The following is an 81,912-nucleotide window of genomic DNA, read 5'->3' on the forward strand; positions in this document are numbered from 1 at the left end:
ATTCAGCATCTGCAGCGCATTCTGCCGCGTCTGCAGCGCAAGCTTGGCTTGCCGGTCGAGCGTCGTCAGGCAGCGCGCGTGGTATCGCGCCTGGATCTGAGCGTGACGCCGGTTGCTGGGCAGAGTGTCGAATCGCTGATCCGCGAGCATCTGGCGCAGGAGGGCAGCGAGGTGCATTACGTCGAGAACGCGCTGATCAACTCGCTGTTCGGTCTGCTGTGCTGGCGTGCGATTTTTGCGCCGTTGCCAGGCGCTTTTTTCCATCCGTTTCACAGTGCGCCGAGCGATCTGCTCAGCCCGGACTTCTACCAGCGGCGTGCTGCACTGTTCGACGAGTGCCTGGCCCAGCTGGAGTCCGATGCCTATCAGGCAACGATTCGTGAACACTTCCAGAGCAAGTCCGGACTGCAATCGCCTTTCGTGTTCTGGGGTGTGTTGACGCCTGAACTGCTGGAGCAGGCGCTGCATTGCCTGCCTGCCGAGCATCTGGGGCACTGGTTCCGTCGGCTGCTGCAAGACATCAAGGCCAATCGCACCGGCATGCCGGATCTGATCGAGTTTTTCCCGGAGCAGCGTCGCTATCGGATGATCGAGGTCAAGGGGCCGGGTGATCGGCTGCAGGATAACCAGTTGCGCTGGCTGGATTTCTGCGCCGAGCACGGAATGCCGGTAGAGGTGTGTTATGTGCAGTGGGCTGTTGATTAGCTGTTCTGGTGTTTACCCGGGAAGAGGTCAGTCTCTGCCCGGGTAAATCCGGTCCTGCACAGACCGTGTTCATGCAGCTCAATGACCTGAAGGTTTCTCGTCATTGGGTGTGGTGCTGTCGTTGTCCCCGTTATTCGAGCCCTGAGGCATCGTGGGGCCACTGCCCATGCCATTGGTTGTGGACGGGTCGGGGACTCTGCCGCGGGTTTCCGGGCTGCTGCCGTCAGTGTTCTTTTCCTGATCCTTTTTCATTTGCATGGCCGGGTTGGCCGGCTCATGGCCCTGCGGATGGGTAGGGCCGGTCGATCCTGCCCATGCACCCATGCTGGTACAGGCCATTAACGTGGCAATGCTCAAGGCTGCCATTCGATTTCCGATCATGATGAATCTCCAATGTTGGGTGGATACCTTTCATTGGTCTGGCCGTCGGAAAGATACGTGCGATGCTTGCGACCAACGGTCGCTATGAACCGACTCGGTTCATTAGCGATATAACTAGTCGCCTGTTGCCCATCATTGGTTCTAAAAAAACGCGATTTCTTACAATAAAAAAACACAGGTGGCTCTGCGCCATTAAATAGCGATATCAAATTGATATTTCGCAGCTTTCACGTGGATATCCTTGTAAATACAGGACTTTTCCAGTTTCCGGGCAGGGTGGGGTGTAGGAGATTGGCTACAAAAAACACCCATTTCTGACGCAGGACGCCGGACTGTCATTAAACAGAAACATTTCAGGTTTTAAATCCGCCTCGGGCCTTCTTAAGTGGACCACCACACTTTCTCCTGGACTGAGGTATTACCGTGATACTGCTGACTAAAAAACGCTTGTCGCTTCTGATCGCTTCGCTGTGCCTGAGCGGTGCTGCCCACGCGACTGATGTCACTGGCGCTGGTTCGAGTTTCGTTTTCCCGGTTATTTCAAAGTGGTCCCAGGACTACAGCAAGAATTCTCCACACCGCATCAACTATCAGTCGATCGGTTCGGGTGGTGGTATCGCCCAGATCAAGGCCGCTACCGTTGACTTCGGCGCATCCGACGCCCCGATGTCGGCAGAAGACCTGGCAGCCGCTGGCCTGGGTCAATTCCCGAGCGTGATCGGTGGCATCGTGCCAATCGTTAACGTGGAAGGCGTTGAGAGCGGCAAGCTGAAGCTGGACGGCGAAACACTGGCCAAGATCTTCATGGGCTCCATCAAGACCTGGGACGACGAAGCCATCAAGGCGCTGAACCCTGGTGTGGTACTGCCTAAAACCAACATCACCGTGGTGCACCGTTCGGACAGTTCGGGTACTTCCTACAACTTCACCAACTACCTGAGCAAAGTCAGCCCGGAGTGGAACGAGAAGCTGAAGTTCGGTTCTTCGGTCAAGTGGCCGGCCGGTGTGGGTGGCAAGGGTAACGAAGGTGTTTCTGCCTACGTGAAGCAGATCAAGGGTTCGATCGGCTACGTCGAGTACTCCTACGCTGCGACCAACAAACTGGCTTACACCCAGTTGAAAAACGCCGCTGGCAAGTACGTCACACCAACTTCCAAGTCGTTTGCCGCTGCTGCTGACACTGCCGATTGGGCAAGTGCCAAGGACTTCGGTCTGATCATGACCAACGCTCCGGGCGACGACGCATGGCCGATCACCGCCACGACCTGGATCATCATGTACAAGAAGGCCAAGAACGAAGAGAAAAGTGCAGCCACTTTCGACTTCTTCAAATGGTCTTTGGAAAATGGTCAGAAACAAGCAGAAGAGCTGGACTACGTAGCCCTGCCAAAATCGCTGGTTGACCGTGTAGAAAGCTACTGGAAATCCGAATTCACCAAGTAAGTGATTCAAGACTGTAGCTCACCCCTGTCATCGGCCGCGATATCGGTTCGGTGACAGGGGCTTTTTCTTGCGAGTGGACTCAACATGACTGAAAACACCCAATACCTGTCCGCTACGGTCTCCGAGGCCGACTCTCATGGTGAGAAACGCGCCAGACGCGATCATCGCCATGACGTGTGGTTCAGGCGTTCGCTGCAAGGCGCGGCCATGCTGGTGCTGGCACTGCTGGGCTGTATTGCCCTGTCGACCTTGTGGGGCGGAAGTCTGGCATTCGAGACCTTTGGTTTTGGTTTTCTGACCAGTGCCGAGTGGGACGTTAACAGTGGCCAGTTTGGTGCCCTGGTTCCGATCTACGGTACGTTGGTTACTTCTTTCCTGGCCTTGCTGATCGCCGTTCCGGTGAGTTTCGGCATCGCTATCTTCCTGACCGAAGTTGCGCCGCCATGGTTGCGCATGCCGATTGCCTCGGCCATCGAGCTGCTGGCCGGCATTCCTTCGATCATTTATGGCATGTGGGGCCTGTTCGTGTTCGGTCCGTTCATGGCTGAACACCTGTCGCCGTGGATCAACGAGAATCTGGGTGGCCTGCCATTCATCGGCACCCTGTTCCAGGGGCCGCCACTGGGTATCGGCATGCTGACCGCGGGTATCGTGCTGGCGATCATGATCACGCCGTTCATTACCTCGGTGATGCAGGAAGTCTTCCGCACTGTTCCCACCACGCTCAAAGAGTCTGCCTACGCCTTGGGCAGCACGACCTGGGAAGTGGTCTGGGACATCGTTCTGCCTTACACCCGTTCGGCGGTGGTTGGCGGTGTGTTCCTCGGTCTGGGCCGCGCACTGGGTGAAACCATGGCGGTAACCTTCGTACTGGGTAACGCCCACCAGTTCTCCGCTTCGTTGATGATGCCAAGCAGCTCCATCGCTTCGGTGATCGCCAACGAGTTCAACGAGTCCTACACCGACCTGCACCGTTCGGCGCTCATCGCGCTGGGCTTCCTGCTGTTCGTGGTTACTTTCATCGTGCTGGCCCTTGCACGACTGATGCTGTCGCGCCTTTCGCGTAAGGAGGGGTTATGAGTAAGGACGTGACGGGTAACGAGAGCCTGTACCGGGTTCGCAATTTCAAGAACAAGCTGGCAATGGTGCTCAGCTGTGGCGCCACTGCATTCGGCCTGCTGTGGCTGGTGTGGATTCTGCTGACCACCGTCATCAAGGGCATCGATGCCCTGAACCTGCAATTGTTCTCCGGCATGACCCCGCCACCGGGTGTCGAAGGCGGTCTGGCCAACGCCTTCTACGGCAGCCTTCTGATGTCCGGCATCGGTCTGTTGATCGGTACGCCAATCGGCCTGATGGCCGGCATCTGGCTGGCCGAGTTCGCCCGCTACTCGAAACTGGGTAATGCCGTACGTTTCATCAACGACATTCTGCTGTCCGCTCCATCGATCGTACTGGGTCTGTTCGTGTACACCGTGGTCGTGCTGCCGCTGAACGAACTCACTGGCCATCAGGTTGGCTTCTCGGCGATTGCCGGTGCCCTGGCCCTGGCCCTGCTGGTAATTCCGGTCGTGGTGCGGACCACCGACGAAATGATGCAACTGCAGCCTTCGACCATGCGTGAAGCCGCATTGGCCCTGGGTGTCCCGCAATGGAAGCTGACCCTGCAGATCGTCCTGCGTGCCGCCAAGGCGGGCGTGGTAACCGGCGTTCTGCTGGCGCTGGCACGTATCACCGGCGAAACCGCTCCGCTGCTGTTCACCGCGTTCGGCAACCAGTTCTGGAGCAGCGATGTGCTCAAGCCGATCGCCAGCGTCCCGGTAGTGGTCTTCCAGTACGCCATGAGCCCGTTTGAAGACTGGCATTCCCTGGCCTGGGCCGGTGCACTGGTCATGACGCTGTTCGTATTGATACTGAGTCTGCTTTCTCGCTTAATTCTTCTGCGCAATAGGGCGTCCTGATGAACAACCTTTCCCTTGCCAACGAAAAAACCAAGATTCAAGTGCGCGGTCTGGAGTTTTTCTACAACAACCAGAAGTCACTGAAATCCATCGACATGATGATCCCGGAAAAGCGCATCACGTCGATCATCGGTCCGTCCGGCTGCGGCAAGTCGACCTTGCTGCGCGTGTTCAACCGTATCTACTCGATGTACCCGAAACAGGAAGCGCGCGGCGAAGTGCTGCTCAATGGCGAAAACATCCTGGCGCCGGGCTATTCGATGAACCGCCTGCGCAGTCAGGTGGGCATGGTGTTCCAGAAGCCGGTCCCGTTCCCGATGTCGATCTTCGAGAACATTGCCTACGCGATTCGTCACCACGAAAAACTCTCGCGCCGGGAAATGGAAGATCGTGTCGAGCAGGCCCTGCGTGGCGCCGCGCTGTGGGACGAGGTCAAGGACAAGCTCAAGAACAGCGCGACCAGCCTGTCCGGTGGTCAGCAACAGCGCCTGTGCATTGCGCGCACCATCGCGCTGCGTCCACAGGTCCTGCTGCTCGATGAGCCGACTTCCGCACTCGACCCGATTTCCACCGGGCGTATCGAGCAATTGATCACCGAACTCAAGGAGCAGTTCACCGTGATCATCGTGACCCACAACATGCAACAGGCGGCCCGTTGCTCGGACTACACCGCGTTCATGTTCATGGGCGAACTGATTGAACATGGCGACACCGACACCATCTTCACCAAGCCTTCCAAGACCCAGACCGAAGACTACATCACTGGTCGCTTTGGCTGATTCCCGCCAGGGTGGGCACCGCCCGGTGTTCGCCCATGAATTCCTCGATCCGGCTGCGCAACCAGCGTTCTGCCGGATCGTTGTCCATCACACTCAACCATGTCATCGACAGATCCAGCCCGGGTGTGCTGAATGGCAAGGGTTCGTCGTATAACAACCCCAACGCACTCATGGCACTGGCGGTGTAGTCGGACAGACCCGCGATCAGGTCGGTGCCAGCCATCAGCGCGGGCAGGGTGGTAAAGCGCGGCACGGACAATACCACCTTGCGTTTGCGGCCCAGCGCGGTCAGCCATTCATCGGCAAAGCTGCTGACGTTCGCCGCGTGGGAAACCACGACGTGCGGGCGTGAGCAGTATTCATCCAGGGTCATGGGCGTCGCGGCCTTGTCGGCGCGCACCACACGCGGCTGGACGTTACGCAGCAGCTTGCGCTTGGCATTGGCCGGCAGGTCACGGGTCAGGCAGACGCCAACGGTGATTTCGCCGGACATCAGCACCTCCGAGACATTCAGGTAGTCGACGTGCTTGACGACCAGTACCACGCCCGGTGCTTCCTTGCGGATTGCCTGCAACATGGCCGGCAGCAACCCGTATTCCACATCGTCCGACATGCCGATGCGAAAGGTCATGGTGCTGGCCGACGGATCGAACTCGCTGGCCAGGCTCAATGCGGTGGACATGGCGTCCAGCGCCGGTGTCAGGTGCTTGAGGATTTCATGGGCACGGGCGGTGGGCTCCATGCGATGACCGACGCGAATGAACAGCGGGTCGTTAAGCAGATTGCGTAGCCGGTTGAGTGCGGCACTGATGGTGGGCTGACCGAGAAACAGCTTTTCGGCAGCGCGGGTCACATTGCGCTCCTGCATCAATGTCTCGAACACCACCATCAGGTTGATGTCTGCCTTGCGCAGTTCATTGCGATTCATTGCTATTCCTTTGCACCAGGCGAGTCGTATATCGAAAGGATGACCCCAGTCTATCTGACTCGGCATTAACACTATGAAATGTCTGCTCGCGTGACAGGAGCAAATCTGTAGGCCAGCATGCAGTTTATCTGCATGTTCATGCTGCACATTCCTACAGGAGGTTTTTCAATGCGTGCTGTAAAGATCGCAGGTCTGCTCATGACCTTTGCGCTGCCGGGTGCAGTGTTTGCCGAAACGCCCAGCTATGGCCAGCAACTTGAAGGGTTCACCTATCCGCATGCCCTGAAGAAATTCAGCTTTCAGTCCCAGGGCCAGGCGCTGGAAATGGGCTATATGGATGTCGCGCCCACCGGCAAGGCCAACGGCCGCACCGCCGTGTTGCTGCACGGCAAGAATTTCTGTGGTGCCACCTGGGAAGACAGCATCAAGGCCTTGAGCGCGGCGGGTTATCGCGTCGTGGCGCCTGACCAGATCGGTTTCTGTACTTCAACCAAGCCTGCGTACTATCAATACAGCTTTCAGCAACTGTCGAACAACACCCATGCCTTGCTGGCCAGCCTGGGGATCGACAAGGTTTCGGTGATCGGTCATTCCACCGGCGGCATGCTGGCTACCCGTTTCGCCCTGATGTACCCGCAGCAGACCGAGAAACTGGTAATGGTCAACCCGATTGGCCTGGAAGACTGGAAAGCGCTCGGCGTGCCTTACCGCAGCATCGATCAGTGGTATGAGCGTGAACTGAAAGTGACTGCCGAAGGCATCCGCAGCTATGAGCAGAAGACCTATTACGACGGGCGCTGGAAGCCCGAGTACGACAAGTGGGTGGATATGCTTGCCGGTCTGAACAAGGGGCCGGGGCAGAAACTGGTTGCCTGGAACTCGGCGCTGATCTACGACATGATTTTCACCCAGCCGGTGTTCTACGAGTTCCCGAACCTCAAGGTGCCGACCTTGTTGATGATTGGCGATACCGATACCACCGCCATCGGCAGCGACATTGCTCCGCCGGAGGTCAAGGCGCGGATCGGCAACTACAAGGTTTTGGGCAAGCAGGTGACCGAGATGATCCCGGGCGCCAGTCTGGTCGAATTCAAGGGCATGGGCCACGCGCCGCAGATGGAAGACCCGCAAGGGTTCAACAAGGCGCTGGTGTCAGGGTTGCGGTTGTAAAGGCCGTCTTCGCGGATGAATCCCGTAGGAGCGGATTCATCCGCGAAGGGGCGCAAAGGTCAGGCCAGCAGCTGTGAAAACGCCTTGTCCGCTTCCAGCACTGCGGGCAGCCCCTTGAACAGGGTATCCAGATCGATGCCTTCCATCAGCGGGCCGTTGGCTGCCTTCTGCGCTTCGGGTGTGGCGCCGTCGTGAGCTTCCAGTGCATCGGAAATCACGATGGCCTGGGCCACGATGCGCGGCAGCGGGGCATTATCAGGAGCTTGCATCGGACGGGCCTGAAACGCGATGGCTTGCTGGATCATCTTCGGCAACTGCCAGCGACGGGCCAGTTCCTCACCGACTTCCGGATAGCCGAAACCCAGTTGCAGCGTCTCGTTGGCTGCACGCCCTGGCGTTCCGGCCTTGGCGGCATTGTTCAGGCGCTCGGCGACTTGCGGCGCGCCGGTCTGGATCAGCAGCTCACCGATGTTGTGCATGACTCCGCAGGTAAAGGCGATCTCGGGATCTGCGCCAGTCTGCTTGGCCAGCATCCGGCAGATTCCCGCGACCTGAAAGCTCTTGAGCCAGAAGGCCTTGAGATCAAAGCTCGGCCCGGCCTTGAAGGCGCCGGTCACTGCCGAGGCCATCACCAGCGTGCGCAAGGTATTGAAGCCCAGGCGCATGGCAGCGTCTTCGATACTGGATGACTCACGCGAGCCACGAAAGCGCGCCGAGTTGGCCAGGCGCAGTACCTTTGCGGCAATCACCGGGTCCTTTTCGATATTGCGCGCGATGCTCTCCAGATTGGAGGAGGGGTTGTCGAACTGCAGCATCAGGTCCTGGGCCACTTTGGGAATGCTGGGCAGGCTGTGCAAATCGTCAAACAGCTTTTCAATAGTCATCGAGGCCATCCTCATACGTCGGATGATTCAACGATAGTCAGTTTTTTCCCCTCTGCACGTTTCCCAATGGATTGTGCGAGGCGTCTCTCACTCTCTGATCTGCGATATATCTTCGCGTGTATTGATGGATGTTTATAACCCGATAATTAATACCCGCTTGAAAAATATGCCTACCCAAAAGCCTGACTTATTATGAGTGGGATTGTTCGACACTTTATTGGCGTCATGCCTCAGGTTTTAAACAAGAAATATTGTCAGGCAGGCAGCCGTTAAATATATCAGCCAAATTGTCATGAAAAAGGCTTGTGTGTATGATATCAACTCGCTCTGATTCCGGGCGAATCGCTGCTGAAAGCTTTGCAGATCGCTCGTTCCTGTTGGCTGATGGCGGTTTTTGTCAATCCCCCCAGGCTCGTAAAAAACGACACGGTTTTCATAGTTGTCGAGTGATCGTATATCGTCGTTTTTGTTTATCCATGGAAGTATACTCAGATGAAAAGTTTAGGTTTCAGCAAGAAAATCCTGCTGGCTGCCGCGTTGATTGTGGTTGTCGCGTTTAGTGCGTTTATTGTCATCAACGACTTCCGTCAACGCCAAACTTTGAAATCCAATGTCTTGTCCGAATTGCAACAACTGGGCACCCTGACGACACAGAATATTCAGACCTGGCTGGAAAGCCGCTCGCATCTGTTGCAGTCGATGGCGCAGCAGATTGCCGTCGATGGCAAGAGCCTCCCGCAATTGCAGCGCGCAATCGGCCTGCAGGCGTATGGCGAGAGCTTCCAGCTCAGCTACTTCGGCAGCACCGAAGGCGTGATGTTTTCCATCCCTGCCGGCAATCGTCCCGCCGATTATGATCCGCGTGCCCGTGGCTGGTACAAGGCTGCGCAGAATGCGCCCGGCATCATCGTCACCGAACCCTACATTGCCGCCTCCTCGGGCAAACTGGTCGTGACCCTGGCGACTCCGGTCAAGATCCAGAACCAGTTCGCCGGTGTTGCAGGCGCGGACATTTCCCTGGACAGCATCAGCAAGACCATCAACTCGCTGAATTTCGGTGGTCATGGCTATGCGTTCATTGTCAGCGCCGAAGGCAAGATCCTGATTCACCCGGACAGCAAGCTGGTCCTCAAGAACATCAGCGAAGCCTATCCGACCAATACACCGAAGATTGTCGCCGGTGCCAGCGAGATCGAGTCTGGCGGCAAGGCAGAAATCATTTCTCTTACTCCGGTCCAGGGCATTTCAACGGCTAACTGGTATGTGGCCCTGGTCCTGGATCAGGACGCCGCCTATTCGATGCTCAGCGAGTTTCGCTCTTCGGCGATCACTGCGATGGGGGTAGTGGTGCTGGTGATCATCCTGCTGCTGGGCCTGCTGATTCGGATACTGATGCAGCCGCTGCACCAGATGGGCCGTGCCATGCGTGATATCGCCGATGGCGAAGGCGACCTGACCAAGCGTCTGGCGATCACCTCCCAGGATGAGTTCGGTGAGCTTGCGCAATCCTTCAACCACTTCGTCGAGCGTATTCACACCTCGATTCGCGAAGTGGCGTCCACTGCCGGGCAGTTGGGTGAAGTGGCAACCCGGGTGGTCAAGGCTTCCAACTCGTCGATGACCAACTCCGATCAGCAGTCCAATCGCACCGAAAGCGTTGCTGCGGCGATCAATCAACTGGGTGCCGCTGCCCATGAGATTGCCCAGAACGCTGCACGCACTTCGCAGCAGTCCAGCGATGCCAGCGAACTGGCGGGCGAGGGGCAGAGCGTTGTGCAGCAGACCATCGCAGCGATGAACGAACTGTCGGGCAAGATCAGCGAATCGTGCGTCAACATCGAGAGCCTCAATGGCAAGACCGCCAATATCGGGCAGATTCTCGAGGTCATCACCAGCATTTCCCAACAGACCAACCTGCTGGCCCTCAACGCGGCCATCGAGGCTGCGCGTGCCGGTGAGGCCGGTCGTGGTTTTGCCGTGGTGGCCGATGAGGTGCGCAACCTGGCGCACCGGACCCAGGATTCTGCCCAGCAAGTGCAGACCATGATCGAGGAATTGCAGGTCGGTGCTCGCGAAGCGGTACTGAACATGACCGAAAGCCAGCGCCAGAGCGAGGACAGCGTGAGCATCGCCAACCGGGCCGGCGAGCGCCTGGGCAGCGTCACCCGGCGGATCGACGAAATCAACGGCATGAACCAGTCGGTCGCGACCGCAACCGAAGAGCAGACCGCCGTGGTCGAGTCGATCAACGTCGATATCACCCACATCAACACCCTTAACCAGCAGGGTGTCGATAACCTCAGGCTGACCCTGGACGCCTGCAATCTGCTGGAAGAGCAGGCTGCTCGCTTGCAACAATTGGTAGGCAGTTTCCGTATCTGATTGTGTGAAATGGGCTACAGAATCTGCCGTTGAACGATTATCATCCGGCCAGTCTTTTACTGGCCGGGTGGCGAATCCTCGGATTCATGCCCATCACGGCCTGCCGGTTACCCAGAAAGTCTGGCGAGGGTGTTTTGATGGTTGGCAGGTTGATCTATCTCATCGGGCCGTCCGGCTCAGGCAAGGACAGCCTGCTGGATGGCGCACGGGAAACATTGACCCAAAGCGGTTGCCGGATCGTGCGGCGGGTCATTACCCGTTCAGCCGAAGCCGTGGGCGAGGCCGCCCAGGCAGTCAGCGTCGAACAGTTCGAGAGCATGCGCGAGCAGGGCGCCTTTGCCCTGAGCTGGCAGGCCAACGGGCTGCATTACGGCATTCCCAAAGAGATCGAGCAATGGCTGCTTGAAGGCCACAATGTGCTGATCAATGGTTCAAGGGCTCATCTGCAACAGGCTCAGGTGCGTTACCCGAACCTGCTGGCGGTGCTGCTGACAGTCGATCAGCACGTGCTGCGGGAACGACTGCTGGCTCGCGGTCGTGAGTCGATCCCGGAAATCGAGGCGCGACTGGAGCGCAATGCTTCCTTCGCCGTTGATGTACTGGCAAGCAATCCATCGGTGTTTGTGCTGGATAATTCCGGCGATCTGCAGCAGACCGTCAATAACCTCATCCGCTACATCGCCAGCCCGAACGAATCCGCCTGAACAAACCGCCGGTCCACTAGGGCACAGCCATACAAGGCTGTGCCCTGATTCAATACTAATCTCAACTCCCACACCTTCGATGCGCCGATTGCGTATGACGTCGCGCGAATGTCGTCCTTGTTCCTGTCACTGCCGCATAACATGAGGATTGATGTTTATGAGCCTGCTGAAAGTCAAAGATGGCACCGAAATCTATTACAAGGATTGGGGCACCGGGCAGCCGGTGGTGTTCTCCCATGGCTGGCCGCTGGATGCCGATGCCTGGGATGCCCAGATGAATTTCCTGGGACGCCTCGGTTATCGGGTCATCGCCCATGACCGGCGCGGCCATGGCCGGTCGAGCCAGCCCTGGGAAGGCAATGAAATGGATACCTACGCCGACGACCTGGCCGAGCTGTTCGAGGCGCTGGATCTGCAGGAGGCGATTCTGGTCGGTCACTCCACCGGCGGTGGCGAGGTGGCCCGCTATATTGGTCGGCACGGCACGCAACGGGTGGCCAAGGCGGTTTTGATCGGTGCGGTCCCGCCGATCATGCTCAAGACTCCGAGCAATCCCGAGGGACAGCCCATCGAGGTCTTCGACGGTATTCGCGAAGGCGTCACGGCCAATCGCTCGCAGTTCTTCAAGGACCTGGCGATTCCGTTCTACGGCTTCAACCGCGACAACGCAGACGTTTCACAAGGTGCCATCGATGCATTCTGGGCCATCGGCATGCTTGGCTCGATCAAGGGCGAGCTGGATTGCATCAAGGCGTTTTCCGAAACCGACTTCACCGAAGACCTGAAGAAATTCGATATTCCCACCCTGATTCTGCATGGCGATGACGACCAGATCGTACCGATCGCCGCCTCGGCCCTGAAAAGCGCAGAACTGGTGCGTGGCTCGGTACTGAAGATCATCCCCGGTGCTTCGCATGGTATGTGCACGACACTGATCGATGAAGTGAATGGCTATCTGCTGGATTTCATCAGGCAATAAAGTGCGTGATTAACCTGTGCAGACTGTGTGAGAGGGGCCTTGGCCGCGATAGCGGTATTCCAGGCAACCTCTCTCACCCATTCAGGCTGGACCTGCTTTTGCATGGAGTCTCCCAACTCCAACCGTGAAGCTATTCCATGACTGATAAAAACATGCCCGCAGCGCTGCGTTTCATGTTGGCTGCGCGCCGCAGCGAACTGGAAGGCCTGGAAGGACTGGCGTCGACCTGTCAGATGGTCACCCAGGTCGGTCAACTGGTGCATGCCCTGCAGCGTGAGCGTGGCTATTCAAATATGTATCTGGGCAGTGGCAAGGCCCACCACCTGACCCAGCTCGATGTGCTTACCGCCGAGGCCAAGGCCATCGAAGCCCGGGTTCTGCTGTGTTTCGAGGGGATTGATCTGGACGCGGCCAGCGCATCCGACCGCGCCCGACTGTTCAACCGCATTGCCTATGTCATGCATGGTCTTGATGAACTGCCGGGGTTGCGGCGGCGGATTCGTGAGCAGCGGCTGGCTGCGCATGATGCCACCATGATCCTGAGCCGTCTGATCGGTGGCCTGCTGGCTGTAGTCTTCGAGGCCGCCGATACCGCCATCGACCCGGTGGTTACCCGCGTGCTGGTGGCAATGTTCAACTTCATGCAGGGCAAGGAACTCGCAGGCCAGGAGCGCGCCTGTGGCGTGGCGGGGTTTCTGGCCGGCTATTTCGATGCCGCAGCCCATGACCGCCTGGAGCATCTGGTGCAGAGCCAGGAACGTTGCTTCCAGACCTTCATCCAGTTTGCCGACGACGATGCCCGACGCCTGTGGCGCAATCAGGAAAGCAGCGATTGCGTGGCGCAGCTTGGGCGGTTGCGTGGCGTGGCGCTGAAAACCTCCGAGACCGAGAAAGTCGATGCCATGCTTTCGGAGCTGTGGTTCGACCTCAACAGCCTGCGCATCGATGCCATGCGCGATATCGAGATCTATCTGGCCGATGGCCTGCTGGCCCGCTGTCAGGAGAGCATCAAGCAGGCGCGTGCCGATCTGGACAACCATCGACAGTTGCTGACCCGTCTGGTGAGCCTGGAAGTCGAAGGCAGTGCCGATCAGACTCGCTTGTTCAGCGTCCAGGCCATCGATCTGGACAGTCCGCCCACCGATGGCTTGGGGCCGCATCTGGGACGGTCGGTGCTGGATCTGTTGCAGTCGCAGACCCAGCGTCTGCTGAGCGCCAACGATGAACTCGAAGAGGCCCGCCAGGCCCTCAATGAACGCAAGTTGATCGAACGCGCCAAGCGCCTGTTGATGGACGAACATCAACTGAGTGAAGGCCAGGCCTATGAGCGTCTGCGCCAGTCCGCGATGGAGCGGGGCCAGCGAATGGTCGATGTCTCGCAGACCCTGCTGGCCTTTGCCGCCGCGCGGCCGGCACCTCGCAAGCGTCACTGAGCCTTGTGCACTTGCGCCGGGCAATCGGCGCAGGCAGCGCCCCAGTACTGTGCGAAACGCTTGCGGGACGCACAACTGCTCAGACACTTCATGTTTGCTGCAACCCCCGCGATTCAAGGCTGACGCAAAGCTGGCATGCAATCTGCTTTGCTGGTTGTGCAAGCCGGGTGCTTCCAGACGAAGGCCGCGGCACACAAGCGAATTCCGGACAACGGCGTCCACACGTTCATCGGCAAAGCCAGGAGCGTGTGTACGTCGTTTTTTTATGCGTGTTTTTTGGGGAACGATTATGGACGAGAAGCCAGATAGCCTTGAGCAAGACAGCCCGCAAAATGCGCCCCGGCGGTCTTTCCTCAAACAGTCGCTGGGCTTGCTGGGGGGCGGTGCGGCCTTGAGCATCCTGCCGCCAGGCCTGCAGTCCGTGGTCTGGGCCGCTGGCACCGATGGTCTGGAAACCACCAGCGCCAAGCTGGGCTTCATTGCCCTGACCGATGCAGCGCCGCTGTTCGTGGCTGACGAGAAAGGCTTTTTTGCCAAGCACGGCATGACCGGTGTCGAAGTGCTCAAGCAGTCTTCCTGGGGCACCACCCGCGACAACCTGGTGCTGGGCTCGGCCAGCAACGGCATCGATGGTGCGCATATCCTGACGCCCATGCCTTACCTGATCGCTGCCGGCAAGATTACCCCCAACAACCGTCCGGTACCGATGTACATCCTGGCCCGCCTGAACGTCGGCGGCCAGTGCATTTCGGTGGGCAAGGAATACGCCGATCTCAAGCTGGGTATCGACTCGGCGCCTTTCAAGGCCGCTCTGGCCGCCAAGAAAGCCGCAGGCAAAAGTCTCAACGCAGCGATGACCTTTCCCGGTGGTACTCATGACCTGTGGATGCGCTACTGGCTGGCTGCAGGCGGTATCGATCCGAACAAGGACCTGTCGACCATCGTCGTGCCACCTCCACAAATGGTCGCCAACATGAAGGTCGGCAGCATGGACAGCTTCTGTGTCGGCGAGCCGTGGAACGGACAACTGGTCAACCAGAAGATCGGCTACACCGCCAACACCACTGGCGAGATCTGGAACAACCATCCGGAAAAGGCCCTGGCGTTGCGTGCCGATTATGTCGACGCCAACCCCAATGCAGCCAAGGCCCTGCTCAAGGCCGTGATGGAAGCGCAGATGTTCTGCGACCAGCCGGAAAACAAGGAAGAAGTCGCGCAGATCTGCGCCAAGCGGCGCTGGATCAACGCGCCTTACGACGACATCGTGCAGCGCATGAAAGGCAACTTCGACTACGGCATGGGCAAGGTCGTGGAGAACAGCCCGTTCATGATGCGCTACTGGGACGAGTTCGCCTCCTATCCGTTCAAGAGCCATGACCTGTGGTTCCTTACCGAAAACAAACGCTGGGGCTATCTGCCGCAGGGTTTCGACAGCCAGGCGCTGGTCGACAAGGTCAACCGCGAGGACATCTGGCGCAAGGCTGCAGCTGAACTGAACGTCCCGGCTGCACAGATTCCCGCTTCTACCTCGCGTGGCATCGAGAGGTTTTTCGATGGCAAGACCTTTGACCCGCAAAACCCGCAGGCCTATCTGGACAGCCAGACCATCAAGGCACTGTCCTGATAATCGCCACTCGCTTGGGAGAGATCGATGAACGCTGAAAGTAAAAGCTTCAAGGCCGCCGGGTCATCCGTGACCGTCACCGGCAAGCCCGCCAGTCGCTGGCCTGCCAGGCTCAAGAACCTGCGTCAGTTCATGATGCAGGGCGTGTTGCCGCCATTGGTGGTGGGTGTGTTGTTTCTGCTGCTGTGGCAAATGCTGTGCAGCGGCAAGGGCGCAGCATTGCCGCCACCGACCCAGGTCATTCATGAAACCTGGGAGCTGATCATCCATCCGTTCTATGACAACGGCGGCAACGACAAGGGCATGGCCTGGCAACTGCTCGCCAGCCTGCAACGGGTTGCCTACGGCTACACGCTGGCGGTGGTTGCCGGGATCAGCCTCGGGGTATTGATAGGCCAGTCGGCCTGGGCCATGCGCGCCCTGGATCCGCTGTTCCAGATCCTGCGGACCGTGCCGCCACTGGCCTGGCTGCCGCTGTCGCTGGCCGGCTTCAAGGACAGCCATCCTTCGGCGATCTTCGTGATTTTCATCACCGCGATCTGGCCGATCATCATCAACACCTCGGTGGGCGTACGCAACATTCCCGAGGACTATCGCAATGTGGCCAAGGTCCTGCGCCTCAATGGCGTGGAATACTTCTGCAAGATCATGCTGCCTGCCGCAGCGCCTTATATCTTCTCCGGGCTGCGTATCGGCGTGGGTCTTTCCTGGCTGGCGATCATTGCCGCGGAAATGCTGATCGGTGGCGTGGGTATCGGTTTCTTCATCTGGGATGCGTGGAACGCTTCGCGTATCAGCGACATCATCCTGGCGTTGATCTATGTCGGCGTCGTCGGCTTTGTACTCGACCGGTTGGTGGCCTTTGTTGGTCATCTGGTCACTCGCGGCACATCGGCCGGTTAAGGAGCATGCATATGAGTGCGCAAGACAAGTATCTGAGCATCCAGCAGGTCAGCAAGACCTTCGAGCGCGACGGGGTTTCCAGTCAGGTCCTGACCGGCGTCAACCTGGACGTGGCACGCGGCGAGTACATCTCGATCATCGGCCACTCGGGCTGTGGCAAGTCTACGGTGCTGAATATCGTGGCCGGGTTGACCGAGTCGACGACCGGCGCGGTGATCCTCGACGGCAAGGAAGTGCGCGCCCCGGGGCCGGATCGCAGCCTGGTGTTCCAGAACCATTCGCTGCTGCCGTGGTTGACCGTCTACGAGAACGTGGCGCTGGCGGTCGACAAGGTGTTCAAACACAGCAAGAGCAAGGCCGAGCGTCATGAATGGACGCTGTATAACCTGGACATGGTCAGCATGAGCCATGCCCTGCACAAGCGTCCGAGCGAAGTGTCCGGCGGCATGAAACAGCGGGTCGGTATCGCCCGTGCGCTGGCCATGCAACCCAAGGTCCTGCTGCTCGACGAGCCTTTCGGCGCGCTGGACGCCCTGACCCGTGCGCATTTGCAGGACGAGGTGATGCGTATCCAGAGCGAGTTGCAGAACACGGTACTGATGATCACCCACGATGTGGACGAGGCGGTGCTGCTGTCCGACCGGATCGTGATGATGACCAACGGCCCGTCGGCGACCATCGGCGAGATCCTCAAGATCGAACTGCCACGCCCGCGCAACCGCATCGCCATGGCGGATGACCCGCTGTACAACCAGTATCGCCATGCGGTGTTGAGCTTCCTGTACGAGAAGCATCGTAAGGTCGAGGCTGTGGCGGTGTGATACCGCCTTGCCGACTCATCTCACAATGAATTGTGTACACCTGTGCAGACTGTGTGGAAGGAGCCTTGGTCGCGACAGCGGTATTTCTGGCAATCAACAATAGATACAGGGCCTGAAGTCTGTTTTCAGAACAACGTCCCGATCCACATCCATAGCGGCAGGCTGGCCGCTGACAGCACGGTGGTCAGGCAGATCGCCGAGCTGGTTTTCTGCACGTCGGGCAGGGTGCGGGCAAAGCCCAGTACATTGACGCCGCAGGGACCTGCCGCCATCAGCACCAGCACGGCTCGCGGCATGCCTTCGATGCCCAGCACCATGCAGGCCAGCAATACCAGCAGCGGCATCAATGCCAGTTTGGCGAAGGTGATGCCCAGCGCTACCGGGCTCGGTGTCAGTCTGTAGCTGGAAAGGTTGGCACCCAGCACGATCAAGGCGCAGGGCAGGGCCGCCTGGGCCAGCCAGGTGGTGAGATGGTCAGCCCATTCCGGCAGGACAATACCGGACAGGTTCAACGCCACGCCCAACAACAGGCCAATGATCATCGGGTTCGCTAGGCTCGCAATCAATGAGCGCGAATTGAAGGGCGCATCGCCCGCAAGACTGTCGTACAGACTCTGGAAGCTGAACAGCAACAGGCTGTGCACGGCAATCACGGTAAACAACAGAACCAGCCCCGGATTGCCGAACAGACTCGCCACCAGCGGAATACCGATCAGCACGTTATTGGAAAAGCTCGCTGTCAGGCCGAAGGGCGTCGGGTGGCCGATAAAACGATGTGCGACCAGATTGACCAGCGCAAACACCATCAGCGCCGGTACGAAGTAGGCCGCCAGAATGCGGATATCCAGCCCGTCGTGCAGCGGCGCCTTGGCCATGCCGGTAAACAGCACCATCGGCATGAACAGCTTGAAGGCCAGATTGCTCAGCGCCTTGGTGCTCTCGGGAGTCAGGGCCTTGCGGCGTCCCAGCACATAACCCAGAACGATCAACAGAAATATCGGCAGGATGGCTTGCGAGACGGCCACAGGCTGGGCTCCTTGAGTGAATGGCCGGGCATTATGACGCTCTGCGCCGTCTGTCGCCCAGCCAAAGCCGCTTTCACATCGCGCCGATATCCGGTTTACGCACGCTGGAACCGCCATGGATCGGTGGATGGGTAACGATATGGGTCAGGTCTACTGCCGAGTTCATCAGTCTTTGCAGGTCCGGACGCGGCCGTGCCAGACGCGGGTCGCTGGCGGTTGCCTGTTCCAGGGCGTGGGCACAGGCCATCAAGGCTGCATCGCTGCGGAATCCGCCAATCACTTGCAGGCCGAATGGCATGCCCTTGTGGTCCAGGCCGCAGGGGATCGAAACCGCAGGGTTGGTGGTCAGGGTGATGGTGTAGCACAGCGCCAGCCAGCGATAGTAGTTGTCCAGCGGCAGGCCATTGACTTCGCGCAGGTACAACTCGGTCCACGGGAAGGGCGAGATCGGCGTGGTAGGTGCCAGGATCAGATCGTAGTGCTCGAACTGCTGCTGGAAACTGCGAAAGATGCGGCTCTGTTCACCATGGGCCTTGACGCAGTCCTGCAACGACATGGCCGCGCCCATTTCATAGTTGGCGCGGGTGTTGGGGCCAAGCGCCTCGGGATCAAGTTCGTGGGCATCCTGAAGGCCGGCGACGAAGGCTTCGGCGCGCAATACGTCGAAGGTGCGGTGGGCGCTTTCGAGATTGAAGTCGATGGCTTCGCAGGATTTGAACAGTGGCTTGAGCGCGTCGATTTTTGCCCGGAATACGCCGCGGATGTCGTTATCCACGGCGCAACTGCCAAAGTCTTCGCTGTAGCCGACCCGCAACTGGCTGAAGTCGATGGAGCGGGGCGCGAACTCGTCGCTGTCGACCGTATAGCTCAGCGGGTCGGATTGCCCGAGGCCGGCCGTGGCGCGCAGTTGCAGCAGGGTATCGGCGACCGTTCTGCCCATCGGCCCGACCACTGAAATCGGTGTCCAGCCCAGCTTCTTGCGTTCGCTGGGCACCAGCCCCGGAGAAGGCCGCAAGCCGACTACACCGCACAATGCCGCCGGAATGCGCAACGAACCACCGGTATCGGAACCGCTGCACAGTGGCACCATGTCCACGGCCAGCGCCGCTGCAGAACCGCCCGAAGATCCACCTGCATTCAGGTTCGGATCAAACGGATTGCCGGTGGCGCCCCAGACCACATTGCGGGTATTGGCGCCTGCGCCCATTTCCGGAACGTTGGTCTTGCCGACCATGATCGCCCCGGCACTGCGCAGGCGGGCGACGAACAGATTGTCACGAGCGGGCACGTTGTCGCGAAACAGCGACGAGCCGTAGGTGGTCAGTACGTCGGCGGTTTCTTCCAGGTCCTTGATGCCGATTGGCAAGCCATGCAACAGGCCCAGGGGGTTACCGTGCATCACCGCCTGCTCGGCTTCCAGCGCCTCCTTGCGCGCCCGCTCGAAACAGGTGGCGGAAAAGGCGTTGATCTTCGGGTTCAGGGTTTCAATGCGCTGGATACAGGCGTCCAGTAATTCCACAGGGGAAATCTGTTTATTGCCGATCAGGGCGCGCAGTTCGGTGGCAGATTTGCCGGGCAGGTCGGAAGTGGTCATGTGGGCAGTCCTTCAATAAATGGGACATCACCGTCGCGGCCAAGGCCCCTGCCACCAGATAAATGCAGTCTGGGGGAGGGTGCTTGCCCGCGACGTGGCAAGACGGTATCTACAGGTGGGCGTATTTATCCGCGAATAGCCAGCGCCAGAATGGTCGCAACCAGCGCCTGGCCCCTGGGCACCAGCGTAGCCAGTTCCAGGTATTCACGATCGGTATGCACCTTGCCGCCCACTGGCCCCAGGCCACAGAGGGTCGGGATGCCCAGGCTGGCGGTGAAGCCCGAGTCAGCGCAACCGCCGGTGAATTCGCCCTCGACGCTGAAGCCCAGCTCGGCAGCCTGTTGTTGATAGAGTCGCAGCAGATCAGCGCTGTGCCGGGCTTCCATGGGCAGAAAGGTGGTGGCTTCCAGCAGGCGCGCCGAAGTGCCGGGCAGTTCCTCTTCAGCGACTATGGCCTGAATGGCGCTGAGGATTTCGTCCCATTGCTGCAGTTCGACAAAGCGCACGTCCATTTTTGCGGTGGCACTGGGCGCAACGGTATTGCTGGACGTGCCGCCACTGATCAGGCCGACATTGGTGGTAATACCGGCTGCATAATCGGTCAAGGCATGCAGCTTGATGATCTTGTGGGCCAGAGCCGCAATCGCGCTGGCGCCGTCGGCATGATTGACCCCCGAGTGGGCGGCGCGTCCGCTGACTTCGATAATCAGCGTGGCGCCGCCTTTGCGGGCGCTGACCACGTTGCCGCTGGCGCGCCCCGGTTCCGGATTGAGCACCGCCTGGGCGGCTCGGGCATGACGTTCGATATGCACCCGTGCGCTGCCGGAACCGATTTCTTCATCGCCGGTGTAGAGAACCTGAACCGGAAACGGCAGGGCAGGCAGGCGTTTGAGGGCCTTGAGGGCGAAGCAGTCGAGCACCAGCCCGCCTTTCATGTCTGCCACACCGGGACCGTAGGCCAGTTCGCCATCTCTGGAGTAACCACGGCTCGCCGTGGTGCCTTTTGCAAACACCGTGTCGCGATGGCCCAGCAGCAGGACCGGTTTGCCCGGCCCACCGGGCAGTTCTGCGAGCAGCACGTCGCCGAAACCCTCGATGGCGATACGCTCGACGCTGATGCCGTCTGCCTGCAACTCGGCGGCGAGCAGATCGCCGACCGCATCGACACCTGCCTTGTCATAGCTGTTGGAGTCGGTGTCGACAATGCGCTGCAGCAGCGACTCCATTGCTTCGTACTGCCCGGCCAGCCATTGAGTGGCCTGCTGTTGCGCTTCATTCATCGAGCGTTCTCCAGTGCCTGATGTTCACGGGTCAGACGTGCCGCGTCATTGCCCAGATCCCAGAATAGCCCGGCCATGATTTGCAGGCTTTCCCTGACCACCGGGGCCAGCAGGTGCTCGTTGGGCGCATGCTGCGAGCACGCCGGATATGAATGTGGCACCCAGACGGTGGGCAAGCCGAGCACTTCGGCAAACACATCATTGGGCAGCGAGCCGCCAAGGTTGGGCAGCAGCGCGGGTTTCTTGCCGGTGGTGCTGGCCAGTGACGCCAGTGCCCATTCGACCCACGGGCTTTGCGGCGACAGGCGCGTGGCGTGCATGACATCGATGCGGCCTTGTCTGACCTCGACATTGCCGAAGCCATGGGCGTCCAGATGGGCGCGTACGGCCGGGATGAAGGTGTTGTAGTCGCTGTCCACCACAAAGCGCATATGACAATGCGCAATCGCCTTGCCGGGGATGGCATGCACCGGCGCATCCGGATTGCCGGTCTTGAAGGCCAGTACGTCCAGAGTGTTCCAGCCGAATACCTTTTCGCTCAAGGACAGCCCCGGTTCACCCCAGCCAGTATCGATCTCTGGATCGCCGGGACCGCCACCGACTTCGATATCGGCCAGCGCTTCGCGCACCTTGTCCGGTATGGCAGCGGGCATCAGCCCGGGGACTTTTACCCGGCCTTTTGCATCGACCATGCTGGCGATGGCATTGGCCAGGATGATCCCCGGATTGGCCAGCAGCCCGCCCCAGTTGCCGGAGTGATGTGCACCTTCGCGCAGGTCGACCTTCAGCTCGAAATTGAAAACACCCCGTGAGCCGAGAAACAGCGTGGGTCGTGCGGCAGCCAGGCGCGGGCCGTCGGAGGCAATGAAAATGTCGGCGGCCAATTCTTCGCGGTGGTTTTCGCAAAAGGTGCGCAGGCCGGGAGAACCATCTTCTTCACCCATTTCCAGCAGCAGTTTCACATTGAAGCCCAGCTTGCCGTCGCGGGCCTTGAGGGTCTGTTCCAGTGCCGTCAGGTTGATCAGGTGCTGGCCCTTGTTGTCCGCCGTACCACGGCCGTACCAACGCTCGCCGCGCTCGACCACCTGCCAGGGCGACAGGCCTTCATGCCATTGCGCGTCATGGCCGCGCACCACATCGCCGTGACCATAGCTGAGTAGCGTTGGCAGGGCCGGGTCCTCGATGCGACTGGCGATCATCAGCGGCCCGCGTTCGGCCACCGGATTTTCATACAGACTGACGCTGAAACCCAGACGCTGCACGTGCGGCGTGATGAACTCTTTCAGGTAGCGATAGAGTTGCGGCAGGCTCGCGGCTTCCTGGCTTTGGGTCGGGTAGGCGACGCTGCTTTGCAGCAGGGCGAAAAAGGCGCCGTTGTCGAATTGTTCACAGACGTTTTCGATAGCGTTCGAGCGACTACTCATGAGGCAACGAGCTCCAGGGTTTGAGGGGTGTCGCGCAGATGGCAGCGCACGGTTCCGCCGCTGACGGCAGCATTGGCCGGATACTGGCTTTTGCAGGTGTCATAGCAGTTCGGACAGCGCGGATGAAACGCGCAGCCGCTGGGTGGCGACATGGGGTTTGGAAAGCTGCCATGCAGGCCCAGATCGGGAATGCCCAGATGCGGATCGGGTGTCAGCACCGAGTCCAGCAGCGCCTGGGTATAAGGATGACCCGGCTCGGAAAACAGCGATGCACGGCTGCGCTCTTCGACGATTCGCCCCAGATACATCACCGCCACCCGGTCGGCCAGGTGTTCGATCACGGCCAGGTTGTGGCTGATCAGCAGGTAAGTCAGGCCGAACTCGTGCTTGAGGTCCTGCAACAGATTGAGAATCTGCGCCTGCACCGAGACGTCCAGCGCAGAAGTCGGCTCGTCGCAGATCAACACATCCGGACGCATCACCAGAGCGCGGGCGATGGCCACGCGCTGCCGCTGGCCGCCGGACAACTGGTTGGGGTAGCTGTCCACCACGCGTTTGGGCAAGCCCACTACATCGAGCATGTCTTCGGTGCGCTTGCGGCGTTCGGCGGCGTTGCCGATGTCATGCACGATCATGGGCAGGGTGACGATCTCGCGCAGGGTCTTGCGCGGATTCAGCGAAGAGTAGGGGTCCTGGAAGATCGGCTGGATGCGTCGGGCCATTTCCTTGCGGTCGGTGGCCGCCAGGTGCTTGCCGTTGACCAGCACATCGCCGCTGCTCGGTGGCAGCAGGCCCAACAGCATTTTCGCCAGGGTGCTCTTGCCACAGCCGGATTCACCGACCAGCCCCAGGGTTTCACCACGCATCAGGCGCAGCGACACGCCATCCACGGCTTTCAGGGTCGCCGCCGGCTTGAAGAAGCCGCGATTGATCCTGAACTCCCGGCGAATATCACAGAGTTCCAGCGCAATATCCTTTTTCATGACAATGCCCCCTCACGATGAAACACCGGTTCGGCACCGGGCCTGGCAAACAGGCAACGGGCCATATGCTCGTCGCTGTGCACGGCGGGTACCTGGCTGGCGCAGGCGGCAATCGCCTGCGAACAACGGTTGCGGAAGGCGCAGCCCTGTTGTTCGCCCACCAGGCTTGGCACCAGGCCGGGAATCGAGCCCAGTGGTTGTCCCGGTTGCGTGCGGCCCGGAATCGGAATACTGGCCAGCAGGCCACGGGTATAGGGATGCTGCGGGTTCTCGAACAACTGCACGGCTGGTGCGGTTTCGACGATCTGGCCGGCATACATCACCGCCACGCGGTCAGCGATACGGGCAACCAGTCCCAGGTCGTGGGTGATGAATATCACCGCCATGCCGAACTCTTTCTGGATGTCGCGGATCAGGCGCAGGATCTGTGCCTGGATCGTCACGTCCAGCGCCGTGGTCGGCTCGTCGGCGATGATCACATCCGGCTCGCACATCAGGGCCATGGCGATGATGACCCGCTGGCGCAGACCGCCGGACAGTTGATGCGGATACTGGCGCAGGCGCTCGGCAGCATTGCTGATGCCGACTTTTTCCAGCATCTGTGCGGCGCGCAGCATGGCGTCCTTGCGCGATACCTTGCGATGCCGCAGCAGTACTTCGCATAACTGATCGCCAATGCTGTAGGCCGGGTTCAGCGAGGTCATGGGTTCCTGGAAGATCATCGCCAGGCGATTGCCGCGCAGATCGCACATCTGGCGTTCGCTCTGCGCCAGCATATCGATGCCGTCCAGGCTCAGGCGGCTGGCTGTGCGCCGCGCCTTGCGTGGCAGCAAATCCATGAGGGCCAGCGACGTGAGGGATTTGCCGCAGCCCGATTCACCGACGATGCACAGCATTTCGCCGCGTTCGACATGGAAATCCAGGCCGCGAACGGCGTGCAGGGTTTCCTCGCCAAGGGGGATATCGACGCGCAGGTTTTCAACATGCAAGAGAGCCATGTCCGGATATCCTCTGTCAGTTGCGCCCATCGGGCAGGATCAAGTCGCGCAGGCCGTCGCCGACCAGATTGATACCCAGCACCAGCACCATCAGTGCGATACCGGGGATGGCGATGACCCAGGGAGAAAAGAACATGTAGGGTTTGCCTTCGGCGATCATCAGGCCCCAGGACGGAATCGGCGGTTGTACGCCAACGCCGAGGAACGACAGCGCCGACTCCAGCAGGATGGCGTGGGCCATTTCTAGAGTGGCGACCACGATCAGTGCACCGACCAGATTGGGCAGGATCTCGCTGGCCAGGATACGAAAGGTCGAGCAACCCAGGGCCTGGGCCGACGCTACGTATTCGGCATCGCGAATCTGCTGCACGGCGGCGCGCACCACCACCGCAAAGCGGTCCCACAACAGGCAGCCGAGCAGAATGATCACCACCTTGAGCGAGCCGCCCATCAGCGAAGCCGAAGCCAGGGCGACCATGACCACGGGCATTGCCAGGCGGGTGGTGATCAGGTAACTGATCACGGCATCGACCTTGCCGCCGAAATAGCCTGCCAGCAGGCCCATGACCGTGCCGATCAGGCCGGAAATCAGCGCCGCCGAGAAACCGATGAACAGCGAGATGCGTGCGCCATAAAGCAGCCGGGACAGGTAATCGCGGCCCAGTTTGTCGGTGCCCAGAATGTAATCCCAGGAACCGTTGGCCATCCATACCGGTGGCTTCATGCGCAGCATCACGTCCTGGACGTAAGGGTCATAAGGTGCCAGCCATGGGGCGAACAGGGCACCGAACAGAATGATCGCCAGCAGCAACATGCCAATCGCAAAGCCCCGGTGCCGCAGGCTGTTGCGCAGGGTTCGCAGGATGCTTCTGGCCGGTGGCTGGTAATCGTTGATGACCAGCGCCGATGAAGTGGTCGTGCTCATGGATCAGCCTCCTATTTCACGCGGATGCGCGGATCGAGCAGTGCGTTGAGCACGTCGGCCAGCAGGGTGAGAACGATGTAGATCACGGCAATCAGCAACACCACGGCCTGCACCACCGGGAAGTCGTCACGGGCGATGGCGTCCCAGGCCAGTTGCCCGATGCCTTGCAGGGAGAACACCGTTTCGATGACCACCGAACCGCCGAGCATGAAGCCGAACTCCACGGCGGCCAGCGCCACTACCGGAATCAGCGCATTGCGCAGCGCATGCTTGAACAGCACGGTGGACGGGCGCAGCCCCTTGGCGCGGGCGGTGCGGATGTAGTCGGAGTTGAGCACGTCGAGCATGCCAGCACGGGTCAGGCGCATGATCGCCGGTGTGGCGTAGTAACCCAGGGCAATCGCCGGCATCACGAAATGCGCCCATGTGGCATTGCCGGACACCGGCAGCCATTTCAGGGTGACCGAGAACACCACGATCAGCATCAGGGCGAACCAGAAGCTGGGCATGGCCTGGCCCAGCACCGCAATGCTCAGCGCCAGCCGATCGATCCAGGTATCGCGCTTGACCGCTGCCAGTACGCCGAGCGGAATGGCAATCAACAGCGCGATGCCCAGCGCCATGGCGCCCAGGCCGAGGGTGATGGACAGGCGCGAGGCGATCAGGTTGTAGACCGACTCCTGGAAGAAGAACGAGTCGCCCAGGTCCAGACGCAGCAGATCGCCCAGCCAGTTGAAGTATTGCGTCACCAATGGCTTGTCGAGGCCGTATTGAACGCGGATCTGTTCGATCTGTTCGCTGGTGGCTTCAGGTCCGCCGATGGCGGTGGCCAGGTCACCGGAAAGGTGCAAGAGGGAGAAGCTGATCACCGATACGGTAATCGCCACGCATAAGGCAATACCCAGGCGGCGCAGAAGAAATCCAGACATGGCAAGTGACCTTGTATCCATGGGATGACAATGAAAAGTCCATGGCAATGGGGCACCCTTCAGCAGGCGCCCAGGCCGGACTCAGCGATTTACGTCATGTGGCGCTTACTTCCAGCTCGACAGGACAAAGCGCGGCAGCTCGTCCGGGTAGGGCTTGAAGTTCAGGTCCGAGACGTACGCATAGTTCATCGAGTAGTTGAACAGCGGTGCCCAGTACGCCTGCTCGCTGATGCGCTGCAGGGCCAGGCGGTAATTGTCCTTGCGCACCTGAGGGTCGAGGGCGTTGTCGGCGGTTTGCAGCCAGCTCTGGACTTGCGGGTCCTTGATGTTGTCGTCCGGGTTACCCTTGAACCAGGTGCCCGCCGAAGCCGAGGTATCGAGGATCGAGAACGAGCCCCAGGCCTGGAACGACATCGGCACCTTGCCGCCGCGCTGTTGATCGCGCAGGGCGGCGTATTTCAGGTAGCGCAGCTTGGCGTTGATACCCACGGCCCGCAGGTTGCCGATGATCGCCTCGACATAGTCGCGATCCCGGTAGGCGAAGATTTCCGTCTCGAAACCCTTCGGATAGCCAGCTTCGGCCAGCAGTGCCCTGGCCTTGGCCGGGTCATAGTTGTAGACCGTCGCGGCGCTGGTATCGCACCCGAACTGGGCCGGGTAGCAGGCCACTTGCAGCGGTTTGCTTTCGCCGCCTACCAGTTGCGAAGCCAGGCCTTCACGGTTGATCGCATGGTTGATGGCCTGACGGACCTTGAGGTGTTTCATGGGCGAGTCGGCAGTGGAGGTGCCGCGTGCATCGAGGATCAGAAAGCCGATGCGCATGGTCGCGCCGCTGGTCACCACCAGGCTTTCCATGCCTTTGAGGCTCTGCGCCTGATCCGGTGCTACGCGCCAGACCCAATCGACGCCACCGGTCATCAGTTCGGCAAGACGGGTTTCGGAGTCTGCGATGACCTTGAACTGGATATGTCCGATCTTCGGCTGGCCTTGCGGGCTGCCCTCGAAGTAGTCCGGGTTCTTGTCCATGTTCACGCCCACGCCGCTGGCAATCGAGGTGACTTTGTAGGGGCCGGTGCCGACAGGCTTGCGACTGAATTCTGCCATGCCGACTTTCTCGAAATAGTTTTTCGGAAACATCGGCACCGCGTTGGACAGGTATTCCAGTGCGGGCGGGAAGGGTTTCTTCAGGTGCAGGCGAACGCTGTAGTCGCCGAGCTTTTCGGCGCTCTTGATCCAGTCGACGTTCTGCACCGTGACGACTTTCGAGTCGGGAGACACCACATAGTTGAGGGTGAACACCACGTCGTCGGCGGTGAAGGCATCACCGTTGTGGAATTTCACGCCCTGGCGCAATTCAAAATCGATGGTGCTGTCATCGACCTGTTTCCAGCTGGTGGCCAGCATGGGTTCCAGTTGACCACTGTCAGGATTGCGATAGACCAGATTGTCCCAGATGAGCCGCCCCAGAATGACACCTTCGCGCAAGTCGTTGTGATAGGGGCTGATGTTTTCAGGTTCGCTGTCGGAAGCGTAAACCAGTGTGTCGTCGGCTTTGCCGGCCAAGGCGGAAAAGCTGCTGAACAAGCCAAGCAGCGCGATGCTGCGAGCGAAACCCTTGATGCCCATATGCCGTCGTCTCCAAAAGGCGAAGTGGTTGTATCAAAGGGCAGTGGATCGCAAATGCGAAAGGAAAGAGGGTGAAAGCAGGCAATGGTTTTATTAGGCCTCGACAGGACTCTAGGCAAAGCGTATCAATGCCACAAGCACAATCTTTCGATACTTGCTTTGCCAAAAAGGCAACGCTGGAGGTGTCATGCAGCTCTACGGTGTGCAATCCACAGCTTTACGTTATTTTCTGGAGGTGGCGCGCTGCGGGTCGATCAGTGAAGCGTCTTTGCGGCTGAATGTCGCGGCTTCGGCAGTCAGTCGGCAGATCGCCAAGCTGGAAAGGGATCTGGATGCGGTGCTGTTCGAGCGCCGCGCCCGTGGCATGGTGCTCAGCGAGGCAGGCATACGTCTTGCGGCCTATGCGCGCAAATCCCAGCTTGAAGCCGAGCAGGTGGTACTGGAAATCACCGAACTGCACGGCTTGCAGCGCGGACATGTGCGTATCGCCTGTTCCGAAGGTTTTGCCCTCGAGTTTCTGCCCAAGGCCATCGCTCATTTTCGACGTGCCTATCAGGGCATCCACTTTTCCCTGGAGGTCTGCGCACCTGCACATGCCACCGAGAAAGTCCGTTCCGGCGATGCCGATCTGTGCCTGACGTTCAGCCTGACGCCACAGAAGGAAATCAAGGTCGAATACATCCATTCCGGAGCCATCTGCGCGGTGGTCAGCAACAGCCATCCCCTGGCAGGACGCAAGGAGGTTTCGCTGGCAGAACTGCAGCCCTACGACATTGCCCTGACCAATACCGATACGACCTTGCGCCAGTTGTTCGATATCTGCTGCGGCGTGCAGGGCCTGCTGTTCGATCCGGTGCTGACCAGCAATTACATCGGCGCCCTGTTGCGTTTCGTTCGCGAGGAGGGTGGTATCAGCCTGTCCAGCGAGATGACCCTGGACAGGCGCCTGCAAGGCACGGAACTCAAGTCCTTGCCCATCAGCGATGACGGGATGAAAGCCCGGCGTATCGAATTGCAAAGCATGGCCGGACGCAACCTGCCAGCGGCGGTAAGTGCCTTTCGCGACTTTCTCATTGGAGAGTTGGCAAAAACCTGAGCGGTAATGTCCGAGTAGCCATGTCTGGTTCTCTGGTTGTTAATGTTATAGTGTATCAATAGTGGTCGACCTGATACGTCGCCAGATCGCATACATCATGCTTTGCCCGCTGCGGTGAAGCTGGACAACGAGATACCGCCAGACATGAATAGCCCCCTCCCTGACGTTGCCCTGACGGAAACTTCCGCGGCCCTGATTGCCCTTGACTGGGTCGGCATGCAAGGCATCGAAGTGCCGATCCTGCTGAGCGAGCCCGGCGTGCAGCATCCCGTGCATGCCTATGTGGATCTGCAGGTCGACCTGGCCGATCCGGGGGTCAAGGGCATTCACATGTCACGCCTGTACACCTTGCTCGACAGTTTTGCCGAGCATCAACTGTTCACGCCCGGCGCCATGGCCGCATTGCTTGAGGCGATGGTCAGCAGCCATGCCGACTGCCATTCCAGCCGTGCCCGGTTCAGGATGAGCTTCAATCTGTTGTGCCGGCGAGCGGCGCTGAAAACCCGGGGACTCAGCGGCTGGAAATCCTACCCGGTGGTTCTGGATGCTGTCTGGGTGGACGGCAAGCTGTCTCTGGATGCCTCGGTGGAGGTGACCTATTCCTCGACTTGCCCTTGCTCGGCAGCCTTGTCGCGCCAGCTTCTGGAAGAGGCATTTCTGGCGCAGTTCGGCGAGCAGTCGGAACTGACTCCCGCTCATGCGGCGCTCTGGCTGCGGGAGAATGGTTCCTTCGCGACGCCGCATAGCCAGCGCAGCGTGGCGACAGTTCAGGTACGGATCCCTGAACAGGCCAGCGAACTGGGTTTGATGAGCCTGATCGATGTCACCGAACGCGCTCTGGGCACGCCGGTCCAGACCGCCGTCAAGCGCGCCGACGAGCAGGCCTTTGCCCGGCTCAACGGCCAGAACCTGATGTACGTCGAAGACGCTGCGCGCAAGATCCAGCAGGCACTGGAAGGGCGTTTTGCCGCGTCCAGTGTCGGCGTGCGTCACCTGGAAAGCCTGCACCCCCACGATGCCGTGGCCTACACTTCCAACTATATGTCCTGAGGACTATTACCGTGATCCGCAAGAACCCTTCCGGCCATCTGCCGGTCATTGCCGAGTCGGCCTATATCGATAAAACCGCGATCATCTGTGGCAAGGTCATCATCAAGGACAACGTCTTTGTCGGCCCGTATGCCGTGATTCGTGCCGATGAGGTCAACGCCAACGGCGACATGGACCCCATCATCATCGGGGCCAACTCCAATATCCAGGATGGTGTGGTCATTCACTCCAAGTCCGGTGCCGCGGTGACCATCGGCGAATACAGCTCGATTGCCCACCGTTCCATCGTCCACGGACCATGCACCGTGGGCGACCGGGTTTTCGTCGGCTTCAACAGTGTGCTGTTCAACTGCCAGGTCGGTAATGGCAGCGTCGTGCGCCATAACTCGGTGGTCGATGGTCGCGATCTGCCGGAAAACTTCTACGTGCCGTCCACCACCCGTATCGGTCCGAACACCGATCTGTCGCAGTTTCCGCCGGTGAGCATCTCGGCCTCGGAATTCTCGGAAGACGTGGCGCACACCAATATCGATCTGGTTCGCGGCTACAAGGCCTTGCAGAACGAGTTCTGATCTGCGACCAGGAAAGCTTCGATAGCGCTGTCACGGGCAAGCCGGACTGCGGCACAATGCGCTCGGCGTTTTGTGTGAATGCGGTTTGCCCGTGAAGCGCCTTGAAAGCCTGCAACTGTTACAGCCCTCTGACGGACCTGATCCTCCATGACAACAGCTGTTCCCTCGACTTCTGCGCCGCCTTCAAGGCTGCGCTCGATTGACGCCCTGCGCGGGCTGATCATTCTTTTCATGTTGCTTGATCACGTGCGGGAAACCTTTTTCCTGCATCGCCAGGTCAGCGATCCCATGGATGTTGCCACTACCGCCCCGGAGGTGTTTTTCAGCCGCTTGCTGGCGCATGTGTGTGCGCCCCTGTTCGTGCTGCTGACGGGGCTTTCGGCGTTTCTGTACGGTGAAAAGTACAGTGGCAGAACCGATGTTTCGGCGTTTCTGCTCAAGCGCGGCCTGTTCCTGATTGCCCTGGAGTTCACTCTGGTGAGCTTCGCCTGGACCTTCAAGTTCCCGCCCAGCATCATTTACCTGCAAGTCATCTGGGCCATCGGCCTGAGCATGGTGGCCTTGTCGGCGATGGTGTTCCTGCCGCGCTGGGCACTGGTGGTGATCGGTGTGGTCATCATCGCCGGCCACAATCTGCTGGATTCGCTGCACTTTGGCGTCGAGTCGGCCATGCATATCCCGTGGGCGATCCTGCATGATCGTGGCTGGATCGAAGTCAGCGATACGCTGCGCCTGCGCACGTCTTATCCTGTGCTGCCCTGGATTGGCGTGATTGCCCTGGGCTATGCCGCCGGGCCGTGGTTCTCGAAAGCCATGGATTCGGCCGCACGCCGTAGCCGTTTGCTGGTCTGGGGTCTGGGCGCGCTGCTCGGCTTCATGGTCCTGCGATTGATCAACGGCTATGGCGAAAAGCCCTGGAGCACAGGCGAAACCGGCCTGCAAACCGTGATGAGCTTTTTCAATATCACCAAATACCCGCCGTCATTGCTGTTCATCAGCCTGACTCTGGGGATTGGTCTGCTGGTGCTGATCTGGTTCGAGCGGATTCAGGAGAAGGGCTGGTTGCGACCGCTGGTGACCCTGGGCGCGGCACCGATGTTCTTCTATCTGCTGCACCTGTACGTGCTGAAGTTCCTGTACCTGATTGCCGTGGCGATCTGGGGCAGGAATCAGGGCGATTACTTCGGCTTCGATGCGATGTGGGGCGTCTGGCTGGGTTCGGTGCTACTGGCCGTGGCGCTGTTTCCGGCGGTGCGCTGGTTTGCCGGGCTCAAGGCGCGGCGGCGGGATATCAGCTGGTTGAAATACCTGTAACTGCAGGAGCGAATGTATTCGCGAGACGTCATTGAAGGCTATAGATTCTCTACAACTTTACGGGCCTCTCGCGAATAATTCGCTCCTGCACATGATCAATCGTGATGCGCTTCGCCCACGAATGTCAGCGAGGTAAACAACCCTCGTGCTTCAATATCGGCATCGCCCTTGACCGGCAGCGTGACCTCGGCTGCGATCACATTCAATCCCTCGTTACGCACCAGCACAGTGGCGCGTCCTTCGGCATCGGTTTCGGCACTTACGGTATCCGGAGCGCTGCGATAATCCCCGATCAACTTGATCCCCGCAGCAGGCTTGCCGTCGACCAGCACCCGTACGGGCAGAGGTTTGCCGGGGCCAACCTCCAGGGGATCGACCTGCGGCACGATCACGAACTTCAGCTTGTCGAGTGAGGGCAGGCGGGCGCCTTCCTCATAGATGGCCAGGCTGTACTTGAAGGTGTGGATCGACTCTGTGCCGCCCGGCACTTTCGTGCGTCCTTCGTTGATCCACTTGTTGTCCTTGCTCTTGGTCCACATGCCGTTGTCCAGCGCCACGGACATGATCGCCACCGGCTTCAGCGGCTGCAGACGGGCATGATCGTCCAGGCGTTGCACGGTGACCGGCACCATGCGGCCTGCAAGGTCATAGGCCCAGGCGCCGCTGACTTTCTGCGCCTTGAAGGCATTGTCTTCGGCGCCGTGGCCGTAGACCACTTCGATGTTGCCGCGCCGCTGTTCGGTCCACAGGCCGTGAGCGCTGGCCTGGCCCACAAACAGGGCGCCGAGCAGGCTCAAGGTCAGAACGGATGGTTTGCAATACATGATGCGTCCTTGTGGTGATCGATCAGAGATTGAGGGTCAGGCTGACAGTGAAGTTGCGTGGCTCGCCGGGGGCGACCCAGTAATTGCTGTAGGAGCGCTCGAAGTACTTCTCGTCGAACAGGTTGTTGAGGTTCAGGCCCACGGTCACGTTATCGGTGGCCTTGTAGTGCGCGAGCAGGTCGACGGTGTGATAGGCCGGCAGCTCGAAGCTGGTTCCCGACTCGCCGGAGCGATCACCGACATAAGTGAACGCTGCGCCGACATCCGAACCCCGCAATGCGCCTTCCTGGAACTCATAAACGCCCAGCAGACTACCGCTGCGCTTGGCGACCCCAAGAATCCGGCTGCCGCTCGGAATAGTCAGGTCACCCTTGGTCACTTCGGCATCGATGTAAGCGAAGGCACCGATCACCCGGATCGCATCGGTCAACTGGCCAGTCAGTTGCAGGTCCAGACCCTGGCTGCGGGCTTCACCGATGGCGCGGTTGACGTTGGTGGACGGGTCGAGGGCCAGCACGTTTTCCTTCTCGATATGGAAAGCGGCGAGGGTGGTGCTCAAGCGGTCGTCGAACAGCTCGCTCTTGATCCCGACTTCATAACCGACACCTTCTTCCGGATCGAAGGTTCTGCCTGCTGCATCCAGCCCGTTGTTGGGCTTGAACGAGGTCGAGGCGTTGGCGAACAGCCCGACCTGCGGCGTCAGTTGATACAGCAGGCCGGCGCGTTGAGTGAACGCATCATGCTGCTGCCTTGACGTGGGGTTGGTGGCGTTTGGCATGTAGTCGTCGATCTGCTGATCGAAATGCTCGTAACGAACGCCGACCATGCCGCGCAACTTGTCGGTGAAGATGATCTGGTCCTGCAGGTTCAGCGCACGGCTTTCCACATGCTCGAAGAAATCCGTACCGCCGCGGGCACCATTAGGTTTGGCCTGGCCGTAGACCGGGTTGAAGATATCGATGGCGTAGGTGCTGCCGCCGATATTGGTCACCCGCTCGTTCTTGCGGTAGTTCTCGTATTCGGTGCCGATCAGCACTTCATGCTCCAGACCCACAGCATTAAAGCGACCGCGCAGCTCCAGTTGGGTAATGCTGTCATGCCAGTTCATGTCGCGTTCGCGATAGCGGCGATTGACTGTGCGTCCATCGGCATTCAGCGGACGCGCCTCGCTGGCGAAACCCGACAATTCGCCTTCCTTGTAATGACTGGCCAGGCGCAGCGACCAGTCATCATTGAGATGATGGTCCAGGGCAACCTGAATCATGTTGTTGTCGTTATCGATATCACCGTCGCTTGGTTCACCCAGGAAGGTCGAACGCGACATACCGCTCCACTTGTTGTTCGGCGCGACGATACCGCGGTCGAAGGTGGACTTGTGGCGGACGAATTCGGTTTCCACCAACAGGCTGGTGTCGGGGTTCAACTGCCAACTGAAAGAAGGTGCTACGAACACCCGGCTGCTCTCGACGTAATCGCGGAAACTGTTGTTGTCTTCGACCGCCAGATTGACTCGCGAGAGGATATTGCCTTCTTCATCCAGCGGCGTGTTGACGTCCAGCGCGGTGCGATAACGATCCCAACTGCCGGCACTGGCCTGCAAGGTGGTGAAAGCTTCGCGCTGCGGCTTCTTGGTCACGATATTGACCGTACCGCCCGGATCGCCACGGCCATACAGGCTGGCGGCCGGGCCTTTGAGCACTTCGATGCGCTCGATATTGGCGGTGTCCGGTGTGGCCGGGTAGCCACGGTTGGCGCTGAAGCCGTCCTTGTAGAATTCCGAAGTGGTAAAGCCGCGAATGCTGTACTCGTAAAGCGTCAGACCGCCGAAGTTGTTCTGCTTAGACACACCGCCGGCATAGTCCAGCGCCCGTTCCACGCTATTGCTGCCAAGGTCCTTGAGCACCGAAGCTGGCACCACGCTGATCGACTGCGGAATGTCCTTGATGGCGGCGTCGGTCTTGGTCGCGGTTGCCGAACGTGTGGCGCGATAGCCCTGAACCGGGCTGGTGGCCGTCTCATAATGGTAATCGGAAGAGATGTTGACGTTGTCCAGTTCGAGAATTTGCGGCGGTTCTTCTGCGAAGCTGACATTACCCAGCACCCCGATTGCCAGGCTGGTCAGGGACGCGATTTTACGAGACGACATGGAGGACTTCCTGATAGTTATCGATACAATATAACATCTCCGATGAGAATTATTACTAGATGTGGATGTAACCGCATGTAAAAATCTTTGAGCTATAAAAGCTGGGTTGGAGACATGCCGCGATCTCCCGCCAGCCCGACACATTTCATCGCCAGAATTGCCGTCGGATCGACCAGCGAAACATGATGCCGATTGATCCGAAACACCTCGCTATGCGCCAGCACCAGTGGCAATTCCGTGCAGCCCAGAATCAACACGTCAGCGCCCAGCTCGCACAGATGCTCCGCCGTCAGCAGCAGTTGTTCCCGGCAGAGCCCTTCGGTAAATCCGGCCTTGATCCCGCGTTCGCCGTAGATCGCCTCCATCACCATGTTCTGGTAATCGAACCCCGGCGTGATGAGCTGCAACCCGGCGCGCCGTGCGGCCTCGTGGTAGACCTGACTCTGCACGGTACCGGAGGTTGCCAGCAGGCTGACGCTCTTGCCCGAGCCGTAGCGCTGCACGATCCACTCCACCGTTTCGCTCAACATATTGACGATGGGCACCCGCAAATGCGGCTGGATACGCTCGACAAATGCATGAGCGGTATTGCAGGGAATGGCGATGGCATTGGCTCCCGCGCTTTCCAGGCGCTTGCAGGTTGCGTACAGGGCCATGGTCGGATCGGTTTCATTGCGTAGCAGGCTGGCGGTCCGGTCGGGGATCTGCGGGTTCTGCTCGACCACCATCTTGATGTGTTCCTGGTCCTTTCCCGCAGGCGTATGCGCAACCACCTTGCTCATGAAATCCACCGTTGCGGCGGGGCCGACGCCGCCGACAATCCCCAGCTTGAACGGCGGTTGCGCGGGTTGGCCGTGCTCCTGGGTCGCGAAGTTCGCGTGGATCTCATTGATATCCAGAACCGATATCCCGCGACGCTGCAGGTCGGCGCAGACCAGTGACAGTTCCGTCATGCCGGGGACGATCAGCGTGGCGCCCTGTGCCTGCAGGGCCAGACACGCCTGATAGACCGTCTCCAGCGGGGCCCCTTCGAGATGTCCGTCCTTGATGCCGCTGACCCCGTACATCGCTTCCATCAGTGCCGACTGTGCTTGCGTATCGGGATAGACGATCCGGAAGTCCTGACCCAGATAGCGCTCGAACAGCCCTGAATGAACGACGAAGTCCGAGGCAATCACGCCCAGGGTGGTTCCGGGTCTGGCCATGCTGCGAATATACCGGGCCAGCGCGTGCATCATGTCCAGTACCGGAATGCCCAGTTCTTCCTGGATTTCGGCCCGGAACGTATGGCTGGCGAAGCAGGGCAGAATCACCGCATCGACGCCGCTTTCCTCGAACGACTTGCACACCTGAAACACATAGAACTTGCGCGACGTCATGTTCGCGCCCTGGTCCAGAGGCAGCAGCACGTCCTTGAACGGGTGCTGCTCGAACAGGAAATGGTAACGGCCCTGATCCTCAAGCACCGCTCTGGATTTGACCAGCTTGTAGAAGAGGTCACCGCCAGCCAGAGAACCCAGCCCCCCGACAATTCCTAGCTTGCGGCCCGGGGCTTCCTTGCTGGCCGACTTCGATTTGCTCTTCATGGCGAGATTCCTCAGGCGACCGTAACCGGGTGTGCGGGATTGGCAGCCGCTGGGTTATCGGCGTCCTCATCCAGCTCTGCATGTGGCTCCGATTTCGCGACTACGGCAGTGGCGATGCTGTTGCCCACCACGTTGGTGGCGGTGCGCGCCATGTCCAGGAACTGATCGATCCCGATAATCAGCAACAGCCCGGCTTCCGGCAGGTTGAACATCGGCAGTGTGGCGGCAACCACGACCACCGAGGCACGTGCCACGCCGGCCATGCCCTTGCTGGTGATCATCAGGGTCAAGAGGATCAACAGTTGCTGGGTGAAGCTCAGGTCGATGTTATAGGCCTGGGCGATGAACAGGATGGCGAAAGCCTGGTACATCATCGAGCCATCGAGGTTGAACGAATAACCCAGCGGCAACACGAAGCTGGATACCCGCTTGGGCGCGCCGAATTTTTCCAGGGCTTCCATGGTCTTGGGGTAGGCCGACTCGCTGCTGGCGGTCGAAAACGCCAGCAGAATAGGCTCGCGAATCAGCTTGCCCAGGGTGAACACCGAGCGCCCGAGAAACAGGTAACCGGCAGCAAACAGCACCACCCAGAGCACCGCAATGCCCAGATAGAACTCGGCGATCAGTTTGCCGTAATCCACCAGCAAACCGAGCCCCTGGGTAGTGATCGCCGATGCGATGGCGGCAAACACACCAATCGGTGCCAGAGCCATGACGTAATCGGTGATCTTGAACATCACCTTGGCCAGCTCATCGATAGTGTCGGTAATCCTGGTGTAACCGGCGCGCCTGACGCCAGCCAGGGCAAAGCCGAAGAACAGCGAGAACACCACAATCTGCAGGATTTCATTGTTAGCCATGGCCTCGGCAATACTGCGCGGGAACACATGGCCGATGAATACCTTGAGACTGAAATCGCCAGTATTGACCGGTACGGCCGCTGTCGCCTGCTGGGCGACTTCCATATTCAGTCCGGCGCCGGGCTGAAACAGATTGACCAGGCCCATGCCGATCGCCAGCGAGATCACCGAAGCGGTCACGAACCAGGTCATGGCCCGCAACCCGATGCGTCCGACTGACCTGGAGTTGCCCATGCTGGCAATGCCACCGACCAGCGTCGCGAATACCAGAGGCGCGATGATCATCTTGATCATGCGCAGGAAAATATCGGTAATCATCGAAAAGTAGGAGGCAATCCGTTTGGCATCCTGCTCGCTTCCTGCGAAATGATGACACGCCCAACCCACCAGCACGCCAAGTGCAATGCCCATCGCAATTTGCCGGGGAAGTCTGTTTTTCTTCACGAAGCTGTCCTCAAGTGATTTTTTGATCTTTTTATTCGGCAGGAGACAAGTCTGATTGGCCCAATGGCTCTTTTGGCCCCGGTGCTGTGGCGATTCTAGGCAAGCGCCTGAACGGCATGATGAGTAATCCGGCTAAACCCATGCGCTTTTGGAATAGTTGGCGAAATAGCCGCTATAGCGTCGTGAAGCCGACATAAAATGCGCCTCTCAGCGCAGGAGAGACATGCATGCAAATCAAGTGGCTGGACGATCTTCAGGCCATCGCCGAATGGAAGAACTTCTCCCGGGCGGCCGAAATCCGCTGCGTGACCCAACCGGCCTTGTCGCGGCGGATCCGCTCTCTGGAAGAGTGGGTTGGCGTCGAACTGGTCGACCGCGGCACCTATCCCGTGCGCCTCACCGCAGCCGGCAGCGCCTTCTGTGAAGAAAGCCGCGAAGCGCTGGCGGGTCTGCTCAGACTGCGCTCAACCCTGCGCGAAGTGGAACGCATGCCCGGGCGATCCATCCAGGTCACGGCGGGGCACAGTCTGTCGATGACCTTCCTGCCCAAATGGCTTTCGCAGTTTCAGCAACACAATGAGCAATTCAATGCGCGGGTCGTAGCAGCCAACATCCATGACGCGGTGATTGCGCTGGAGGAGGGCAGTTGCGACCTGATGATCGTCTACCACCATCCGCTCGCACCGATCCTGCTGAACGCCGAACGCTTCGGCAGCCTCGCTCTTGGGCACGATGCATTCATTCCCTTGTGCGCTCCCGACAAGAAAGGCCAGCCGCTGTACCGCCTGCCTGGCAGCACTGCAAAGCCCGTCCCGCATCTGGCCTACACCGCAACCACCTTCCTGGGCCGGGTCGCCGACATCGTCATCAAGAACGGCCCGTCTCCGGTCAAACTGGAACGCTGCTACGAAGCCGACATGGCCATGCTCCTGATGCGCATGGCCATCGAAGGCTACGGCGTAGCCTGGCTGCCGCAAAGCGCGGTGGTCGACGAGCTGGAGCGTGGACTGCTGGTCAGGGCCGGGGGCGAGGAGTGGAGCACACGACTGGAGATTCGCTCGTATTGCGCCATTGCCAATCAGAATCCGACCATGCGGGATTTGTGGAAGACTCTGGAGGGGGCTTCGCGGTGTGTCTCCATGCCGGTGGAGTGATCACTTTCAACTGAATTGCTCCCACTCGCAGGAGCGGATTCATCCGCGAAGGCGTATTTCAAACCGCCGTGCCATACACCCGATGCAACTGATCCCGATAAAAATCAAACGCTGCCCGTGCGCCGGCGATCACTTCCTGGTCCTGTTCTTCCGTCAGTTCCAGGGCGTCCAGTTGCTGGACGAAGGCGCGCCAGTGCAGGGCGCGGCCGTCTTCGTGGGCGGCGAGGTGACGGGCGCCGTGGGTTTCGTGCAGGTCGAGCTGGCGAGTTTGTTTGTACAGGATCGCCGCGCCGAGGTTTGAACCTTCGCTGCAATACAGCCAGCCGAGTGCCTGGTAGGCCGATTCGATACTCGCTGGCTGCGGGCTTTGTGGCGTTGGCAGTGCCAGGTCGTTCAGGTCGGCTTCGACGGCCGGGAAACGGTTGAGCTGGCTCAAACCGGGCAGCAGTTCGTTGAGGCTTTCATTGAGGTAGACCGGTTGCAGCGCACCATGAAAACCGTGTTGCAGGCGCAGGAAGTTGCCGTAGTTTTCAATGCTGCGGAAAGGCTCGTTGCGCATGACCAGGTCGTTGATGTTTTCGTGTTCGGTATGGGTTCCGGTCTTCAGTCGTTTGGCGCGTGACAGCGGTTCTGCAAGGGTGGCGGTGGACATCTCGGACTCCAGCATGAAAGTAGAGCATCACCATAAAGTCCGCTTCCGGCGCCAACAATCGCCGGTCCATTAAGAGTTGTTAAGGTCAGAAAGCGGCTTCGCGTATAAGTACCGCTACCACGTTTTTCCAGGCATGCAGCAGCGGGCTGCGCGTCTCGGCGTCGATGCTGACGTTGCCCCGGATGGCCTGTTCGATAGCGGGTGACGGTCCGCTCGGACGCAGCAGAACCCGGTAGACCGCCTGTTCCGGTATCGGCTCGTGTTCCTTGTTCAGGCGGGTGGCGATACTGCCTTGATAATCCGAAGCCAGCTCGGGAGCCGAAGTCAGTTTGCGTACGGCGGTCTGCTCAATGCTGCGGACCTGCAACTCGATGCGCGCTCTGGACAAGTCCTCGGGATAGAACCAGGCACGATTGTCTGCCGCGATGCGCTGCATGTCCTGTTCGCTGACAAAGGCTTCGATCAGCCCGTTGTCGGGTGCGGCAAGGGTCGCCAGCCATTCTCCGGGCGGCAGCCATTGACCCGCCGCCAGAGGTTCGGCGATGTCCACCAGCGTGCCGTCGAAAGGCGCACGAATCTGCAATTGTTCGATCTGGCTACGTAAGGCGTTGTAGCGCTCCTGGGCGCTGTCCAGTTCGCGCTGGACCACGGGCAGGCGGGCGGCGGTGTCCTTGTCCATGTGCTGGAAGCTCAGTTGCCAGCGCAGGGTCTTGATCTGTAGTTCAAGACTGCTCAGCTCATGGCTGAGGGTGGGCGCTTCGAGACTGAACATGGCTTGATCGCGCTGCAGCACCTGACCGGGTTTTACATGAATGTTTTGCAGTCGCGCGCCATTGGGCACCAGTAACGTGGCCTGCTGGCTGGCGCGCAGCAGCGCTGGAGCCTGCACGCTGCTGCGCCATGGCAGGCATGCCGCGAGCAGCAGTGCGGTGAGCACGGTGGCGGTAATCAGGGTATTGCGGTTCATGCGGTAGTCCTTGCGGCGCCTGGCCCAGTGTTGCAACTCGCGGAAGATCGGCATCAGGATGAAAACGCCGATCTCGACGGCGAATAACAGCAGCCCCAACAACTTGAATGCGAAGTGATAGACCAGCAGGGCAATGCCCAGAAACAGGAAAAAACGGTAGATCCAGGTGCCGAAGGCGTAGATCAGCAGCGTGCGCTCCAGCCAGGGCTCGAACACTTCCGGACGCGGATCCTTGAGGCCGAACAGCCATTCGCGCAGACGCCAGCGGGCCAGGGCAAAGCCACGGCCTTGCAGGTTGGGTACGTCGAGTGCATCGGATAACAGAAAGTAGCCATCGAAGCGCATCAGCGGACTGAGGTTGATCGCCAGGGTCAGAATCCAGGTGGTGGTCGCCAGCATGAAGGCCGCACTGCGCCACGGGCCGTCCGGCAGAAAGCTCCAGAGCAGGGTGGCCCAGGCCGCCAGCGACAGTTCGACCAGCATGCCCGCGGCGCCGATGGCCAGCCGTTGCCGCCGTGAGGTCAGGCGCCAGGCTCCGGTGGTGTCGGTGTAGAGCACCGGCCACATAACCAGCAAGGCCACGCCCATGCTGGCAACCCGGCAACCGAAACGCTTGCAGGTGTAGGCATGGCCCAGTTCGTGAAGCACCTTGGTGCAGCCCAGGGTGATGGCCGCCAGCAGCGCGCCTTCCAGGGTGAAGAAGTGCAGGAAGGTATGCACGAAAACGTCCCACTGCCGGGCGACCAGAATCAGGCCGATCAGGCCTGCCAGCAAGGTCAGAAGGCCAAAGCCGCGACTCATCAATGGCCGAACCCACGGCAGGCTGCGCTGCAGAAACGCATCGGGGTTGACCAGCGGAATGCGTACGAACAGGTAGTTGTGCAGTAGCCAGCCAGCCCAGCCGTGGCTTTGTTGCTGGCTGATCCTGAGCAAGCGCTGGTTGCCCTCCGGGCCTTGAGTCTGAATCAGTTGCAGGTTGCCCAGAAACGCCGCGAAGCCTTTGACGTCCTCGATGTCCAGAGTCAGGGAGGTCCGGGTATTGATCGCGTCGAGCACCTTTTGGCTATTGCCGGTTTCCCAGCGTGCGAGCATTTCCACTTCGGCCCAGCCGAGGCGGAAGAACTGTCCACGCGCCGGGTCTTCCAGGGTCCAGCTCGGTGAGCCGTCGCGCAGCCGCGGGCCGCGATGCAGTTTCAGTTCCTGGCGCAGGGCTGGCAGGTCCATCAGTTACAGGCCCACATGAATACGCAGGGCGGCCAACGGGCGGCGCAGCAGGTAATAGAACAGCACGGTCGGCTCGGCATACAGTTTGGCGCTGCCTTTGAGGCCGATACGGATGCGCGGGTCCTGAGCGTCGAAGCTACTCTTCAACCGATAGGCCATGATGCCGTCGGGATTGACGCTGGCGCGATAGCCGATGCGTTGCAGAGTGGCCGTCAAGGGAGCACCAGGGTCGGTATTGAGGAACAGTTTCACCGGTGTTTGAGGTTGCAGGTCGATGGCATCGGCAACCGGCAACTGGATTTCCAGATCGGCATCCTGCGGCTCGGCAATCAGCATGATGCGCTCACCCAGAGTGACGGGACGGCCGATCCAGTCACTGGGATCATCGAAAATCGCAATGCCGTCACGGGGCGCGTCAATGCGCAGACGCTTGAGGTTGGCGGTATAGAACCCGACATCGTTTGCGGCCTGCTCGCGGCGGCCTTGCAAAGTGGCCAGCGTTGCCTTGCTACGCTCGTCGAACAGCGCCTGTTGCTGAGCCTGACGCAGTTCAGCATCGGCCACGGCATAGGCCTGACGCGCCGACTCCAGGTGGTTGGTCTGTTCACGGGTGTCGAGCTGCACCAGTGGCTGGCCTGCGCTGACTCGCTGATTGGGCTGGACCAGAATCCGATCGACTACAGCAGCCAGAGGCGCACGCAGCACCGCCGGGTCACGGGCGACGATTTCTGCCGGAGCCAATACCGACTGGCGCACCGGCAGCATCAAGACGGCGGCCATGGCCAGTGCGGCAAGCCACCAGAGTCGCTTGCGCTTGCCCGGCAGTTGGCGGCGCGGGCGATGTCCCAGCAGGCTGCTCCAGGCGTGGCCATAACAATCCAGAAGCAAGGGTGCCAGTAGACGCTCGGTGTCGCGCAGCGGTGCATCGCGACTCAGCAGCAAAGCGCCGAGCAGCGGACCGCCGGCTTTTTGCAGCGGCAGCCAGATCAAGTGCTGCGCAAAATACTCGTTCCATTGCGGCTGGTCTTCGGTGGCCAGCGTCGAGACGCTCAGCTCATGGATTTGCCGGGCATGGTCGGTCTGCTCCCAGCGCCGGCACTGGCGGTTCAGCCAGCTGACCATGGGCGCTTGCTGCTCCACCACCGCCAGCCCTGAGAAGCCTTGCAGCTTTTGCGTGTCGCAGCGCCAGAGGATCGCCTGGCGATATTCGAGCAGCGTGCGGCTGTCGTTGAGCATGATGAAGCCCAGCGCTTGCAGGCTGTCGGCGGCGCGCACTTGCTGCTCCAGCTGGACCAGCAAGGTCAGGTGTTCCATGGAGCGGCTGTGAGGTTGTGCGGTGGGCGCCTGACTCATGACTCACCCGGCGCGCTCAGCTTCGCCACGCCGCTCATGCCGGGCAGCAGGCTGTCATCGCTCTGGGTGATGCGTCCGAACACTTTCACCGACTGGCTGACCGGATCGATGATCGCGCCTATCCGGCTGATCTGCGCCGGATAGTCCCGGCCGCTTTCGTCCAGATGGACGCTGAAGTTCTGGCCCGGCTTGAGCCAGCGCAGCCAGTTGGATGGCACGATCAGTTCCAGTTCGTAGGCGCTGTCATCGTAGATGCTCAGCAGCTCCTTGCCCTCGGCCACGTACTCCCAGCGTTGCGCCTTGCGCGCAGCCACTCGCCCGGAGAAGGGCGCACTGATCGCGCAGCGGCCCAGAATCGCCTGATTGATCCCGCTCTCGGCTCTGGCAACGGCCATCGCCGCCTGGGCCTGGGTAACATCGGCGACGCTGATGGAGTTGAGCTTGTCGAGACGATTGGCGACTTCAAGCTTCTTGCGTGCGCCTTCCTGCACGGCGGCGGTGCGGTTCAACTGTGCCTGGTAGACGCTGCAATCGAAGGCCACCAGCCGGTCACCCTTCTTGAAGCGTTCACCTTCCTTGATCGACAGCTCGGTGATTTTTCCGGCCACTTCACTGGACAGGGTGGTCTGGGCAATCGGGCTGAGTTGCACGCGCAGAGTCGGTTGCGGATCTGCGCCATGGGCCATGTTCGCGGCGACGCCGATCAGGATCGCCAGCCAGGTCTGCGAAGCGCTTTTCAGGGCGCTGCGGCTTGCAGGTTGCTCAGCGTGCATGGGCCGCGCTTCCTTGTTCCTTGAGCTCCGCGCCTTGCAGCGAGCCCAGGCTGTCGAACATATCGACCCGGGCGACCGGCATAATGGCGACGGCTCTGGCGGGTAGCGGGTTGTTTGGCGCAGCAGCATTCAGCGGCGTTTCATGGCGTGGGATCTGCACCTGACCACGGGCCAGTTCCACTGCATTGCGGGCGATGGCCTGGGTCAGTTCGGCAATGCTTTCGCCAGCCAGACGCTGGGGCAGGGGGTCGAGCCCGGCGGCCTGCTGGATGGCGCCGTAAGTGGCCTGCAGCTCGGCAAAGCTGCGATCACGAGTACGTTTCGCCAGCACGGTTTCGGTTTCGATCCGGACTTTTTCCAGCAGGCTCTGCGCCTGGCTGCTGTAGGCACTTTCACTTTGCGCGAGGATGCCGTCCTGCAAGCGTTGCAGTTCGTTGGAGCGCTCGAACAGTTGGTTGGCGCGCTGGTATTGCTGCCAGGCCACGTTGACTTGAGTCAGCACCGCCATGCGCACTGCCTGACGGCGTAATTCGGCCACGGCTTCGCGGTTTTCACCGGTTTTCCTGATCGACGAGTAAGACAGCACGCTCATCAGATTCCAACTGATCTGCATGCCCGCATCGGCCCATTGCTCATTGACCAGATAGCTGTTGCTATCACGGTTCAGGCCGGCGAACAGATTGACGCCGGGCAGCAGTTTGAGCATCGCCATGCGGGTTTCCAGCACCGCATTGCGGGCCTGATAGGTTTCCTCGCGGATTTCCGGGCGGCGGGTCATGGCCAGGGTTTCCAGATCATCCAGGCTGTAGGCCACGCTGGGCGGCGTCATGCTGGCGTCATCCGGAACCGCCAGGGTGTACTGGCTGGCTGGCGGGATGTTCATCAGCCCGGCCAGACGCGACTTGGCCAGTGCCAGTTCTCCGTCCAGCACTTCCAGCTGGCGGATCATTTCCACCAGGCTTTTCTGGTAGCGCAGCGAGTCGATTGGCGTCAGCAGTCGCTCGCGTTCGGTCACACGCGCCTGCTCCAGTGCGGCGCGGGCCTGGACCAGAGTTGCTTGCACCTGAGGCTTGAGGCGTTGTGCGGTGGCGGCGTCCCAGTAAGCGGTACGCACTTGCTGGATGATGTCGGCAATCACGCGTCGGCGCCGTTCTTCGGCGGCCAGGCTCTTGTTGGCCTGGACTTTGGCACCGAAATAGCTGATGCCGAAATCCAGTACGTTCCACGACAACTGCAAGTCAGCCGTATGCCCCGAGCGATCAGAACTGGTGGACGGCTCCAGCGACTGGGTGCGGGTACGCACCGATTCGCTGGACGATCCTGCGACATTGTCGCGGCCACGCCAGCCTGCGCGGGCAGCCAGTTGCGGCAGCATGCTCAGGTTCTGGATATCGAGCAGGCCTTCTTCCATGGCCTGTTCCATCAGGCCCAGACGTTGTTGCAGGTTGTATTTCACCGCCCGGGCCATGGCTTCGTTGAGGCTGACCGGACGGCTCAGGGGTTCCTGCTGATCGAACATCTTGCTGCGGTCGGTGCTGGCCTGGGCCAGTTGCTGTTCCAGGCTGACGGGCTCGGGTTTGACCGCGCAGGCGCTCAGGCCGGCCACGATGCAGCCGATGGCCAGGCACAGAGTTGTCTTGCGCAGCGCAAAGCCAGACAGGCGCTGTTCTTGGGTGAGTCTGAACATTGTTGCGTTTCCCCTGAAAAAGATCATGCGACGCGCTGGTCGTTGTTGGTCGCTGCGTTGGCGACTGTTTCTGTATCGCGTGTTGGCGCGTGGTGGTTGTCCAGCAGCGAGAGCAGGCTTTCCAGCAGGCTTTCGGCCTGACGTGCCAGGTTCAGGCTCGGCGCGCTGTCCTGCAGTTGTACGCGCAGGGCCTGTTCTGCTGCGGGCACTGGTACTTGAGGGGCTGCCGGTGTCTGTTGGGTAGCGGCACCTTGAGGCCGCTCACCGGTCTCGATCTGCACCGGCGTGCGTTGTTCCTTGCCTGAGCTGTCGCGGGTGATCAGCAGCAGATTCAGGCGTTGTGCGCTGGCCAACTGGCGGTTATCGACGCTCAGCTTGCCGCTGCGCGGGTCGAAACGAATCCAGGCGGGCAGAGGCAAACCATTGTTCAGGCGTAGCAGCGGGCTGCCCTGGCTGGCACTGAGCAACGATTGCGGCAGTTGCACTTCGCTGGTCCGGGCATCGCTGCGGGTATCGACCTGCATCTGCCAGAGTTCTCCCGTCTGTGCCGATTGGCTGGAAGCCAGGGTGTCGCCGAGGATGCTGCTACTGCCGAGCAGTTGCTCGCTGACACTGCGCTGGCTCGATTCCAGACCGTTGGCGTCGGGCAGCACAGTGCTGAACAGGCTGTTTCTGTCTGTCGGCATGCCGCTCTGGCCGAGGGTCGTTGGCAAGGGGGCATTGGCCGACTCGACGCTGCTGCGCTCGGCGAAGCCGTTCGGGCGCAGGCCCAGCAGCGGTGCCGATTGCAGGGGCACGATGACCGGCTCGGTCACGCTGTTCGACGGTGCGATAACCGGGGCTTCCCCGGCAGTAGGCGGCGGGGTGATGACGGTGCCGCCATTGTCCGTTACCGGTGGCGTGACGCCTGTTTCGCCACCTCCGCTGACTGGCGGTGTCACGACCGTTCCATCGCCACCAGTCACGGGCGGCGTCGTGCCGGGCGTACTGCTGGCCGTGATCGCGACGCTGAAAGGGGTGCTGGTCGAGCTCAGCAATCCATCGTTGAGGCTGACCGCCAGTTGCACCTGGGCAGGCGGCGTTGAGGCGTTGTTGCCATAGGTCAGCTGTTGCAGCACCGATTGCGCCTGGGCCTGACTGATATCGCCGATAAAACGGATGGTCAGGCGACCAGCGTCCTGGCTGAACGTGGCAATGGCGCTGTTGTTGAGCAGGATCTGGCTGCCATCGCTGGACAGGCTGACGCTTGCCGAGCCTTGCAGGCCGAAACGGTCGTCGGCACTGGCGCCTTGTGCTCGTTCCAGAGTCAGGATGGCGCCGTTGTAATTGCCTGCGCCCTCGTTCAGCGCATCCAGCTCGGCGTCGCTGAGCAGCCCGTGAGGCGCAAGCAGCACTGCATCGCCGCCCTGGGTAAAATGTGCAGCGCTGGTCGGGCTGCTCAATATCACCACATCCGAACCTGACCAGCTACTGCCCAGCGCATACAGGCTGCCGTCTGCGGCGCTGACGAGGTGCTCGAAACCTGTCGATGAAGAGTAGGCACGAACGAAGCTCAAGGCGCCGGTCGTGGCGTCCCTGCTGTACACCAGCAGGCTTGGATCACTGCCGTTGTGGCCCAGATACAGGGCACTGCCATCGGCGCTGAGGCTGATGTCGGTCAGTGAGTAGACGCTGCTCAGTCCATCCCTGATGGTGCCTGCCAGGGTCAGGCTGCCATCGCTGGCGCGGCTTAAAATCCTGACCGAGTTGTTGCTTCTGTCCGAGACGTAGAGGAAGTTGCCGTCGCTGGACAGGCCAAGTCCTCCGGTTGACGTGAGGCTTTGGCCATTGCCCAGCGTTGTGAGAGAACCTGCATAGGTCAACGCACCGCTTGTGCTATCACGGTTGAAGATGGCAATACCGTTGTCCCAGCTGGCGCTGACGTAGACCGAGCGGCCATCGCTGGAAATCACCAGGTCCGAGCCCTGGCCAATGCCGTCCGACAAATGTCCGACCTCGGTCAGGCCGCCCTGGGCATTGATCGTGAAGGCGCTGATGCCAGGGTTTGAGTTGTCGGCGCTGACCACATACATGGAGTTACCGTCGGCAGACACCACCACTTGCCCGAAATAGTCAGTGCTCGTTTCGTTGCTGGCGACAACGCCGACATAGCTGAGTGCTCCGCTGATGACGTCGCGCTGGTACAGGGTAATGGTCGAAATGGTGCCCGAAGCGTTCTCGGAAGTGGCCTCGGAACCTGCCACGTAAAGAAACCTGCCGTCGGCTGACAGGGTCACCGATGACACGCTGTCCAGGCCTTCGAGGAAAATATCCCGGTCGCTGAAATACTGGTCGTCGCTGAAGCTGCCTTGCGCGACCAGACCGTCTGCCGTCCTGGCATAAATCGTCAGGGTCTTGCCGGCCACGATATAGACGAACCTGCCGTCGCTGGAAGTGCTCATGGCCGTGGGCGCCGAATCAACGCTGCCGGGTACCAGATGAGTGGGTTGTGTCGGATCGGTAATGTTGGGGGAGGTCAGTACCGTGCCCAGATTCGGATTGCTGACGCCGGGTGCGGTGTTGGCGGTGACCTCCAGCGTTGAAGCAATGTTCAGCTCGCTGACGTCGGTTCCGCCATCCAGTGTGCCGCCGCTGTCCTGGATGCTGACCAGCGTTACGGTACGGTTGCCCAGAGTCGGGGCCTGGCTGGCATTGCTGTAGCGGATCCCGTCGACCAGGGTTTGCGCCGCGTCCGTGCTGATGCCGTTGGCGGGAGTAATGAGCAGCGTGGCGGTGCCTGCCGACAGGGTCACGGTATAGGTGTAGTCACCGACGGTCCGGGTGCCATCCACCAGTTCGACAAGGGTGCCATTAATGTTCAGGCGTTCCTGACTGCCATCGCTCAGACCGCTGATTTCCAGGCGCAGGCCAACGATGGATTGACCCTGCTCCACGGTCGAAATCAGGGTGTCGCTGAACAGCGCGCTGTTATTGCCGAAACTCAGGGTCGGGTTCAGCGCAGTGGCTGTCAACTCCGGGGCGTCGTTGATTTCGGTCACGGTTATGGAGATTTCATGCAGCGTCGAGGTCAGGCCGTCACCATCGTTGATCGACAGGTTCAGATTGATCTGACTGCCCGGATCACTGTTTTCATTGGCATAGGTAATCTGTTTCAGGACCTGATTGGCATCCGCGGCGCTGACCGGCTGGCTGGCGCTGAAGGTCAGAACCAGAGTGCCGTCTACCTGACTGAAACTGGCAATCAGGTTGCCGTCCTTGAATATTTGCTGGCCATCGGCGGACAAGGTAAAGCCATTGCCTTCCTGAAAGCCGAAGATATCGGCCGCATGGGCACCTTCGCTGCGCACGATCCGGATATTGGCCTCGCGGTAATCGCCATCGTTGTCCAGTTCGACGTCGTTGAAGCCTGCGTCTGCAAGCAGTAGCAGTGCAGGCGCTTTTTCGGTGTAGTCCAGATTGCCCGGTACGTCGCTGAGCAGCGGTGCGCTGTTGGCGCGCATGGTCACCGTCGACGTCAGGTTTAGCGCGCTGCTGTCGATGCCGTTATTGGCTGTCGTACCGTTGTCGCGAATCAGCGTCAGGCTGATCACCCGATCAGGGCCGCTGATGGCGGTGCTGTCGTTGTAATAACCGATACCGTCAATCAGCGTTTGCGCACTGGACACGCTGAGCGCGCCGCCACTCAGGCTGACACTGGCGGTTGTGCCGCTGACGCTGACTGTATAACTCAGGCCGCTGCGGGTGGTGCCGCTATTGCCGTCAGTCAAGGCAATGCGCACGCCGTCGATGGCCAGCATTTCATTGGCCCCGTCCTGGATACCGCTAACGCTCAAGTCCAGGCCGCTGACCAACTGCGCTCTTTCGCCAGTATCGATGACAGTGTCGCGGAACATGCTGACCGGGTTGCCCTGGGCGGAGTATCTGGGGTCGCTGGCGGTCGTGGTGAGAGTCGGGGCGTTGTTGATATCCAGCAGGCGCACTTCCACATTCAGCGAAGTACTCGCACCCTGGCCGTTATCGAAAGCCAGGACCATGACTGCCAGGCTGCCGGCATCCGAGCTGGTGTTGTTGTAGCCGATCTGTTGCAGCACCTGATTGGCCAGCGCGGAATTGACCTGGCTGGTAAAGGTGATGCTCAGGCTGGAGCCGTCGGTGGCCAGGTCGGCAATCGCGTTGCCATTGTTGAGGATCTGCGTGCCGTCACTGCTCAAGGTCAGGGTGGCGGTTTGGAGAAAGCTCAAGCGGTCTTCGGCGTTGGTTCCGCGCTGCGGTGTGACGCTGAAACTGGCGCCGTTGTAGTCACCATTGCCGCCGTCGAGTGCGTCCAGGGTCGCATCGCTGACCTGCGCATCGCTCAACCGTTGCGCAAGGCTGCCTTCCAGATAACGGGTGCTGGCTTCCTGAAGAACGCCAATGCCGGAGCCGGTGACAATCACGCCGCCATCGACACTGAGCTGGATTTCCCGGACGTCGCTCTGGTTACTCGCCGTGCTGTTGAGCAGCACCAGGCCGGCAGTCGTGACGCTGTAGCGATTGATGCTGCCATCGCTGAGCGTGGCGTAGAGCGTGCTGCCGTTGCTGCTCAGGGCTGCGGAGGTAATATTGGCCTGGCTCAGGGTGCCCTGCACCACAAAGGACTGACCTTCGACCCTGACGGTCACGATGCCTTCGGAGGTGGTGACATACAAAGTCTCGCCATCGGGCGAAACGTTGATCTGGCTGGGGGACTTGAACGACAGCGTGGTGCCGGCGCTGTCCTGCTGGCCGTCACGGATATAGAACGGCGAGCCAAGATTGCCGTCGGCATCGCGTTGATAGGCGATCAGGGTGTGCTGCTGGAAGGTGGCGCTGAAAAAGACGTAGTCGCCATGGGGCACCATGGATGTAACCCTGAACATGTAGGGTTCACTCCAGGAGCTGGATCTCAGGTGCCCTAGCGATGTCAGTGAGCCGCTGACGGTATCGCGATTGAGGATTTCCACGCCGCCGTTGCCGTTATCGGTGAGCACATACACCGACCGACCATCATCTGAGATAGACAGACTCTCGATGGAGTTTACGACATGGCTTTCGAGATAGGTCAGTTGTCCTGTTGTGGTATCGCGAGTGAATACCGAAAGGGCATTATTGCCCAAGGTGCTGTCTGTAACGGGCTTGCCCGTCATGATCAGTGATTTGCCATCCTGGCTCATTTGCATATCGATGAGAGAGGTGAGCTGTGTATCACTGCTTGTCAGGGTATTGCTTAACGTCAGTTCACCCGTGTCGAAATTACGGCTGAATATCGCCAGCTCACCCTCACTGCTGCCCACATACAGGGTCCTGCCATCGCTGGAAAGTTCGGCCTGGGCAATATCGCTCAGGCTGCTGACGCTACTCAGGGTTTCAAGGCTTTTCAGGGCGTCGAGACTCAGATGAGCGCCGCTTTCGGTCGCCAGCGTGGTAGTGCGCTGGCTGTTGGCGGCACTTTGCTGATCGCTGCCTGAGGTACTGCTGTCCTCGTGTGCGGCACTCGTTGCTGCCGCCGTGTCCGCAGGCTCGGTGGTGCTTTTATCCGTTGCCTGACTGGCGCCTTGCGCTTCGCTTGCAGCAGCGACATCCGCAGCCGTGGCAACGGCCGCTGCGTCGAACATCATCCGCGGTTCAAGCGTCAGATACAGACGCTGGAGGCGCGGACGGGCAGGGGAACGCTCAGTCATGGGAACAATCCTTGGGGGCAGGAACGCAAATGGGGAGGCGCATCATTCGATCAGCAATACGCGGTTGGCCTGGCTCTTGAGTTCGTTGGCGATGCTGTCGAACGCGGCCTGCAGGTCGCCGCTGGTGTTCGATGACTGCCCCTCAATGACATGCAGGCGCTTGCCGCCATCGGTGCAGGGGTTCAGCCAGTCGGCTGGCGTCACGTAGTGTCCGCCTGGACTATTGATGTCTGTGGTGTTGCGAACCACCGCGTAGAAAACGATGCCGTTATCGCTGAACGACTGGCAGGTATCGAGATAGTCGCGCAGTGTTTCCTTTTCCGAACGCCAGGCTGAGCCCGAATTCCAGTTCATCAGCAAAACAATTGCCTTGCGGTTAGGGCCGCTGCCATCGGCATTGAAATCCAGTGGATATTTGCTGTCGCCCCAGCCACTGTTGCCACGCCAGTTGGGTGACAAGGTGCTGCCGGCCCATACCAGCCCTGGCAGTGGATGGATCTGCCAGTCGCCTTTGATTTCACGCACGCGCTCTTCGATCTTGCTGCGGCTGGCTTCCAGAGGCAGCAATGGTGCGTTGGGGATGGTGTGATCGGTCATGATTGTCTGGTCAGCGCCGTCTGCATCCACTGTGCTGAGTGAAAACATGCGTCGCTCGGAAACAACAGGGCGATTGTCCTCCGGGTTGAGGTAAAGCATGTTTGCGGTCAAGCGCATCTTTGACTGGGCAGGAGATGCGATCCAGTCATAGGTCTTGTCCCTGTAGTTGTCTCCCCGGTAGAAGCTCTGGCGTCTGGCCCGGCGGTCCGGAAACATGATGTTGCTCAGGTCGCCGTATTGCCTGTAGAAACCACGTGTGCTCAAGGCCGGAATGGGATCTTCAGTAATCAGTGCGTCCGGGGTGGTCCATTCTTTTAGCCGTGGCTGACTGTTTCGGCTGTAATCGGGGTCGTACAGATTGACCTCGTTGCTGAACGGAATAATGGCTACCCGCAGGTTGTCCTTATCTTCGCGGGTTTCTCCACTGCTGTCCTTGCCGAAGAGTAGGCCCAGGAAATGCTCTGTGGCTTCGATATGCATCTGCGCATCCGGACTGGGGCCGGAGATTATCGAAGCAAAGTTGACTGACGAATCAATCGCCAACGCCACCTCCAGCGGCTTGCTGATCAGCTCGGCCGTGGAATGCACGGTCAGGTCCTGGCTGGCATTGCCGCTGACCTGCGGATCGTGGCGGGAGGTTGCGGTTACACGGTAGGTCGGGTTGCTGTCGGCACTGCGACCCTCCTCGACGCTGACTTCACCCAGGTTATCCAGAAGCTGCGCGTCCATGCCCAGGTTCTGGCGCACATAAGCGGTGGCAAACCCGACCGGGTCCTGGCTGACGTTCTCATCGCCGTCGGCATTGGCCCGGCCGATGGCCAGCGCGGCGGCGTCGGTGGCGCGCTTGAGTTGCGAGGCGTTGCTGGTCATGCGCGTCAGGTCTATCGCGTAGGCACTGGCCAGTAACAGGCCGCCAGTGGCAAGAATCATGAAGGGCGCGACGTTACCGCGCTGAAGCTTGCGATTGAGCATGAAGCGGTCATTCCTGAAGGGAGCCGGATTGGATCAGCAGGCCGCCATTACGGCAGCCTTGAGGTTCATACAAGAATAAGAATCTTTCCCAACTAGCAGCAAGGCTGGCTCCATTAAGAAGGCTTAATCAACTCTTTTCCTTGTCCAGACCGGCTTCCTGCGCCAGGTCCTCGGCCAGTTGCAGATCGCTGTTCTGCATGCGATCAAGGGCAACGCTTTGCAGGATCCGGCCACCGAACAGGTCACTGCTCATGGCCAGTTCGGTACTGGCCTGACAGGTCTGCACGACCAACATCGAAACCGTGTCTTCCTGCCGGTCTTCGGAGCCCGATGAGGTGGGGCTGTTCTCGGGCAGTTCGCCACTGTAGAAACTGCCGCCGAAAGGGTCGTCGCACAGCCCGGTGGCCGGGCCGCGTTGCAGATGCCAGACCACGTCGCCGCTGCGCCGGACCTGAGCGATGAAAATCTGATAATTGTCCCGGCGCGGGCCGCGTATGTTGTCGATCAACTGTTCCAGGCCGGCACTGGTCAGCCGGTCCTGGATCGCCAGGATCGACGACAGCGTCGAGGTGCTGCGCTCCATGTCGGCCTTGGCGCGGCTGAGGTTGTAAAGGTCGGCGCAGATGAAGCCTGTGCCGAGGATGATCGGCAGGGCCAGTGCGGTTTCCAGCAGGGCGCTGCCGCGTTGCTGCGTACGCTTGATCATTGCTCGTTACCAATCAATGCAGTGTTGTAGAGGTTGCCCAGCACCTGGCGGTACTCATAGGTGAAGCGGTCGGGCAGGGCGAGCAGCCTGGGCAGTGCGGTGATGTAGGTCTGTTGCAGGTTCACCTTGACGACGATGACCGGCTGGCTGCCGTCGGGCAGTTGCGTGGTGGATTCATCGCTATTGGCTTCTTCGCCGCCCATGACCTGTAGCGCGCTGTAGGACGTGGCATCGACCTGGATTTCGTTGGCCTTGAGGTAGCCGTAGGACGCCAGCAGGATTCTGTCGGTGATCAGCGGCTGCAACTGCTCGGTCGCCATCAGGTCGATCTTTTCGTGACGCAGGCCGCCCAGCGCCGAGTCCAGCGCCAGGTTGCCGATGATCACCACCAGCGCAATGCGCGCCAGCTCGAAGAACATCATCAGGCCAATCAGAATCACTGGCATGATCAGCGCGGTTTCCACCGCCGTCACACCGCGCTGGCGCTGGGGGCCTTGCAGCGCATGCATGCCCGGCTTCACTGCGGCGTGCCAAGGGCCAGCGGACGCTGGCTGGCGGCGAGCAGTTCGGTTGCGGCAGGTGAGCCGGCATGGATGCGGGCGACGCTGGACTGCAAGGCTTGCAGCAGCTCCTCGGTATTGGCATCGGGCAGGTTGCGACTCAGGGTCTGGCGTGCCTGATCGTTATCGCCCTTGAGCAAGTGGGCCAGCGCCAGATTCAGCACCAGGCTGGGTGTCGCGTTGAGGCTGGCGCCCTGTAGCAGGGTGATGGCCTGCTGCGGCTGGTTGCTGCTCAGGTAGGTCATGGCCAGATTGTTCAGCGCAGGCTGGTTGGACGGGTCGATTTCCAGCGCCTGCTGGAACAATTGCTGGGCTTGCCCGGTCTGCCCAAGGCTGTTGTTGGCCACGCCCAGGCCATTGAGGCCTTCGGTACTGTCCGGCTGGGCCTTGAGCGCGCAGGTGAAATCCTTGAGCGCCGCCTGAAGCTGATTAAGGGCCAGGCGAGCGCGGCCCATGCCCAGGCAGGTAATCAGGCTTTCGGATGCACTGAGATTGTCGGCACCCCCCAGCGCATGCCGGGCACGACCGTAAAGCTCCAGCGATTGTTGCGGCTTGCGCACCAGCGCGGCAACGCTCGCGTATTCCAGCAGCTCACGCGGATCGAGCTGCTGGCGCTGGTCCATTCTGGCGTAGACCTCGGTAGCCGCTTCTATACGGCCGTTATCGCGCAGCACGCGCGCCAGCCGCAGGGCTTCGGCGCTTTCCTTTTTACTCAGTGGCGCATTGCTCTGTGGCTGAGACTTGTCTGTGCCAAGACCCGGCAGGCTGGCGCAGCCACTCAGGCCGGCGATCAGCAGCGAAAACAGGGCAAGGCGTGAAAGGGACAGAGGTGAGGACACGATATTCTCCAGAGACAAGGCAAGCATCAGTTTTGCGCCAGGGCGCGGACCAGACGGATCATCGCCGGGGCGCCCATGACCGCGATGATCGGCGGCAGGATCAGCACCATCAGCGGCACGCTCATTTGTGCAGGCAGCTTTCCGGCTTTTTCTTCGAGGCCCAGCACCAGGGTCTTGCGACTTTCATCGGCAATGGTGCGCAGCGCCTGGGATAGCGGCGTGCCGTAGCGTTCGGCCTGGATCAGGGTGGCGACCATGCTTTCGATTTCCCGCACACCGGTGCGCTCGGCAAGGTTGAGCAAGGCCCGCGAGCGGTCGCTGACGATTTGCAGTTCGGCAAAGGTGTAGCGCAATTCATCCGCAAGTTCGGGAGCCGACAGCGCCAGTTCCCGGGCCACCACCTGCATGATGCGTCCCAGCGGCAAGCCGGCTTCGGCACAGATCACCATCAGGTCCAGGCCATCCGGGACCGAGCGGGCCATGCGTCCGCCGCGCCGCGCTGCACGCCATTTCAGCCAGGCTTCGGGCAGGGTACTGCCGACGAACAGGGCGATCAGGCCCATGGCCAGACCCTTGAGGCCAAAACGGCTCTGGGCATCCAGAACAGCGAACAGCACGACACCGAGAAACAGCAGGCCATTGGCATATTTGGCGACCATCAACAACCCGAGACTGGCCTGGGCACGAAAGCCCGCCATGCTCAACAGGCGATTGAGGTGCTGACGATCCTGGGCGGTGCCGGCCAGATGCTCGCCGACCGAAGCCAGTGGCAGCAGCAGACGTTTGGCGCTGGCCGACAGCGCCAGTTGATCGGTGCGCAGGATATTGGCCTGGACCTGTTGCTGGCGGTTGTCCTCGCTGCGCCCCAGACGCAGGTTCAGGCTTTTTTCCGACAGGCTCAGATACCAGCCGAGCAGGCCCAGGCCAATCCCGCTCAGCATCACACCGAGGGCGAGCAGAATCAGGGTTTCGTTGCTCATGATTGTTGTTCTCCGCAAAGACGAGGTTTCATCCGACCCGGCTCACCATCAAGTGGTTGATGACCAGCCCCAGAGTGACGCTGGCGATGGCGTAGAACAGCACCATGTTGCCGGTGGGGTCATTGAGCAGAAAACGGAAATCCTGAGGGGCATTGATGTACATGTAGCCCAGCATGGCGGGCACCAGCGATGACACGATCTTGGAAGAGGCGCGCGCTTCGGAGGTCTTGGACAGAATCTTCAGTTGCAGCTCGTGACGGTCGCGCAGGGTGGCCGACAGCCGGTCGAGGGTTTCGCCCAGTCGGCCACCGGCTTCCTGGTTGATGATCAGGATCACCGCGAAGAAGCGGTATTCGGCCAGTGGTACGCGCTGGGTCGAATCCTGCATGACCCGCCGCAGCGGAACGCCCAGGCGCAGCCAGTGATCGATGATCGCGAACTCCACGCTCAACGGCCCGCTCAGGTGTTCGGCAACCAGCGCGAAGGCATTGCTGATCGGCACGCCTGCACGGCAGGTCCGGGTGATGGAGTCGATGGCTTCGGGCAGCGACTGGCGCAACTGTTTGTAGTATTTGCCCAGCGCCTGACGATAGAGCAGGGTGAACAGCGCAACCGCGGCGAATACCGCGATCAGGCTGCCGAACAGCCACGGCATGGGCGTATCGCGCCCGATCACGACCCCGGCGAAGAAACCGCCCAGGCCGAACATGATGGCCCGGGCCTTGAGCGTCTTGCGCCAGCCCAGCAGGTTCAGGTTGACCCAGATACGCGCAACGTGGACGCCAACGACCGGAACGTTGCCCAGCGGTGCGCTCTGCATTTCGCGCATGATGCTTTCGGCCTGGCTGTTCGGCGCATTGACCGGCACCTTGTCGCGCAGCAGTTGCTCCAGGCGCGCGGCACTGTCTGCGGCTCGCTGGCGGCGTTTGCTCAGGCTCAGCAGGCCATAGAACGCGAACATGACGCAGGCGAACACCAGCAGGGTGAGCAGATCGAGAACGGCTTGCATGGAGTGTTCCCTCAAAGATCGCCAAACAGATGCGAATGTTGGTTGTAGAACTCCGGGCGTTGGCCACTGCCGACGTAGTCACCGAGAATCTTGCCCTGGCTGTCGGTGGAACGAACCTTGAAGCCGAACAGCTCCTGGGTCTGGATCACATCGTTTTCCATGCCGCAGACTTCGGTGATCGAGACGATGCGCCGCCCGCCGTCGCGCTGGCGCTCGACCTGCACCACCAGATTCACGGCACTGGCTATCTGGCGTCGGATGGCTTCCATGGGCAGTTGCATACTGGCCATCATCACCATGTTTTCCAGACGCATGATGGCGTCGCGCGGGGTGTTGGCGTGGACGGTGCAGAGCGAGCCGTCATGCCCGGTGTTCATGGCCTGCAGCATGTCGAAAGCCTCGCCGCCGCGCACCTCACCGAGAATGATCCGGTCCGGGCGCATGCGCAGGGCGTTGCGCACCAGGTCACGCTGATCGACCTTGCCGGTGCCTTCGGCGCTGACCGGACGGGTTTCCAGGCGCACCACATGGATCTGTTGCAGTTGCAGCTCGGCGGCGTCTTCGATGGTCAGGATCCGGTCGTCTTCGCTGATCTTCTGCGACAGGGCATTGAGCAGTGTGGTCTTGCCCGCACCGGTGCCGCCGGACACCACGATATTGAGCTTGGCAATCATGGCGCGGTTGAGCACCTGGACCATTTCCATCGACATGGCATTGCGTGCCGCGAGGGATTCGAGAGTCAGGTTGCGGCGCATGAATTTACGGATGGAAATGGTGGTGCCGTCGATGGCCAGCGGGTAAGTGATGACGTTGACCCGGCTGCCATCGGCCAGCCGTGCATCGACCATCGGATTGGCTTCGTCGATGCGGCGCCCGACACCGGCGGCGATGCGCTGGGCAGTGTTGAACACATGTTCTTCGTCGAGAAAGGTGATGCTGGACAGCTCCAGTTTGCCGAAGCGCTCGACGAACACCTGTCCCGCACCGTTGACCAGAATATCGTTGACCGTATCGTCGGCCAGCAGCGGCTGGATCGGCCCGATACCGAGCATTTCGTCGAGCATTTCGCTGGCGATCTGTTCTTCTTCGGGGCGCGACAGTTGCAGGCGGTTTTCATCGCAGATGCGCCGTATCTGGCTTTCGATCTGCTGGCGCAGCTTGTCGCGGCCCATGGCCGCAGCCTTGAGCGGGTCGATCTGGTCGTAGAGAAAGCCGCGTATCAGGCGCCGGTTCAGATTGGCGCTGCTGTCGGCGTTCTTGAGCGTCGGGTTGGCCTTGGTCGGGTTGACCTTGTGCATCTCGCTGGCCGGTTCGCTGCTTTCTTGCACAGGCGAGGGCGGAGCAACGGGGGCGAGGGTTCTGGGCTTGCGTATCAGCATGATCCGGTTCCTTGCTTCAGGCCGCGTTACGACGGGTCAGGGCGCCTTTGAGGCGGGCCAGCACCGACGGCGCAATGCTTGCGTTGCCCGGTTTGCGGCCACAGGCCAGATCCGCCAGATTCAGCAGTGCTTGGCGAAAGGCCGGTGCGGCTTCCAGGCTCAGCGGACCGCCCAGCAGGCTGTCGCCCAGCGCATGTCCGGCGTGGGGCAGGATCAGGTCGATCCGTCTGCCGACGAACGCCTCGAACTGCTCGCGGGCTACGGTCTGGTGAGTGCCACGCGGCTGGTTGATCACCAGCAGCAGTTGCTGGCCCTCGCTTTCATCGCCGATTTCTTCGAGCAGACGCTGGGTATTGCGCGCGCCCTGGATGCTGAATTCGCTGAGCAGGATGCGGGTTTCCACATGCCGCAATACTTCCAGCGCGCCCTGTGGATGGCCGGAGGGCAGATCCCAGACCACCTGATTGAACAGGCGACACAGGTTGGCGCCCAGCTCCAGCAGGTGATCGGTGTCGATAGGCGCGAAATGCTCGGCTGATGGTTCCTGGGCCAGCAGATGCAGACGGTCGTCGAGACGGCTCATGGCCCGTTGCAGAAAACGGGCGTCGATCTCGCTGCTGCTCAAGGCCGCAGCCAGGCCGCAATCGCCCTGGGCACCGAGCAACAGCGACAGGTCGGCGTTGTGCCGGTCGTAATCCACGGCGGCCACCGGAATATGGCGCTCGCGAGACAGCAACAGGCTCAGGCCGGCGCTGACCGTGCTGGTGCCCAGTCCGCCGCTGCAGGCCGTTACGGCAATGCTGCGACCGGTACGCACCTGGCTGGTTTGCGGTTGCTGATGGATATTGCGCGCCCGCTCCAGGCTGCTGGCCAGCAAGTCCAGCGGTACGGGTTTGCACAGATAATCCACCACGCCGCTGTGGGTCAGGGCGCGATACAGGTCGACGTTCTGCTGGCTGCCGATGGCCAGGATCGCGCAGCCGGGATCGCACAGGCTCGACAGCTCGGAGATGGCTTGCAGCGGGAACTGTTCGCCATCCAGATCCACCAGCAACAGGCTGGCCCGTTGCTCGGCGCACCAGCTTTTGGCGGCCTCGATGCCGCCGCTGAGCACCAGCGCTTCGGGCTGGCCGAGGCGCTGCATCTGCTCGGCGAACGTGCGCTGGTCAGCCGTGCCCGCGGCGAACAGCACCGGGGCCAGGAAGGTTTTGTCGCCGCTGGGTAATACAGGGTTGGTCTTGTCGTTCATGGCGGCGTCCTCAGTCGTCCTGGGAGAAGTCGATGTCCAGCAGCTCGGTGATCTTGTTTTCCTGATAACGCTGCACGGCATTGTTGGCCTGGTTGCCATCGGCGCTGTCCAGGGTGCGCGGACGTACCAGATCGCGCGGGTCGCTGACCATCCGCGCAATGTTGGCGCGGTTCGCACAGCCAAGGGTGCCGACTGCCTGGTAAGGCGTCATGGTCCAGGCGTTGGGGTTGGCGATCTGGCAATCGGGAATCTGCGCGACCATGGCTTCGGAAATGACCTGCAGATCCCAGCCGCCAGACTGCTCGGCAGCCTTGAGCTGGATGGGTGCGAGAATGATGCGCTGGGCATCGGCGCCACGCTCGCTCAAGACTCGCGCCAGGCGCTTGGCCATCTGCTCACCTGCAGGCGTGAAGGGTTGCAGGGTCAGGCTCTGGTTTTTCAGGCGACCCTGATTGCTCAGCATCGTATTGAGGTTTTCCAGTGATTCGGCACTCAACCCCTTGCCTTGATTGACCGTGTTGAGTGAAACACTCAGTGCGCTGGGATTCACTTGCACGGTGGGCGTGGGGGTATTGGCAAAACGTTTGGCACGCAGCTCGTTGTACTGCGCCGTGCAGCCAGCCATGAACAACGGCAGACAGGCCAGCAGCGCCAGACGCAAAGTGACAGGCTTCATTTTCAAGGTCTCCATCAGTACAGGTACCCTGCGCTGGCCTGGCGCGGCATCTGCGCTTCCATGCTCGGCAGGCCGCGGCCCGGGGTTTGCAATTCGCCTTCGGTGACCGGATCGACCACATAAGCGGTCGCCAGAATCACCAGTTCAGTGTCTTCCTGGGTGCTGTTTTCACCCTCGAACAAGCGTCCGAGCAGTGGCACGCCCTTGAGGCCAGGCAGGCCGCTGACCTCCTGCGAAACGTTGCTGCGCAGCATGCCCGCGAGGGCGAAGCTCTGGCCGCTGGCGAGTTCCACCGTGGTGTCTGCACGACGCACCTTGAACGCCGGGATCGTCGAGCCGCCATCGGGCAGGGTGACCGCGCCGTCATCGGACAGGTCGCTGACTTCCGGGGCGATATGCAGGCTGATCCGGTTGGGCGAGAGCAGGGTGGGGGTCATGCGCAGGATCACGCCGTAGGATTTGTAGGTGATGCTGACGTTGTTGTTGGTGATCACCACGATCGGCACTTCACCGCCGGCCGCAAAACCTGCGGTTTCGCCGGACATCGCGGTCAGGTTGGGCTCGGCCAGGATCGAGGCCATGCCTTCCACGGACAAGGCATTGATCAGCCCGGTCAGATTGCCGTCGGTAAAGCCAATGGTGTTGGCGCTGCGAATCAGTTGTCCGGCCTGGGTCGCTCCGGCGATGGTGCCGGCCGAAGAGGCGGCGTTGGCAGCACTGAACAGGCTGGTGGACGAGCCCGTCGCCAGACGGAACTTGCCGCTGTTCATGACCGCGTCCCAATTCAGGCCCAGCGTGTGGCTGAGGTTGCGCGACACTTCGACCACCCGGACGCGAATGTTGACCTGAGCGGACAACTCGACCTTGAGCTGGTTGATGACCCGCGGCGCAGCAGGACCGCCGCCTCCTGGCGCTGGAGCGCCACCGCCACCGCCACCGGCTGCTCCGGCCGCGCTGTCACTGGCGCCGACGGCGGCCTTGACGCTGGCCATGACCTGGCGGGCTTCGAGCGGCGTACGCACATGACCACGCACGATCAGGCCGTCTCCGGCTGCCGGCACGAAGCTGACCTGCGAGCCGACCACTTCGTTTTCGATCTGCTGGCGCAGGCCTTCGAGGTCGAAACCTGCCACCAGACGCATGGCGGCAATCACGTTGTCGTTGGCATCCAGCGCATACAGCGTGGTGGCGCCTGCCCGCTGGGCGAAGACAAATACACTGCTGGGCGAGGGCATCTGGAAACTGGCCACATCCGGGTCGGCCAGCAGCACTTTGGCGGCGGCGCGGGGCAGTTGCAGCAGGCGTCCCTGACGCACGGTCAGGTTGACGGTCTGGGTTTCACTGATCTGTTGCAACTGGGCACGGGTAATGACCGGCGTAACCGGCGTTCTGGCCGGCATATCGTAGTTGTCCACGGGCGCTGGTTCGGCCATGACCACTGACGGGCTGGCCAGGGTTACGCTCAAGCCGAGGCCGGCGAGCAGCAAGGAGAGTCCGTTCCGGCCCGAAGCCAGAGGTTGCGCTGTGCGTTTCATGCTGTGTTTTCCGTAAGGGCGTCTGCCGGCGCTACACCGGCCGGGATTCGCAACTGATCAGTGTTTCGCCAGATCCAGAACTTCGCTGGTTTTACCTCTGAAGAGCTGCACAGTGGCCGACGGCCCGGATTTGCCTGCGCTTTTCTGGGAGGGGTAAATACTCGTGGTCTTGTTCAGCGTGGTGACTTCGCCGCCGCCCGACAGCTCTTCTTCGGTCTGCTCGACCGAGGAGCGGATAGCCAGTTGCAGGTTGCCGATTTCCTTGGCCACGGCCAGTTGCTCGGCTGCCGACGGTGCGACTTCCAGGGTCACGGTTTCAAAACTCTGGCGCGTGCTGGTGCTCTTGGCGTTGGGCGTGGTTTCCACGTCCTTGCGCACCGTCAGGTCGCTGCGGGTGCTGTTGTTCATCGCCAGCACCCGGACATCGTGAAGAATGGTCTGTGCGGCAAGAAACGGCGCGGAATTCGCGGCAGCATCCGGCGCCTGGGTTTCCTGTTCGCGCTTGAGGCTAAGGATCACATCCACGCGATCACCGGCAGCCACCAGGCCGAAGTTGCTTTCCACGGCGCTGGTCGGCACGGACACGGCGCGCATTCCCGGCTTGATGACCGAAGCCAGAAACCCCGGCTCGCCAGGACGCACGACCACGCTGCTGGTCAGTGGCTGACCGGCATCGACCGGCTGGCGCACCGTGGCGCCGAGCAGGGAATCCTGTTTGTCCTGGCCTTCGATGAAATACAGCGAACGGGTCATTTGCGGGGTTGCCGGTTGCCAGTCGAGGCTGCCGGCATCAATGAAGTCTCCCGGCTGCAGGTTGCGCGATGCGACCAGCACCTGACGAGTGATTTCCTTTGGCGCAGCAGGCTGCACCTGAGCCTTGGCTTCGGGCTGCTTGGCCGGTGCCAGCAACGCCCGGGCGAGCAGGGCGGAACCACTGGCGAGGACAATGGCCCCAGTCAGCAGAATGAGCGAATTCTTTTTCATCGAGTGCGACTACTGTGGGTTCAGGTGTGGATGGGATTCAACAGGGTAAACAGCGCACCTGCTGCGATGGCCAGGCCGTAGGGGATACCGGCGGGGCGTTGCGCGTCATAGATGATCGGTACGGCAAGGACGTTCTGTGGCATGCGTCTGATCAGCCACATCACGCCCCGGGCCAGCGCGGCTTCGAGTATTTCCAGGGTGGGCAGCACCAGCGCCAGGATGCCGCCGACCAGCGACGTGATGATCAGGAAGGTGATCAGCTCTTCACTGCCGATCCACAGGCTCAGCACGGTCATCAGCTTGACGTCGCCACCGCCGACCCGCTCGATCATGTAGAGGCCATAGCCGACCAGCAGAACCAGCGCCGCGCCGGCTGTCGACCAGCCCATGGCGGAGATGATCTGCCAGGCCCCAAGCCCGGCAAACGGGCCAATGTCCAAGGGGGCGAGCAGGGGCAGCAGCAGCCATCCCGCCAGCAGGACCAGCACCAGTCGATTGTGGATCTTGCGATACAGCAGATCCGTGATCACCACCCAGCACAGGGCTGGCAGCAACAGCACGACGACGAGGCTGGTCATGGGCGGGAATCCTGCGCGCTACGTCAGTTGCTGCCGGTGCTGTTGTTGGTCGAGCGGATCTGGTCGGCGATACCACCGAAACGTTCCTTGAGCGCGCCGATGAACTGGCCGTCGGAGCCGAAGATATAACCGATGGCGGCAGCCATGGAGGCAGCGAGAATGCCGTATTCGATGGCAGTCACACCGCTTTCGTCCTGGAGGAATTTCTTGATGGAATTGAGCATGCCAGAGGCCTTTGTGGAATGTCGGAAAGGGTAATTCCGACCGCATGAACGGCGGTCGGAGTCGGTTCAATCGGGTGAAACGATACTAAGATTTATTCTCATTAAGCGGCAAGACGGGGATCATTAAGAAGCGTTAAGGAATCGCCCGGCCCAGCTGCAATTCCACGTGCAGACCAGGCTGGTTGTCGCTCAGGCGCAGTGCCCCGCCATGCAATTCACAGATCGCCTTGACCAGCGTCAGGCCCAGCCCGTTGCCGGGAATGTCGCCGGAGGTATGCAGGCGGTGGAAGCGTTCGACGACCTGTTCGGTTGCCGAGGCAGGAATGCCGTCACCGTGATCAGCCACACCCAGGGTGGTGAAGAGCGGACGATGCCGGGCAAACAGGGTCACTGTGGAGTTGCGCGGCGCATATTTCAGGGCGTTGTCGAGCAGGTTGGCCATGGCCTGGAACAGCAAGGCGCGATCGCCCCAGATCCGGCAGCCCGGGTCGACGCTCAGCACCAGCGGCGAGTTGCGCTCATCGGCCATGGGCAAGTAATACTCGCGCAGATCGTTGAGCAGATCCTGCGCCGGAAACTCCTCGAAAAGATGGGCGCAGCGCCCGGTTTCCACTTCCCCGACGCGCATGACGGCGCGGAACAGGCTCTGGATCCGCTCGCTTTCATCGGCGGCCATCCACAATGCTTCGCGCACATCGCCGGTGGCGATTTCGGCGGCACTGACCAGACGATTCTGCAGGCGGGTCAACGGCGTACGCAGCTCGTGGGCGATGTGACTGGTAACGCCCTTGACCTCGGCCATCAACTTGTTGATCCGCTCCAGATTGCGATAGATGTCGGTGGCCAGTCGATCCAGTTCGTCGCCACTGCGGTTGTGCGGCGGAAAGGCCTGATGATCGCCGCTGGCAAAGCGTTTCAGGGCGTCATGGATGCGCTCGATGCGGTACAGCTTGCGCAGGCTGTAGCGCAGGCTCAGGACCAGACTGCCGAGCAGCACCAGAAACAGTCCGGCACCGGCCATCAACGGAATGATCTGGGTGCGTTCGAGCATCGGTTGCAGGTCATAGGCGCTGAAATAGCGACCACCGTCGCGCAGCTCGATCACCAGTCCCATGATCTGGATATTTTCGCTACGGATGTTTCGCCAGTTATCGGGGCACCTAGAGGCGATGCAGTTCATGATGTCCAGCATCGCCGCATCGCCGGTCAGGACCTTGCCCTGCGGGTCCAGCAACAGCGAGTGGCGCTCGCTGCGACGATCATAGAGTTCACGCTGCCTGAGCAGTTCGGCCACCTGCTGGCTGCTGCGGCTCTGGGTCAGCTCATGCATGATGCGTACGTCGGCGAGAATCATTTCCCGCACATGACTGCGCATCACGTTTTCCAGGACGTAGCCGCTGCCGATGACCGAGAGCAGGGCCACCAGCAGGCAGGCGAACGCCATGGTGGCGGCTTGTTGGAAATTGCTGGTTTCAAGGATGTGGCGTAGCTCGAAACGACTAGCCGAGTTCATAGCCGATTGCACGGATGGTCCTCAGCAGACTGCGTTCAAAGCCTTTGTCGATCTTGGTGCGCAGTTTGGAAATGTGCACGTCGATCAGGTTGGTCTGCGGGTCGAAGTGATAGCCCCAGACTTTTTCCAGCAACATGGTGCGGGTGACCGTCTGGCCCGGATGCTCGGCCAGCACTTGCAGCAGGCGGAACTCCTTGTCCGTCAGGTCGATATTGCGTCCGGCGCGACAGGCGCAGCGCTGGCCCAGGTCGATGCGCAGGTCTTCGACGTAAATGACTTCTTCCATGGCGGTTTGATTGTGCCGGCGCGCCAGCACCTCCAGGCGTAACAGCAGCTCGGTGAAATCGAAAGGCTTGCCCAGGTAGTCGTCCGCACCGGCACGCAAGCCTTCGACCCGATCGCTGATCTGGTCGTTGGCCGACAGGATCAGTACGGGAGGGCGGGAACGGCCATGCAGTTTGCCCAGCAATTCAATGCCATCCATCCTGGGCAGCATGCGATCGAGCACCACCACGTCGAACGCTTCCTGGGTCAGGATTTCCAGGGCGCCTTCGCCGTCATGGGTCAATTTGCAGTTATGGCCGAACGCATGCAGTTTACTGCCCAGCCAGTGGCTGACCGATATGTCGTCTTCTACCACTAATACACGCATGCTGGTGCCGCTCCCTTTTCTAGTGGCAGTTATCTTCAAACGGAAAGCCAGATTGTAACAATTAAGATTCATTAATGTTGGTAAATGTTAATCATTATCATTGTCGGACAATGAATACGATATTGATGCGCGGTTTTCAAGAGAAAAGGCAGGAATCAGTCTTTTTACAGCGAAAGGAGAGAGGGGCGAGTCGCGGTTACTGTGCGGATTCAGGGCAAGGGCCTGCTTTTTTCTGCAGGTTCTGGAGAGGATGTAAGGAGAACATTACAAACAACTGCGGCGAAACTCAGGCCTTTTTCTTCGATCTGGCCGGGCGCTTGCTTTTGCTGGCGGTGCCGCTGGCAGCCTTGCGCGTGCCGGTCTTGCGTTTCTTCTTCCACGGCGCAGCGCCACCGGCCGGGCTGGCCGGGCCGCTGATGGTCAGGCGCAGGCCGACACAGCGAGTGACCTGCTTGCTCATCCAGGCAGCCTGTTTGGCGACGAATTCCTCCAGGCTCATTTCACCGCTTTGCACCATATCCAGCGCCTGTTCCCAGATGGCGGTGGTTCCGGGATCGGCGATGGCGCGCGGCACGGCATCGATCAGGCTGAATGCTGCGGGTGTCGCGCAGAGGGCCTTGCCTTGCTTGATCAGATATCCGCGATCCAGCAGGCCCTGGATGATGCCGGCGCGGGTGGCTTCGGTGCCGATTCCGGTGGTGTCCTTGAGCTTCTGCTTGAGCAGCGGGTCCTCGACCAGTCTGGCGACGTTCTTCATGGCCTTGATCAGGTCGCCTTCGGTGAAGGGCTTGGGCGGTTGCGTCCAGAGGTCCTTGAGAATGACCTCGTTCACCGCACAGTCGCAGCCTTGAAACAACGCAGGCAGGTTCTGCGGTGCCGGAGCTTCGCGGCCTTTTGCCGGAGCCAGTGCTTCGGGCATGGCGCGTTTCCAGCCCGGTTCGACAATCTGTTTGCCGACTGCGCGCAAGGCCTGCCCGGCGCACTCGAAATCCGCCTGGGTCCGGTCGTATTCATGGTTGGGCAGGAACTGCGCCAGATAGCGTGCCCGGATCAGGGTGTAGACCGCTCGCGGCTTGCCGGTCAGGCGCTCGATGCCCCTGGCAGCGGCGGTGGGAATGATGCCGTGGTGCGCGCTGACCCTGGCATCGTTCCAGGCCCGTGAACGGCGTTGCGGGTCCAGATGCCTGAGCAGTTCGCTCAATGCCGGATCGGCCTTGCCCAGTGCGGCAATGATGCCCGCCGCTTCGCCATGCTGGCTGATGGGCAGGTAACCGCAATCGCTGCGTGGATAGGTGATGACCTTGTGGGTTTCATACAGCGACTGGGCTATATCCAGGGTTTCCTGCGCGCCCAGGCCGAGCTTTTTCGAGCAGATTTCCTGCAGGGTGCCCAGGTCGAAGGGCAGGGGCGCTGCTTCGCGAATCCGTTCGGTGCGCAGCTTGACGACCCTCGCGCTGGCCGCATTGCGCAGGGCTTCTGCAGCCTGTTGCGCCAGGGGCTGGTTCAGGCAGCGATCCTGATCGTCACAGGCATCCGCCGGTGCTCGCCATTGAGCGATGAATGCCTGACCTTCATGCAGCAGTTTGACGTCGATGGCCCAGTACGGCACCGGCACGAAGTCGGCGATGCTGCGGTCGCGATCCACTACCAGTCGCAGGGTTGGCGTCTGCACCCGGCCCACTGGCAACACGCCCTGATAACCGGACTGGCGTCCGAGCAGGGTAAACAGGCGGCTCATGTTCATGCCGATCAGCCAGTCGGCGCGGGAGCGGCCGAGTGCCGAATGATACAGGCTGAAAGTGTCGGCTCCGGGCTTGAGCGAGGCCAGCGCCTTGCGGATCGAGGCATCGTCCAGTGCCGACAGCCACAGGCGCTGGATCGGCCCGCGATAGCGGCAATGTTCGACCAGTTCGCGGGCAATCATCTCGCCTTCACGGTCGGCGTCGGTGGCGATCACCAGTTCCCGGGTTTCGCCCAGCAGGCGTTTGACAGCCTTGAACTGGCTGGCGGTTCGGGGCTTGACCAGCATCTTCCACTTGTCGGGGACAATCGGCAGGTCGTCCAGCACCCAGCGTTTGTAGCGGGCGTCGTAGGCATCCGGTGGCGCGGTTTCCAGCAGGTGGCCGATGCACCAGGTCACGGTGGCATTGGGGCCGATCCAGCAGCCGTCCCCACGCCGTGTCGCGCCGAGTACGGCGGCGATATCTTTGGCCTGTGAGGGTTTTTCGCAGAGAAACAGCCGCATAACCACCGCTTTCATTGACGGGTCTTGAAGGCGGTAAGGATGAACACTGAATGCGTCGGGAGCAAGGTTTATCTGTATGGATATACAGATAAACCTTGTAGGACCTGCCGGGCGGCAGGCTAGATGGCGATTTCCACCTGTTCGCCATTCAGGCGCACCGGCCATACTTCGAGCTGTTGCTCGGGGTATTCCACGCAGGAGCCGTTGTGCAGACGAAAGTGCTGCTTGTACAGCGGCGAGGCGATCACCAGGTCTCCGCCAATCTGCCCGATGATGCCGCGGCCGATGACATTCGCCCCGGACTTGGGGTCGCGGTTTTCGATGGCATAGAGCTTTTCGCCTTCGCCGGTTTCAGGCAGATAGAACAGCGCGACCTGCGCGCCATCAAGCCAGGCTACCACGCCGGAGTTGGCCACCAGATCCCGGCGTGTGCACAGCGGCAGCCATTGGCTATGCGTGACTGGCGCAGATGTTTTTTCGGCATAGGCCATATTGGACTGGCTCATCAGACCACCTCCTTGAACAGGGGAATAAGGGCGATTTCTTCGGTTCTGGCCGGACGACGCTGCTCGCGTTCCTTGACGAAATGCACGTCCGGGTCGCTGCGCTTGTCGTTGACGAAGGTACGGAAGCGCTTGAGCTTTTCCGGGTCCTTGAGGGCGTTGGCCCATTCGCATTCATAGCGATCGACCACCAGTTGCATCTGCGCTTCCAGCTCTGCCGCCAGACCCAGGCTGTCATCGATCACCACGGTCTTGAGGTAATCCAGGCCGCCTTCCAGCGATTCGCGCCAGACCGAGGTGCGTTGCAGTTTGTCGGCGGTGCGGATGTACAGCATCAGGAAACGGTCGATGTAGCGGATCAGGGTTTCGTCATCCAGGTCGGTGGCGAACAGTTCCGCATGGCGTGGGCGCATGCCGCCGTTGCCGCTCACATAGAGGTTCCAACCGTTCTCGGTGGCGATGACACCGACATCCTTGCTTTGGGCTTCCGCGCACTCACGGGTGCAGCCGGAGACCGCGAACTTGAGTTTGTGCGGCGAGCGCAGACCCTTGTAGCGATCTTCGATGCGCAAGGCCATGGCCACGCTGTCCTGCACGCCATAGCGGCACCAGGTGCTGCCCACGCAGGATTTCACGGTGCGGGTCGACTTGCCGTAGGCATGCCCGGTCTCGAAACCGGCCTCGATCAGCTCGCTCCAGATGTCCGGCAGTTCGTGCAGTTGCGCACCGAACAGGTCGATGCGCTGACCGCCGGTAATCTTGGTGTACAGGTCGTATTTCTTGGCCACGGCGCCGATGGCAATCAGGCCATCCGGGGTGATCTCGCCACCTGGAATGCGCGGCACCACCGAGTAGGTGCCGTTCTTCTGCATATTGGCCATGAAGGTGTCGTTGGTGTCCTGCAATGGCACCAGCGAAGCGTCGGTGATCGGACGGTTCCAGCAGGAAGCGAGAATCGAACCTACCACCGGTTTGCAGGTATCGCAGCCATGCGCGCCCTTGCCGTGGCGGGTCAGCAGTTCCTCGAAGGTTTCGATGCCTTCGACGCGGACCAGCGAATACAGCTCCTGACGGGTATAGGCAAAGTGTTCGCACAGGCTCTTGTCGACGCTGACGCCGCGGGCGATCAGTTCGTGCTCGAAAACCTGCTTGAGCAGCGCCGCACAACCGCCACAGCCGGTGCAGGCCTTGGTCTGGGTCTTGATCGCGGCCAGGTCGGTACAGCCGCCATCGATGGCCGAGCAGATCGAAGCCTTGCTGACGTTATGGCAGGAACAGATAGTCGCCGTGGCTGGCAGCGCATCGGCGCCGAGCGTCGGTGCGCCTTCGCCACGGGGCAGAATCAGGCTCGAAGGATCGGCAGGCAGTGGAATGCCGTTCTGGGCGTATTGCAGCAGAGTGTCGTAATAGCTGTTGTCGCCGACCAGCACGGCACCCAGTACCTGCTTGCCATCGGCCGATACCACCAGGCGCCGATAGCTGGAACTGGCCTCATCGATAAAGCGGTAGCTGACTGCGCCAGCCAGTGCGCCATGGGCGTCGCCTATCGAGCCGACATCCACGCCCAGCAGTTTGAGCTTGGTGGACATGTCGGCGCCAAAGAAGGAATCGGCTTCCTGTTCGCACAGTTGCGCGGCAACGCTACGGGCCATCTGATAGCCCGGTGCGACCAGGCCGAAGACACTGCCGTTCCAGGCCGCGCATTCGCCAATCGCGTAGATATCCGCGTCGCTGGTCAGGCAATGTTCATTGATCGCGATACCGCCGCGTGGGCCGAGTTCCAGTTCGCACTGGCGGGCCAGCGCATCCTGCGGACGAATACCGGCGGAGAACACGATCAGATCGGTTTCCAGGAACTCGTCATTGGCGAAGTTCATGCGGTAGCGGTACTGCTTGCCGTCGCTGATCGACTGGGTAGCACGCGACAGGTGTACGCCAACCCCCAGGGATTCGATCCGCGCCTTGAGGGCCGCGCCGCCATACTCGTCCAGTTGCACGGGCATCAGGCGTGGCGCGAATTCCACCACATGCGCTTCCAGTCCCAGGGATTTCAGCGCATTGGCAGCTTCCAGGCCCAGCAGGCCACCACCGACCACCACGCCGCGCCGTGCCTTGCTAGCGGCATAGCGGATGGTGTCGAGGTCTTCAAGGGTGCGATAGACCAGACGTGAATCGCCCTGGGCGCCTTCGATGGGCGGCACGAACGGGAACGAACCGGTGGCCAGGACCAGCTTGTCGTAGGTGAAGCAGCCTTCAGAGGTGATGATCTCGCGGCGCTCGCGATCGATCTCCAGTACCGGAACGCCCAGGTGCAGAGTCAGCCCGGCTTGTTCATAGAGGCTTGCATCGCTCATGGCCAGCGATTCGGCATCGCGACCGGTGAAGTATTCGGAAAGATGCACGCGGTCATAGGCGCGCTGGCGCTCTTCGCCAAACACATGAATGCGATAATGCTCCAGGGCGCCGCCTGCGATCAACTGCTCGACGCAATGATGACCGACCATGCCATTGCCGACGACGATCAGGGTCTTTACATCGTTGAGGGGGAAGACTGTGGTGTTCATAGCAAGTCCCGGCCGAGGCCAATCAGGTTTTTCAAATCCAAAAAAAAGGCGCCCGGAACCTTTCGGTTCCAGGCGCCTTTGCCTGTCATTCATCAATGTCTTGGGGGGGCATCAAGCCACGTTGCCGGATGCACCCGAGTATTCCTGTGCATGACTATGCAGAGGCTGTGCCAGTTTGCGAGAGCGCCTGTTTTCAGGGGTTTATGGCTGAAGAAAGCAGCGGATGCCCGCTTTGCATTGGTGCGTCAGTGCCAGCCATGCTGTAAATCTGTGCGTTTGTACGGGTTTTGTTCGCGCACGAATTGGCTCCCACGGAGCCTGTACACAATGCCCCGACATTTGTATTAACCTGCGATCCCCCAGCCCGATCCGCCGCCATGAACATAACCATCAGCGAAGTCCAGCCTGCCGATATCCATGCAACCATCGACTTTGTCATGCGCGCCCGTGGCGAAATCTTTCCCATGCTCGATGCCGCTGTGCTCCCGGCCGACCTGGCGGATTTCGAGCGGGTGTATCTGCATGCCGATAGCGGCAAGTTCCTGATTGCCCGCTGCGCAGGCGAGATCATCGCCGCCATCGGTTATCTGCCTTACGATCATCGTTTCGCGCAACTGGACTACACAGGTCGCAGCACGGTAGAGATTATGCGTCTGTTCGTCAGCCACCCGTTCAGAGGCGCCGGGCTGGCAGGGCGGTTATACGCAGCGCTCAAGACACAGGCCGTTGCCCATGGCGTCGAGGTGTTGTATCTGCATACCCATCCGTTTTTGCCGGGGGCGATCCGCTTCTGGGAAAAGCAGGGTTTTGTGACGGTTGATGTTGAGGACGATCCGCTCTGGCAGACAACGCACATGCAGTGTCTGCCTTGAAGCTGCCGGACTTACCAGAGCGCAAGCTCATAGGTGATGTAGATCCGGTTACTGTCACGCCCCCGGGCATAATCCGACCGGTAGACATAGTTACGCAGCTTCATGCCCAGCCCTTTGAACGTGCCGCCCTGCAGGACATACGCCAGCTCGATATCACGCTCCCATTCGTGCAGCCTGGCTGCGCCGGACTTGCCATTGTCGCCACTCAGATAGCGGGTCGAGAACGACAGGCCCGGTACGCCCATGCGTGAGAAGTCATAGCCATAACCGAGCATCCAGGTCTTTTCATCTTCCTCGATGAACTTGCCGATCCCGACGTTACTGAACGAGTACACGGTTGCGCCGCTGATATAAGGCAAGCCCGCATCGCCGCTCAGGGTCTGGTAACCGCCGCTGAAACTGTGCCCGGCCAGGGCGTAGCTCGCCTGTGCGCTGAGCATGTCGTTATCGATCTTGCCACTCCGCGCCGCGCCGGCATCCACGCTATGGAAATAGCGCAAGTCGCTGGTCAGCACCCCTTTGCCGATGGGCAGATCGTGCTGGACCGAGGCAAAGTTCTGTCGGTAGAAGTCCTCAAGCTCGCCATGGAAGTAGCTGAGGCGAATATTCTTGCCCAGCTTGTAGTCCCCGCCTATATACGTGAAATCCGCGCCTTTACCGGTAAAGCCGTCGGGGATGATCGAGCGACTGTCCGAGGAGTCACGCAGCTTGAATTGATCCAGGTGACCACCGGTCAGCGTAAGGTTCTCGATGTCGTTACTGATGAACTGGGTGCCCTGATAGGTCTGCGGCAACAGCCGCGCGTCGTTGTAGATCAGCACTGGAGTCCTGGGCAGCAACGAGCCATGCTTGAGCGTGGTTTTGCCCAGGCGCACTTTTGCGGCTGCGCCCAGGCTGGAAAACTCATCCGCCGCACGGCCGTCGCCATGCACCGGCAACAAGCCTGTACCGCTGCGGCCTTTGCCGGAATCAAGCCTGACGCCCAGAAGCCCGAGCGCATCAATGCCAAAGCCCAGGGTGCCCTGGGTAAAGCCGGACTGATAGTCGAGCAGGAACCCTTGCGCCCATTCACTGCGCTCGCTTTTTGCGGTGCTGGCTGCACGCGCGCTCAGGCCGTTTTCGTCGCGGAAGTTTTCGTTGAAGTAAACGTTGCGCAGTTGCAGCTTCAGCTTGCTGTCTTCAACCAGGCCCGCTGCGCCGACACTGGCGCAGGGCAGGGCGCCCAGTAAGGAAAAAAGCGCTCCACGTTTGAAAAACATACTCATGCTCGATACTCATTGTTGTTATTGGAAGTGCAGTGATCCGCGAGTCCTTTTCAGGACCCGTGAGCAGTTGTGTTTCAGGGCTGGATCAGACGAACAGGGTCAGGGCGCCGGTCAGCAGGGCCAGGGCGGTAATCACCAGTGAGGTCAGCACCGCCCATTTCAATGTGGCTTTCTGAAAGTCGCCGATGTCGCGATCGATCATGCCGACCAGCAACAGAGTCGAGGCCACCAATGGGCTCATCAGATGCACCGGCTGACCGAGAATCGAGGCCCGGGCAATTTCCAGCGGGCTGATGCCGTAGGCGGCTGCGGCATTGGCCAGGATCGGTACGACGCCGAAGTAGTAAGCGTCGTTGGACAGCACAAAGGTCAGCGGCATGCTGGTGATGGCCACGACCAGCGGGAACAGATGTCCCCATTCGGCCGGAATCCAGTTCACCAGCGTCTGCGCCAGGGCGTCGACCATTTTGGTGCCGGAGAAGATCCCGGCAAACACCCCGGCAGCAAAGACCAGCAGAACCACGGTCATGGCATTGCCGGAGTGGGCCAGAATGCGTTCTTTCTGAATGTCCAGGTGTGGGTAGTTGATCATCAGTGCTACCACGAAACCGATCAGAAACAGCACTGCCGAGTGCATCAGGCCCGTTACCAGGGCAATCATCACGGCGATGACCAGCACCAGGTTGACGTAAGCCAGTTTCGGACGCTTGTGCGGGCTGTTGCCCAGAATCTCGTCGATGTAGCAGTCACCAGCGCCTTGCAACTGTACGTTGCCGATGCGTTTGCGTTCGGCGCGGCCCAGCAGAAAGGCGGTGAACACCACCCAGGCAGCGCCGCCGATCATGGTGGGCAGCAACGGGATGAAATACTCGCCGGCATCCAGCCCCAGCGCGGCAATCGCCCGCGTGGCAGGTCCGCCCCAGGGCGTCATGCCGCTCATGATGCTCAAGGAAAGCATCGATACGATACCGAGGATCATCGGGTTCATGCCGATGCGTTTGTACAGCGGCAGCATGGCTGCACAGGTAATCATGTAAGTGGTCGTGCCATCACCATCCAGGGCAACGGTCAGCGATAAAAATGCGGTGCCCACGGCGATTTTCATCGGGTCGCCATTGACCCGCTTGAGAATCTTGCGGATCAGCGGATCGAACAGGCCCGAGTCGATCATCAGGCCAAAGAACAGGATGGCGAACAGCAGCAGGGCTGCGGAGGGCGCGACCATTTTCAGGCCGTCGAGCATCATTTTTCCGGTGCTGCCGCCGAAGCCGCCAATGATTGCGAAAACGATGGGAACGATGGTCAATGCGACAATCGGGGACAAGCGTTTGGACATGATCAGGTAGGTGAACACTACCACCATGGCCAGGCCAAGAAAGGCAAGCATAGGAATCGTCTCTTGTTGTTATGTATGGGCGAGCGAATGCAGCCGGGCCTGCCGGGCATCTTGTGTGCGATGCCCGACCTGCACTGGCAGATATCGGTTGGGGTCAGTCGGTGTCAGCTGCGCTCGGCAGCCAGTGGCAACGGAGTTTCAGGCGTGGTGGCGATAGCTCGTCCGTCGAGCTGTTGCAGAAGCGTCTGACGGTCGCATGCGTTTTCCGACAGGGAAATCACGACCGTAGCGACGGCGTTGCTGGCCAGACTGGTCAGCGCCCGGGCTTCGGACATGAAACGGTCGATACCGATCAGCAGCGCCAGGCCAGCCAGTGGAATGTCGTGGATGACGGTAAGGGTCGATGCCAGGGCGACAAAGCCGCTGCCGGTCACGCCCGCCGCGCCCTTGGATGACAGCAGCATGATTGCCAGCATCGTCAGGGTTTGCGTCATGCTCAGCTCGATATTGCAGGCCTGGGCGATGAAGATGGCCGCCAGGGAAAGGTAAATCGCCGTGCCGTCCAGATTGAAGGAGTAGCCTGTTGGCAGCACCAGACCGACGACGCCTTTCTTGCAGCCCAGGGCCTGCAGCTTCTCCAGCATGCGGGGCAATACGGGCTCGGTCGATGAAGTTCCCAGCACGACCAGAAACTCTTCCTTGAAGAAGCGCAGCAATTTCCACAGGCTGAAACCGTTGGCGCGGCAGATTGCGCCCAGCACGACGAAAACGAAGAAGCCGCACGCGATGTACAGGGTCATGATGAGCTTGGCCAGCGAGCCCAGGGAGGTAATGCCGTACTGCCCGACGGTAAATGCCAGGGCTCCGAACGCACCGACCGGAGCGAAGCGCATCAGGTACGAAAAGATCTTGAAGACCATGTGCGATGCCGATTCCAGCACATTGAGCACTGGCTTGCCGCGCTCGCCCAGCGACGACAGGGCGAAGCCGGACAGTACGGCGATAAACAGCACCGGCAATACTTCACCCTTGCTGAATGCGCCGATGAAGGTGTCTGGAATGATGTGCATGAAAAAGTCCACCACGCCCAGCTTTGCTGCGGAGTCGGTGTACTGGCTCAAGCCGGCAGTGCTCAACTTCGCCGGATCGATGTTCATGCCTGCGCCCGGCTGGATCGCGTACACCGCGACCAGTCCGATGAACAGGCTGATCACGGTCAGGACCAGAAACAGCAGCATGGTCTTGCTCATCAGGCGTCCGAGAGAGCGTTTGTCGCTCATGCCGGCGATGCCGGTGACGATGGTGCAGAACACCACCGGCGCGATCATCATTTTGATCAGTTTGATGAAGGCATCGCCCAGCGGTTTCAGCGCGATGGCCTGCTGAGCCCAGAAGTGTCCGACCAGGACCCCGAGGATCACGGCGCAGATAATCTGAAAGTAGAGCGATTTAGCGATTTTCATGTTGCATCACCCATTATTGGAGTTGTTCTGATGCGGTACTCAAGGTCAGGCACGGCACACTGCAGCTAAAAAACGTCAACCTGCCAGCAACTGCGCGGCCGGGGCGTAAACCTCTCCGGAGAAAAGCCGACGCGCCGTGCGTACTACCGAAGCACGGATGGTTTGTCCATCTTCCCCGACATAGGCCAGAGCCACCTGGATCGAACCGCTCGGGTGTTCTATGCGCACTTCTTGCAAGCGCTGGGCCTGGGCATTGCCCAGCAGCCGCGCAACAACGGTATCCTGGCTGACACAGGCGGTTGCCAGGCCGATGGAGCCGGTAATGGCCAGGGCCTTATGACAGTTATGCGGCATGAAGTAGCGAACCTTGAGGGTGCCGCCAGCATCGGGAAGTGAAACCAGCACCGGTTTGGGGATCACTTTGTCACTGACATCGCCCAGGCCCATGGCCATTCCGGCGCGCAGGCGCAGTGCTTCGAGTTGGCGCAGAAAGTCCTTGTCGGCGTCCAGCTCGGCGGGCGTTTCATCGCCACGCTTGCCCAGCAGCGAGGCTTCAATGATGACCATCGGCATTGCCATGTCGATGCAGGTTACCGGGGTGCCGTCGAAGATATCCGTCTGCTGGCCGGTAGGGAAAAGCTTGCCGGTCTTGCTTCCGGCGGCGTCGAGAAAGGTCAGTTGCACAGGCGCTGCCGTACCCGGTACGCCGTCAATGTGCGTCTGGCCTTCATAGCTGACCTGGCCGCCGGGGGTGTGAACGTCGGCGCAGACGAAGGTGCCGGTATTGAGGTTGCGAATCCGCACTTGAGTGGTGTCGCCGCTGGCCTTGACCAGCCCCTGTTCCACGGCAAACGGTCCGACGGCGCAGAGCATGTTGCCGCAGTTGGGCGCAGTATCGACGCGGCGTTGGGAGACCATGACCTGCACGAACAGGTAATCCACATCGGCGTCCTGATGAGTCGAGGGGCTGACGATTGCCACTTTGCTGGTCTGCGGGCTGCCGCCACCAATGCCGTCGATTTCAAGTTCGTGGCCTGACCCCATGAGCGCCAGCAGAAGTTCGTCACGTTCAGCGGTGTCTGCAGGTAAATCGCTGGCGAGAAAAACCGGCCCCTTGGAGGTGCCGCCGCGCATCAGGACGCAGGGAATCGGTTGCATGATTTCGGACTCTTGTTGATCAATTGGAGTAATTGATGTGTTGGAAGCAAGAGTCCCATGGATTTTTAAGCGTATCCAATGCAAAGATCGTAGCTATTATTCCACTTTAAGAAATAATGGTTTGCCGGTCATACAAGCCCGTCCCACTTGAGAAAAAAGGAAAATAATGTGGAATATGAGCTGCAAGATATTCGATCTTTCGTGAAAATCGCTGAACTTGGCAGCTTTCATGAGGCTGCTGAAGTGCTGCATATTTCCCAGCCCGCATTGACCCGGCGCATCAAGAAGCTGGAGCAGGGACTGGGTACCTCACTGCTGGACCGAACCACTCGCCGGGTCAGCCTTACCAGCGTGGGGCGCGATTTTTTCCCCAAGGCGCGCCGGCTGCTCGATGATTTCGAGGACTCGATTCTCAATATCCGGGAACTGGCCGAGCGGCAGATCGGCCAGGTGACCCTTGCCTGTATTCCCACGGCAGCGTTCTATTTCCTGCCTTCGGTGATCCGCCTGTACAACGAGCGCTATCCCAAGATTCGTATCCGTCTGCTCGACCTCAGTGCCAATGAGGGCCTGGAAGCCGTGTTGCGCGGCGAGGCGGATTTCGGCATCAACATGATGAGCGGGCAGCACCCGGATATCGAGTTCGTACCACTGGTGAAGGAGCCTTTCGTGCTCGCCTGTCGACGTGACCACGAACTGGCCGGTCGAGAGTCGGTGGCCTGGATCGAACTCAGCGAATATCGCCTGATCGGTGTCGGGCGCCTGAGCGGCAACCGCATGATTCTCGACCATGCGCTGGCCGGCTTGAGTTGGCGGCCCAAGTGGTTCTACGAAGTGCAGCACTTGTCGACATCACTGGGGATGGTCGAGGCGGGGCTTGGAATATCGGCCATGCCCAGCCTGGCAATGCCGGCAGAAGGGCATCCCACGCTGGTCAGCGTGCCCCTTGTAGAGCCGGTGGTCGACCGCACCCTGGGGCTGGTTTCCCGCCGTGGCGCATCACTTTCGCCAGCGGCCGAGAAGTTCGTGGCGATGCTGCTGGAGCAATGGCCGCAATGATGTTGAGTGTCGGGCTTTCAGGGACGGATCACCTGGTCAGCTCACGCCCGATGATTGCGTTCAATCGTTCGCTGGCCCGTGCGGGCAGGCTGGTCGGGATTGCCGGTGAATGTTCGACCGGGTCACCCACCTGAATCAGCATCACCATGCCCATCGCCAGATGAGGAATGCACTGGATGCCATAGAAGCCTGGCGTGTTCAGGGTCAGTTCGACCTGCTCGTTGATCCTGCCCTTGAATCCAGGTACTCCGGCAGGTAAGAGGCCTGGAATCGAGGCCGCATTGTGGCTGCTGTGGGTGGCGATGAACTTCACGGTATCGCCCGGCGCAATGTGCAGGAAGTCGGGCTCATAGATCATGCTGCCGGCTATGCCGCGATTGAGCATTTTGACTTCATGGGTCTGGGCCATGGCTGTCGGGCAGCAGACCAGTGCAAGCAGGGTCAGTGCAGCAAGAATACGCATTCAGGCAGGTTTCCGGATTCAGTCATTGGGGAAGCAGACGCAGTATTTTTGCGCCATCGAATGGGTCGGTCAGCCAGTGAGCCCTGACGCCAAAGGTGCTCAGCAGTCGTTCAGGCGTGAGCACATTCACAGGCGTTCCCAGGGCAACCATCCGGCCGTTTTCCATGACCGCCACGCGATCACAGTCCAGCGCCTGATTGAGGTCATGCAGGGCAATCACGGTGGTGACCGGCAAGGATTTGATCAGGCCCAGAATCGACAACTGATGCTGGATATCCAGATGGTTGGTCGGCTCGTCGAGCAGCAGGATCTTCGGGCGTTGCGCCAGCGCCCTGGCGATGTGCGTACGCTGGCGTTCACCGCCGGACAGCGTGTGCCAGGCGCGCTTGATCAAGTGCAGCATGCCGACATCCTGCAGGGCCTGACGGACAATCGCATCGTCGGTTTCGCTCCAGGGTTCCAGCGCCGACAGCCAGGGCGTACGGCCCAGTTCTACGGCATCCAGCACGGTAATCGCGTCGCTGGTATCGGCCTGTTGCTCGACCACGGCCAGCAGACGGGCGATATCGCGGCGTTTCATGCCGCTGAGCATCTGTCCGCCGAGCCGAACCTCGCCGCTGCACGGCATCTGGATACCGGCCAGCAGCTTGAGCAGGGTCGATTTGCCCGAGCCGTTGGGGCCGACAATTCCAAGGGTTTCGCCCGGCTCAATGCTCAGGCTCAGATCCATGAGCAAGGGTTTGCCCTTGATCGCATAACCAAGGCTGGAGCAGGTCAGCAGCGGGGTATCGACGATGGGCGAGAAAGCGTTCATCGAGTGGTTTTCCCCCGGATGAGAATCAGCGCGAAGACTGGCGCGCCGATCAGCGCGGTAATGACGCCGATGGGTAACACCTGACCCTTGATCAGGGTCCGCGACAGGATATCGGCGGCAATCAGGAACAGCGCGCCGCACAATGCACTGAACGGCACCAGCCGGGCATGGCGCACTCCGGCGACCATGCGCACGGCATGGGGAATCACCAGCCCGACGAAACCGATGGAGCCGACCAGAGACACCATCACCGCCGTGACCAGTGCGGCCGAGGCGATCAGCACGATTTGCACGCGGCGCACCGGAATGCCGAGCGAGGCTGCCGAATCGCTGCCGAAGGTGAAGGCATCCAGCGCCCGTCGATGCCACAGGCAGACCAGAAAACCGAGCAGCACCACCGGCACCGCCAGCCAGACCGAATGCCAGCGCACGCCACTGAGATTGCCCAGCAGCCAGAACATGATGCCGCGGGCCTGTTCGGCGCTGGCGGACTTGGTGATCAGAAACGAGGTCAGCGCATTGAACAACTGCGACCCGGCAATCCCGGCCAAGATGATATGCCCGGCCGCAGTCGGGCCCTGGGAGGAGCGGGCGAGCAGGGCAACCAGCGAGAAAGCGGCCACGGCGCCGACGAAGGCGCCCGCCGACATCGACATGACTCCGGCACCGAAGCCCAGAATCGCCACCAGCACTGCGCCGGTCGAGGCGCCGGCGGAGATTCCCAGCAGGTACGGATCGGCCAGCGGGTTGCGCAGCAGCGATTGCAGCACCACCCCGGAAATCGCCAGCCCTGCGCCACAGGCTGCGGCCACGATTGAGCGGGTCAGGCGGTAGTTCCAGACAATCCCTTCGTCGATCGGATCGAGCACATAACCGGCAGCCCACAGCTTGTTCGCCAGCACCTGAAACACCACCGGCAGGCTGATACTGGTTTCACCGATGGCTGCGCCTGCCACTATGGCCAGCAACAGCACCGCAGTGACCCAGAGCGTGTGGAGCAGCGCCGTGCTCAGCTTCATTTGGCAGTGTTGTAGCGGTTGGCCGCTTCGGCGAGTTCTTCGATACCGGTGAACAGGCGGATGCTGGCCTGCATGGCGTCGGCGTCGATGATCACGATGCGGTCATGCTTGACTGCGTCCATGTTGCGGGTCACCGGGTCGGACTTGAGGAATTCGAGTTTCCTGCGGTAGTCGTCGGCCGGGAAGCGACGGCGATCCATTCGTGCGATGACCAGAATGTCCGGGTTGGCCTTGGCGATGGTTTCCCAGCCCACGGTTGGCCATTCCTCGTCGGACTCGACGATATTGCGCATGCCCAGGTTATTGAGCATGAAGTCCGGGATGCCTTTGCGGCCTGCGACATAAGGGTCGATATCGATGTCGGCACTGGAGAACCAGAATACGGCGGAAACATCGCTGGCCTTGTTCTGTTTGACGTTCGCCACCGCATGGGCCAGGCGATTGCGCAGTTGCTCAACCAGTTGCTGACCGCGGTCCTGCACGTCGAATATCTGCGCCAGTTGCTCGATGCTCTTGTAGATGGTGTCGATGCGGAAGGGCTCCAGGCGCGTGCCGTCTGCCCCCACCAGATTGTCCTTGCCTTCGCAGTCGGACGGCATGATGTAGGTCGGAATCTTCAGGTCATGAAACTGTTCGCGGGTGCCGACCACGCCCTGGGCGCCGACCATCCATTCCAGTTGCACTGCCACCAGTTCCGGGCGCTTGCCGATCACCGCCTCGAAACTGGGATCGTTGTCTGCCAGGCGCTCGACCTTGTCGTTCTGCGCCTTGAAGCGCGGCAGCACATCGTTGAACCACAGCGAAGTGCCCACCAGTCTGTCGCCAAGGCCCAGTTCGTAAAGTATTTCGGTGCCGGCCTGGCCAATGGTCACGGCCTTGCGCGGCGCCTGCTCGAAGGTCAGCTTCTGGCCGCAGTTCTCGACTGTCAGCGGATACCGGGTAGGCGCTGCGAGGCTCATGGTGGACAGGCTCAGACCTGCGATGAGTACGGCAAGGCGAGGCAGTGACATTAGGGCGATCTCCGTTTCGTACGTGCAGGGCGCAATGTACAGACAGGAAACACATCCCCGGCACTGCAGCGGAAGGCAGGGCAAGGCAGCCATGAGTCGGCGCGCGGATGTCCTTCCCGGACACCCCGCCGGTCAGTAATGTGTAGGTCGGCAGGTCTCCTGACTGGCATGTCAACACCTTTGCTCCAGCCTTCCCGGGAATACCCAGTGACGTAATGAAGCGGGCTCGATGCCTACAGTTGCGGGGGCAGTTTCGTTTGAGCGCAAGCTCACGAATTCCCTGTTAGTTCCTCTCGGAAACCGACGGGGCGCGATGGTAAACGATAAGCCTTTTAGTGGCTAATCCTTTGCGCGAAAGCGTTGCAGGCAGTTGATCAGGTGCAGGCGCATTGCCGCCCGGGCGGCA

The 81,912-nt window shown here is 60.5% G+C and carries 68 protein-coding genes, 1 pseudogene and 1 riboswitch (1 of these 70 running past the window's edge); of the genes and pseudogenes, 21 read left to right on the forward strand and 48 right to left on the reverse strand.

Annotated features, from left to right (window positions below; genetic code table 11):
* Positions 1 to 705 carry the 3' portion of a VRR-NUC domain-containing protein gene (locus ALQ04_RS01185; protein WP_122313988.1) on the forward strand. It extends 939 nt beyond the left edge of the window, so the window shows 705 of its 1,644 coding nt (coding positions 940-1,644); its start codon lies off the left edge, out of view; it ends in the stop codon at positions 703 to 705.
* A 78-nt stretch (positions 706 to 783) separates the two neighbouring features.
* Here ALQ04_RS01185 and ALQ04_RS01190 read toward each other — a convergent pair whose 3' ends face one another.
* Positions 784 to 1,086, reverse strand: coding sequence for a hypothetical protein (locus ALQ04_RS01190; RefSeq protein WP_147466544.1), 303 nt, complete (start codon positions 1,084 to 1,086; stop codon positions 784 to 786).
* 423 nt (positions 1,087 to 1,509) lie between these two features.
* On the opposite strand from ALQ04_RS01190, the gene pstS reads away from it, so the two are divergent.
* From pstS to pstB, 4 genes are all read left to right on the forward strand, one after another.
* Positions 1,510 to 2,529 (forward strand): phosphate ABC transporter substrate-binding protein PstS, encoded by a 1,020-nt coding sequence (gene pstS / locus ALQ04_RS01195; RefSeq protein WP_122313861.1) that lies wholly within the window; start codon positions 1,510 to 1,512, stop codon positions 2,527 to 2,529.
* 84 nt (positions 2,530 to 2,613) lie between these two features.
* Complete coding sequence (gene pstC, locus ALQ04_RS01200; protein ID WP_122313863.1) at positions 2,614 to 3,609, forward strand: phosphate ABC transporter permease subunit PstC; 996 nt, start codon at positions 2,614 to 2,616, stop codon at positions 3,607 to 3,609.
* The gene (gene pstA, locus ALQ04_RS01205) at positions 3,606 to 4,490 is read left to right on the forward strand and encodes a phosphate ABC transporter permease PstA (protein ID WP_122313865.1); all 885 of its coding nucleotides are present in this window, start codon (positions 3,606 to 3,608) and stop codon (positions 4,488 to 4,490) included. Before pstC ends, pstA begins: the two co-directional genes overlap by 4 nt.
* Positions 4,490 to 5,269, forward strand: coding sequence for a phosphate ABC transporter ATP-binding protein PstB (gene pstB, locus ALQ04_RS01210; RefSeq protein ID WP_122313867.1), 780 nt, complete (start codon positions 4,490 to 4,492; stop codon positions 5,267 to 5,269). Before pstA ends, pstB begins: the two co-directional genes overlap by 1 nt.
* On the opposite strand, the gene ALQ04_RS01215 is transcribed toward pstB, so the two are convergent.
* Entirely contained in the window at positions 5,250 to 6,197 is a 948-nt protein-coding gene (locus ALQ04_RS01215) for a LysR family transcriptional regulator (RefSeq protein ID WP_122313869.1), read from the reverse strand. The genes pstB and ALQ04_RS01215 overlap by 20 nt on opposite strands.
* A gap of 168 nt (positions 6,198 to 6,365) precedes the next feature.
* Here ALQ04_RS01215 and ALQ04_RS01220 point away from each other — a divergent pair, with 168 nt between their 5' ends.
* Positions 6,366 to 7,367: an alpha/beta fold hydrolase gene (locus tag ALQ04_RS01220; RefSeq protein WP_122313871.1), complete on the forward strand. Its 1,002-nt coding sequence runs from the start codon at positions 6,366 to 6,368 to the stop codon at positions 7,365 to 7,367.
* A gap of 59 nt (positions 7,368 to 7,426) precedes the next feature.
* Here the strand turns inward: ALQ04_RS01220 and ALQ04_RS01225 are convergent, their stop codons facing one another.
* A complete protein-coding gene (locus tag ALQ04_RS01225) occupies positions 7,427 to 8,251 on the reverse strand; it encodes an HDOD domain-containing protein (protein WP_183142079.1) in 825 nt (274 codons plus the stop codon).
* Between the two features lie 492 nt (positions 8,252 to 8,743).
* Here ALQ04_RS01225 and ALQ04_RS27540 point away from each other — a divergent pair.
* From ALQ04_RS27540 to ALQ04_RS01260, 8 genes and pseudogenes are all read left to right on the forward strand, one after another.
* Positions 8,744 to 9,775: pseudogene (locus ALQ04_RS27540) on the forward strand (cache domain-containing protein); the annotation flags it as partial.
* A 93-nt stretch (positions 9,776 to 9,868) separates the two neighbouring features.
* On the forward strand, positions 9,869 to 10,633 hold the full coding sequence (locus ALQ04_RS27545; RefSeq protein WP_409077225.1) for a methyl-accepting chemotaxis protein: 765 nt from the start codon (positions 9,869 to 9,871) through the stop codon (positions 10,631 to 10,633).
* A 137-nt stretch (positions 10,634 to 10,770) separates the two neighbouring features.
* A complete protein-coding gene (gene phnN, locus ALQ04_RS01235; RefSeq protein ID WP_122313877.1) occupies positions 10,771 to 11,337 on the forward strand; it encodes a phosphonate metabolism protein/1,5-bisphosphokinase (PRPP-forming) PhnN in 567 nt (188 codons plus the stop codon).
* 157 nt (positions 11,338 to 11,494) lie between these two features.
* Positions 11,495 to 12,316 carry an alpha/beta fold hydrolase gene (locus ALQ04_RS01240; protein ID WP_122313990.1) on the forward strand — a complete coding sequence of 274 codons (822 nt, stop codon included), beginning with the start codon at positions 11,495 to 11,497 and terminating at the stop codon, positions 12,314 to 12,316.
* Between the two features lie 137 nt (positions 12,317 to 12,453).
* Positions 12,454 to 13,749: a nitrate regulatory protein gene (locus ALQ04_RS01245; protein ID WP_122313879.1), complete on the forward strand. Its 1,296-nt coding sequence runs from the start codon at positions 12,454 to 12,456 to the stop codon at positions 13,747 to 13,749.
* A gap of 289 nt (positions 13,750 to 14,038) precedes the next feature.
* On the forward strand, positions 14,039 to 15,373 hold the full coding sequence (locus ALQ04_RS01250; protein ID WP_122313881.1) for a CmpA/NrtA family ABC transporter substrate-binding protein: 1,335 nt from the start codon (positions 14,039 to 14,041) through the stop codon (positions 15,371 to 15,373).
* 132 nt (positions 15,374 to 15,505) lie between these two features.
* Entirely contained in the window at positions 15,506 to 16,276 is a 771-nt protein-coding gene (gene ntrB, locus ALQ04_RS01255; RefSeq protein WP_310886498.1) for a nitrate ABC transporter permease, read from the forward strand.
* 11 nt (positions 16,277 to 16,287) lie between these two features.
* On the forward strand, positions 16,288 to 17,097 hold the full coding sequence (locus tag ALQ04_RS01260; RefSeq protein ID WP_122313885.1) for an ABC transporter ATP-binding protein: 810 nt from the start codon (positions 16,288 to 16,290) through the stop codon (positions 17,095 to 17,097).
* Positions 17,098 to 17,222: 125 nt separating this feature from the next.
* On the opposite strand, the gene ALQ04_RS01265 is transcribed toward ALQ04_RS01260, so the two are convergent.
* The 9 genes from ALQ04_RS01265 to ALQ04_RS01305 form a co-directional block, all read right to left on the reverse strand.
* The gene (locus ALQ04_RS01265) at positions 17,223 to 18,122 is read right to left on the reverse strand and encodes an AEC family transporter (RefSeq protein ID WP_122313887.1); all 900 of its coding nucleotides are present in this window, start codon (positions 18,120 to 18,122) and stop codon (positions 17,223 to 17,225) included.
* 73 nt (positions 18,123 to 18,195) lie between these two features.
* Positions 18,196 to 19,716, reverse strand: coding sequence for an amidase (locus tag ALQ04_RS01270; protein WP_122313889.1), 1,521 nt, complete (start codon positions 19,714 to 19,716; stop codon positions 18,196 to 18,198).
* Positions 19,717 to 19,841: 125 nt separating this feature from the next.
* Entirely contained in the window at positions 19,842 to 20,996 is a 1,155-nt protein-coding gene (locus ALQ04_RS01275; RefSeq protein WP_122313891.1) for a M20 family metallopeptidase, read from the reverse strand.
* Positions 20,993 to 22,420: a M20 family metallopeptidase gene (locus ALQ04_RS01280; protein WP_122313893.1), complete on the reverse strand. Its 1,428-nt coding sequence runs from the start codon at positions 22,418 to 22,420 to the stop codon at positions 20,993 to 20,995. Before ALQ04_RS01280 ends, ALQ04_RS01275 begins: the two co-directional genes overlap by 4 nt.
* The gene (locus tag ALQ04_RS01285; RefSeq protein WP_122313895.1) at positions 22,417 to 23,403 is read right to left on the reverse strand and encodes an ABC transporter ATP-binding protein; all 987 of its coding nucleotides are present in this window, start codon (positions 23,401 to 23,403) and stop codon (positions 22,417 to 22,419) included. Before ALQ04_RS01285 ends, ALQ04_RS01280 begins: the two co-directional genes overlap by 4 nt.
* Complete coding sequence (locus ALQ04_RS01290) at positions 23,400 to 24,401, reverse strand: ABC transporter ATP-binding protein (protein WP_122313897.1); 1,002 nt, start codon at positions 24,399 to 24,401, stop codon at positions 23,400 to 23,402. The genes ALQ04_RS01285 and ALQ04_RS01290 overlap by 4 nt, the downstream gene beginning before the upstream one ends.
* A 16-nt stretch (positions 24,402 to 24,417) precedes the next feature.
* Positions 24,418 to 25,326: an ABC transporter permease gene (locus ALQ04_RS01295; protein WP_122313899.1), complete on the reverse strand. Its 909-nt coding sequence runs from the start codon at positions 25,324 to 25,326 to the stop codon at positions 24,418 to 24,420.
* Positions 25,327 to 25,337: 11 nt separating this feature from the next.
* Positions 25,338 to 26,255 carry an ABC transporter permease gene (locus tag ALQ04_RS01300; RefSeq protein ID WP_122313901.1) on the reverse strand — a complete coding sequence of 306 codons (918 nt, stop codon included), beginning with the start codon at positions 26,253 to 26,255 and terminating at the stop codon, positions 25,338 to 25,340.
* Positions 26,256 to 26,360: 105 nt separating this feature from the next.
* Entirely contained in the window at positions 26,361 to 27,881 is a 1,521-nt protein-coding gene (locus tag ALQ04_RS01305) for an ABC transporter substrate-binding protein (protein ID WP_122313903.1), read from the reverse strand.
* A 187-nt stretch (positions 27,882 to 28,068) separates the two neighbouring features.
* On the opposite strand from ALQ04_RS01305, the gene ALQ04_RS01310 reads away from it, so the two are divergent.
* From ALQ04_RS01310 to ALQ04_RS01325, 4 genes are all read left to right on the forward strand, one after another.
* The gene (locus ALQ04_RS01310; RefSeq protein ID WP_122313905.1) at positions 28,069 to 28,977 is read left to right on the forward strand and encodes a LysR substrate-binding domain-containing protein; all 909 of its coding nucleotides are present in this window, start codon (positions 28,069 to 28,071) and stop codon (positions 28,975 to 28,977) included.
* A 144-nt stretch (positions 28,978 to 29,121) separates the two neighbouring features.
* Positions 29,122 to 30,027 carry a GTP cyclohydrolase FolE2 gene (folE2, locus tag ALQ04_RS01315; protein ID WP_122313907.1) on the forward strand — a complete coding sequence of 302 codons (906 nt, stop codon included), beginning with the start codon at positions 29,122 to 29,124 and terminating at the stop codon, positions 30,025 to 30,027.
* A gap of 11 nt (positions 30,028 to 30,038) precedes the next feature.
* A complete protein-coding gene (locus tag ALQ04_RS01320; protein WP_122313909.1) occupies positions 30,039 to 30,599 on the forward strand; it encodes a carbonate dehydratase in 561 nt (186 codons plus the stop codon).
* 147 nt (positions 30,600 to 30,746) lie between these two features.
* Positions 30,747 to 31,913, forward strand: coding sequence for a DUF1624 domain-containing protein (locus ALQ04_RS01325; protein ID WP_122313911.1), 1,167 nt, complete (start codon positions 30,747 to 30,749; stop codon positions 31,911 to 31,913).
* A 95-nt stretch (positions 31,914 to 32,008) separates the two neighbouring features.
* Here ALQ04_RS01325 and ALQ04_RS01330 read toward each other — a convergent pair whose 3' ends face one another.
* From ALQ04_RS01330 to ALQ04_RS01345, 4 genes are all read right to left on the reverse strand, one after another.
* Positions 32,009 to 32,737, reverse strand: coding sequence for a DUF4198 domain-containing protein (locus ALQ04_RS01330; RefSeq protein WP_122313913.1), 729 nt, complete (start codon positions 32,735 to 32,737; stop codon positions 32,009 to 32,011).
* A 22-nt stretch (positions 32,738 to 32,759) separates the two neighbouring features.
* Complete coding sequence (locus ALQ04_RS01335) at positions 32,760 to 34,883, reverse strand: TonB-dependent siderophore receptor (protein ID WP_122313915.1); 2,124 nt, start codon at positions 34,881 to 34,883, stop codon at positions 32,760 to 32,762.
* A gap of 92 nt (positions 34,884 to 34,975) precedes the next feature.
* Complete coding sequence (locus ALQ04_RS01340) at positions 34,976 to 36,469, reverse strand: aspartate/glutamate racemase family protein (protein WP_122313917.1); 1,494 nt, start codon at positions 36,467 to 36,469, stop codon at positions 34,976 to 34,978.
* 11 nt (positions 36,470 to 36,480) lie between these two features.
* Positions 36,481 to 37,773 (reverse strand): dicarboxylate/amino acid:cation symporter, encoded by a 1,293-nt coding sequence (locus ALQ04_RS01345; protein WP_122313919.1) that lies wholly within the window; start codon positions 37,771 to 37,773, stop codon positions 36,481 to 36,483.
* A 227-nt stretch (positions 37,774 to 38,000) separates the two neighbouring features.
* Between ALQ04_RS01345 and ALQ04_RS01350 the strand changes: the two genes are divergently transcribed.
* On the forward strand, positions 38,001 to 38,927 hold the full coding sequence (locus ALQ04_RS01350) for a LysR substrate-binding domain-containing protein (RefSeq protein ID WP_122313921.1): 927 nt from the start codon (positions 38,001 to 38,003) through the stop codon (positions 38,925 to 38,927).
* Positions 38,928 to 38,985: 58 nt separating this feature from the next.
* Here the strand turns inward: ALQ04_RS01350 and ALQ04_RS01355 are convergent, their stop codons facing one another.
* From ALQ04_RS01355 to nirB, 24 genes are all read right to left on the reverse strand, one after another.
* Positions 38,986 to 39,579 (reverse strand): biliverdin-producing heme oxygenase, encoded by a 594-nt coding sequence (locus ALQ04_RS01355; protein WP_122313923.1) that lies wholly within the window; start codon positions 39,577 to 39,579, stop codon positions 38,986 to 38,988.
* Positions 39,580 to 39,664: 85 nt separating this feature from the next.
* Positions 39,665 to 41,770 carry an HlyD family efflux transporter periplasmic adaptor subunit gene (locus ALQ04_RS01360; protein ID WP_122313925.1) on the reverse strand — a complete coding sequence of 702 codons (2,106 nt, stop codon included), beginning with the start codon at positions 41,768 to 41,770 and terminating at the stop codon, positions 39,665 to 39,667.
* Positions 41,771 to 41,773: 3 nt separating this feature from the next.
* Entirely contained in the window at positions 41,774 to 43,123 is a 1,350-nt protein-coding gene (locus ALQ04_RS01365) for an efflux RND transporter periplasmic adaptor subunit (RefSeq protein ID WP_122313927.1), read from the reverse strand.
* Positions 43,120 to 43,896 (reverse strand): efflux RND transporter periplasmic adaptor subunit, encoded by a 777-nt coding sequence (locus ALQ04_RS01370; RefSeq protein ID WP_221033378.1) that lies wholly within the window; start codon positions 43,894 to 43,896, stop codon positions 43,120 to 43,122. The genes ALQ04_RS01365 and ALQ04_RS01370 overlap by 4 nt, the downstream gene beginning before the upstream one ends.
* Positions 43,886 to 45,583, reverse strand: a complete 1,698-nt coding sequence (locus ALQ04_RS01375; RefSeq protein WP_221033379.1) for a TolC family protein — start codon at positions 45,581 to 45,583, stop codon at positions 43,886 to 43,888. The genes ALQ04_RS01370 and ALQ04_RS01375 overlap by 11 nt, the downstream gene beginning before the upstream one ends.
* A gap of 23 nt (positions 45,584 to 45,606) precedes the next feature.
* Positions 45,607 to 51,282: a beta-propeller fold lactonase family protein gene (locus ALQ04_RS01380; protein WP_122313931.1), complete on the reverse strand. Its 5,676-nt coding sequence runs from the start codon at positions 51,280 to 51,282 to the stop codon at positions 45,607 to 45,609.
* Between the two features lie 42 nt (positions 51,283 to 51,324).
* Positions 51,325 to 52,851, reverse strand: a complete 1,527-nt coding sequence (locus ALQ04_RS01385; RefSeq protein WP_122313933.1) for a TadE/TadG family type IV pilus assembly protein — start codon at positions 52,849 to 52,851, stop codon at positions 51,325 to 51,327.
* A gap of 127 nt (positions 52,852 to 52,978) precedes the next feature.
* Positions 52,979 to 53,557 (reverse strand): TadE/TadG family type IV pilus assembly protein, encoded by a 579-nt coding sequence (locus ALQ04_RS01390; RefSeq protein ID WP_122313935.1) that lies wholly within the window; start codon positions 53,555 to 53,557, stop codon positions 52,979 to 52,981.
* Positions 53,554 to 54,066, reverse strand: a complete 513-nt coding sequence (locus ALQ04_RS01395) for a TadE/TadG family type IV pilus assembly protein (protein WP_122313937.1) — start codon at positions 54,064 to 54,066, stop codon at positions 53,554 to 53,556. The genes ALQ04_RS01390 and ALQ04_RS01395 overlap by 4 nt, the downstream gene beginning before the upstream one ends.
* An 8-nt stretch (positions 54,067 to 54,074) precedes the next feature.
* Entirely contained in the window at positions 54,075 to 54,956 is an 882-nt protein-coding gene (locus ALQ04_RS01400) for a tetratricopeptide repeat protein (protein WP_221033380.1), read from the reverse strand.
* Positions 54,957 to 54,982: 26 nt separating this feature from the next.
* Positions 54,983 to 55,936 (reverse strand): type II secretion system F family protein, encoded by a 954-nt coding sequence (locus ALQ04_RS01405; RefSeq protein ID WP_122313940.1) that lies wholly within the window; start codon positions 55,934 to 55,936, stop codon positions 54,983 to 54,985.
* Positions 55,937 to 55,964: 28 nt separating this feature from the next.
* Complete coding sequence (locus tag ALQ04_RS01410; RefSeq protein WP_122313942.1) at positions 55,965 to 56,945, reverse strand: type II secretion system F family protein; 981 nt, start codon at positions 56,943 to 56,945, stop codon at positions 55,965 to 55,967.
* 11 nt (positions 56,946 to 56,956) lie between these two features.
* Positions 56,957 to 58,324 carry a CpaF family protein gene (locus ALQ04_RS01415; RefSeq protein WP_122313944.1) on the reverse strand — a complete coding sequence of 456 codons (1,368 nt, stop codon included), beginning with the start codon at positions 58,322 to 58,324 and terminating at the stop codon, positions 56,957 to 56,959.
* A 16-nt stretch (positions 58,325 to 58,340) separates the two neighbouring features.
* A complete protein-coding gene (locus tag ALQ04_RS01420) occupies positions 58,341 to 59,573 on the reverse strand; it encodes a hypothetical protein (RefSeq protein WP_122313946.1) in 1,233 nt (410 codons plus the stop codon).
* A gap of 10 nt (positions 59,574 to 59,583) precedes the next feature.
* Positions 59,584 to 60,249, reverse strand: a complete 666-nt coding sequence (locus ALQ04_RS01425) for a CpaD family pilus assembly lipoprotein (RefSeq protein ID WP_183142080.1) — start codon at positions 60,247 to 60,249, stop codon at positions 59,584 to 59,586.
* Positions 60,250 to 60,263: 14 nt separating this feature from the next.
* Positions 60,264 to 61,784 carry a type II and III secretion system protein family protein gene (locus ALQ04_RS01430; protein ID WP_221033381.1) on the reverse strand — a complete coding sequence of 507 codons (1,521 nt, stop codon included), beginning with the start codon at positions 61,782 to 61,784 and terminating at the stop codon, positions 60,264 to 60,266.
* Positions 61,785 to 61,841: 57 nt separating this feature from the next.
* Positions 61,842 to 62,768: a Flp pilus assembly protein CpaB gene (gene cpaB, locus ALQ04_RS01435; RefSeq protein WP_122313949.1), complete on the reverse strand. Its 927-nt coding sequence runs from the start codon at positions 62,766 to 62,768 to the stop codon at positions 61,842 to 61,844.
* Positions 62,769 to 62,788: 20 nt separating this feature from the next.
* Positions 62,789 to 63,346: a prepilin peptidase gene (locus ALQ04_RS01440; protein ID WP_122313951.1), complete on the reverse strand. Its 558-nt coding sequence runs from the start codon at positions 63,344 to 63,346 to the stop codon at positions 62,789 to 62,791.
* A 23-nt stretch (positions 63,347 to 63,369) separates the two neighbouring features.
* On the reverse strand, positions 63,370 to 63,570 hold the full coding sequence (locus ALQ04_RS01445) for a Flp family type IVb pilin (protein WP_122313953.1): 201 nt from the start codon (positions 63,568 to 63,570) through the stop codon (positions 63,370 to 63,372).
* A 133-nt stretch (positions 63,571 to 63,703) separates the two neighbouring features.
* Entirely contained in the window at positions 63,704 to 65,083 is a 1,380-nt protein-coding gene (locus ALQ04_RS01450; RefSeq protein ID WP_122313954.1) for a HAMP domain-containing sensor histidine kinase, read from the reverse strand.
* Positions 65,070 to 65,735, reverse strand: a complete 666-nt coding sequence (locus ALQ04_RS01455) for a response regulator transcription factor (RefSeq protein WP_122313956.1) — start codon at positions 65,733 to 65,735, stop codon at positions 65,070 to 65,072. The genes ALQ04_RS01450 and ALQ04_RS01455 overlap by 14 nt, the downstream gene beginning before the upstream one ends.
* A gap of 286 nt (positions 65,736 to 66,021) precedes the next feature.
* The gene (locus ALQ04_RS01460; RefSeq protein ID WP_122313958.1) at positions 66,022 to 67,980 is read right to left on the reverse strand and encodes a DNA topoisomerase III; all 1,959 of its coding nucleotides are present in this window, start codon (positions 67,978 to 67,980) and stop codon (positions 66,022 to 66,024) included.
* A gap of 119 nt (positions 67,981 to 68,099) precedes the next feature.
* A complete protein-coding gene (gene nirD, locus ALQ04_RS01465; protein ID WP_122313960.1) occupies positions 68,100 to 68,486 on the reverse strand; it encodes a nitrite reductase small subunit NirD in 387 nt (128 codons plus the stop codon).
* Entirely contained in the window at positions 68,486 to 71,047 is a 2,562-nt protein-coding gene (gene nirB, locus ALQ04_RS01470) for a nitrite reductase large subunit NirB (RefSeq protein WP_122313962.1), read from the reverse strand. The genes nirD and nirB overlap by 1 nt, the downstream gene beginning before the upstream one ends.
* 377 nt (positions 71,048 to 71,424) lie before the next feature.
* On the opposite strand from nirB, the gene ALQ04_RS01475 reads away from it, so the two are divergent.
* Positions 71,425 to 71,919 carry a GNAT family N-acetyltransferase gene (locus ALQ04_RS01475; RefSeq protein WP_122313964.1) on the forward strand — a complete coding sequence of 165 codons (495 nt, stop codon included), beginning with the start codon at positions 71,425 to 71,427 and terminating at the stop codon, positions 71,917 to 71,919.
* 11 nt (positions 71,920 to 71,930) lie between these two features.
* Here the strand turns inward: ALQ04_RS01475 and ALQ04_RS01480 are convergent, their stop codons facing one another.
* From ALQ04_RS01480 to ALQ04_RS01495, 4 genes are all read right to left on the reverse strand, one after another.
* Positions 71,931 to 73,184 carry an OprD family porin gene (locus ALQ04_RS01480; RefSeq protein ID WP_122313966.1) on the reverse strand — a complete coding sequence of 418 codons (1,254 nt, stop codon included), beginning with the start codon at positions 73,182 to 73,184 and terminating at the stop codon, positions 71,931 to 71,933.
* Positions 73,185 to 73,269: 85 nt separating this feature from the next.
* Positions 73,270 to 74,571 carry a CitMHS family transporter gene (locus ALQ04_RS01485; RefSeq protein WP_122313968.1) on the reverse strand — a complete coding sequence of 434 codons (1,302 nt, stop codon included), beginning with the start codon at positions 74,569 to 74,571 and terminating at the stop codon, positions 73,270 to 73,272.
* A gap of 113 nt (positions 74,572 to 74,684) precedes the next feature.
* Positions 74,685 to 75,983 carry a dicarboxylate/amino acid:cation symporter gene (locus ALQ04_RS01490; protein WP_122313970.1) on the reverse strand — a complete coding sequence of 433 codons (1,299 nt, stop codon included), beginning with the start codon at positions 75,981 to 75,983 and terminating at the stop codon, positions 74,685 to 74,687.
* 75 nt (positions 75,984 to 76,058) lie between these two features.
* Complete coding sequence (locus ALQ04_RS01495; protein WP_122313972.1) at positions 76,059 to 77,141, reverse strand: 4-oxalomesaconate tautomerase; 1,083 nt, start codon at positions 77,139 to 77,141, stop codon at positions 76,059 to 76,061.
* A 168-nt stretch (positions 77,142 to 77,309) separates the two neighbouring features.
* On the opposite strand from ALQ04_RS01495, the gene ALQ04_RS01500 reads away from it, so the two are divergent.
* Positions 77,310 to 78,200: a LysR family transcriptional regulator gene (locus ALQ04_RS01500; protein ID WP_122313974.1), complete on the forward strand. Its 891-nt coding sequence runs from the start codon at positions 77,310 to 77,312 to the stop codon at positions 78,198 to 78,200.
* A gap of 28 nt (positions 78,201 to 78,228) precedes the next feature.
* Here the strand turns inward: ALQ04_RS01500 and ALQ04_RS01505 are convergent, their stop codons facing one another.
* Genes ALQ04_RS01505 through ALQ04_RS01520 form a run of 4 tightly spaced genes read right to left on the reverse strand, consistent with a single transcriptional unit; the run spans position 78,229 to position 81,506 of the window.
* Positions 78,229 to 78,663 carry a pseudoazurin gene (locus ALQ04_RS01505; RefSeq protein WP_122313976.1) on the reverse strand — a complete coding sequence of 145 codons (435 nt, stop codon included), beginning with the start codon at positions 78,661 to 78,663 and terminating at the stop codon, positions 78,229 to 78,231.
* 22 nt (positions 78,664 to 78,685) lie between these two features.
* The gene (locus ALQ04_RS01510; protein WP_122313978.1) at positions 78,686 to 79,477 is read right to left on the reverse strand and encodes an ABC transporter ATP-binding protein; all 792 of its coding nucleotides are present in this window, start codon (positions 79,475 to 79,477) and stop codon (positions 78,686 to 78,688) included.
* Positions 79,474 to 80,496, reverse strand: coding sequence for an iron ABC transporter permease (locus tag ALQ04_RS01515; protein ID WP_122313980.1), 1,023 nt, complete (start codon positions 80,494 to 80,496; stop codon positions 79,474 to 79,476). The genes ALQ04_RS01510 and ALQ04_RS01515 overlap by 4 nt, the downstream gene beginning before the upstream one ends.
* On the reverse strand, positions 80,493 to 81,506 hold the full coding sequence (locus ALQ04_RS01520) for an ABC transporter substrate-binding protein (protein ID WP_122313982.1): 1,014 nt from the start codon (positions 81,504 to 81,506) through the stop codon (positions 80,493 to 80,495). The genes ALQ04_RS01515 and ALQ04_RS01520 overlap by 4 nt, the downstream gene beginning before the upstream one ends.
* A gap of 131 nt (positions 81,507 to 81,637) precedes the next feature.
* A riboswitch (cobalamin riboswitch) is annotated at positions 81,638 to 81,826 on the reverse strand.
* Between the last annotated feature and the right edge of the window lie 86 nt (positions 81,827 to 81,912).

Origin of the sequence: Pseudomonas cichorii (assembly GCF_003700275.1) — a bacterium.
GTDB lineage: Bacteria > Pseudomonadota > Gammaproteobacteria > Pseudomonadales > Pseudomonadaceae > Aquipseudomonas > Aquipseudomonas cichorii_B.

Excerpts from the sequence above, each read along its gene's own strand:
- ALQ04_RS01190 (WP_147466544.1), bottom strand. The coding sequence starts at position 1,086 with ATGATCGGAAATCGAATGGCAGCCTTGAGCATTGCCACGTTAATGGCC.
- pstC (WP_122313863.1), top strand. The coding sequence starts at position 2,614 with ATGACTGAAAACACCCAATACCTGTCCGCTACGGTCTCCGAGGCCGAC.
- pstA (WP_122313865.1), top strand. The coding sequence starts at position 3,606 with ATGAGTAAGGACGTGACGGGTAACGAGAGCCTGTACCGGGTTCGCAAT.
- pstB (WP_122313867.1), top strand. The coding sequence starts at position 4,490 with ATGAACAACCTTTCCCTTGCCAACGAAAAAACCAAGATTCAAGTGCGC.
- ALQ04_RS01215 (WP_122313869.1), bottom strand. The coding sequence starts at position 6,197 with ATGAATCGCAATGAACTGCGCAAGGCAGACATCAACCTGATGGTGGTG.
- ALQ04_RS01220 (WP_122313871.1), top strand. The coding sequence starts at position 6,366 with ATGCGTGCTGTAAAGATCGCAGGTCTGCTCATGACCTTTGCGCTGCCG.
- ALQ04_RS01225 (WP_183142079.1), bottom strand. The coding sequence starts at position 8,251 with ATGACTATTGAAAAGCTGTTTGACGATTTGCACAGCCTGCCCAGCATT.
- ALQ04_RS27545 (WP_409077225.1), top strand. The coding sequence starts at position 9,869 with ATGACCAACTCCGATCAGCAGTCCAATCGCACCGAAAGCGTTGCTGCG.
- phnN (WP_122313877.1), top strand. The coding sequence starts at position 10,771 with ATGGTTGGCAGGTTGATCTATCTCATCGGGCCGTCCGGCTCAGGCAAG.
- ALQ04_RS01240 (WP_122313990.1), top strand. The coding sequence starts at position 11,495 with ATGAGCCTGCTGAAAGTCAAAGATGGCACCGAAATCTATTACAAGGAT.
- ALQ04_RS01245 (WP_122313879.1), top strand. The coding sequence starts at position 12,454 with ATGACTGATAAAAACATGCCCGCAGCGCTGCGTTTCATGTTGGCTGCG.
- ALQ04_RS01250 (WP_122313881.1), top strand. The coding sequence starts at position 14,039 with ATGGACGAGAAGCCAGATAGCCTTGAGCAAGACAGCCCGCAAAATGCG.
- ntrB (WP_310886498.1), top strand. The coding sequence starts at position 15,506 with ATGATGCAGGGCGTGTTGCCGCCATTGGTGGTGGGTGTGTTGTTTCTG.
- ALQ04_RS01260 (WP_122313885.1), top strand. The coding sequence starts at position 16,288 with ATGAGTGCGCAAGACAAGTATCTGAGCATCCAGCAGGTCAGCAAGACC.
- ALQ04_RS01270 (WP_122313889.1), bottom strand. The coding sequence starts at position 19,716 with ATGACCACTTCCGACCTGCCCGGCAAATCTGCCACCGAACTGCGCGCC.
- ALQ04_RS01275 (WP_122313891.1), bottom strand. The coding sequence starts at position 20,996 with ATGAATGAAGCGCAACAGCAGGCCACTCAATGGCTGGCCGGGCAGTAC.
- ALQ04_RS01280 (WP_122313893.1), bottom strand. The coding sequence starts at position 22,420 with ATGAGTAGTCGCTCGAACGCTATCGAAAACGTCTGTGAACAATTCGAC.
- ALQ04_RS01285 (WP_122313895.1), bottom strand. The coding sequence starts at position 23,403 with ATGAAAAAGGATATTGCGCTGGAACTCTGTGATATTCGCCGGGAGTTC.
- ALQ04_RS01290 (WP_122313897.1), bottom strand. The coding sequence starts at position 24,401 with ATGGCTCTCTTGCATGTTGAAAACCTGCGCGTCGATATCCCCCTTGGC.
- ALQ04_RS01295 (WP_122313899.1), bottom strand. The coding sequence starts at position 25,326 with ATGAGCACGACCACTTCATCGGCGCTGGTCATCAACGATTACCAGCCA.
- ALQ04_RS01300 (WP_122313901.1), bottom strand. The coding sequence starts at position 26,255 with ATGTCTGGATTTCTTCTGCGCCGCCTGGGTATTGCCTTATGCGTGGCG.
- ALQ04_RS01305 (WP_122313903.1), bottom strand. The coding sequence starts at position 27,881 with ATGGGCATCAAGGGTTTCGCTCGCAGCATCGCGCTGCTTGGCTTGTTC.
- ALQ04_RS01310 (WP_122313905.1), top strand. The coding sequence starts at position 28,069 with ATGCAGCTCTACGGTGTGCAATCCACAGCTTTACGTTATTTTCTGGAG.
- folE2 (WP_122313907.1), top strand. The coding sequence starts at position 29,122 with ATGAATAGCCCCCTCCCTGACGTTGCCCTGACGGAAACTTCCGCGGCC.
- ALQ04_RS01325 (WP_122313911.1), top strand. The coding sequence starts at position 30,747 with ATGACAACAGCTGTTCCCTCGACTTCTGCGCCGCCTTCAAGGCTGCGC.
- ALQ04_RS01330 (WP_122313913.1), bottom strand. The coding sequence starts at position 32,737 with ATGTATTGCAAACCATCCGTTCTGACCTTGAGCCTGCTCGGCGCCCTG.
- ALQ04_RS01335 (WP_122313915.1), bottom strand. The coding sequence starts at position 34,883 with ATGTCGTCTCGTAAAATCGCGTCCCTGACCAGCCTGGCAATCGGGGTG.
- ALQ04_RS01340 (WP_122313917.1), bottom strand. The coding sequence starts at position 36,469 with ATGAAGAGCAAATCGAAGTCGGCCAGCAAGGAAGCCCCGGGCCGCAAG.
- ALQ04_RS01350 (WP_122313921.1), top strand. The coding sequence starts at position 38,001 with ATGCAAATCAAGTGGCTGGACGATCTTCAGGCCATCGCCGAATGGAAG.
- ALQ04_RS01355 (WP_122313923.1), bottom strand. The coding sequence starts at position 39,579 with ATGTCCACCGCCACCCTTGCAGAACCGCTGTCACGCGCCAAACGACTG.
- ALQ04_RS01360 (WP_122313925.1), bottom strand. The coding sequence starts at position 41,770 with ATGGACCTGCCAGCCCTGCGCCAGGAACTGAAACTGCATCGCGGCCCG.
- ALQ04_RS01365 (WP_122313927.1), bottom strand. The coding sequence starts at position 43,123 with ATGAGTCAGGCGCCCACCGCACAACCTCACAGCCGCTCCATGGAACAC.
- ALQ04_RS01370 (WP_221033378.1), bottom strand. The coding sequence starts at position 43,896 with ATGCACGCTGAGCAACCTGCAAGCCGCAGCGCCCTGAAAAGCGCTTCG.
- ALQ04_RS01375 (WP_221033379.1), bottom strand. The coding sequence starts at position 45,583 with ATGTTCAGACTCACCCAAGAACAGCGCCTGTCTGGCTTTGCGCTGCGC.
- ALQ04_RS01380 (WP_122313931.1), bottom strand. The coding sequence starts at position 51,282 with ATGACTGAGCGTTCCCCTGCCCGTCCGCGCCTCCAGCGTCTGTATCTG.
- ALQ04_RS01385 (WP_122313933.1), bottom strand. The coding sequence starts at position 52,851 with ATGCTCAATCGCAAGCTTCAGCGCGGTAACGTCGCGCCCTTCATGATT.
- ALQ04_RS01390 (WP_122313935.1), bottom strand. The coding sequence starts at position 53,557 with ATGATCAAGCGTACGCAGCAACGCGGCAGCGCCCTGCTGGAAACCGCA.
- ALQ04_RS01395 (WP_122313937.1), bottom strand. The coding sequence starts at position 54,066 with ATGCATGCGCTGCAAGGCCCCCAGCGCCAGCGCGGTGTGACGGCGGTG.
- ALQ04_RS01405 (WP_122313940.1), bottom strand. The coding sequence starts at position 55,936 with ATGAGCAACGAAACCCTGATTCTGCTCGCCCTCGGTGTGATGCTGAGC.
- ALQ04_RS01410 (WP_122313942.1), bottom strand. The coding sequence starts at position 56,945 with ATGCAAGCCGTTCTCGATCTGCTCACCCTGCTGGTGTTCGCCTGCGTC.
- ALQ04_RS01415 (WP_122313944.1), bottom strand. The coding sequence starts at position 58,324 with ATGCTGATACGCAAGCCCAGAACCCTCGCCCCCGTTGCTCCGCCCTCG.
- ALQ04_RS01420 (WP_122313946.1), bottom strand. The coding sequence starts at position 59,573 with ATGAACGACAAGACCAACCCTGTATTACCCAGCGGCGACAAAACCTTC.
- ALQ04_RS01425 (WP_183142080.1), bottom strand. The coding sequence starts at position 60,249 with ATGAAGCCTGTCACTTTGCGTCTGGCGCTGCTGGCCTGTCTGCCGTTG.
- ALQ04_RS01430 (WP_221033381.1), bottom strand. The coding sequence starts at position 61,784 with ATGAAACGCACAGCGCAACCTCTGGCTTCGGGCCGGAACGGACTCTCC.
- cpaB (WP_122313949.1), bottom strand. The coding sequence starts at position 62,768 with ATGAAAAAGAATTCGCTCATTCTGCTGACTGGGGCCATTGTCCTCGCC.
- ALQ04_RS01440 (WP_122313951.1), bottom strand. The coding sequence starts at position 63,346 with ATGACCAGCCTCGTCGTCGTGCTGTTGCTGCCAGCCCTGTGCTGGGTG.
- ALQ04_RS01445 (WP_122313953.1), bottom strand. The coding sequence starts at position 63,570 with ATGCTCAATTCCATCAAGAAATTCCTCCAGGACGAAAGCGGTGTGACT.
- ALQ04_RS01450 (WP_122313954.1), bottom strand. The coding sequence starts at position 65,083 with ATGAACTCGGCTAGTCGTTTCGAGCTACGCCACATCCTTGAAACCAGC.
- ALQ04_RS01455 (WP_122313956.1), bottom strand. The coding sequence starts at position 65,735 with ATGCGTGTATTAGTGGTAGAAGACGACATATCGGTCAGCCACTGGCTG.
- ALQ04_RS01460 (WP_122313958.1), bottom strand. The coding sequence starts at position 67,980 with ATGCGGCTGTTTCTCTGCGAAAAACCCTCACAGGCCAAAGATATCGCC.
- nirD (WP_122313960.1), bottom strand. The coding sequence starts at position 68,486 with ATGAGCCAGTCCAATATGGCCTATGCCGAAAAAACATCTGCGCCAGTC.
- nirB (WP_122313962.1), bottom strand. The coding sequence starts at position 71,047 with ATGAACACCACAGTCTTCCCCCTCAACGATGTAAAGACCCTGATCGTC.
- ALQ04_RS01475 (WP_122313964.1), top strand. The coding sequence starts at position 71,425 with ATGAACATAACCATCAGCGAAGTCCAGCCTGCCGATATCCATGCAACC.
- ALQ04_RS01480 (WP_122313966.1), bottom strand. The coding sequence starts at position 73,184 with ATGAGTATGTTTTTCAAACGTGGAGCGCTTTTTTCCTTACTGGGCGCC.
- ALQ04_RS01485 (WP_122313968.1), bottom strand. The coding sequence starts at position 74,571 with ATGCTTGCCTTTCTTGGCCTGGCCATGGTGGTAGTGTTCACCTACCTG.
- ALQ04_RS01490 (WP_122313970.1), bottom strand. The coding sequence starts at position 75,983 with ATGAAAATCGCTAAATCGCTCTACTTTCAGATTATCTGCGCCGTGATC.
- ALQ04_RS01495 (WP_122313972.1), bottom strand. The coding sequence starts at position 77,141 with ATGCAACCGATTCCCTGCGTCCTGATGCGCGGCGGCACCTCCAAGGGG.
- ALQ04_RS01505 (WP_122313976.1), bottom strand. The coding sequence starts at position 78,663 with ATGCGTATTCTTGCTGCACTGACCCTGCTTGCACTGGTCTGCTGCCCG.
- ALQ04_RS01510 (WP_122313978.1), bottom strand. The coding sequence starts at position 79,477 with ATGAACGCTTTCTCGCCCATCGTCGATACCCCGCTGCTGACCTGCTCC.
- ALQ04_RS01515 (WP_122313980.1), bottom strand. The coding sequence starts at position 80,496 with ATGAAGCTGAGCACGGCGCTGCTCCACACGCTCTGGGTCACTGCGGTG.
- ALQ04_RS01520 (WP_122313982.1), bottom strand. The coding sequence starts at position 81,506 with ATGTCACTGCCTCGCCTTGCCGTACTCATCGCAGGTCTGAGCCTGTCC.